This window comes from Haloechinothrix aidingensis, from assembly GCF_013450155.1.
GTDB classification, from domain to species: Bacteria; Actinomycetota; Actinomycetes; order Mycobacteriales; family Pseudonocardiaceae; genus Haloechinothrix; species Haloechinothrix aidingensis.
The window spans coordinates 1-115,343 of sequence record NZ_JACCKD010000009.1 but is presented as its reverse complement, the minus strand read 5'-3'; the positions used below and the strand labels follow the sequence as shown (position 1 = coordinate 115,343).

Here is a 115,343-nt window from a genome sequence, read left to right as displayed (position 1 = left end):
AAATGCAGCGCCTTGTGCTGCTCGGGAGCGTCCGGGTCGTCGACGACGACGTGCGTCTCGACCCGGTCGTCGGTCATCGGCAGTAGCCGTACGCCCGGCTGCCAGCGGTCACAGAGGGCCTCGGTCACCGCGGACAGCGGGTACCCGGCGCGCAACATGTGCGTGCGGACCAGGTGTGTGGCGATGTCCTTGTCGCCGAGCGCGAACCAGCTGGGTTCGGCGCCGTACGCGGCGAGCTCGGCGGAGACGGTCCACGTCTCACCGGCGTGCCCCCAGCCGCGTTCGGTGGCGATCCCCCCTCCGAGGGTGTACATGCACGTGTCCAGGTCGGGGCAGACGCGCAGGCCGTGCATCCAGACATCGTCGCCGGTGTTGACCAGCGCCGTCACCGTATGGGGCGAGTCTTGCGGCCCGGGGCCCGTCGCGGGCAGGCCCAGTGCCACCTTCAGCCCGAGCAGGAACCGCGCGCCGCCGACACCGCCAACCAGAACAACAACCTTCACGAAGGGAGATCCTCGCACGTTCCGGGTGCCCGGCGGTATGCGGAGCACGGGTGGCGCCGGGGCCGGCAGTGACGGAGGTCACCATCGCGGCGGTGGGGCGGGCCCGCGCCGGGTTCACACCGGCCCGTGACGTTGCCCGAGCCCATCATGGCAGGCATTGTGGCAGCGTGGCCGTTCGCTCGATGAGGAGGTCGTGGGTGGATATCTCGCGCAAGGCCCGCCGTGGCGACAAGGATCTCCGCGGCGGGACCGTCGGGGGATCCCGCGGGTCGAGCACGTCGACGGGCGGCGGCGAAGTACGTGACAGAGGACACGACGGACACGACGCGAAGACCGCGGGATCAGGCCCCGCTGTTTCGTCGTCACCGGTGATCAGCGAGATGACCGGCGCACATCCGGTAGAGGCACGCGCGGACGGGCTGTTCGGCTAAGGGTGGCCTTACCTTCGAGTGTCCTGGCCGTCGGCGTAATCTGCGAATGGACAGACAGGCAAGACGGAAGTAGGAGAGCGCAGTGACCTACGTAATCGCCGAGCCCTGCGTCGACGTTCTCGACAAGGGATGCATCGACGAGTGCCCAGTTGACTGCATCTACGAGGGTGAGCGGATGCTGTACATCCACCCCGACGAGTGCGTGGACTGCGGCGCTTGCGAACCGGTCTGTCCCGTCGAGGCGATCTACTACGAGGACGACGTCCCGGACGAGTGGAGTGCCTACACCAAGGCCAACGTCGACTTCTTCGACGAGCTCGGCTCGCCGGGCGGGGCGGCCAAGGTGGGCAAGACGAGCCACGATCCCCAGTGGATCAAGGATTTGCCGCCGCAGGGCGAATGACCTCGCCGGGGCGGCGCACCGCGCGGGCGCGGCCGGACCTGCCGGACTTCCCCTGGGATTCGCTCGCGCCGTACCAGGCCACGGCGCGAGCCCACCCCGACGGGGTGGTCGACCTCTCCGTGGGGACTCCCGTGGATCCGGTACCCGAGCGTGTTCGCGCGGCGCTGTCCGGCAAGGCGGACAGCCCCGGTTACCCGGCTACGCACGGTACGGCCGAGCTGCGTGCCGAGGTGGTCGCCGCGCTGGAACGCAGGCACGGCGTCACCGGGGTCGATGCCGATGCTGTGCTTCCCACCATCGGGTCGAAGGAGATGGTCGCCTGGCTGCCCAGCCTGCTGGGGTTCGGTCCAGGCGATCTGGTGGTGATCCCCGACCTCGCCTACCCCACCTACGATGTCGGGGTCCGGCTCGCGGGTGCGACGGTAACCAGGTCGGATGGTCTGACGTCGGTCGGGCCCGCGCGAGCGGGGATGGTGTGGGTGAACTCGCCGTCGAACCCGACGGGACGGGTCCTGGGGGTGGATCACCTGCGAAAGGTGCTCGACTGGGCGCGCGAACGGGGCACGCTCGTCGTCTCCGACGAGTGCTACCTCCCCCTCGGATGGCAGGACGAGCCGGTTTCGGTGCTGCATCCCGAGGTGCACGGGGGTGACCTCGAGGGCGTCCTCGCGCTGCACTCGCTTTCCAAATCGGCGAACATGGCCGGCTACCGCGCCGGGTTCGCCGCGGGAGACCCGGCACTGATCAGCGAGCTGCTGGCGGTCCGCAAGCACGCCGGCATGATCGTTCCTCGCCCCGTTCAGGAGGCCATGCGGGCCGCGCTCGCCGACGACGATGCCCTTGCACGGCAGCGGGAACGCTACGCTTCCCGCCGCGCGACGCTGCGCACCGCGTTGGAGGCGGCCGGTTTCCGGATCGACCATTCCGAGGCGGGCCTGTACTTGTGGGTGAGCCGGGACGAGGACGCGTGGCGGACCCTGGAATGGTTCGCCGAGCGCGGCATCCTGGTGGCGCCGGGGCCGTTCTACGGTCCAGCGGGCCGATGGCATGTGCGGGTCGCGCTCACGGCCACCGATGAGCGGGTGACGGCCGCCGCCGCACGGATCGCCGGGTAGGGTGTGTCTCGTGATCCCCGCTCGCGACGGAGGGATCACGAGACACACCCTAGCCCACGCCCGGTGGGCCACCCGGCGTCGCCGCCGGCCGGAACACCGGCGCTGTGCGCCCGTCAGTCGTTGGCGTGCAGCGCGGCGTTGAGCTCGACGCCGCTGCCGTCACGGTGCACCGCTTCGACGGCCCCGGTCGCGGAGTTGCGGCGGAACAGCACCCCGGAGGCCCCGGAGAGCTCGCGGGCCTTGACCAGCTTGCCGTCGAAGGCGATCTTCGTGCCCGCCGTCACGTAGAGGCCTGCCTCGACCACGGAGTCGTTCCCGAGCGAGATGCCGATCCCGGCGTTGGCGCCGACAAGGCAGCGCTTGCCGATGGAGATGACCTCCTTGCCTCCCCCGGACAGCGTGCCCATCACGGAAGCTCCGCCACCGAGGTCGGTGCCGTCGTCGATGACCACGCCTGCCGAGATACGTCCCTCGACCATCGAGGCGCCCAACGTGCCTGCGTTGAAGTTGACGAAACCTTCGTGCATCACGGTGGTGCCAGGGGCCAGGTGCGCGCCCAGCCGCGCGCGGTCGGCGTCGGCGATACGCACTCCGGTGGGGATCACGTAGTCGACCATGCGGGGGAACTTGTCGACGCCGTACACGGTGACCTGCCCGCGGGTGCGCAGCCGCATCCGGGTCGACTCGAACCCTTCCACCGCACACGGCCCGTGGCTGGTCCACACCACGTTGGACAGGAGACCGAAGACGCCGTCCATGTTCTGCCCGTGCGGCGCGACGAGGCGGTGGGACAGCAGGTGCAGGCGCAGGTACACGTCGTGCGCGTCGGCCGGGGCATCGGCGAGGGAGCCGATGGTGGTGCGCACCGCGACGATCTCGACTCCCCGGAGGATGTCGTGCCCGAGCACGTCGGACGCCTCCGTCCCGAAGACCTCGGTGGCCTCTTCCGGGGTAAGTCGCTGCGTGCCGCCGTCCTCGCTCGGGCTCACCAGCTTCGGGTGGGGAAACCAGGTGTCGAGCACCGTCCCGTCGGTCGCGACGGTCGCGAGGCCGACGCCGGTGGCTCCTGCGCTTTCGGGCTGGGAAGTCTGTTCACTGCTCACGCGTTCAACGGTAGCGGAGGGCGTGCAGGCGGCCGCCTACCTGGTCGACTCGTCGAGCTCGCTGCGCACCTCGTCGAGAGTGTCGGCGAGGTCGACGAGCGCGTCCACGCAGACGTCTTCCTCGACAGGCTGTGCCGTGCCACAGCGGCCGTCCCGGTAGTCGGTGACACGTGACTCCAGGCGCTCGGCGTGGCCGGCGAGCCGCTCGTGGTCGCCGCGGGCGATCTCGCGCATCGTTCCGGCCGTGTTGCCGAGTTGGGTGACGAACTTCTCACATGCCCTGGGCTCCCGCTGCGCGGGCTCGGTGTGGCACGGGTCGTCGCGCAACGCGCTGATCTTGGTGTCCAGCACGTCGATCTGCCCAGGGACGTCGTCATCGATCTCGTTCGGCACCTGGCTCGCCTGGCCACAGGCGGGCAGTGCCAGCACGGCGAGCGCGACACCGATGCTCAGCCGTCTTCCTCTCGCGCGCACGTTCCCACCGTACGCAACCGCCTCCGTGGCAACTCGGCAGGTTCGCGCGGGGACGAGCCGAGGGGCCCCTTCGGTACGTATGTGGTATCCGAGGAGTCCTTCGGCTCGCCCCCACTGGCGGTGATCGTCGCTCGGCCGGCGGTACCGTTGCGCCATGCCCGCTCTCGATCTGTACTCCGACCCTGTCGAGCTCACCGCCGCCCTCGTGGACGTGCCCAGCGTCTCCGGGGAGGAGGGCGTGCTCGCCGACACCATCGAGCAGGCCCTGCGCGAGCAGGCAGGGCACCTCGAGGTCGTCCGGGACGGTCATGCCGTACTGGCGCGGACCACGCTCGGCAGGCCATCGAGAGTGGTGTTCGCCGGGCACATCGACACCGTGCCGGTCAACGACAACCTCCCGGTCCGGCGCGCTACCGGTCCGGACGGTGACCGGCTGCACGGCCTGGGCACCGTGGACATGAAGGGCGGCGACGCCGTCTTCCTGTCGCTGGCTGCCACGGTCCGCGCTCCGCGGCACGACATGACGTTCGTGTTCTACGACTGCGAGGAGGTCGAAGCCACCCGCAACGGTCTCGGTCGTATCGAACGCACGCTGCCCGACTGGCTGGACGGTGACCTCGCCGTCGTCGGCGAGCCCTCCAACGCGGTCGTGGAGGCAGGCTGCCAGGGATCGCTGCGCTTCGAGGTGCGCTGCACGGGCGCGCGTGCGCACACGGCCCGTGCGTGGATGGGCGTCAACGCCGTACACGCTCTCGAGCTGCCGCTGCGCAGGCTGGCGGAGTACCAGGCGCGGCAGGTGGACATCGACGGGCTGACGTACCGGGAGGGGATGCAGGCCGTGCGGGTCACCGGAGGGGTCAGCGGCAACGTGGTTCCCGACGAGGCCGTCCTGACGGTCAACCACCGGTTCGCTCCCGACCGCACCCTCGAACAGGCCGAGGAACACGTGGCCGAGGTATTCGACGGGTTCGAGCTGACCTTCGTGGACCGGTCACCGCCCGCGCCTCCCGGCCTGACCGCGCCGGCCGCTGCCGAGCTCGTGCGTGCCTCGGGAGGGCAGCCGGTCGCGAAGCTGGGCTGGACCGACGTCGCGCGCTTCGCCGCGCGCGGTATCCCCGCGGTCAACTACGGGCCCGGAGACCCGACGCTGGCCCACACGCAGCAGGAGAACGTCGACACGCGGGAGATCACCGGTGTAGCGGATGTTCTCCGGGAGTTCCTCGCCGACTGAGTGGCATGGCGATTAGTGTTACGGCCGTGACTGAGCACGACTCCGACTCGGGTGCCGAGTACCCCGAACACCCCCGGGAGAAGCACAGGGGACCTGTGGTCCTCCGCCGCGGCAGGCTTGTCGAGGCGACGACGACCGACCAGCGGCTGCTCGACAGCCGCGGTCCCACGGACTGGGTGCACACCGACCCGTGGCGGGTGTTGCGCATCCAGGCCGAGTTCGTGGAGGGCTTCGGCGCGCTGGCCGAGGTTCCGCGCGCGGTGACGGTGTTCGGTTCGGCACGCACCGGACGGGAGGACCCGGAGTACGAGCTCGGCAGGGAGATCGGGGCGTCGCTGGCCGACGCGGGCTTCGCCGTGATCACCGGCGGCGGTCCGGGGTCGATGGAGGCGGTCAACCGGGGCGCGTCGGACGCAGGGGGGCTGTCGATCGGCCTGGGCATCGAGCTGCCGTTCGAGCAGGGCCTCAACCCGTGGGTCGACCTCGGTGTCAACTTCCGCTACTTCTTCACCCGCAAGACGATGTTCGTCAAGTACGCCCAGGCATTCCTCTGCCTGCCCGGCGGGTTCGGCACGCTTGACGAGCTTTTCGAGGCGTTGACGCTGGTGCAGACGAAGAAGGTCACCAAGTTCCCCGTCGTGCTGTTCGGCAGCGAGTACTGGGGAGGTCTCTACGACTGGATCGCAGGCACGGTGTGCGCCGACGGGAAGATCAACGAGTCCGACCTCAAGCTCCTGCACCTGACCGACGACATCGCCGACGCGGTCTCGGTGGTGCAGGAGGCTCATCGTGGCTGGGAAGCCACGCATTAGTGTGCGGTGAATCCGGGAGGAGTGGGCGTGAACAGCGAGATCGGCTCGGTGTGCGTGTTCTGTGGGTCCTCGCGAGGCGCTGAGGGGCGCTATCTCGAGCATGCCTCGGACCTCGGCGCGCTGCTGGCCAGGCGGGGCTTTCGCGTGGTGTACGGCGGGGCGCAGGTCGGCATGATGGGTGTCGTTGCCGATGCCGCGCTGGCCGCTGGCGGTGAGGTCGTCGGGGTGCTGCCGCAGAGCATGGCCGACCGCGAGATCGCCCATACCGGCCTCAGCGAGCTGCACGTGGTCGACGGTATGCACGAGCGCAAGGCGATGATGGCCGAGCTCTCCGACGCCTTCATCGCCCTGCCAGGCGGCATCGGCACGCTCGAGGAGCTGTTCGAGATCTGGACCTGGATGCAGATCGGGCTGCACGACAAGCCGGTCGGGCTGCTCGACGTGGCAGGCTTCTACCAGCCGCTACTGCGCATGGTCGAGCACATGGTGCGCGAGGGGTTCCTGCACTCCGCGAACAGGGACACGCTCGCGGTCGACGCCGACCCCGTGCGGCTGCTCGAGGCCTTCTCCCGGCACGCAGCCCCCGTGGACAAATGGGCCACTCTGGACACCTCACCGTAGGCGAGCCGCACGAGGCCGCCGGTACCCGCCCGCCGGCACGCTCGCATGACACGATCGACGGGTCCGCACGTGGCACGATCGGATGAGGTGGCCCCGCGAACATGGACGGATCGCTGTCCCGCACGTACCAGACACAGCCGTGGACGAGGCGGGAGCTGGAACGGGCGAAGGGGGAGACCACGGTCTCGGTCGTCCTGCCCGCGCTGAACGAGGAGGACACGGTGGCTGGCGTGGTGGAGTCGGTCCGCCCGCTGGTCGGTGGCCTCGTCGACGAGGTGGTCGTCGTCGACTCCGGCTCGACGGACGCTACACCCGAACGCGCCCGCGATGCCGGCGCCCGCGTGGAGCGGTGTCGAGACATCCTGCCGGAGCTCGAACCCGTGCCGGGCAAGGGCGAGGTGCTGTGGCGCTCCCTGGCGGCGACCACCGGCGACGTCCTCGTCTTCCTGGACTCCGACCTCGTCGAGCCCGACCCGGCGTTCGTGCCGGGGTTACTCGGCCCGTTGCTGTGCGACAGCGGCGTACACCTGGTCAAGGGCTTCTACCGGCGACCGCTCCGGGTGGAGAGCGAGGAGTGGGACACGGGCGGTGGTCGCGTCACCGAGCTGCTCGCCCGCCCCGTGCTCGACGCGTTCCGCCCGGCGCTGTCGGGACTGATCCAACCGCTCGGCGGGGAGTACGCGGCCACCAGGAGCCTGCTGGAGTCGGTGCCGTTCGCAACCGGGTACGGCGTGGAGATCGGTCTGCTGCTCGACACCGAGCAGCGTTACGGCGCGGACGCACTCGCGCAGGTCAATCTCGGGGTGCGTAAACACCGCAACCGGTCACTGCTGCAGCTCGGGGTGATGGCCAGGCAGATCCTCGGGACGGTGCTGAGCCGGTGCCGGCCGGACCCGGGTCCGGGCACCAGTACGGGGACGAGCGCGGAGACCGGCACGGCCTCGTCCGGGACGGTGCTGACCCAGTTCGTGCAGGTGGCCGGGGAGTGGTTGCCCACGAGCACCGAGGTCTCCGTCGGCGACCGGCCACCCATGAACACCCTGCGGGTACGGAGCACGTCCGGCGTGCCCTCGGGGCCGTGAGAGGGTTGTGCCGAGGTCCGGAGCACGCACTGAGCCGCCCTGACACCCCGCCGTAGCCGGTATGCCAGGATCGTCGCGTGACAACCGTGCTCCTCTACCTCGTCGTGATGCTGCTCGTCGGCGCGGTGGTGTTCCTGCTCGCCGCCGTGGTGTTCGGCCGTGGTGAGGAACTCGAGCCGTTGCCGCCGGGAACCTCGCCGACCCGGCTGCCAGCACAGGACATCACCGGAGCCGATGTCGCGCAGGTGCGGTTCCAGATCGTGCTGCGCGGATACAAGATGTCCGAGGTCGACTGGGTGTTGCACCGTCTCGGTGGTGAGCTGGACTCGGCGCGCGAGAGGATTGCCGTGCTCGAGCGCCGGTGCGCCGATGCCGGGCTGGTTGTCGAGCAGGCCGCGGGAAATGAGCGATGAGCCATGGTAGGACGATGAGGTACCGGTGAGGTCCCGTGAGTGATGCCCAGGCGTTGGTGACCGCCGAGGACGACGTGCCCCGCTGCCCGTGGGCCAACACCGCGCCGGACTACGCCGAGTACCACGACACCGAGTGGGGCGTGCCGCTGACCGGTGAGATCGCCATGTTCGAGCGCCTGTGCCTCGAGTCGTTCCAGTCCGGGTTGTCGTGGTTGGTGATCTTGCGTAAGCGGGAGGCGTTCCGGCGCGCGTTCGCGGGGTTCGACCCGGCACGTGTGGCGGAGTTCGACTCCGATGACGTCGAGCGGCTGCTCACCGACGCCGACATCGTCCGGAACCGGGCCAAGATCGAGGCCGTGATCGCCAACGCGCGGTTGATCCCCGGCCTCGAGATGGCCCTCGACGACCTGCTCTGGTCGTTCGCCCCAGCTCCTGGCGAGCACACGCGGCCGTCCGACATATCCGAGGTGCCCGCCACGAGCGACGCCTCCCGGGCGATGGCCCGCGAGCTCAAGCGTCGCGGCTTCTCGTTCGTCGGGCCGACCACGTGTTATGCGCTCATGCAGGCCACCGGCATGGTCGACGACCACGTGGCCGACTGCTGGCTCGCCTCGTGACGCTCGAGGAACGTCCCGCGGCCGGCCAGGGCCATCGCGGTCGTCGACGCCGGTACGGCCGCCGAGCTCACTGCCCGGTGAAGGTGGGTTCCCGCTTGGCGACGAACGCCTCGACCGCCTCCCGGTGGTCGGCGGTGCGACCGAGCTCGGCCTGCGCGGCCTCCTCGGTGGCGAGCGCCTCGCCGAATGTCGACTCGGCCGCGCGGGACAGGCCCTCCTTGATCTTGCGGTAGGCGACCGCCGGGCCCGCGGCGAGGCGAGCCGCCAGCTGCTGGGCGCGCTCGGTGGCCTCGCCGTCGGATACGACCTCGGAGACCAGTCCGATGCGCAGCGCCTCCTCCGCGGGTACCTTGCGCGCGAGCAGCATCAGCTCGAGCGCGCGCCCGTAGCCGATCAGCCGTTGCAAGGTCCAGGACGCGCCGGAGTCCGGCCCGAGCCCCACGTTGGCGAAGGCCATGAGGAAGTTCGACGAGGTGGCCGCGATACGGAGGTCGGCGGCGTAGGCGAACGCCGCGCCCGCACCGGCCGCCGGGCCGTTCACGGCCGCGATGATCGGTTTGGGCATGCTCGCGATCGCGGTGGCGATCGGGTTGTAGTGCTCGCCGACGGTCCGTAGCGGAGCGGGGTCGTCGGCGAGCAGCAGGCTGACGTGCTCCTTGAGGTCCTGCCCCGCGCAGAATGCGGTACCCGCACCGGTCAGCACGATCGCCCCGACCTGCTGGTCGGCTTCCGCCGCACGCAGCTCGGCAAGCAGCCGTTCCTTCAACGCGACGTTGAGCGCGTTGTAGGAATCGGGCCTGTTCAGCGTGATGGTGCGAACCCCCTCGGCATCGGCGGTGGTCACCACATCCTGATCCGGGTCGGCCCCGGTGCTGGCGTTGGCTGTCACGTCGTCACTCCTCCTTGGATCCGAGGTTCGCTGCCTGGCGGTCGGACCAGCGCTCGAGGTATGTCTGCGCGCCACGGGTCGGGTCCGGTGGCACGCACGGTTACCCCGCCAGCCTGCCGTATCCGGGGCCGCGTAAACGCTCCGGTGCTGCACTGATCGGTCTCCGTTTCGACGGTGAGGCGTTTACCAGCGTTGATACCCGTACGCAAGCCGCCATCCGCTTGAGCAGCGAGATCGACGATAGGGGACAATGGTTGTGTGAGGTTTCACTGGCGGGCGCTTACGGGTGCGGGTGGTCCGAGGTATCCGCGCCCGCTCACCGAGCCTCGTCGACCCGGTTGGCTTTGGCGAGCGCGACCCGGGCGCGCTGGTTGATACGGAGGGAGCACGCTATGGCGGCCATGAAGCCCAGGACCGGAGATGGTCCCCTCGAGGTCGTGAAGGAGGGACGTGGCCTAGTGATGCGGGTACCACTGGAAGGCGGTGGGCGGCTCGTGGTCGAGATTACGGCCGACGAAGCCAAGGACCTCTGTGTCGCCTTGCAGGAGGCAACGGGATAGCCGTCAGGGTGGATCCGAACAGGGACGAGGTACGAGCGCACGGAAGGGGCGGGGTGTCGGTTCCGCGCACGGGAGTCCCTTCCATTCCGCGTAAGCTGCCTTCGGTCGAGGTCGCCGCATCCGGTACCGGCGACGAGCCGCTGGCCGCGCTGGTGTCGAAGGAGGCGGTCGACAGCGCGGGGCGGACCGGCGAGGAGCAGCTCGCCGCCGCGGAACACCGCCGGCCCGCCGAGCTCATGGCTCGGCTCGGTGCGAAGGGGTCGGCAGGCGAAATACGCAGGGTGGACGAGCCGGCGCCACGCGCTCGCTGGCTGGTGGGTACCGGGGAGAACTCCGGGGCGGACTACCGGGAGGCCGGTGCGGCGCTGATCCGCGCGGTCCAGGCCGACGCCGAAGCGTGCGCCGGGTCAGGGGACGAGGCACCAGAGGTGGTGCGGGTCGCCCTTCCCCCCGATATGGAGCCGGACGCGGTCGACGATCTGGTGTACGGGATCGCGCTCGGTGGGTACCGGTACCGGGTCGGTTCCGCGAACCAGGAAGCGCCGGTGCGTGGCGTGCGCCTGGTGGTCCCGGAGGGGCGGCAGGAGTCCGCCTACCGTGTGGCTGTGGCGCGGGCGAGCGAGCTCGCCGCGGCCACGGCGCTGGCCAGGGATCTCGCCAACACCCCGTCGAACGTGAAGAACCCGGCCTGGCTCGCGCGTGTCGCGCGGGACCTCGCCGACGATCGCGTGGGCCTCGACGTGCGTGTGCGCGACGAAGGGTGGCTGGCCGAGCACGGTTTCGGCGGCATCCTCGCCGTCGGAGGCGGTTCGGCGAGCGCGCCTCGACTGATCGAACTCAGCTACGACCCCGGTGGCGGTTGCGCCCATGTGCTGCTGGTCGGCAAGGGCATCACCTTCGACACCGGTGGGTTGTCGATCAAACCCGCGGACGGCATGCACCTGATGCGCACGGACATGTCCGGCGGCGCCGCGGTACTCGCCGCGATGCGCGCGATCGCGAATCTCGGTATCGCTACGCGGGTGACCGCGCTGGTGCCCGCGGCCGAGAACCACGTGTCGGGTGCGGCTTACCGGCCCGGTGACGTCGTGCGGCACTACGGTGGGCGCACGAGCGAGATCACCAACACCGATGCGGAGGGGCGGATCGTACTCGCCGACGCGCTCGCCTACGGGACCGAGCGCGCGGCGCCGGACGCGGTCGTCGACGTGGCGACGTTGACCGGGGCGATGAAGGTCTCGCTGGGAGTGCGCACGGGAGGCGTGTTCGCCACCGAGCCCACGCTGGCGGAGCGGGTGTGCGCGGCAGGGCAACGGGTCGGCGAGGCGTGGTGGACCATGCCGCTGTTGGACGACCATGCCGAATCGGTGGTCAGCGACATCGCAGACGTGCGGCAGGCTCCCCAGGGGCCCGGCGGCGTCACCGCTGCGCTGTTCTTGCGGGAGTTCGCGGGTGACTTGCCGTGGGCGCATCTGGACATCGCCGGTCCGGCTCGGGCGGAGAGCAACTACCGCGAGGTCGTTCCCGGTGGGACGGGGTTCGCCGCGAGGACCCTCGTCGAGCTCGTGGCGAGCTACGCCTGAAGAACCCGCGCGGCGCCGACGCCGCGGCCTGTCTGGTTGCCCACACTCGCCTTCGCCAGGAGCGGCCCGCACGTACCATCGACTGCCGTGTCCTCGAACGTCCGGAGCCGTACGCGCCCGGGCGCCCGGGCAGCGCACGGTGCTGATGTGCGCGCCGTCACCGCCGCGGTCTTCGCCGCGGGTGTGGCCTCGTTCGCGCTGCTCTACGCCCCGCAGCCGGTGCTGCCGCAGATCGCCGGGGAGTTCGGCCTCGACGCCGGTTCGGCGTCGTTGGCGGTGTCGGTAGCGACCGGCGCGCTCGCCGTCGCCGTGTTGCCGATCGCCACCGTGTCGGAGGTCGTTGGCAGGCGGCCGGTCATCGCGTGTTCACTGGCCGTCTCGGTCCTGATGGGCGCGCTCATCCCGCTGGCGCCGAGCTACACGGTGTTGCTGGTGATGCGTGCCGTCCAGGGAGCCGCGATCGCGGGCTTCCCCGGCGTGGCCGCGGCGTTCCTGGCAGAGCGCCTCGGCGCGCGTGGTGTGGCGGGAGCCGTCGGAGCGATGGTTGCCGGGAACACCATCGGTGGCATGCTCGGCAGGCTGGCCACCGGCGTCAGCGCGGACTGGCTCGGCTGGCGGGCCGCCCTGGCTTGCTCGGCGGCCCTGGCGCTGGCCTGCGCCGTAGTGGCCGGTGCCGCGCTTGTTCGGCTGAACAGGCGTGTACATGCCGACGAGCCTGCGCCGGAGCAGGAACGAGCGGTCGGGGTGCTGCGCGGTCTGGCAGCCGCGCTGGCTAGCCCGGTGCTGCTGGCGCAGTACTCGGTGGCACTGCTGGGGATGGGGGCTTTCGTCGCGCTGTACAACGCCGCGTCGTTCCGGCTGACCGGGGACCCGTTCCACCTCGCCCCCGCTGTGGCCTCGATGGTGTTCCTGGCGTACGCGATGGGCACGGTGTCGTCCTCGCTGGCTGGGAGGTTGGTCGGCCGGTTCGGCAGGACCGGTTCGCTGCTCGGTGCGCTCGCCGGGACGGTGCTCGGCGCGATGATGACTCTTGCCGGCTCGTTGCCGGTGGTGATCGCCGGCTTCGTGGTGCTCACCGCGGGTTTCTTCGCCGCGCACGCGGTCTCCAGCGGGTGGGCGGCGAGTGCCGCCCGCCGTGGGGGCCGGGGCCAGGCCTCCGGCCTGTACACGCTGGCGTACTACGTGGGCTCCAGTGTGGGTGGCACGGTCGGCAGCGTGGTCTTCGCCGAGGCAGGCTGGGGCGCGCTCATCGGCATGGTGACCGCGTGGCTCGCCTGCGCGGTACTGGCAGTGCTGGCGGTGCGCAGCCGGGACGAGTCGCAGGCGTCGGTGCCGGTGGGTGGCGGCGGGACTCGGCGGCCGGACAGCCGCGGTGCCCGGTCCGTGGCGTGCCATGTGGCCGGGTCGGGCGGCCGGAGCGAGTAACCGGTCCTAAGGGGCGGATCGGGCGGCTACGAGGAGTCCGGCTCCGACCGGAAGGAGTGCCGGCCGGAGCCGCTCGTCCTCGGAGACCGTGCGGGCCAGCTCCCGCATCGCCAGCGTCTCCGGATCGCGCCGCGCGGGGTCGGTGAACCGCCCGTACGCACCGATCCCGCCGAACGCGATCACTCCGCCCGCCCGTAGCAGGGCAACACCATGCTGGTAGTAGCGCTGGTACTCGACCTTCGCGGCGTCGACGTAGACCAGGTCGTAACCGCCGTCGGTCAGCCGGGGCAGCACATCGACGGCCCTGCCCGCGATCAGCCTCGCGCGCCCGGAGGGGAACCCCGCAGCGGTGAACGCGCGCCGGGCAGCGTGCTGGAACTCGGGCTCGATGTCGATCGAGGTGAGCACACCGTCGCCGGCCATTCCGCGGAGCAGGTACAGGCCACTGACCCCGGCGCCCGTGCCGACCTCCACCACCGCGCGGGCACACAGCGTCGTCGCGAGGAAACGCAGCGTCGCACCGATCGAGGGCGTCGCGGTGGGACATCCCAGCTCGTCCGCGGCGTCGCGGGCGCCGGCGAGCACGTCGTCCTCGGGCAGGTACTCCTCGCTGTGCTCGGCGAGGGCCGCGAGACCGGTGAGGTGCGTCTGGGAGGTCACATGACGAGGCTAGCGGTTGGTCCGGCCGCCGTCCGGCAGACGGGGCCGCCGGAGGCGGTCGCGGTTGCCGGACACTGCTACTTGGCGGCCGGACCGGAGCTCGAGGTGTCACTGCGGTTGGTCCGGCCGCCGTCCGGCAGACGGGGCCGCTCGCCGGGTAGTCGGGGCGCGTCAGCGCCGCCGTCGAGGGTGATGGGAGACGGGCGGGCGGTCGCGGCCGCCGGAACGATTCACAGACGTTTCTCAGGCGCTTCTCACGGCGACCCCAGCAGGGAGACGCACACTGAAATCTCGCGGACGTGGGAACAACTCGCGAGGTGTCCGCGTTGAGTACGACAGTAGGGAGTGCTCCCATGGAGGAACCTGCAGGTTCTGTCAGCTCGGCAGAGACGACGAACGGAGTTGCTGCGTACACGATGCCTACAGAGTCGATGTCGGTGAACACCACAGTCGCCGGGGAACGAAGCGTCGAGGGGGACGACGTCCCGGCGGAAGCCACGTGGACCCCGCCCACGTGGGATGAGGTCGTGCGCACGCACGCGAATCGCGTGTACCGCCTCGCGTACCGGCTCAGCGGCAACCCGCACGATGCGGAGGATCTCACCCAGGAGACGTTCATCCGGGTGTTCCGCTCGCTCGCGTCGTACAAGCCGGGGACCTTCGAGGGGTGGCTGCACCGCATCACGACCAACCTCTTCCTCGACATGGTGCGGCGTCGTTCCCGCGTGCGGATGGAAGGGTTGCCGGAGGACACAGACAGGGTCGTCGGGGACGATCCGAGCCCCGAGCAGGTCTTCTCGGACACCCACCTCGACCCGGACCTGCAGGCCGCGCTGGACGAGCTTCCCCCCGAGTTCCGTGCCGCGGTCGTGCTCTGTGACGTGGAAGGGCTCTCCTACGAGGAGATCGGCGCGACGCTCGGCGTTAAACTCGGTACCGTACGGAGCCGGATACACCGTGGCAGGCAGGCGCTGCGCGCATCACTCGAGCGGCGCAAGGCTGATGTCGCGGACGAGTTGAGGTTGACGGAATGAGCGAGCTGGGAGGTACGACCGGCAAGGGCCGGCAGTGGAGGATGCGACTGCCCGTCTCGACCGCGCGGCTGAGTTCCGGCTGGCAGCTTCCCGAGTCACACCTGCTGCCCGACGCGGTCGTGGCGTTCGTCGACGGTGAGCTCACGATCGGAGCGCACGAACGTGCCGCCGCGCACATCGCGCAGTGCGCGAGCTGTGCAGGCGAGGTCGCCGCGCAGCGGCAGGCGCGGAGCGCGGTGCACGACGCGGGCGCGCCGTCGGCGCCGGACGGGCTGCTCGCGAGCCTCCGGTCGATTCCGGAACACGCCGAGCTGCCCTCCGGCCCGGACAACATCGCCGTCTCGGAGGACGGGCAGGTCGTCGCCGTGCAGCGCCAGGAGCGGACGTCCACGTTCGGCTCCGCGCCGCTCGGCTCGAGCGCGCCGCTGGGATCCGGGCGTAGCCGCCTGCGATCCGCGCGCGTGAACCCGCCGCGTTCGACCGGTGGGCAACGCTGACTTCACCCCGAATCGGGCATCCTGGGCCGGTGGTCCGGTCGGCCGCCGGAGCACGAGGTACCTGGCGCGCGTAGCGCGCCGCCACCTGCGTACCGTGCACCTGAACCGACGTTCAGGCGCCGCAGCATCATTCGGGGAGCGATGAACGACAATCCGCACCAGCAGCCGCGTGGGGACGGCCAGGAGCCCCAGAACGAGGGACGGCTGGAACCCCGGCCGCTGTACAAGCCGGATGTCGACCCGGCGTGGTCGGCGGCGTTCGCCCGTCCGGCGGGGGTGAGCGGCAGTTTCGACACCAGCTCGGGATGGCGAGCCGCCCCCGAGAATCGCGAGACGCGCAGCGGTGCCCAGACACCACCGGTACCGCTGGCCGAGGCGTTCGCCCGCCCCACGGAGGACCCTGCGGGTGGATCGGCCACCGAGGACCCCGGCACGTCACTGCAGCGTCCGCCGGAGGATGCCTCCTCGCGGGATCCGGTGTCGAACGAGCGGGAGCCCGCGTTGTGGTCGCACCCCTCGGACCCGTGGCGGGATCCGGGCGCCGCCGCCGTACTCGGGGGCCCCGCGCGGGCGGCCGACGACGGCACGAGCGACGAACCTTCCGCAGATGGCTCGGCCAGGATGCTCAGCCTGTCGGAGGTGCTGTTCGGCAGGCAGGTGAAACCGCGCGCGCTCGCCCTGCTCGGCGTCATCGCGTTGCTGCTCGGGTCGGCAGGTGGCGCGATCGGATGGTGGATCGGCTCGACCGGTAGTGCGCTCACCGGTGAGGTCACCATCGCCGAAGCGGAGGCAGGCAAGGAGCGGCCTGCCGGCTCGGTCGCGGAGATCGTCCAGCGGGTCGCCCCGGCGGTGGTGTCCATCGAGGTCGCCGCCGGGCCGCAGGGCGGGGTCGGCTCCGGGGTCGTCATGGACGGCGAGGGGTACGTGATGACCAACCATCACGTCATCGCGTCCGCGGTCGAGGACAGCGACCAGGAGGTCACCGTCGTATTCACCGACGGGACGCGTGCCGAGGCCGAGATCGTGGGCAGTGACCCCAAGACGGACCTGGCGGTGGTCAAGGTCAACGTCAGCAACCCCACGGTCATCGAGGTCGGGAGTTCGGCGGATCTGACACCGGGCGACAGCGTGATCGCGGTCGGTTCGCCGTTCGGCCTGGAGAACACCGTCACGCAGGGGATCGTCAGCGCCGTCGACCGGCCGATCACCGCGCCCGGCCAGGGCGGCGACCCTCCGGTGACCTACGACGCCATCCAGACCGACGCCGCGATCAACCCCGGTAACTCGGGAGGAGCGCTCGTCGACTCGACCGGCGCGCTCGTCGGGATCAACTCGCTGATCCGCACGGGTGACGCCCAGGGCGGGGGAGGAAGTATCGGGCTGGGCTTCGCCATCCCGATCGACGACGCCGTCGAGATCAGCGAGTCGCTCATCGAGGATGGTTCCGTGACGCATGCCTGGCTCGGGGTGCGCGCGGGATCGGTCTCCTCCGGCAGCTCGCAGGGCGCGCAGATCCAGGAGGTCGAGGAGGACGGGCCCGCGGCCGACGCGGGGATCGCCGAGGGCGATGTCATCACCGGGGTCGGGGAACGTCCCGTGCGGGACGCCGCCGAGCTGGTTGTCGCCGTGCGTGAGCACCAGCCGGATGACGTGGTCCCGATGGACGTGGTCCGGGACGGCAGGCAGCTCACCGTCGACGTGACGCTGGGCAGCGACTAGCTACACCGGACGGCGGACGGGACCAGCCGCTGTGACACCTCGAGCTCCGGTCCGGCCGCCAGAAGAGTGCTCCGGCAGCCGCGACCGCCCGCCCGTCTCCCACCACCCTCGACGGCGGCGCTGACGCGCCCCCGACTACCCGGCGAGCGGCCCCGTCTGCCGGACGGCGGCCGGACCAACCGCAGTGACATCTTTGGCTCCGGTCCGGCCGCCAACAAGGTGGTCCGGCAACCGCGACCTCCCACCGGGAGGCCCCGTCTGCCGGACGGCGGCCGGACCAACCGCAGTGACATCTTTGGCTCTGGTCCGGCCGCCAACAAGGTGGTCCGGCAACCGCGACCTCCCACCGGGAGGCGCCCCGTCTGCCGGACGGCGGCCGGACCAACCGCAGTGACATCTCGAGCTCCGGTCCGGCCGCCAACAAGGTGGTCCGGCAACCGCGACCTCCCACCGGGAGGCCCTGTCTGCCGGACGGCGGCCGGACCAACCGCAGTCACACCTCGAGCTCCGGTCCGGCCGCGAGACGAGTGCTCCCGGCGGCCGGTCAGGCCGCTGGTGGCCGTGCCGCGTCGCACGCGTTAAGCTGAGCCCGACACACGGCAAGAGGAGTTCGGGGTGTTCAGCAGCATCGGCTGGGGCGAGATACTGGTGATTCTTGTCGTCGGCCTGTTCGTGCTCGGGCCCGAACGGCTTCCGGAAGCCATGGCCTGGGTCGGACGCAGCATACGGTCGGTCAAGGACTTCGCCACGGGCGCGCGGGACCAGCTGCGCCGGGATCTGGGACCGGACTTCGAGGAGTTCCGCAAGCCGCTCGAGGAGCTCAACAGCTTGCGGAACGTCCACCCGAAACACGCCATCCGCCAGCACCTGTTGGACGGTGACAGCGACCCGTTCGGGTTGAACGAGCCGGACAGCACGAACGGTGCCGGCAGCGGCCCCGCACGTCCGAAGCCGGAGACGCTGGGCAGCGGCGAACGCCCTCCGGTCGACCCGGACGCGACGTAACCGCCTTGACGTGACGTAGCCGTCGCGGCCGCGCTACGCGGGGGAGAGGTTCAGCATCTTGCCGGACAGACCCCGTGCCCGCGTGGACAGCGAGTTGGCGGCCTCGCGCAGCACAGCCGAGGCAGGCGCGTCCGGTTCGGACAGCACGAGCGGCGTCCCCGAGTCGCCCTGCTCACGCAGCCGCGGATCCAGCGGGACCTGGCCGAGCAGCGGGACGTCCGCGCCGACCGCCTTGGTCAGCGAGTCGGCCACGCTCTGGCCACCACCGGTGCCGAACAGCTCCATGCGCTCCCCGTCCGGCGTCTCGAACCAGGACATGTTCTCGATGACGCCTGCGATGCGCTGGCGGGTCTGCAGAGCGATCGCGCCTGCCCGTTCGGCCACCTCGGCTGCCGCCTGCTGCGGGGTGGTCACCACCAGGATCTCCGCGTTCGGGATCAGCTGGGCGACCGAGATGGCGATGTCGCCGGTGCCCGGCGGCAGGTCGAGAAGCAGGATGTCCAGATCGCCCCAGAACGCCTCGGCCAGGAACTGCTGCAGCGCCCGGTGCAGCATCGGCCCGCGCCAGACGACAGGGGTGTTGCCGGGGGTGAACATGCCGATCGAGATGACCTTCACGCCGTGCGCCTGTGGCGGCATGATCATGTCGTCGACCTTGGTCGGCTTCTCCTGTGAGCCCAGCATGCGCGGGATCGAGTGACCGTAGATGTCGGCGTCGACCACACCCACCGACAGGCCACGCTGGGCCATGGAGACCGCGAGGTTGGCCGTCACGCTGGACTTACCGACCCCGCCCTTGCCGGATGCCACGCAGTAGACCCTGGTCATGGAGCCCGGTTGGGCGAAGGGGATCTCCGGTTCCTGTGCATCACCCTTGAGTGACTTGCGCAGTTCGGCGCGCTGCTCGTCGCTCATCACGTCGAGCTCCACGCGCACGTCGGCTACGCCGTCGAGCTGCCCGACAGCTTCCTGCGTATCGGAGGTGATCTTCTCCTTGAGCGGGCAGCCCGCCACCGTCAAGTAGATGCCGACCCGGACGGTGCCGTCCGGGTCCACGTCGATGTCCTTGACCATGCCGAGCTCGGTGAGCGGCTTGTTGATCTCGGGATCCTGCACGGACGCCAGGGCGCCGCGCACGTCCTCGACACTGGGTAGATGCTGCGTACTGGTCACGGGGGTGGACCTTCTTCTCAACGGGTACGTCCTACCCCCATGCTACGGGTACGTGCCCGGCCGCATCCGTCCGCGTGCGCTGGCAGCCGAGTACACCGGACCACACCGGAAGGCACCGCCGTGCGGGGTGGCACGGCGCGCGCGATCCGGCCGGTCGCGGTTCGTCGACCCGGCATCATGTGGCCGTGCGGGGCGTAGCATCGGGGGCAGACCGAGACGTCTCGCGGGAGAGCGGGTGATCGAGGTGGAGTCGGTCCTGTTGATCCTGGTCCTCGTGCTCATCGGGCTGGGGGTGGTGGCGAGCTCGGGCCTGCGGATCGTGCGCCAGTACGAACGTGGCCTCGTGTTCCGGTTCGGAAGGGTGCACGGTGCTCCGCGGCAGCCCGGCCTCTCGGTGATCATCCCGGGTGTGGATCACATGCGTAAGGTCAATATGCAGATCGTGACCCTCCCGATCCCCGGTCAGGACGGCATCACCAGGGACAACGTGACCGTGCGTGTCGACGCCGTCGTGTACTTCAAGGTGATCGACCCGGTGCAGGCCGTGGTCAGCGTGGAGAACTACCGGTACGCCGTCGGCCAGGTGGCTCAGACGAGCCTGCGCAGCATTATCGGCAAGAGTGATCTGGACTCCCTGCTGTCGAACAGGGAGGAGCTCAATCAGGGCCTGGAGTTGATGATCGACAGCCCCGCTGTCGGATGGGGCATCCACATCGAGCGGGTGGAGATCAAGGAGGTGTCGCTGCCCGAGGCGATGAAGCGGGCCATGTCCCGGCAGGCCGAGGCCGAACGGGAGCGGCGCGGCAGGGTCATCTCCGCCGAAGGCGAACTGCAGGCCTCCGAGAAGCTGTCCCAGGCGGCCGCTCGCATGGCCGACACGCCCGGCGCCTTGCAGCTGAGGTTGCTGGAGACGGTGGTGGAGGTCGCGGCCGAGAAGAACTCGACGCTGGTCCTTCCCTTCCCCGTGGAGCTGCTGCGCTTCCTGGAGTCCAATACGAGCAAGGACTCGGAGGGCGGGCAGGCTCTACGTCAAGCCATCGAGAGTGCCCGGGGTGCCGTGGAGAGTCTCGAACGCGGGTCGGGCTCCGGCACGGGGGAAGCCGCCGGTACCGGCAGCGCCGGTCGGCAGACCCCCGACGCCACCGGCGCCGCCGATGGAGGCGGTGAAGCCATGAACACCGGCGATCCCGTCGAGCAGCGGTGAGGCCGCGCACAGCCAGGTTAGGCCAAAAGGGCGGATTGTTCGGTTCCGCACCGCACACGGGCGTGTGCCGTGACGTGTTTTTCCGTGGTGCGCGACACAATTCCGGGTGGAATTGCACTTGCTATTCATTGGCCTCGTGACCGGCTGATACTCCGCGATCATGGGGTGTCGGCGCACGCTCGTTCCCGGTGAAGTAACGCACAGATAACGTCGTATTCTTGCGCGCGACACGCCGGTTCGGGAGATGCTTGACAGCATGCGAACACGTCTTGCGAACCTCCAGGAGCGCGTGCGCGTGCGGTGGTTCACCCGCGAGGAGCCCGACGCGCTGCTCGAACGCAGCTTCCACGACTGCGAGTCCTGCGGTGCCAGCGTGTATGTCCTCGCCGTGCGTTGCAGGGAGTGCGGTAGCGACGTAGAGCTGCGCGCGGGCTGACCCGGGTTCCCCGGAGTGCCGGGCCGGGATCGCGCAGCAGGGGACATGCGCGACGGCGCGGAGGGGATCCGTGCCCCGCGGGACGCGCGCGACGGTGGGGAAGGGATACTCAGCGAGGTAGGGGCCTCTCGCGACAAGGGCGGGCCACCGGCACGGTGCCTGCCGCGTGCGGAGCCGGTGCGCGGGTGACAGGCGATGCCTGGTGACTTGACCGCGGTGAATCGCCCGACATATGAATGAGCCCCCGACGCCCGAGACTTCGATGAGGAGTGCTGATGGCCCGCCTTGCCCAGACCGCAGGACTGACAGACGTCCAGTCCGAGATCCTGGCCACGGTTCGCGACTTCGTCAACGCCGAGATCATCCCGCAGGCTCAGGAGCTGGAGCATACCGACGCCTACCCGACCAAGATCGTGGAAGGCATGAAGGAGATGGGCCTGTTCGGGCTCACCATCCCGGAGGAGTATGGCGGGCTCGGCGAGTCGCTGCTGACCTACGCGTTGGTTGTCGAGGAGATCGCGCGCGGGTGGATGAGCGTTTCCGGGGTGATCAACACGCACTTCATCGTCGCGCACATGATCGCCAGGCACGGTACCGAGGAACAGAAGCAGCACTTCCTGCCGAGGATGGCCACAGGCGAGGTGCGCGGATCTTTTTCGATGTCGGAGCCGGACCTCGGCTCGGACGTCGCCGCGATCAAGACCAAGGCGCGCGCTGACGGGGACGACTATGTCATCGACGGCTCGAAGATGTGGCTGACCAACGGTGGCAGCTCCAACCTCATCGCTCTGCTGGTGCGCACAGACGAGGGTGAGGACAAGGCGCACAAGAACCTCACCACGTTCCTGGTGGAAAAGCCCGAGGGCTTCGGCGAGGTCGCGCCGGGTCTCACCATTCCGGGCAAGATCGACAAGATGGGGTACAAGGGAGTCGACACCACCGAGGCCTATTTCGACGGCTACCGGATCGCAGCAGACAACGTGCTCGGGCATGCACCCGGCAAGGGCTTCGCCTACATGATGGACGGGATCGAGGTCGGCCGGGTCAACGTCGCCGCGCGGGCGTGCGGTATCGCGATCCGCGCCTTCGAGCTCGCGGTGGACTACGCCCAGCAGCGCAAGAGCTTCGGCAAGCCGATCGCCGAGCATCAGGCCGTGGCGTTCAAACTCGCCGATATGGCGACCAAGGTCGAGGCGGCGCACCTGATGATGGTCAACGCCGCGCGCCTGAAGGACTCCGGTGCGCGTAACGATGTCGAAGCCGGCATGGCCAAGCTCATCGCCAGCGAGTACTGTGCCGAGGTCACCCAGGAGGCGTTCCGTATTCACGGCGGCTACGGCTACTCGAAGGAGTACGAGATCGAGCGCTTGATGCGCGAGGCGCCGTTCCTGCTCATCGGGGAGGGCACCAGTGAGATCCAGAAGACCATCATCAGCAGGGGTCTCCTGCGCGACTACCGGTCGGCCACGTGACGGTGGCCGCCTGCCCCGGCGGGAGGGGCAGCGGCGAGTGTCCCTGCGCGCGACGAGCCCGCGGGCTCGTCGCCGCTGTGCTCGTGGCCGGTTCGCGGGCGGCGTGCGGTGGGGTAGGTCGGTGCGGGCGCGTACTACCCGGGTGATTCCGGCCTCAGCGCCGAGGCGGTCACCTGAGCCCGCGCGGGTCGGCGGCGAACGGCAACGGAGTGCCGTGCGCATCGACGTCGGCAGGGCCCGAGGCGGGTGACTCCGCCCGCGCCCCACCCGCGTTCCACCGCTGGGGCCGCGCGACCTCGTGTCGTGGGACCGTGTGACGTGTTCGAGGTCGTCGACGTTCTGCGAACAGAGTTACGCTCGATACAGGGGGATTGACACCGATGGTGATCGGATGCCGCGAGAGGTGATGCAGTGACCAATCCGTTCACTCCTGGAGGTCGCGCGCCCGGAGGTCAGCCGCGGCTGCCCACACCGCCCACGGGCTGGCCGATCGGCTCGTACGACACCTACGAAGAGGCGCAACGGGCCGTGGACCACCTGGCAGGCAACGACTTCCCGCTGGCCGACGTGACCGTGGTCGGCGTGGACCTGATGCTTGTCGAGCGGATCGTCGGCAAGCTCAGCTGGGCGAAGGTGCTCGGTACCGGGGCGTTGACCGGCGCGTGGTTCGGGCTCTTCGTCGGGCTGCTGCTGAGCTTGTTCGGCGGTACGGGCGGGCTCGACTACACCCCGCTGCTGGTCGGCATCTCGGCGGGCGTGTGCTTCGGCATGGCGTTCGCCGGTATCAGCTACGCCTCGGCGAAGGGGCGCCGTAACTTCTCCTCATCGAGCCAGCTCGTGGCGGGTCGTTACGACGTGCTGTGCCAGCCGCGCAACGCCGAGAAGGGCCGGGACCTGCTGGCGAGGCTGTCCCTCGGTCCCTCCGCCCCGCCACCGGCATAACGGCGGCCGGGCTCGCCGTGCGGCCGCGCCGTACGTGCCGAGCCGGCCCCGAACGGTGAACCGGCACTCGCCTGGCGGGTTCGAGTCCCTGCCCGCGCGTGGGAAACGCCACAGCACGCGCGAACCCAGGGCGGCGCGACGCGGCGCGGCCACGTCGGGGATGATCAGGGGGCATCTGGTTCGATGTGCTGGCGCGCCGTGCCGGACGGTGTGCGCCTGCTGTCCGCGAGCCCGTCTGTGAGCAAGGAGGAACGCGCCGTGCAGTTCGGTCGGTACTACGAGGAGTTCGAGGTCGGTGCGGTGTACAAGCACTGGCCGGGCAAGACGGTGACCGAGTACGACGATCACCTGTTCTGCCTGATCACGATGAATCACCACCCGCTGCACATGGACGCCAACTACGCGGAGGAGACCACCGACTTCGGCAAGAACGTCGTGGTCGGCAACTACATCTACTCGCTGCTGCTCGGCATGTCGGTGGCGGATATCTCCGGTAAGGCCATCGCCAACCTCGAGGTGTCCTCGCTCAAGCACGTGAAGCCGACCTTCCACGGCGACACGATCTACGGTGAGACCGAGGTGCTGGACAAGACGCCGTCCAAGTCGAAGGACGACAGGGGTGTGATCTCCGTGGAGACCCGCGGGTACAAGCAGGACGGCACCATCGTGTGCACCTTCCAGCGCAAGGTCATGGTGCCGAAGCAGTCCTACGGTGAAGCTCGTGGTGGCGAGCAGCCCGGCCGGCCCGAGCCCCATGAGTAACGACCGGCTCGCCGAGATCAAGCAGCGGCTGCAGCGGTTCGCCGAGCACGAGGTAGCGGGCGCGTCGCCGCTGTACGAGCACCTGGCCGGGCACGCGGCGACCGACGACGACGTCGCCGGGCTGCTGCTCGCGGCGCCGGACGACCAGGCGAAGCCGACCTTGCTGCTGGCGACCGCGCACCGCCTCGTCCAGGCCGAGCCGCTGCATCCGCTGTCGCGGTACTACCCGACGCTCGGCGGATTCGACGGTGTCGACAGGGAGACGTGGCCGCTGTTCCGCGACTTCCTGCTGGAGCGCGCCGAGCCGGCACGGGCCATCATGGCCACGCGGTCGACGCAGACCAACGAGGTGGGTAGGGCCGCCTTGCTGTACCCCGCTGTCGCCCTCGCGGCGAAACAGGCCACCGGCAAGGTGGCGCTGCTCGAGGTCGGCTGCAGCGCGGGGCTGTTGCTCGGCCTGGACCGGTTCAACTATCGCTACCAGTGTGCCGGTGGTGAGCAGCTGACCGCAGGGCCTACCAAGACGGCGATCGGTCTGCATTGCGCGCTCGAACTGGCGCCCGGCGCGGCGGCGCCGCACCTGCCCAAGAAGCTGCCGGTCGCCGCGCGGCTCGGGCTCGACAGGGAGCCGGTCGACGCCGCGGACGAGGAGGAGCTTGCCTGGCTGGAGGCCTGCGTGTGGGCCGACCAGCCGGAACGCGCGCGCTTGCTGCGCAGCGCCGCCTACGAGCAACGCAAGCACCCTCCCGAGCTGGTGGCGGGGGACGCGGTGGACGACCTGCGTACCGCGGTGGATCGGCTGCCCGCTGACGCGCCGCTTGTGGTGATGACCAGCCACACGCTGCCCTACCTCGCACCGGAGCGGCGTGCCGCGTTCGTGGCCGAGCTGGCCCGGCTGGCAGGCGAGCGGCCGCTGTGGTGGGTCAGTGAGGAGAACTACGAGGTCGGGTTGACCCACGTGGCCCCCGGGCAGGAGGAGCTGAGCTACGACCGTACGGCGCAGTGCACCCTTGGCATGGTGAGCTGGAGCGGCGGTCAGCCGCTGGCGCGCGTGCTGGCCACGACGGCGCCGCACGGGCAGCGGATGGCGTGGCTGGCGGGGTAGCCGACCGTGTCCGCCGGGGGCCGGGGCGGGCGGCGGCTCCACGGGTGCGTGGCGCGCTGTCATGACCGAGGCAGCGCCTGCCAGGACCGCAAGGCCTCGGTGAGCCCGGGGACGATCTCGCCGGCACGGTCCAGCTCGCGGTACTCGGCCGCGCTGACCCAGCGGGCATCGGCCGCGTCGTCGCCCGCGCGCAACGGCCCGCCGGTGCCGTGGCAGCTGTAGTCGTGGATGTCGAAGACCCCGCGGGTCACGGTGCCCAGCAGCGCGCCGGGGCGCACCTCGAGCCCCGTTTCCTCGCGTAGCTCCCGTACGAGTGCCTGCGCATCGGACTCGCCGGGCCGTACCCGCCCGCCAGGCACCGACCACAACCCTTTCCCGGGCTCGTTCGCGCGCCGGATCAGCAGCAGCCGCCCCGCCGGATCGTGGACGACACCCCCGACGCAACGGACCCTTTCAGTGTGCATCATGATGAATACGCAGAGTGACTATCGGCGTGTGATCGTGCCATACGCTGACCCATGCGCGGGACTTTCCTCCCCTTGGCCCGGGTTGGTGCGGTACAACGGTACTGTTTGCTCCGTTATGCAGGTGTGACGAGAAGGACGGGATGATCGCCGTGAAAGCGAAGAAACCTCTCATCATCGTAGGTGGTCTGCTCGTGCTGTTCTTCGTGATGTCGCAGCCAGGTGGTGCGGCGGGGATGGTGCACAGCATCCTCGGCATGCTGCAAAGCGCCGCCGAATCGCTGATCACTTTTGTCAGCACGGTTTTCAACCCATGATCTGAGACACTGCGAATATGTTCTCACCACGCGACCCCGACGAGTACTTGCTGGACACCGAGCGGCGAGTCGTGCGGGTTCGCCGGCACTGGGCGTCCCTGATCTGGGACAGCTTCGAGACGGCAGCGCTGCTGGCGGTGGCCGTGATGATCTCCTACGTGCTACCGCCGACCGACTGGGCCGTGTACGTGCACAACGTGCTCTGGTACGCGGCCCTGTTCGTGATCCTGCGATTCGTCTGGCAGATCATGTTGTGGTGGGCGGAGAACATCATCGTCACCGACAAGCGCTTCATCATGACCCGCGGCATCTTCACCACCAAGGTCCTGATGATGCCGATCTCGAAGGTGACCGACCTCACCTACCAGCGCAGCCCGTCCGGCCGGATGCTCGGCTACGGAACCATGGTCCTCGAGTCGGCGGGCCAGATACAGGCACTCAACCACATCGACTACCTCCCCAACCCGGAAGAGTTCTACGATGCGATCTCCGAGCTGGTTTTCGGGGACAAGAAGAAGCAGGCGGAGTCGTTCTCGATGACCAAGGCCAAGCGGCTCGCCGCGGGGAAGAGGCTGGTCGGCTGACGCCCCGGCCGGCCGATCGGAGAGACTGCCAGTGTGAGTCACTCCGATCTACGTATCGACCTGCACACGCACTCCACCGGCTCGGACGGCACGGACACGCCGTCCGAGCTCATGCGCGCCGCGGCGGCCGCCGGGCTGGACGTGATCGCTCTCACCGACCACGACTCCACCGGCGGCTGGGACCAGGCAGCCGCCGCGCTGCCCGCCGGGCTGACGCTGGTTCCCGGCGCTGAACTGTCGTGCGCCTGGCACCTCGGAGACGGGCGCGCGATCAGCGTGCACCTGCTCGCCTACCTGTTCGACCCCGAGTCGGACGCGATACTCGCCGAGCAGCGACGGTTGCGCGCCGAGCGCCGGTCCCGGTTACACACCATGGCCGGGCGTATGGCGGCCGACGGGCTGCCCGTCGATCCGGACGCGCTGCTCGACCGGCTCGCCCCTGACGTGCCCGCCGGGCGGCCGCACCTGGCTCGCGCACTGGTCGATGCCGGTGTCGTGCGGACGGTGGACGAGGCGTTCTCCCGGTATCTCGCGAGTGGCCGTTCCTACTACGTGCCGCGTGCGGACACCCCTGTGGAGTCCGCGATCGACATGGTGGCCGACGCGGGCGGGGTGACGGTACTCGCGCACCCGTTCGCGCACGACCGTGGCCCCACGATCGATGCCGGGGTGATCGCCACCCTTGCCGATCGCGGCCTGACCGGGGTCGAGGTGGACCACCCCAACCACGATCACGCGGCCCGCGCGCGACTGCGCGAGCTGGCCACCGAACTGGACCTGTTGCCGACGGGGTCGAGCGACTACCACGGGACGAACAAGCAGATCGTGCTCGGTGCCGAGACCACGGACCCGGACGTGTACGCCGAGCTGCTCAGGCGGGGACGTGGCAGTACGGCCGTGCGGGGAGAAGGGGGCCGTTGACCGTGGACTATCTCGACATCACGGTGTTCGCGACCGCGCTGATCACCCTGTTCGTCATCATCGACCCGCCAGGAACGATCCCGCTATTCCTCAGCCTGACCGGCAGGAAGTCGGTGGCCGCGCGAGCGAAGGCCGCCTGGCAGGCCACGCTGGTATCGCTCGTGGTCATCTCCGTGTTCGCGGTCGCGGGCCAGGCGATCCTGAGCTACCTGGGGATCGGCATCCCGGCCCTGCAGGGCGCCGGCGGGCTGTTGCTTCTCCTGGTGGCGCTGGACCTGTTGACGGGAAGGGAGAGCGCACAGCCGGAGGCGGCCGAGGAGGTCAACGTCGCTCTGGTACCGCTCGGTACTCCGCTGCTGGCCGGGCCGGGCGCGATCGCGGCGACGATCGTGTTCGTCCGCCAGGCCGAGGGGCAGCTACCCGCGTACACCGCGCTGGCACTCGCCATCGTCACCGTGCATGTGGTGCTGCTGCTCTGCCTGCGATACTCCGGTGCGATCATCAGGGTGATCAAGGAAAGCGGGATCACCCTGGTCGCCAAGATAGCGGGTCTGCTGGTGGCCGCCATCGCCGTGCAGCTCATCGCCGACGCGGTGCGGGGATTCATCGACGCCGCGTGAGAGCAGTAGGGTGATCGGCGACCTCGGACTGGCAGGGACCCGGGTGCTGGGGGATGGGAGATCGGTTGCGCGCTATAGCCGGGACGTTCGCAGCGGGCTTGTTGTTGCTGGCCGGCGTGCTGGTGGTGGTCGAGCTGGGTGACCTCACCGGTGGGCTCACGGGGCTACGGCCGCCGGCGATCTGGGCGCACCTGCTCGGCGGTGTCGTCGCGCTCGCCGCTGCCGCGTTCGCCGAGCTCCGTTCCGGGCTGTGGTCGCGCCTGGCGGCAGCGGGTTCGCTGCTGGTGGTGGCGATAACCCTGAGCGCCGTCTGGTTCACGTAGGGCGGGTCTCTAACCCGCGAGTGCCACCAGCTTGCCAGCGCGCTGCTCGAGCAGTACCGGGCCGCTCGTGGCCAGCCGGACAGGGCCGGAGTAGGCGCCGCGGTCGACGCTGATGGTCCGCTCCGCCTTGCCGGTATCCGCCTCGACGACGGCGAGCCCACCGTCGATCGGCATCAGCAGCTCGTCGCCGTAGGCGACCGGCGGCCCGAGCGTGTCCGGAAGCGACCACTGCGGTTCCAGGTCCGCTCCGGCAAGCGCGATCGTCCCGGAACCGGTGTACCAGTACACCGTGTCGCCGGTCCGTGAGGTCGCGACCACGCGCCCATCGGGGTCGCCTGCCAGGTCGTCGGCAGGGAGCTGCAGCTGGTACCCGGCCAGCCGCTCCCCGTCCGGGCCGTACACGACCAGCTGCTGATCCTCTCCGGTGGCGACCGCGGCGAGACCGGGTTCCTCCCCGGACATGGCGATCACGCGAGCCGAGGTGCCGTCCAGGGTCGTGCTGTAGCGTTCGTCCGGCTCGTCGCTACGCATCTCGTCGTCGGCCTGATGGGTCGTGCCGATGACGGTGAGCCGGTCGGTGTCGTCGTCCGGGCAGCGTTCCACCAGGCCGACCTGCCCCGCGGCTACCGTCACCGACCCGTAGGCGCACCCCTGGCGTGGCTGTTTTCCCGGATGAACCTTCGCCGGAACGTCGCCGTACTCCATGGTGCGCACCAGGTCCTCGGACCAGGCGTTGAGCAGGGTCTCCCCGGTGGTCACCAGGTGCGAGCCGTCCCCGATCAGCAGGGCATCCGCCTGGGCATCGCCGTTGCGCTGGGCGGTGCGATGCCCGCTTTCCGGGGAGAGCTGGGTGACCTCGCTACAGCCGTCCTCCTTGCGGTACGCGGCGGTGACCTTGTCCCAGTGGTCCGATAAGGCACACAGGTCGAGATCGCGCGTGTAGCTCCAGCGCGGCTCGCCGGTGCGCGCGTGCCGCCCGGTCACCGCGCCGTCCTCGGCGGTGACGACCGTGCCGCCGACCGTGACCGGTACGGTCGTCACCGAGCTCGGCGCGCTCCACAGTTGCGCGAACGACTCCGGTGCCCGCGTAGGAGGTTGCAGCTCAGGTGCCGGCTCGCCGGTCGTGACCTGCTCGGTGGCCACACTGTCCCCTGTGCGCCAGGCGAGGACGCCCGCCAGGGCGACACCGACCGCGAGCGAGACGGCCGCGACCCTGTCGCGCCGTCGCGTCCACGGTGAACGGCGGGAACGTGCCCGTACCACGGTTACTCCGTCGAGTTGCTCGCGGACTCCTGCCCGGACCGTGTCCGGCGCCTGCGGCGGCTACTGCCGCCCTGCCCGGACTGCTCGGAACGTTCGCGCTGCGCCCCGTTTCCGGCCGAGGAGCTCGAACCGCCCCTGGAACGGCGCCTGCGCCTGCGGGGTGCCGTGCCATCCTGCTCGGTACCGTCCGAGTGCTTCTCGCCCGTGTCCTGGCCGGCATGTCCGGCCTGGGTGGACTGGCCGGACGAACGGCCGCCGCCGCGTGTGCGCCCGCGGTTACGGCCGGAGCCGCGCCCGTTCGACCCGGTGCGGGACGACCGGGTGCGCGCGGCGCCGAAGTCGTCGCTCTCCTCGGCGGACAGCCCCGCCCTGTGCCGGTTGGCGATCGGCAGGCGCCCGGTCGTGTCCGTGGGGATGTCCAGGTCGGTGAACAGGTGTGGCGAGGTCGAGTAGGTTTCCGTCGGCTGCGGGATGTCCAGCCCGAGCGCGTCGGAGATCAACTTCCAGCGGGTTTCCTCGTCCCAGTCGACCAGGGTGATCGCGACACCCGTCTTGCCTGCCCGGCCGGTGCGGCCGATGCGGTGAATGTAGGTCTTCTCGTCCTCGGGGGTCTGGTAGTTGATCACGTGCGTGACGTCGTCCACGTCGATACCGCGAGCCGCGACATCCGTGGCCACCAGCACGTCGATCTTTCCGGCACGGAAGGCGCGCAGCGCCTGCTCTCGCGCGCCCTGACCGAGGTCGCCGTGCACGGCGGCCGCCGCGAAACCGCGCTCGCCCAGGTCGTCGGCGACCTTCTGCGCGGTGCGCTTGGTGCGCGTGAACAGCATCGTGAGCCCGCGGTCCCGCGCCTGCAGCGTACGGGCGATGAGCTCGGGCTTGTCCAGCGAGTGCGCCCGGTAGACGAACTGCTTGGTCCGTTCGTGTACCGCGCTCGCGTCGGTGTCCTCGGCGCGGATGTGCGTCGGCTTGGTCAGGAACGTGCGGGCCAGGGTGATGATCGGGCCCGGCATCGTCGCCGAGAACAGCATGGTTTGCCGCTGCTCGGGCACCATGCCCAGGATGCGCTCGATGTCCGGGAGGAAGCCGAGGTCGAGCATCTCGTCGGCCTCGTCGAGCACCAGGTGTGCGAGCTTGCCGAGCACGAGATGCCGCTGCTCGGCAAGGTCGAGCAGCCGTCCGGGCGTGCCCACCACGATGTCCACGCCGTCGCGCAGCCCTTCGATCTGTGCCTCGTACGGCCGCCCGCCGTAGATCGCCAGCGTGCGGACCTGCCGGTGCTTGCTCGCCTCCTCGAGGTCCTTGGTGACCTGCAGGCACAGCTCGCGCGTGGGAACCACGACCAGGGCCTGGGGCGTGCCGTCGCCGGGTGCCTGTATCTGGTGGAGCAGCGGGACCCCGAAGCCGAGCGTCTTACCCATGCCGGTGCGCGCCTGCCCGATGATGTCCTCGCCACGCAGCGCCAGCGGCAGGGCGAGCTCCTGGATCGCGAAGGTCCGTTCGATACCGGACTCGCCGAGCGCCCGTACGATGTCGTCGGAGACGCCGAGCTCGGCGAAGGTGGGGGGTTCGGCTGTCGCCGAGCCGCTCACCTGCACCAGGCGGGTGTGGTCTGTGTCCTCGGTGGTTGACTCACCATTCTCTGCGGGTGGAGGGCCAGATGTGTTGTTCATGCTTGCGGTCAGTGCGATCGCCTCTCTTGTCCAGCGCGCACATGCGCAGCCCTGGCCAGTCGCACTCGCGGTGTGTCTGCGCCGCGCTCACCCGTACCCGACCTGACGCGGTCGTGGTCGAGCGGTGCTGCTTGCCCGGTCGGGACGGTTCCCGTGATGTGCACGCACCGTTGTCTTGCATCGCTGTGTCAGTGCCGCGACGAAGCCGCGACGACTATCACGGCGGCGTGTCCGGCTGCCCGCGGTAACGCAGGCCGCTACCCCCAGGATAGGTTCCTGGCCGCGGGAATGTGGCGCACGATGCTCGTTATCACATTCGCCACGCAGTCTACCCCCTACTCCCGTGCCGCTGACACGCGCGCGGTCCGCTGGTCCACAGGTGTGGTGGCGGGGCGAGCCGAGGGACTCCTCCGATACACATGTGGTACCCGAGGAGTCCTTCGGCTCGCCCTCGAGGGACCGCTAGGGTAGCCGTGTGTCTGAAGTGCGTAGCGAAGCGAGTGACGGGTCGATCAGCGACGGTGTAGTAGACCTGCTCGGGGTGCTCGCCTACGGGGAGCTGTCCGCGTTCGACAGGATGGCCGAGGACGCGCGTGCCGCGCCGACGCTGCAAGGGCGGGCAGCACTCGCGGATATGGCCGCGGCCGAGATCGGGCATTACCGGCTGCTGTCGGCCTACCTCGCCGAGCACGGGGTCGCTGTCGAGGGCGCGATGCGACCCTTCGTCTCGCACTTCGAGGCCTTCCACGCGTCGACAGCCCCGAAGTCCTGGCTCGAGTCCCTGGTCAAGGCGCATGTCGGGGACGGGCTGGCCGCCGACCTCTACCGGGAGATCGCCACGTGGCTCGACCCGGACACCAAGGATCTGGTGCTGCGTGTGCTGGACGACACCGGCCATTCGGCGTTCGCCCGGCACGAGGTGGCCACGGCGGTGGAGGCCGACCCCGTGCTGCGTGACAAGCTCACGTTGTGGGGACGGCGGCTGCTCGGCGAGGCGACCACCCAGGCGCAGTACGTGGTTGCCGAACGCGACGGGCTGGCCAAGCTGATCGTCACCGGCTCCGGGGACCTCTCCGGCATCGCGGGCCTGTTCCGCCGCCTGCAGCAGAGCCACGGCAAGCGGATGCAGTCCCTCGGGCTCGGCTGAGATCTCCGGTGACGGGAGGGCGGCGGGGCCGTGCCCGGGTTGGGATAGCCTGGCCGAGGAACGATCTTCCGGGAGCCGTAGTCATGAGCCGGGCCATTCACCGCGCTCGGGTCACTGAGCATCGTCAGTCACCTGCAGGAGGCGGCCCGTCCGCCGAGGCGTGAATGGTCCTCCGGGAGCACGCACCGCAGTATTCGCACAGCAGGAGGGCACGCGTGGAGATCAAGATCGGCATTCAGGAGACCGCACGGGAACTCGTACTGGCCAGCAGCCAGTCGCTGGACGAGATCGACGAGCTGGTCTCCGACGCGCTTCGCTCGGATGACGGCCTGCTGCGCCTGACCGACGACAAGGGCAGGCTGGTGGTCGTGCAGGCATCCAAGGTCGCCTACGTGGAGATGACACCGGCCGAGGCGCGCAGGGTCGGGTTCGCCGGAGGCGTGTAGCCGCGCCGTCAGCCTTCGATGTCCGCGAGCGAGGTGGGGACGGCGAACGGCGGGGTGCTCGTACCCGAGATCCGGTAGCGGTTCCACGGGTCCGGGTCCGAGATCTCGCCGGACGCCGCACCCTCGCTCGTGGTGATCGTGACCTTCTTTTTCTTCCCGCCGGCCACCTGGTCGAGTTCCTGGTTCGCGGCGATGCGGCCGTACCAGCGGTAGTAGCCGTCGATGGGCTGGAAGTGGCCGCGCAGCTGGACGTCCACCGTGAGGGTGGTGTCCTCGACGAGCAGGCTGGCCTGGCCGACGTAGCCGTCCTCGTCCTGGTCGTGCTCGCTCATGACTCGCTCTCCTCGATGTCGTCGTGACGCCCGTGTCGCCGGGGTGGGGCCGGACTCCCGGCCCCGGGGTGCCCACGGGCAGCCGGGGACTACTCGGCAGCTTCCTCCGCTGACCCGGACAGGGGGCTGAACTGGATCACCTTGTTGACCTCGAGCGGCCTGTTGGGGTCGATGATGACGCCCTGCTGGCGGCAGATGCCGTCGATCGCTGCCCAGATGATCTGGGTGGTGTACTCCACCACGCTGTCCTTGCCCATGGAGCGGCGCTCCAGCCACCACTCGCCGGTGTTCTGCACCAGGCCGACCACACCGTACGCCCAGGGTTCGGCCGACCCGGAGTCGAGCCCGAACGCGCGCATGTAGTCGCCGAGCAGCGCGGTCACCGCGGTCGCGATGAATTCCTTGTCCTCCCCGACGATGTCGGAGTCCGGCGTGCGCTCCACGGTGTGGCTGGGGCGCGCCAGCAGGCGGTAGAGGTTGGGGTATTCCTCGATCGTGGAGAAGAACGCGTCGATCACCGAGCGGATGCGGGGCAGCGGCGCCAGTTCCTCGTTCAGCGCGGGCATCAACCTGTTGAACAGGATCTGCGTGCCGTGTTGCCCGAGCGCTACGTAGAGGTCCGCCTTGTCTGTGAAGTGCCGGTAGAGCACGGGTTTGGTCACGCCGGCCTCGGCCGCCACGTCCTCCATGCCGAACTCGGGACCGTGCGTGTCGAGCGCGCGTAACGCGGCGTCGACGAACTCGGCCCGTCGCTCGATGCGGTGCTTCTTCCACCGGTCGCGCCGCGCGTCGCCCTGTGCGCTGGACTGCTTGCTGAGCTGCTTGCGATTGCGCTTGACATCCCCGGACATGGAGCTCATGCTACCACTAGGTAACCGTTACCACCGGTTACATACAAGCGGGTGATTTTGGACCAGGGGAAGAAGGGCGGTCTTGCAATGACGCAGGCGCTGAAAGCGGGGGACCCGGAGAAGACCTCTGAGCGGCTGCTCAAGTCCTCGGCCGGCAAGTTCTACGATCCGGACGTCGACATCGACTGGGGCGCTCCGCTCGACGAGACCAAGCGCTACATACCCGAGCACCGCGTGTCGCTCTACGGCACGTACCTGTGGGATCGCCTGACCGAGCAGCAGCGCATCGAACTGACCAAGCACGAGGGCGTCAGCGTGGCCACCAACGGCATCTGGTTCGAGGTGCTGCTGATGCAGATGCTGCTCAAGGAGGTCAACGACGCCGATCCCACCTCGAGCCGCGCGCAGTACATGCTTACCGAGATCGCCGACGAGTGCCGGCACTCGACGATGTTCGCGCGGCTGGCGAGCAAGGCGGGTGTGCCGGCGTACGGGCCGGTGCGCTGGAGGCACCAGCTCGGCAAGGTCCTTCCGGTCGTCGGCTACGGACCCGCGCTCTACGGCGCGATCCTCGTCGCCGAGGAGATACTGGACCGCCTGCAGCGGGAGCAGATGAACGACCCCGAGATCCAGCCGCTGATGCGTATGGTCAACCGCATCCACGTACTGGAGGAGGCCAGGCACGTCACCTTCGCGCGGGAGGAGGTCGCGCGCGGTATGCCGCGGCTGGGCAAGGCCGAGCTGGCTTACCAGCGGTTCCTGATCGCGTTCGTGTCCTTCCACATCACGCGCAGCATCATCAACCCGCGGGTGTACTCCGCGGTCGGTATCGACCCCAAGGAAGGGCACAAGGCCGCGCTGCAGAACCCGTACTTCCAGGAGACCCTTCGCTACTCCGGGGAGAAGATCATGCCGTTCCTGCGGGAGAACGGTCTCGTGGGTGCCCCCGGTATGTACTGGTGGCGCAAGTCCTTCCTGGTCGGCGAGGGTGATGCCGCGTGACGACGGTCGATCACGCGGGTGCGTCGCCCGCGGAGCGGCAGGCGGCGCCCTGGGATCCCAGCCTGCGGCACCGGATGCTCACCTCGGACGGGACAGCGCTGCACGTACGGGAGTCCGGCCCGTCGACCGCCGAGGTCACCGTGGTGCTGGTGCACGGGTGGACGCAGGACAACACGTGCTGGGAGCCGGTAGCGGACCTGCTCAGCGGCGACGTCCGCGTGCTGCGTTACGACCACAGGGGGCACGGGGCGTCGGCGCCCGCTGCGCCGGGGACGGCGACCATCGCCCAGCTCGCCGACGACCTCGCGGAGCTGATCGACGAGCGGGCGCCTGCCGGTCGGCTCGTGCTCGCCGGGCACTCGATGGGCGGCATGACGATCATGGCCCTCGCCGAGCGATACCCGGAGCTTGTCGCGGAACGGGTCGTCGGCAGCGCGTTCGTGGCCACGTCCTCCGGTCAGATGGACCGCCTCACACTCGGCCTGCCCGACCTTGCAGCGCGCCGCGTGCCGCAGGTCGAGAGCGCGCTGCAGGTACTGCTGGAGAAGCGGCGCAAGGACACGCTGCCGGGAAACCCGCGGTTGCTCAGTCCGGCGACGCGCTGGCTGGTGTTCGGCAAGCGGGCCCGGCAAGCCGATGTCCTGGAGGTGACCAGGCAGGCGCTGCGGGCGCACCCGGTCTCCATCGCCGGGTTCCGGGAGTCCATGCGCGGTCATGACCGGCGCGTCGCGCTCGCGGCGCTGCGCGACAAGGCGACGGTCGTGCTGGTCGGGGACAGGGACCGGCTGTGCCCGGTCGAGCATGCCCAGGTCATCGCCGACCAGTTGCCCAACGCGGAGTACGTGCTCTACCCGGGTGCCGGGCACATGCTGACCTACGAGCGCTGCCGCGAGGTCGCCGGGCATATCAACGACCTCATCACCTGAGATCCGCGATGCCGGAGGAGCCCGATGTGACCTTGGCTCCATCTACGGAGCCGTATGTCACATCGGGCTCTCTTTCGCCACGGGGCCGTGCCCGTCACCCCCGACCCCGGTAGCTGCTGATCACCGGAAAAAATGCTTTGTATGGAACATAAAAGTTGATCCATACGTTGCAAATAGCGTCGAGGTATCGGGTTCGATTACTCCGGTGGGTAGCGACAGGGGAGGTGATTCCCGTGGCAGCTACGCAGGACCGTGGTGTCGATGCGTTGTTGACCGATGCCGAGGAGGCATTGCGCGGTGCCGAGCATGCGCTGCAAGCGCGCGCTCCGGACCCCGGCGAGCTGTACCACGTGGTCGACGGAGCCATGCGGGTAACGACCACGCTGGCCGAGCTGGTCGAGACGACCCGGCAGCGTGCGGCCGAGTGCCTGGATGGCGAGGTGCTCAGCGAGCTACGCGCGGACCTGCAGGCGATGCACGGTTGCCTGATCACCGGTCCCTTGCTGCTGGCTCCTGCTCGGGACGACTTGCGTCCTGTGCTGGGGCACAGTCAGGCCGAGCAGCGCGGGATGGTGGTGGACTGAGGCGCGGCGCCGTCTCCTCGGGTGCTCGGCGGGGCACCTAGGTCGTGTCTCCTAGTCCCGCGTACCTGCTGCGCGGGGCCAGCGCGACGGAGGGGATCAAGAGAACGACCTAGTCGGTCACCTCCGCGCTCTGCGCGCCCTCGCCGAACAGTGCCTGCCGGTGCTCGCGCCACTCGTCGAGGTTCTCGGCGAGCTTGCGGCGCATGAACGCGTAGAACTCCTGGGTCTCGCGTAGCCGCCGACCGCCGCGGCGGTCGGCGCCGAGCAGTTCGACGCCTTCGCCTGCGAGCTGCTCGAAGGGCTCGACCGTGTCGACCCGCCGCGACATGATCGTTCCCCAGACGTCGTCGTCGTAGATCCGGTAGGTGTCCACCCGCGCACCCGGCTCACGTTCCTTGCCGATCAGGTTGGCTTGCACAAGCGTGCGGACCGCCCCGGAGATCGCCGCCGGGCTCACCCGCAGGCCCGACGCGAGGTCGGCGGCCGTGTAACGCTCGGCGTCGTCGATCAGGATGTAGGCGAACACCCGGGCGGCCATGCGCGGGAGCCCGAAATCGGCCAGCGCCATCGCGAACCGCTCGATGAAGCGCAGCACGTCCTCGCCGGGCGTGCCGGAAGGCTCGCCTGCGGCTGCGGACACGGCCATCGCTGCCTCCTCCCGAGTCGTCCGGGCCATCTGGTTCACACTATAAGATCGATTCACAAAAGGGTAAATCAATTCGGGTGAGGCCGCTGGGGAGCCGACGTACGGCGGGTGATGCCGGCATGCGCGTGTTACCGGAGCCGCACCCCGTGCCGGGGGCTCAGGAGTGCTGCAGCGGGTACCCCGCGCCGATGCCGCGCCACGCGAGCTGGGAGATCAGGCCGACCGCCTCGTCGCGGTCGATGCTGCTGGGGTTTTCCATCCAGAAGCGCGCGCTGACCTGGCTCAGGCCCACCAGGCCCGCTGCGAGCAACCGGGCGCGCGTGGAGTCGAGCCCGGCATCGGCGGTGATCGTGTCGGTCAACGCGTCAACGATATCCGTGGTCGCCCGCTCGACCGCGCGCTGCACCTGTGCGTCGCCTCGCAGGTCGGACTCGAACACCATGCGGTACGCACCCGTCCGGCCGTTGACGAAGTCGAAGTAGGCCCCCACCGCGGCGTTGACGCGGTGCTTGTTGTCGGGGGTGGAGGCCAGCGCGGTTCGCACGTTCGAGATCAACTCGTCGACGTGCTCCTCGAGCAGCGCGATGTAGAGCTCGAGCTTGCCGGGGAAGTGCTGGTACAAGACCGGCTTGGACACTCCTGCGTGCTCGGCGATCTCGTCCATCGCGGTCGCGTGGTACCCGTTGGCGGCGAAGATCTCCTGAGCCGCGGTCAGCAGCTGCGCACGGCGCTTGTTGCGAGGCAGCCGGGTACCACGGCCGAGCTCGAAATCGTTCGTGTCACTGCCGAGCGCGGTGCCCCCGCCGGCTTCGTCCTGTGGGGTGCGCGGTGCCAGACTGGTGGCGTCGATCCGCTTCGCCGCTTCGGTCATGCTTCCTCCATCGCGCGCTCGAGCGCCACACTCTGACGCCGGTCGCCGTAGCGATCCCGCGCGCCCCGTTCGCTGGTTACGGGCAACCGCTCGGGCTGCCGCTTCGACACTACCGGTGGGTAGCCCTGTCTCGGCAAGGCTTGCTGGCGTGTCAACACGTTAACCGCCGCAACGCCGGACGGGTTACGGCCCGTCTCCGGATCGAGACCGACGTTACGTACCGTCTTGCCCTGGGGCGATCGTCGCTGGATCGTGCGAGTGGGCGCGGGCATTCTTGTGGGGATGTCGACGTCACCCTCGCGCGGCCGCGCCCGGCCCGTTCCGAGCGCCCCGCTTCCCGCGAACACCGTGTTGCCACCGCTCGACCGGTCCCTGCCCCCGTGGCCCGGCGAGGTCGAGACCGCGGGCGGCGCCCGGCTGTTCGTGCGGTGTACCGGGGAGGCGCCCACCGGATACGGCGGGCGGAACGGGCACAACGTGCTGTACGTGCACGGGCTCGGGGGATCCTCGACCAACTGGACCGACCTCGGCTACCAGCTCATGCCGTGGGGCAACGGCATCGCTGTCGACCTGCCCGGCTTCGGCTTCACCGAACCGGATGCCGGGTTCGACTTCCGCATGGGCTCACAGGCCGAACGGCTGGCCGCCTATCTCGACGGGCACGGCGACGCGCCCGTGCACCTGGTCGGCAACTCGATGGGCGGCGCGATCGCGATCCTGCTCGCCGCGCGCCGCCCCGACCTGGTGCGCACCTTGACGCTGGTCTCGCCCGCGATGCCGGACCTGCGGCCCGACCCGCGCCGGCTCTCCGATCCCAAGGCGGCACTGACCCCTCTCCCGCTGATCGGTAAGCGGGTGCGCAGGGAGCTGGCCGCGCTGGGGCCGCGCGAGCGCGCGCGGCGGATCATCGAGCTGTGCTGTGCCGATCCCGACACCTTCCCGCGTAACCGGCTGGACGAGCTCGCCGAGGAACACACCGCACGCATGCGGTACGCGTGGGCGGGCCCGGCGCTGAGCCGGAGCACCGCTGAGCTGGTCCGTACCTGGCTGGCGCCTGGCGCGGGGTCGTTGTGGGTGGCCGCGCGTGAGGTGACCGTTCCCACGCTTGTCGTCTGGGGCACGCGGGACCGGGTGATCTCGGCGCGCAAGGCACTCCGCACGGTCAGGGCGCTGCCGAACGGGAGGCTGCTCCTGCTCGACCGGACCGGTCATGTCGCGCAGATGGAGCATCCCGCCGCGCTCGCCGGGGCGATGCTGGGCATGTGGCAGGCGGTGCGGGACGGCCGCTGGTGACCCGGGCGGGGCCGTGCTCGGCGTGCGCTGAGCGCGGCCGGGCGATGTGGCACGCTGGATAGCGTGCATCCACCACCGCGACCAGGAAACGGGCGCGACACTCGCGCCACTGATCGCACCCGGCGTGGCACGGATGGTTCCACGGGCGCAGCTTCCTCCGCAGGGGCCGGTGAACCACTTCGGGCGTCCTGGCGGCCGAGTGCCGCGGGCACCGGGCGGCAAACCGGCCCGCAAGGCGCCCGCAGTGGTTCACAGGGAACCGGGAGACGGCCGCGGCGGGGCGGTGCGACCGGCTCGGTGAGCCGGCTGCGCCGTTTCGGCTGGCGGCTCTACGCGCTACCCGCGCTGATGGTGCTGACGTTGCTCGTGGCCGTCGACACGGCAACCGACGCCGGGTCGTCCGACGGCGAGCGGGTCGGCACCAGCTCGCAGGCCCAGGAGCGTCGTGCGGAACATCCGCCTGTGGGTGAGCCGCCCGTGAGCGAGGTCCCGGTCGATCCCGCTGAGGTGGATGTGCCAAGCGCCGAGCTGCCGGACGGGGGCGACTTCACCGAGGAGGGCGAGCACACCTGGGAGGTCCTGGACGGCTCCGCAGAGCCGGTTGGTGAGGGGGACGAGCACTACGCTTACACCATCGAGGTCGAGGACGGCATCGACCCCGCGAGCTACGGCGGTAACGATGCCTTCGCCGAGACGGTCGAAGCGATCCTCTCCGACCCGCGTAGTTGGATCGGCAGTGGGAACGTGACGTTCGAGCGCGTCGACGGGCAGGACACCCAGCCGGACTTCCGGATCAGTCTCACCACACCCAAGACCAGCAGGCACGCGGACGTGTGCGGTTACGTCATCGAGTACGAGGCCTCCTGCTACCGCAGGGACATCGACCGTGTCGTGATCAATCTCGCGCGGTGGGTCCGGGGTGCTGTGGCGTTCGACTCCGATATCGGCATGTACCGGCAGTATCTGGTCAACCACGAGGTGGGCCACGCGCTCGGGCTGCCGCACGTGGGCTGCGCCGAGGACGATGCGCTGGCGCCGGTGATGATGCAGCAGAGTTTCGGTGTGGACAACGACTACGTCGCCGAGCTCAACGAGGGCATACCAGGGGAGGAGAGCACGGTGCCGTCGGACGGAAAGACCTGCCGGCCGAACGCCTGGCCGAACCCGCAGGCCGACACCGATGACTGAGCCGGCGTGCCCGCTGGCCGGGCACCGGCATCGCCGCTCCCGGTATGCGGCTCCCAGTATCTGGGAGGGCCCGCCACGGGAAGATACTCCCGCCTACTGTTGTTATGGGTATCGACGGCGCGGCCGAACCGCCGCGCACGCAGCGTGACCAACGAGAAGTACAAGCCGCTACGAAGCAGAGCCCGGCCACGGGGACGGGCACGTGTGGAGGATCCGAATGTCACTGCCGCCGCTTGTTGAGCCGGCCACCGAGCTCACCAAGGAAGAGGTGGCCCGCTACAGCCGCCACCTGATCATTCCGGATGTCGGGGTCGAGGGGCAGAAGCGGCTGAAGAACGCCAAGGTCCTGGTGATCGGCGCGGGCGGGCTCGGAAGCCCGGCGCTGCTGTACCTCGCGGCGGCGGGAGTCGGCACGCTCGGCGTGATCGACTTCGATGTCGTCGACGAGTCGAACCTGCAGCGTCAGATCATCCACGGGCAGTCGGATGTGGGCCGCCCGAAGTCGGAGTCGGCGAAAGCCTCGGTCGCCGAGGTGAACCCGTTCGTCGACGTCGTGCTGCACACCGAGCAGCTCACCAGCGACAACGCGCTGGACATCTTCCGGGGCTACGACCTGATCCTGGACGGCACCGACAACTTCGCCACCCGCTACCTGGTCAACGACGCCGCGGTCATCCTGGGCATGCCCTACGTCTGGGGATCCATCTTCCGGTTCGAGGGGCAGGTCAGCGTCTTCTGGGAAGATGCGCCGGACGGCAAGGGCCTGAACTACCGCGATCTCTACCCTGAGCCGCCGCCACCGGGAATGGTTCCGTCCTGTGCGGAAGGCGGCGTGCTCGGCGTGCTGTGCGCCTCGATCGGCTCGATCATGGTCAACGAGGCCATCAAGCTGATCACCGGAATCGGCGAGCCGCTGCTCGGCAGGCTGATCAGCTACGACGCGCTGGAGATGCGCTACCGCGAGGTCAAGATCCGTAAGGACCCGGAGACCCCGACGATCACCGAGCTGATCGACTACGACACGTTCTGCGGTGTGGTCAGCGCGGACGCCTCCGACGCCGCCGCGGGGCACACGATCACGCCTGCCGAGTTGAAGGCGAAGTTCGATGCGGCTGAGGACTTCGAGCTGATCGACGTCCGGGAGCCGCACGAGTACGACATCGTCAACATCAAGGGCGCCAAGCTGATCCCGAAGGACCGGATCCTGTCCGGCGAGGCACTGGCCGAGCTGCCGCAGGGCAAGCCGATCGTGCTGCACTGCAAGACGGGCGGCCGTTCGGCCGAGGCACTCGCGGCCCTGCACAAGGCGGGCTTCTCCGACGCCACGCACCTCGGTGGCGGGGTCGTCGGCTGGGCCAACGAGATCGATCCGAGCCTGCCCACCTACTGACGTCTCGGCCGTAGTCGCCCACAGGTGGGGTCGTTGCCCGGGCGGGCCGGGCGCGACGGAGGGTTGGTGGATGCGGGCACCGCACCACTACAGTCCTGGGAGTGCGCGAGCAACGATCGCAGGACCGCCTCGAACCTTTCGCGCGTCCGGCCCGGCACATCTGCGCGGCCTTCGGCGCCGATCCCGACTCGCTCGAACCCGCCGAGGGCGACGGGACGTGGCGGAGCGGCTCGGTCGTGCTGCGGCCGGTAGCCGACCAGCTCGAGTCGACCTGGGTGGCGCGTGCACTGCACTCGGTCGACATTCCCGATGTACGCATCGCCCGGCCGCTGCGGGCCACGGACGGGCGGCAGATCATCGGCGGCTGGGTCGCCTACCGCGACATCGCCGCCGAGCCCGGTGAGGTCCGCAGGCCCCGGCTCGACGAGGTGGTTCTGACCTCGGTGAAGCTGCATCGGGCGCTCACCGGTATCCCCCGCCCGGAGTTCCTGCGGCGCCGCGCGGGCGCATGGGCGCGAGCCGACCGGATGGCATGGGGCGAGGAGGACGCCGAGCTGGCCGAGGGCGCGGGTGGCCGCTGGTTCGAGATCCTCGCGGCGTCCGCGCGCCCCGTGACGCTACCGGACCAGCTGGTGCACGGTGACCTGTACCGGAGCCTGCGATGGGTGGACGGTGCCGGTCCGGTCGTGCTGGATTTCCGCCCGTTCTACCGCCCCGCGGAGTGGGCGACCGCGCTGGTGGTCGTCGACGCCATAGCCGAGGGGGAAGCGGGTGTCGGTCTCGCACAAGGGTGGGCACACCTGCCCGAGTGGTCCCAGATGCTGCTGCGTGCGATGCTGTTCCGGCTGGCGACGCACGCGCTCGACCCCGATTCCGGACCGTCCGCGCTGGACGGCCTGCGTTCGGCGGCCGGCATCGTCAGCGAGCTGGTCTAGGGCGTGTCCCGCGCACCGCGCGAGCGGCACACCGCGCGCGAGATGTTAAGTCGTCGAAACCTCGATGCGCCTGCCTGTAACACCCGGTGGCTACGGTCGGCCGGGAACGAGGGAGGTGCCCATGCAGACGGACCAGCCCGCTGAGGTGCAGGCAGCGGCGCGCGGGAGCGCCCCCACGCACTGCCCCTACTGCGCGCTGCAGTGCGGGATGCGGGTGGAGGCCACGCAGGGGGCGGTCACGGTGGCCCCGCGAGAGTTCCCCGCCAACGGTGGTGGCCTGTGCCAGAAGGGTTGGACGTCGGCCGCGCTGCTGGATTCCCCCGCGCGGCTGACCACCCCGCTCGTGCGCGAGCGGGGACAGCTGCGCCCCGCGGGCTGGGACGAGGCACTGGATACCGTCGCCGCGGGATTGGGCCGGATCCGTGCCGAGCACGGGGCGGACGCGGTCGGCGTGTTCGGCGGTGGAGGGCTGACCAACGAGAAGTGCTACGCGCTGGGCAAGTTCGCCCGCGTGGCGCTGGGTACCTCGAACATCGACTACAATGGACGGTTCTGCATGTCCTCGGCGGCGGCCGCGGGCACGAGGGCGTTCGGCATGGACCGCGGTATGCCGTTCCCGGTGACCGACCTCGCGGGCGCGGACGCGATCCTGCTCGCCGGGTCGAACCCGGTCGAGACCATGCCCCCGTTCGCCCAGCACCTCAGCGGCGCGAGCGGCTGCGAGGGGCTGGTCGTCGTCGACCCGCGCCGGACGCCGACCGCCGCGCGCGCGAACCTGCACCTGCAACCCGCCCCCGGAACCGATCTCGCGCTCGCGCTCGGAATCCTGCACGCGGCCGTCGCCGGAGGGCATCTCGACACCGAGTACGTGCGCACGCGCACCGACGGGTTCGACGCCGCCTGGCAGCAGGCCGCGTCCTGGTGGCCGGAACGGGTGGAGCGGATCACCGGGGTCGCGGCGGCCGACCAGCGCCGGGCGGCCGCGATGCTGGCCGGGGCCCGCAACGCCTACGTGCTGACCGCGCGGGGCACCGAGCAGCACGCGGACGGCACGGACACGGTCTCCGGCTGGATCAACCTCGCCCTGGCGCTCGGCCTGCCCGGCCGTGCCGGTTCCGGCTACGGCTGCCTGACCGGCCAGGGTAACGGCCAGGGCGGGCGGGAGCACGGCCAGAAGTCCGACCAGTTGCCGGGCTACCGCAAGATCGACGATGCGGCGTCCCGCGCGCACGTGGCCCACCAGTGGGGAATCGCGCCGGAAGACCTACCCGGAGCGGGTCCGTCCGCGTACGAGCTGCTCGACGCCCTCGGCACCGAGCACGGCGCGAAGGCCCTGCTGGTCTTCGGCAGCAACGTCGCCGTCTCGGCGCCCCGGGCCGCGCACGTGACCGACCGCCTCGCCGGGCTCGACTTCCTCGCCGTGGCGGACATCGTGCTGTCCGAGACCGCCGCCATGGCGGACGTGGTGTTCCCTGTCACGCAGTGGGCAGAGGAGGACGGCACGATGACCAACCTGGAAGGCCGGGTGCTGCTGCGGCGCAAGGCCATCGACCCGCCTGCGGGCGTGCGCAGTGACCTCCACGTGCTCGGCGAGCTCGCCACGCGGCTCGGCCAGCCACCCGAGGCCTTCCCCTGCGAGCCGCAACGCGTCTTCGACGAGCTCCGCCGCGTCTCGGCGGGGGGCGTCGCCGACTACGCGGGCATCACCTACGAACGCCTGCGTGACGGTGCGGCGCTGCACTGGCCGGTTCCGGACACGGAGCATCCCGGCACCCCGCGACCGTTCCTGGACCGCTTCGCCCACCCGGACGGCCGCGCGCGGTTCGTGCCCGTGACCTACTCGGGGCCCGCCGAGGGAGCCGACGAGGACTACCCGCTGCTGGCGACCACAGGGCGACTGCTCGCGCATTACCAGTCCGGAGCGCAGACCAGGAACGTCGACGAGCTGATGGCCGTGGACGGCGAAATGTTCGTGGAGGTGCACCCGGACACGGCACGCCGTTACGACCTGTCCGATGGCGAGGCCGCGACGGTGACCTCGCGGCGGGGCACGGTACACGCGGTGGTGCGCTGCGTGCCGTCGATGCGTATGGACACCGTGTTCCTGCCGTTCCACTTCCCCGAGGACAACCGCGCGAACCTGGTCACAAGCACCGCGCTGGACCCGGTGAGCGGGATGCCCGAGTTCAAGGTCTGCGCGGTGCGCCTGGGCCGTGACCGCGGTACCGGCCGGCAGGCGAGCGCGAGGCAGGAGGTCGCATGAACGGAACAGTGGGACGGCCGCGCAACGTGGTGATCGCCGGATACGGGATGGCGGGGGCGCGCCTCGCCGAGAACATCCGCACCCGTGACCCGCGCGGGGAGCGGCTGTCCGTCACGGTGGTCGGCGCCGAGCCGCACGCTGCCTACAACCGGGTGCTGCTGTCCTCGGTCGTCGCCGGAACCCTCCCGCGGGACGCGGTGACGCTGCATCCGGAGTCATGGGCCGCCGAGCACGACGTGACCCTGCGGCTCGGCGAGACCGTGAGCGCGATCGACACCGCGGCGCGCACGGTGCGCGTGCACGGCCCCGACGGCGAGCCCGCGGCACTGGACTACGACGCACTGGTGCTTGCCCAGGGCAGCTCGCCGTGGATCCCACCGGTGGACGGGCTGGTGCACGAGGACGGCTCTCTCGCCACGGGAGTGTGCGCGTTTCGCACCCTGGACGACTGCGCGGAGATCGCGGGCCGGGCGCGCGCGGGTACCCCGGTTGCGGTGATCGGTGGGGGGTTGCTCGGTATCGAGGCCGCGCGGGGCCTGGCGGGCCGCGGGTGCCGGGTCACGGTGATCCACCCGTACTCCCACGTGATGGAGCGGCAGCTCGACCGGGGCGCCGGGGACGTGCTCGCCGGGACGCTCGCCGGGTACGGCATCGAGTTCCGCACGGGCACGACCGCTGCCAGGTACGTGCCCGGTGACGGGGTGAAGCTCGACGACGGCGGTTACGTGCCTGCGGATCTGGTGGTCGTCTCGGCCGGGGTGCGGCCGGAGACCGGGCTCGCCGCGAGCGCCGGTCTCGAGGTCGACAGGGGAATCGTCGTGGACGACTGCCTGCGCACCAGCGATCCCCGGGTGCACGCCATCGGTGACTGTGCGCAGCACCCCGGGACACCACCCGGGCTCGTCCAGCCAGCCTGGGATCAGGCAGGGGTGCTCGCGGACCTGCTCACGGGGGCCGACGGTGCGGGTCGCTACCGGGGGACCGCCGCCGTGACCCGCCTGAAGGCCAGTGGTGTGGACCTGGCCTCGTTCGGGGACGTCGGCGCCGAGCCGGACTCGCCGGACGACGAGGTGGTGTGTCTGAACGACCCGGCGCGGGGCCGCTACGCCAAGCTCGTCCTGCGCGACGACCTGGTCACCGGTGGGGTGCTGCTCGGCGTCCCGGACGCTGCTGCGAACGTCGCGCACCACTACACGCACCGCACACCCGCGCCTGCCGACCGTCTGGCGTTCCTGCTCGGCCGCACGTTGCCGGAGGAGTCCGTGCGCGCACCCAGCCCGGCGAGCATGCCGGGATCGGTCACGGTGTGCGAGTGCAACAACGTGCCCAAGTCCGGGCTGGTCGACGCGTGGCGCCGCGGCGCGCGGTCGGTCTCGGGTCTGGCCGAGGCGACACGGGCGACCACGGGATGCGGCAGCTGCACCGGCCTCGTGCGGGGTATCGCGGACTGGCTGGAGTCCACCGAATGAGGGCCCAGGCTACGTACGCGAGCGGGGCCGGGCGGCCCAGGACCGTACGAGCAACCCCCCTACTGCGGCAAGCGAACCGGCCGCGAACACCTCGACGCGGTTGATTTCGGAAGGCGCGGGAGGCGGCAGCGCCGTCGCCGAGCCGGGCCGCGCCGAGCCCTCGGGGGTCGCACTGCCGGACTCCTCCTGCCCGAGCAGCCCGAACTCCGGGACGTGCCCGTCACGGCCGGGCGCGGAAACGTCCTCGACGACCGCGTCGAACATCTCGTCCGCGCCTTCTTCCGCTGGTGACGGGTCCGGCGCGACGCCGGGTGACGGCGGCGACGGAGGCGAACCGGAAGGTACGGCTCCCGATCGGCCGCTGTCCTCGCTCGAGGTCGCACCGCCTGCGGGCTCGGAGGAGGGACCCGCCGAGGGATCCGCCGTGTCCGACCCGGACTCCGGGGACTCCGCGGGCTCCGTGGACTCCGTGGCCCTGCCGGTCCCGGTGGGCGTGGGTTCCTGCGAGTCGCTCGGCTCGGGCTCCCCGGGCTCCGTGGTCCCGCTGGGTTCGGGTTCCGTTGTCGCGGTGGGCTCCGTTGTCGCGGTGGGTTCGGGCTCGCCCGTCTCACCGGGCTCGCTGGTCGCGGTGGGCTCGGGCTCGCCCGTCTCGCCGGGTTCCGTGGTCTCCGTGGGTTCGCCGGGCTCTGTGGTGCCGGTGGGCTCTGTGGTGCCGGTGGGGCGGGGTTCGGTGGTCCCGGTGGGCGGTGGGTGCTCGGTCGCACTGTCCTCGGGATCCGGCTCGGTGCCGGTCGAGGTAACCGGAGTGGCGGTCTCCGTGCGAGTCTGCGCTGATGTCCCCTGCTCGGCTCCCGCGGCGCCGATCGCGGCCACGGTAGTCCCGAGCCCCACCCCCAGCGCGAGTGCCAGCGCCGCCCCGTAGCTGAGCACCACCCGCTGCACGCGTCGTACGCGCATACCCGACCCCCATGCGGTTGTGTCCGCGCGGGCCCGTGCGGCGTGCTGGGCCCGTCCGTGTACGGCCTCCATTGTGCCGACGAGGAGCGTCCATGACAGCCGACCATGGTCGGGAGCTGTGAACTCGCTCAGGCACTCCACAACAAACCAGCGGCGAGTTGTCGGCGAGCGCGAACTCGGGCGAGCGCGTGACGCGCGCGGTTGCCCGAACGCACGGCAGCGCGACTCCGCTGTGCGCAAGGTGTAGCACCGTCGCCATCGCGACAACGTTGCCGGGAAACAGCCGGCCCATAGCGTGACGTCGAGCTTGTGATCGAACGTGCCCGGCACCCGACTGCCGCGTCGGGACACAGGAGGTGTGGAGATGACCACCGTCATCGAGCCAGCGGTCGAGCAGCGCGTGACCGGACGGAAGGGCCGGTGGATCGATCACTGGGAGCCCGAGGACCCGGAGTTCTGGCGACGCACCGGGCGGCGCGTCGCGAACAGGAACCTGGCGTTCTCGATCCTGGCGGAGAACATCGGGTTCAGTGTCTGGGTGCTGATGAGCATCGTGGTGGTCAACCTCGGTGCCGTCGGGTTCGACTTCGGCGTCAGCCAGACGTTCTGGCTGCTGATCGTGCCGAACCTGGTGGGCGCCGCATTGCGGCTGCCGTACACCTTCGCCATCCCGAGGTTCGGCGGGCGCGCGTTCACCACCGTCAGCGCGTGCCTGCTGATGATCCCCTGCCTGATGCTGGCGTACGCGGTGACCAACCCGGCTACGCCCTACTGGTTCTTCCTGCTCACCGCTGCCGCCATGGGCTTCGGCGGCGGCAATTTCTCCTCGTCGATGGCCAATATCTCGTTCTTCTTCCCGGAGAGGAAGAAGGGGATCGCCCTGGGGCTGAACGCGGCAGCGGGCAACCTCGGTGTCGCGGTCACGCAACTCGTCGTGCCGCTCGTGATCACTATGGGCACCGGGATCAACCTGGCCTATGCCGCCTTGATGTGGATGCCGCTGATCGTGCTGGCCGCGGCGTGCGCGTGGCTGTTCATGGACAGCATCAGCTCCGCGCGGCCGGACGGCGTCTCGTACCGGAACGCGATGAAGAACAAGCACACGTGGGTGGTGTCGATCCTCTACATCGGAACCTTCGGCTCGTTCATCGGGTTCTCCTTCGCGTTCCCCACGTTGATCGGGCTCGCCTTCGACGAGTTCACGTCCTTCGTCGGGCTCGCCTTCCTCGGGGCCCTCATCGGGGCCGTGACCAGGCCGCTCGGTGGCTGGCTCGCGGACAGGACCAGCGGTGCCGCGGTGACCGTGGCGGTGTTCGCGGGGCTGGGCGCCGGTTCGCTCAGCGTGCTGCTGAGCGTGGCCGTGGACAGTTTCGCGCTGTTCTTCGGCTCGTTCATCGTGTTGTTCGTGCTGACCGGGCTCGGCAACGGCTCGACGTACCGGATGATCCCGCTGATCTTCTCCGCGCAGACCCGGGCACGGGCGGCAGGCACCGGCGAGAACCTCGACGTCGCGCTGCGGGCCGCCAAGCGGCAGGGCGGCGCGGTGGTCGGCGTGGCAGGCGCCGTCGGTGCCTTCGGGGGCGTGCTCGTGAACCTGTCGTTCAGCTACTCGCTCGACAAGGCGGGCACGCTCACGCCAGCCCTGCTCGTGCTGGTCGGCTTCTACACCGTGTGCCTGGCTACGACGTGGTGGTTCTACCTGCGGACCCGGGTGGCCGCCGGGCGGTACCCGAGCCTGGCCTACGCCAGGGTGTGAGCAGTTTCGTCGAGGTCACGGCCCCGAGCGGGTGTCGCGCGCGGATGGTAACCCGGACGAAACGTCGGGGAATCAGGCCGGACACGGCGGGCGGTGACGATGTGAGGCAACGCGTTCGCGGAGGTGTATGGATGAGTCGCACGCTCGTTGTCGTCGGGAACGGCATGGTGGGGCACCGCCTGGTCGAGGCGGTCCGCGCCGCCGACGTCGCAGGGGACTGGCACGTCGTCGTGCTCGCCGAGGAAGCACGCCCGGCATACGACCGGGTGGGTTTGTCGTCCTATGTGGACTCATGGGACGCCGGGGCGCTGGTGTTGCCCGGGGCGGACCACGCCACCGATGAGCGCGTCGAGCTGCGGTTGGGCGATCCGGCCTCGGCCGTCGACACCGAACGCAAGGTGGTGACCACGGCGAGCGGGGCGGAGCAACCCTACGACGCCCTCGTACTGGCCACCGGCTCACGCCCGTTCGTCCCGCCGGTCCCCGGACACGACCTACCCGGCTGTTTCGTGTATCGCACGATCGACGACCTGGACGCGATCCACGCGGCCGCGCGGCGCGCGCGGGACGGGCACGGCCGGGCCTCCGGGATCGTGGTCGGCGGGGGATTGCTCGGGCTCGAGGCCGCCAAGGCGTTGCGGGACATGGACCTGTCGCCGCACGTGGTCGAGATGGCGCCGCGGCTGATGCCGCTGCAGATCGACGACGGGGGTGGGGCACTGCTCGCGCGGCTGGTCACCGAGCTCGACGTCACGGTACACACCGCTACCTCGACGGCGGAGATCGTGCGGGACGGGAACAGGCTGGTCGCGCGGCTGGGCAACGGTACCGATCTGGACGCCGACCTCGTCGTGTTCTCCGCGGGCATCCGGCCGAGGGACGACCTGGCCCGCTCCTGCGGGCTGGAGATCGCCGAGCGTGGCGGGGTCCTCGTCGACGAGCAGTGCCGGACCGGGACCGCCGATGTGTACGCCATCGGGGAGTGCGCGGCCGTGCAGGGGACGACCTACGGGCTCGTCGCGCCCGGCTACGCGATGGCCGAGGCGGTGGCCGCGCAGCTGACCTCGGGGCATCCGGCGACCTTCCCCGGCGCGGACACCTCGACCAAGCTGAAGCTGCTCGGTGTCGACGTCGCCAGTTTCGGCGACGCGCATGCCGAGACCGAGGGAGCCCTCGAGGTCGTCGTCAACGACGCCGTCGCGGGCACGTACAAGAAGCTGGTGGTCTCCGATGACGGCACGACCCTCCTCGGCGGGGTTCTGGTCGGCGACACCGGCGAGTTCAACACGCTGCGCACGCTCGTCGGCCGGGCGCTGCCCGATGACCCGGCCGCGATCCTGTCCCCGGACGGGGCGGCAGGCGGCGGCGTCGGGGTCGACGCGCTGCCTGACGAGGCGCAGGTCTGCTCCTGCAATGCCGTGACCAAGGGAGCCATCACGTCCGCGGTCCACGAGGGCGGGTGCGAGTCGGTCTCCGGCCTCAAGGCGTGCACCGGTGCGGGCACCGGATGCGGCTCCTGCGTCCCCCTGCTCAGCAAGCTGCTCGACTCCTGCGGGGTCGAGCAGTCCACGGCGGTCTGCGAGCACTTCCCCCAGTCGAGGTCCGAGCTGTTCGAGATCGTCGCCGGGACGGGCATCGCCACGTTCAGCGAGCTCATCGCCCGGTACGGCAGCGGCAACGGGTGCGCGATCTGCAAACCGGCGGTGGCCTCGATCCTGGCGTCGCTCGGCACCGAGCACATCCTGGACGGCGAGCACGCCACGCTGCAGGACACCAACGACAGGCACCTGGCGAACATGCAGCGCAACGGCACGTACTCGGTGGTCCCGCGGGTGCCTGGTGGGGAGATCACACCGGAGAAGCTGATCGCGATCGGCGAGATAGCCAGGGAGTTCGATCTCTACACCAAGATCACCGGAGGGCAGCGTATCGACATGTTCGGCGCGACGGTCGATGAGCTGCCGCGGATCTGGCGGCGCCTTGTCGACGCGGGGTTCGAGTCGGGGCATGCCTACGGCAAGGCGCTGCGCACGGTGAAGTCCTGTGTCGGCTGGACGTGGTGCCGGTACGGCGTGCAGGACTCGGTCGGCATGGCTGTCGAGCTGGAGCTGCGGTACCGGGGGCTGCGCTCGCCGCACAAGCTCAAGGCAGCCGTGTCCGGCTGCGCCAGGGAGTGCGCCGAGGCACAGAGCAAGGACTTCGGCGTGATCGCGACGGAGCGCGGCTGGAACCTCTACGTCGGCGGCAACGGTGGGGCGTTGCCGAGGCACGCGGATCTCCTGGCATCCGACGTCGACTCGGAAACGCTGGTCCGGCTCATCGACCGGTTCGTGATGTTCTACATCCGCACGGCTGACCGGCTACAGCGGACAGCGCGGTGGCTTGAGGAGATGGACGGCGGTCTCGAGCATCTCCGGTCCGTGATCGTGGACGACAGCCTCGGCATCTGCGCCGAGCTGGAGGCCGCCATGCACGAGCACGTGGCCAACTACGTCGACGAATGGAACGCCGTACTCTCCGATCCGGACAAGCTCGCCCGGTTCACGTCGTTCGTCAACGCCCCGGAGGCGCCCGACCCGACGATCTCCTTCCGCACCGAGCGTGCGCAGAAGGTCCCTGTGCTGCTGGGAACCCCGGAGGTGAGCAGGTCATGAACGCCGGTACCGTGCAGGCCAACGACCGCTCGTCCTGGACCCGCGTCTGCTCCGTCGATGCCGTCCCGCAAGCGGGCGGTGTCGCCGCGCTGCTTCCCGGCGGCGTGCAGGCGGCCGTGTTCCGTGTCCCTTCCGGTGCGGTGTACGCGCTGTCCAATATAGACCCGTTCAGCGGGGCCGCCGTCCTCGCGCGCGGGATCGTCGGTGACACCAACGGGGTGCCGTTCGTCGCGTCGCCGTTGCACAAGGAACGGTTCGACCTGCGCACGGGGGAATGCCTCGACGACGCGTCTGTGCGGGTGAGCAGCTTCGACGTGCTGCTCGACGACGGTGTCGTGTTCGTACGGGAGCCCTGGCCGTGACAACCGCGTGTTCGTGGCCCGAGCTCCCGCCGCTGACCGGCTACACCGTCGGCGTCACAGCGGCGCGGCGCGCGGAGGAGCTCGGTGCCCTGTTCGTGCGGCAGGGGGCCGCGGTCCGCTACGGACCGGCTATCCGGATCATGCCGGTCACCGACGACACGGAGCTGCGGGACAGCACCCGGGACCTGGTCGACAACCCCGCCGACGCCGTCGTCGTGACCAGCGGACTCGGGTTCCGGGGGTGGCTGGAGGCCGCGGAGGCGTGGGGCGGGTGTGACGCGCTGCTCGACATGCTCGGTGGGGCCGAGCTGTACGCGCGTGGCCCGGCGGCCGCGGGCGCGGTTCGCGCCGCCGGACTCGACGCGGGCCGCACCCCGGCATCGGCGAGTACGGCCGGGCTGCTGGAGGAGCTGATCGCCTCGGGCGTGGCCGGGCGGCGCATCGCGGTCCAGCAACACGGTGAGCCGCTTCCGCAACTCGCCGGCGCGTTGCGCGCCGCCGGTGCTGAGGTGGTCGACGTCGCGGTGTACCGCTGGGTGCGGCCACCGGACCCGGAGCCGCTCGACCGGATCATCGACGACACGGTGGACGGGCTGATCGACGCCTTGCCGTTCACCAGCGCGCCCGCAGCGGCGAGCATGCTGGCCAGGGCGGGAAGTACCAGGCGGTACGGGCCGCTTGTCGCGGCGATGCGGCGCGACGTGCTGGTCGCCGCGGTCGGACCGGCCGCGGCCGGACCTCTCGCCTCGGCCGGTGTGCCCGTGCTGCGGCCGTCCCGCGCGCGGATGGGCGCGCTGGCGTACACCCTGTCGTGCGAGCTGACCGAGCGGGCTCCGACGATCCGGGTAGCCGGGCACACCCTGCAGGTTCGTGGCCAGGCCGTGGTCGTGGACGGCGGGCTGCGTGAACTCGCCCCGGCTCCGATGGCGGTTCTCCGGGCGCTGGCAGGCAACCCCGGCGTGGTCGTCTCCCGCAGGGATCTGCTGGCGAGCCTGCCCAACGGCGGGGAGGAGCACGCGGTGGAGACGGCGGTCGGCAGGCTCAGGACGGCACTCGGGGACCCGCGCATCGTGCAGACCGTTGTCAAGCGGGGATACCGCCTGGCGATCCCGGAAGCCGAGGTCGCGGCTCCGGCGCCGGCATCGGGTGCGCCGGATGCGGGCCCGGCAGGCCCGGCAGGCGAGGCCGTGCTCGGGTGGTGAGGGCATGCTGGTACTCGCCGCGCACGGCACGCGCGCCCCGGAGGGCGAGCGCGTGATCGAGCAGCTCGCCTCCGGTGTCCGGCAGGTGTTGCGCGACACCGATGTACGGGTCGCCTACGCGGACGTGCGCGCCCCGAGCGTCACCGACGTCCTCGCCGAGGAGACCGCGCCCGCTGTGGTCGTTCCGGCGTTCCTGGGCAGCGGCTACCACGTCCGTACCGACATCCCGGGCCAGATCGCGGCGAGCGGCCACGACCGTGTGGTGCTGGCTCCGGCGTTCGGTCCGGCACCCGAGCTGATCGGAGTGCTGCTCGAGCGCCTCCGTGCCGCCGGGTACACGCGGCGGCACAGCGTGGTCCTCGCCGCGGCGGGTTCCAGCGACCCGCGTGCGCTGATGGGTGCGCACGACGTCGCCTACGCGCTCGCCGCGCGGATCGGCGCGCCGGTACGCATCGGGTACGCGGCGACCGCGAGCCCGAGCGTCGCCGACGCCGTCGGTGAGCTGCGCACCGCAACGGGGGGCCGGGTGGCCGTGGCATCCTGGCTACTGGCCCCAGGGCTGTTCCAGCGCACGCTCACCGCCTGTGGCGCCGATGCCGTCGCCGAGCCGCTGTGCCGGGACGCGGCAGGCCGCGCGGACGTGCCGAGCCGGGTCGTCGACCTGGTCGTCCGCCGGTACCTGCAGGCATGGCGCGGTTGGCGGCCCACCGTGCTCGCGGGATCCTCACCCGCGGGCTGCGATGATGGGGAACATGACCGTATCCCGTGAGATGCCGTGGCCCGCGACGAGCGGGGTCGTGCCATGACCGGGCGAAGTGGTGCCGCAGGGGACGAGCCGCTGCGGGGCCGCACCGTGGGGATCACAGCCGAGCGGCGGGCCGAGGAGTTCCGCACGGCACTGGAGCGTCAGGGCGCGACGGTACGGCACGCCCCGACGATCCGCATCGTTCCGCTGTCCACGGACGAGCGGCTGCGCTCGGCGACCACGGCGCTGCTCGACCGGCCTGCCGACCTGGTCGTGATCACCACGGGGCAGGGGTTCAAGGGATGGATGTCGGCAGCGACCGACTGGGAGCTCGGTGACCGGCTGCGCTCCGAGCTGGGCAATGCGCGGCTGGTGGTGCGGGGCCCGAAGGCGAAGGGCGCCGTGCGGGCGGAGGGGCTGGCCGAGGAGTGGTCCTCGCCAGAGGAGACCAACGCCGACGCGCTGCGCTACCTCCTCGACCGCGGGGTGGCGGGTTTCCGGGTGGCCGTGCAGCTGCACGGCGCGCCGCTGCCGGAGTTCGTCGGCGCGCTGGAGTCCGCGGGTGCCGATGTCGTGGAGCTGCAACCGTACCGCTGGCTGCACCCGCTGGACGTCGACGCGGTGCACCGGCTGGCAGAGGCGGCCATCGCCGGGGAGATCGACGCGCTCGCCTTCACCAGCGCGCCCGCGGCTGCGAACCTGCTCACGCTGGTGCGCGAGCACGGCAGGTACGAGGCGTTCACCGACGCGCTACGCCGTACGGTGCTGTGCGCGTGCGTCGGACCGGTCACCGCCGCACCTCTCGTCGAGCACGGCATCCCCGTCGTGCAGCCGCAGCGCCAGCGGTTGGGTGCGCTGGTGAAGCTGCTCGCCGCGGAGCTGCCGGAGCGCTAGGCGTGTGCCGCTCCACCGGTCGGGCCCACCGGTGGAGCGTGCCGTTCATCGCGGGTCCCACCGGTACCGGCCCAGCTCGACCCGGCCGTCGCGTGCCGGAACACCCTCGTCGGCCAGCCGCGCCAGTTGCTCACCGCCCAGGTGGTCCGCCGGCTTTCCGGTGGCCCGCAGTACGCGGTGCCACGGCAGGTCACCGCCGTCCTCCCGCAGGACACGCCCGACCAGTCGCGGTGTGGGCGCCCCGGCCAGCGCGGCGATGTCGCCGTAGGTCGCGACGCGCCCTGCCGGGATGGCGGCCACCGTATCGCGTACCCGCTCGTGCAGAGCCTCGTCCATGGACCCACCGTATCGGCCGCGTCGGTGGCGGATGGTTCGATCACGGGTATGACCTCGACGCAGCGACCGGCTCTCGTGCGCGGGAGCGGGCACGGGCCCGCGCACGAGTGGGGTGAGCGGGCCCGCAGGGTCCTGGACGGCGGGGACGGCTTCGTGCGCGTGCTCGGCGGACCGGGCACCGGCAAGACGGCGCTGCTGGCCGAGGCCGCCGCACGGCGCATCCTGCACGGGCAGGACCCGGAGCAGGTGCTGGTGCTCACCGCCTCGCGGCACGCGGCGGACTCGCTGCGCGACGCGATCACACGGCTGGTCACCGCGCGCGAGAACACCGGTGGGGTCCCCAGGACCGTGCGTGAACCCCTCGTGCGTACGGTGCACTCCTACGCCTTCGGCGTGCTGCGCGCGCAGGCGAGCCTGGAGGGTACCCAGCAGCCGCGCCTGCTGTCCGGGCCCGAGCAGGACGCGATGATCCGCGAGCTGCTCGAGGGTGACCTCGAGTCCGGCGCGGACTACTGGCCCGCGAACCTCCGGCAGGCCCTCGGCGTGCCCGCGTTCGCCGAGGAGTTGCGCGACCTGCTGCTTCGCGCCGCGGAACGGGGGCTGGGGCCGGGGGACATGGTCAAGCTCGGCAAGCGCGAGCGCAGGCCCGAGTGGGTGGCAGCAGGCCGGTTCTGGTCGCAGTACGAGCAGGTGACCGTGCTGCAAGGGGCCGGGGGCAGTGCGATGGCGGCACCCGCAGCGCCCGCGCTGGACGCCGCCGAGCTGGTCTCCTCGGCGGTGTACGCGCTCATCGACGACGACGACCTGCTCGCGCGGGAACGCGGCCGTGTCCGGTTCCTGCTCGTCGACGACGCCCAGCATCTCGACCCGCTGCAGTGGAAGCTGCTGCGCCTGATCGGTGACACCGCCACGGAGTTCGTGCTCGCGGGTGATCCCGACCAGGCGGTGTACTCGTTCCGCGGCGCCGACCCGGAGCTGCTTTCCGGCGCCGATCCGGATGGTTCGCGCACCGTCGTACTCGCGGACGACCACCGGCTGGGCGGGCCGGTCCGGGAGTGCGTGGCGCGCGTCGCCGAGTCGCTGCCCGGGGCAGCCGCGCACCGGCCAGGGCGCCGCGGGAGGCGGCAGGAGCAGGGCACGGAGTCCGGTGATGATCCGGCTTCGGTCGCCGTGCGGGTGTTCGCCACGGAGGCCGCCGAGGCGAGCTGGGTCGCCGACCAGCTGCGCCGGGCACACCTTGTGGATGGCGTGGCGTGGTCGGACATGGCCGTACTCGCGCGCTCGGCCGGCCGCGTGTTCCCCGTGCTGCTGCGCGCGTTCCGTGCCGCTGGGGTCCCGGTGTCCGCGGCGGCCTCCGACGGACCGCTCGCGCGCAACCAGGCGGTGCGCCCGTTGCTGACCGCGTTGCGCGCGGCTGCCGATCCATCCGTCGTGGATCCCGATACCGCTGAGGAGCTGCTGGCCTCCCCGCTCGGAGGCGCGGATCCGCTAGCGCTACGCAGGCTCCGGCGCGGGTTGCGCCGGTTGGAGGTGGCCTCCGGGGGACAGCGCTCCAGCGACGACTTGCTCACCGAGGCGCTGCGGTCGGCCGACCCGTTGACCGGGCTCGCCGACTCCGAGGCCGGGGCGCTGCGCCGGGTGAGCGCGGTGCTGTCCGCGGGACGTGCCGCCATCGACAGGGGAGCAGGGGTGGAGCACGTGCTGTGGGAGCTGTGGCGGGAGAGCGGGCTCCAGCAGCGCTGGGCCGCGCAGTCGGAGCGGGGTGGCACGCTCGGCAGGCAGGCCGATGCCGATCTGGACGCCGTGGTCGCCCTGTTCCACGCGGCGGGGCAATATGTCGACAGGCTGCCGCACGCCGGTGTGACCGGGTTCGCCGACTACCTGCTGTCCCAGCAGATCGCGGGAGACAGCCTCGCCCCTGCTGCCGCCAAGTCCGAGGGAGTCGAGCTGCGGACGGCGCATTCGGCAGCTGGTCGCGAGTGGACGGTCGTGGCGATTCCGGGGATCCAGGAGGGAAGCTGGCCGGACCTGCGGCTGCGCGGCTCGTTGCTGGGCGTGGAGCGGATGGTGGACCTGCTGGCCGGGATCGAGTCGAAGGGCGTCTCGGCTGTCGCGCCCGTACTGGCCGAGGAACGGAGGTTGCTCTACGTCGCGGTGAGCAGGGCGCGCGAGCGGCTGCTGGCCAGCGCGGTCACCGGGGAGGACGAGCAGCCTTCCCGCTTCCTGGATGAGCTCGAGCCGCTCGCCGGTGAGGACACCGGCTCGGCACGCACGCCGGAGCGAGCGCACCGCCCGCTCGTGATGTCCAGGCTCGTGGGTGAGTTGCGTGCCGCGGTCTGCGACCCGAACACCGACGAGCGCCGCCGCGCCCGTGCCGCCAGTCAGCTCGCCAGGCTGGCCCGGGCGGGCGTCAGTGGGGCACACCCGGACTCGTGGTACGGCCTCGCGGGCGTGTCGACGGAGGCGCCACTGCGCGCGGAGGGCGAACCCATCTCGGTCTCACCATCTACTGTGGATCTCCTGATCCGCTGCCCGCTCCGCTGGGTGCTGGAACGGCACGGCGGCACGGATCCCGCGGAGCTGCCTGCCGTCGCCGGGACGATCGTGCACGGGCTCGCGCACGCGGCGGCGACCGGCGCGACGGCCGACGAGCTCAATGAGGCGCTGGCGGCGGCGTGGTCCCGGGTCGACGCGGGCGCGCCGTGGTTCTCCCGTAAGGAGCACGAGCGGATCGCCAGGATGGTGGACAGTTTCACCGAGTGGCTGCGGGTCAGCCGGGACGAGCTGACCCAGGAGGCTGTGGAGGCCGATGTGCGGGTGGAGCTGCCCGGCGAGGAGGGCGTTCCGGAGGTGATCCTGCGCGGCAGGATGGACCGCCTGGAGCGGGACGCCCGAGGCAGGCCGGTGATCGTGGACATCAAGACCGCGAAGACGCCGATCAGTGTCGCCGACGCGCAGGAGCATCCACAGCTGGCCAGCTACCAGCTGGCGATCTCGCTGACCGACTCCGCCGAACCGGGCGGGGCCCGCCTGGTTTACCCGGCCAAGAGCCACAACAAGACCGGCGCGAGCCAGCGCGCGCAGGAACCGCTCGACGAGCACTCGGTCGCGCGCTGGCTGGATGTCGTCCGTTCGGCCGCGTTGGCCAGCGTCGGCCCGGAGTTCGTCGCGCGGGAGAACCCGGATTGCCCGCGCTGCCCGGTCCGTTCGTGCTGCCCGCTCCGGCCGGAAGGAAGGCAGGTGACCTCGTGACGGCCAGCCCGCAGGATGTGACGGCCGCGCTGGGGCTGCCCGCACCGACCGGTGAGCAGGCCCAGGTGATCGCCGCGCCCGCCGAGCCGGGCCTCGTGGTGGCGGGCGCCGGTGCCGGCAAGACCGAGACCATGGCCGCCAGGGTGGTGTGGCTGGTGGCCAACGGCGTGGTCGCCCCGGAGCGGGTGCTCGGGTTGACCTTCACGCGCAAGGCGGCTCGCCAGCTGGCCGAGCGGGTCCGGGCGCGGCTGCGCAGGCTCGCCGGTTCGGGGCTGCTGGACCGGCTGGACCCGACGGGAGAGCGCACCGCGCGGGTGCTCGCGGGTGAGCCGACCGTGCTGACCTATCACGCCTACGCGGGGCGGTTGCTGTCGGAACACGGGCTGCGCATCCCCGTGCAGCCGGGTGCGCGGCTGCTGTCCGAGACCGCGTCCTGGCAGTTGGCTCACCGGGTGGTGGCGACGTGGGACGGCGACATCGACACCGATGCCGTGCCGGGCACGATCACCGCCCGGCTGCTCGGACTGGCAGGCGAGTTGGGCGAGCACCTCGTGGATCCCGACGAGCTGGTCTCCTACTCGGAACGGGTGATCAACGCGATCGAGCAAGCCCCGCGCGCGAAGGGGCAGCGCGCGGACCTGCCCGTCGAGCTCACCACGATCTGCGAGCGGCAGCGCTTCCGGCTGCAGCTGCTGCCGCTGGTCGCCGAGTACGAGCGACGCAAGCGCGCGGAAGGCGCGCTGGACTTCGCCGATCAGATGGCGCTGGCCGCGCGGCTGGCGCGGGACCATCCCGAGGTCGCCGAGATCGAGCGGGAGCGGTACGGCGCCGTGCTGCTGGACGAGTACCAGGACACCGGGCACGCTCAGCGGGTCCTGCTGCGGGAGCTGTTCGGGCGGGGCACCCGGTCGCCGCTTCCGGTCACCGCGGTCGGCGACCCGCTGCAGGCGATCTACGGGTGGCGCGGCGCGAGCGCGGCCAACCTCGCCCGGTTCACCACGGATTTCCCCGGCCCACGCGGCACTTCAGTGGGACCTGCCGCGGAGTACGGCCTGCTGACCAGCTTCCGTAACCCGCCCCAGGTACTGAGCCTGGCGAACGCCCTGTCCGGGCCGCTGCGCGGGCAGGGCGCCGTCGCGGAGCTGCGGGCGCGCCCCGACGCCGCCCCCGCCGACGTGGGGTGTGCGCTGCTCGACGATGTGGACTCCGAACGGACCTGGGTGGCCGGGGAAGTCGCGAGACGCTGGTTCGAGGCGTGCGCTGGCGGGGACTCGCCCACCGCGGCCGTGCTCGTACGCAGGCGGGCGGACATGGCACCGATCGCGGAGGCACTGCGTGCGCGCGGGTTGCCCGTGGAGGTCGTGGGCCTCGGCGGTCTGCTCGACGAGCCCGAGATCGCCGACCTCGTCGCGGTACTGCGGGTGCTCGCCGAACCGCTCTCCGGGAGCGCGGCTGCGCGGTTGCTCACGGGTGCGCGGATGCGCCTCGGCGCGGCCGACATCGCCGCGCTGTCCCGGAGGGCGAGCGAGCTCTCCGCCGACTCACCCGGGGCGGCCGAGCCGGGGGCCGATCCCGACACGCTGGTGTCCGAACGGGCCGAGTCGGCGGGGCTGATCGACGCCGTGGACGACCCGGGCGGGGCGGAACGGTACTCGCAGGAGGGCTACCGCAGGATCCGGACCCTGGGTGCCGACCTCGCCGCCCTGCGCGGCAGGCTCGACCAGCCGCTGGCGGAGCTGGTCGCCGATGTGGAGCGGACGATGCGCCTGGATGTCGAGGCCAGCAGCAGGGCCGACGGTGCGGGCCACGCGCACCTGGACGCGTTCGCCAAGGTCGTCACCGAGTTCGCCGAGCACGCGACCGCCCCGACGTTGCTGTCGTTCGTGGACTACCTGGCCACCGCCGAGCACGCCGAGAACGGTCTCGAACCCGGCGAGGTCACGGTGGCCGAGGACAGGGTGCAGGTGCTCACCGTGCATGCTGCCAAGGGCCTGGAGTGGCGGATCGTCGCGGTGCCGCACCTGGTCGACGGCGTGTTCCCTGGCAAGCGCCGGTCGGGCTCGTGGCTGAGGACTCCGACCGAGCTGCCTGCCGAGCTCCGGGGCGACGCCGCCGACCTGCCGAAGCTCGAGCTGTCCGGATGCGCGGACCGCAAGGACGTCATCGAGGCGCTGCGGTGCCATGAGGAGGAGTTCGGCGAGCGGCACGCGGAGGAGGAGCGCAGGCTGTGCTACGTGGCGCTCACCCGTGCCGAGCACTCCCTGCTGGTCTCCGGGTACTGGTGGAACGAGACCGGGTCGACGCCGCGCGGGCCGTCGACGTTCCTCACCGAGATCGCCGACCGGATCCGGGAGTCCGCCGATGCGGATGAGCCGCTCGGCAGGATCGAGGTATGGGCGGACCAGCCGCAGGAGGGCGCGGCGAACCCGTTCGTGGAGTCGGCGCGCGAGACGGAGTGGCCCGCGGACCCCCTCGGCGAGCGGCGGGCAGCGGTGCAGGATGGCGCGGCGCTGGTGCGTGCCCGGATCGACGCGGAGGCAGACCCGGAGGACACCGACGCCGGGGAAGCCGAGGACCCCGAAGGCTGGGCCGCTGATACCGACGTGCTCCTCGCCGAGCGGGAGCGGGCCCGCTCGGCGGCCACCGAGGTGCGACTACCCGGTCAGCTGTCGGTGAGCCAGCTCGTCGAGCTCGCCGACGATCCCGGTGCGCTCGCCGCGCGACTGCGCAGGCCGCTACCGAGCCCGCCGAACACCGTCGCGCGCCGGGGCACCACGTTTCACGCGTGGCTGGAGCGCCGCTTCGCCGGTGGCAGGCTGTTCGATTTCGATGACCTGCCGGGTGCGGCGGACACCGGCGCGGTGGAGGATGCGGGCCAGGAAGCCTTGCGGCAGGCGTTCGAGGCGAGCGAGTGGGCGGTGCGCACCCCGCACGATGTCGAGGTCCCGTTCGCCTGCGACGTCGACGGGGTGACGGTGCGAGGCCGGATGGACGCGGTCTTCGCCGACCCGGACGGCGGCTGGACCGTGGTGGACTGGAAGACAGGGGCCGTCCCGAACGAGGAGGCGATGCCTGCGCTCGCCGTGCAGCTGGCCGCGTATCGCGTGGCGTGGGCGGCGCTGGCGGAAGCGCCGCTGGAGCGGGTGCGTGCGGCGTTCCACTACGTACGGTCCAACCGCACCCTGCGCCCGGCCGACCTGCTCGACGCGGACGGCCTGCGCGAGCTGCTGCGTTCGGTCCCGCAAGGGTGAGACCGGCGCGGTGTGCGACCTGCGGTCAGGGGCAGCGGTCCGCAAGGACGCAGAACTCGTTGCCCTCCGGGTCGGCAAGGACGACCCAGCTTTCATCGCCTTGGCCGACGTCGGCGTGTCGAGCACCTAGGCCGAGCAGGCGACGGACCTCCTCGTCCTGCTCCAAGTCGGTCGGGTTGACGTCGATGTGGAGCCTGTTCTTGACGATCCTGCCCTCGGGCACCTGCGCGAACGTCAATGTCGGTGGCACCGGGCCGAGGTGGTTCCTGCCGTCAGGCACCTGAGGGGAGCCGATCGTGACGATTCCGTCCTCTTCGTCTTGCACCTCGTAATCGAGGACCGAGCACCAGAACCGGGCGAGACCGCCGGGATCGGCACAATCGATCGCGAGCTCGGTGAACTTACTGGTCATGTCAGTACCTCCCGGTCAGGTTGCGGGTCAGTCCCGGGCCACACGCCGGTCGCGGTGTTCGACGGCGAGGGCGTTGCCGCCACCGATGGGTGCGCGGTGGACATTCTCGAACACGTGTTCTATTATGGGTGGTGATGGTTGTTTCTGGGGATGTCGCTCTTCCTGCGTCCGGCACCGAGTGGTGGCGGGCGTCTCGGGAGGAGTTGATGGCGTCGCTGCAGTCCTTGGAGGTGCTGCAGCGGCAGGCGGCGGCGATCCAGGGGGAGATTCTGGCTGAGGTGGCCTCGCGGGGGGTGATGGCCGAGTTCGGGCACGGCACGCTGGCGGTGCTGGTGCGCAATACTCTGCGGGTCGACAAGTCCGAGGCGAATCGGCGGGTAGCGCGGGCGACGGGGTGTAACCCGGTGCGGTCCGGTACGGGGGAGGTGGCGGCGCTGGCTCCGCAGTCGGGGGTGGCGTTGCGGGAGGGTGCGATCGGGACCGCGCATGTGGATGCGGTGCGGGAGACGTTGGCCGAGATGCCGGGCACTGTGTCGGAGGGGGATCGGTGGGAGAGTGAGGCCACGCTGGTGAATCTGGCGCGGGTGTCGACCCCGGCGAAGGTGCGTAAGGCCGGGCGGCGCATCCTGGCCTATGTGCAACCCGATGGGACCTCGCCTGGTGGGGATGATCCGGCCCGGCCCGCGCGGGAGCTGCGGTTGGGGTGGCGCCGGGACGGGCGGCTGGGCCTGGTCGGGGTGTTGGATGCGGAGGCGGGTCGGGCGTTGGAGGCGGCGTTGAGTCCGCTGGCCAAGCCCCGCCCCTCGAGCGAGCACGGGCTCGATGAGCGTGAGCCCGCGCAGCGCTACGGGGACGCGCTGGCCGAGCTGGCCGACCACTCCCTGCGGGCGGGCACCCTGCCCAGCGAGGGCGGCGAGCGGCCCCGCATCGTGGTCACGATCGGCCTGCGCGAGCTGTGTACCGACAGCCTGCCGGGCGCGACCGGGCTGCTCAACCACGATATGCCGACCAGCGCGGAACAGGCGCGTCGCCTGGCCTGTGACGCGGGGGTGATCCCCGCGGTGCTCGGATCCAAGGGCGAGGTGCTCGATCTGGGGCGCGAGCAGCGGCTGGTCTCCACAGCCCAGCGCCGCGCCCTCGCCCTCCGCGACCGCGGATGTGTGTTCCCGGGGTGTGATCGGCCCGAGGGCTGGTGCCACGCGCACCACATCGAGCACTGGGCGCACGGCGGCCCCACCGACCTCGCCAACCTCGCCCTCCTCTGCGGTGAGCACCACCGCATCATTCACCACTCCGAGTGGAACATCCACATGGGAAGCGGCGGCATCCCCGTCTGCACCCCACCACCCTGGCTCGCACCCGCCATCCCCCGGCAACGGGAACCCGCCCGGGACGAACGAACACGAGACACGACGCTTCCCGCAGGCTAGCGCGGGTGCTTCTCGGATCCGGGTGCTGTACCGAGCCGTGTCACGTCCCGGCGCACGTGATCTACTACGTTGTACCGACGTCGGTGTGCCGGCCGACTGGCCGAGGAGTCGTGAGGTGAGGAGCTGTCATGAGCACGGTCGTGATTGTCGGAGACGGACCGGCTGGGTTGAGCGCGGCGCTGTTGCTGGCCAAGAACGACCAACGCGCGGTGGTCTTCGGCCAGGACAAGACGGCGATGCACAGCGCCGAGCTGCACAACTACCTGGGTATCGGCGAGATCAACGGCTCGGCGTTCCAGGCGGTGGCGCGTGAGCAGGTCACCGGTTTCGGCGCCGAGCTGCATGACGCGGAGGTCACCGGCGTCTCCGCCGAGAACGGCCGGTTCGTGGTGCGGTCCGGGTCCGGTGCCACGGAAGCGGACTACGTGGTGCTCGCGGCAGGCAAGCGCGCCCGCGGCCTCGCCGAGGAGCTCGGCGTCGACGTGGACGAGAAGCGGGTACTCGTCGACAACGAGTACCGCACCAGCGTCGACCGGGTGTACGCCGCGGGTGGGCTCACCCGCCCGAGCCGTAGCCAGGCCGTGATCTCCGCGGGTGCCGGGGCGACGGCCGCGCTGGACATCCTGGCGCGCGAGGCCGGAAAGGACATCCAGGACTGGGACACTCCACCGCGGGACTGAGCGCTTCAGCCGGTTTCGAGTGGGCGTGTGGCGGGGTCATCTGCAAGGATCGTGGGTGTGCGCGAACGGCAGGTGCATGGCGAGCGGGACGCGGAGATGCGTTCCGGTGCGCTGCTGGCTGCCGGGTTCGTGGGGATAGCGGTGGTCTTCGCCGTATGGTGGTTCGGGCCAGGGCTCTTCGCGGGCGCACCGAGCATCGACGGCCGGGTGGTCGAGGCGACCGTGGTGGAGTCCGCTCCGTGCAGCGAGCCGAACGCCACGGCGGTCGTGGAGTTCAGCGCGGGCGCCGACCGTCGCGAGGCGCCGTTGGACGCCTGCGGGCACGGTGAGGACGAGCGCATCGATATCGCCGTTCCGGAGTCGGGCGAGAAGGTCTACAGCGCCGACGTCGCCAAGCAGTATCACGACTGGTACCGGCCGGTGGGGCTGGTGCTGGTCGCGCTGAGCTGCCTCGGCGGGGCCGTCTACGCGTCGGTGATCACGCGTGCCGGCGGTCGCGTTACCTGACCGACTCGCTGCTTGCCGTGAAAGTGTTGCACTCGGCGATGCGGTTGTCCTGCGCCCCCGTGCGCCACCACGTCGCGTAGTTCTCGTTGCTCCCGTGGTCACGCCCGCCTGAGGTGTCGTCCCCGCGAGTGGCCTGGTCCGACCACGCGTTGTCGTAGGCATCCCTGGTGACGGTGCCACGTTCGACATGGGAACCGAGGAACATGCCGGAGAAGCACTGCGCCTGCAGTTCCATGCGACGGTGCAGCTCCTGGCCCGCCGAGGTGTTCCTGCCTTCCTGGTAGATCTCGTCCCAGGCAGCTTCCATGATCCCCGCCAGGTCCTGCACGTGATGCCCGTACTCGTGGGCGAGCAGCGCGAGGTACACACCGGGGTTGTTGCCGTACTGCTGGGTCTGCAGCCCGTCGAAGGGCAGGAACAGCTCGCCCTCGCAGTAGTACGCCGCCGTCTGCACGCCGACGGAGATGGTGCCGCACTCGCTGTCGAACTCGGAGCCGGTCGGAAATACCAGCTCCGGCGAGTGGAACGGCAGGTCGTGCGCCTGCAGTACCGGCTCCCACGCCTCGTCGAGGCATGCGGTCGCCGCGCGGAAGAACTCCTCGGCCGCCTCCTGGGTGCTGCGCCATTCCGGCAGGTAACACTCCAGGTTCGGCAGCCCGACCTGCTCGTCCTGTAGCAACGGGTGGTCGCCGAGCGCGAGTACCGGCTCGGCACTGGTGTCGGCCGAACCCGCGGCTCCCTGGCCGGGCGAGCTCGGGGGCGGCTCGGCCGCCGATGGTGGTTCGGCGGCCCGGGGGTCACCCGGGACGGGCTCCTCGCTACCGCCGGTGACGGCGACCACCGCCAGGCCGGCGATCATCAGCACGACACAGGCGGTCAGGGCGGCGCGGTGCCCGAGCGGCCAGCCTCGCGTACCGGTGGAGACGTCGGGCTCGCCCGTGTCGGGGTCGCCGGCCGTGCCGGGCCTGGGAGTCGTCATCTGCCGGTCCTCGCTGGGATGGTGCACGCTGCCTGCTCCAGCGTATCGAGTGTTGCGACGGCGCTTGCCGCAGCCACCCTGCCGGGTCAGTAGGGTGGAGGCCATGGGAGCAGGCGAGTTGCACCGGTACAGGCTCGACAACGGGTTGCGCGTCGTACTCGCGCCGGACACCACGACCCAGGTCGTCGGTGTGAGCGTGCATTACGACGTGGGATTCCGATCCGAACCGGAAGGGCGCACCGGGTTCGCGCATCTCTTCGAGCACCTGATGTTCCAGGGAAGCGAGAGCCTGGCCAAGCTCGCGCACTTCCGTCACATCCAGGGTAGCGGGGGGATGTTCAACGGCTCGACGCATCCGGACTACACCGACTACTTCGCGGTGCTGCCCTCGGCGGCGCTGGAGCGGGCGCTGTTCCTCGAGGCGGACCGGATGCGGGCACCGAAGCTGACCGAGGAGAACCTGGCGAACCAGATCGACGTCGTCAAGGAAGAGATCAGGCTCAACGTGCTCAACCGCCCGTACGGGGGGTTCCCGTGGATCCTGCTCCCGCCGGTGCTGTACGAGACCTTCCCGAACGCGCACAACGGCTACGGCGACTTCACCGATCTCGAGCAGGCCACGCTGGACGACTGCGCGGCGTTCTTCGACGCCTACTACGCGCCCGCCAACGCCGTCCTCACCGTCACGGGGGACTTCCGCCCGGAGCGGGCCCGCGAACTGATCGACAAGCACTTCGCCGACGTGCCCGCGCGGCAGGTGCCGCACCGCCCGTCCTTCGCCGAGCCGCGGCCCGGCACCGAGAAGCGTGATACGCATGCCGATCCGCACGCCCCGCTGCCTGCGCTGGCTGTCGGGTACCGGATGGACGACCCGATCGAGGAGATGGACAGCTACCTGGCCAACATCGTGCTCGCCAGCGTGCTGGCAGAGGGGGAGGGCGCGCGCCTGCAGCAGCGCCTGGTGCACTCCGACGCGCTGGTCAGCGACATCAACGCGGAGGCAGGCCTGTTCGGCCCGTTCGAGGCGAGGGACCCGGACACCTTCTCGGTGACGGCGATCCACCCTGCGGACGTGCCCGCGCAGCAGGTGCTTGATGCGCTGGACGACGAGCTGGACACGCTCGCCTCCCGCCCCCCTGAGCAGGCCGAGCTGTCCAAGGCCACCGCACGGTGGACGGCCGCGCTGCACGGCGAGAACGACCGGATCGTCTCGCGGACGCTGGCGCTCGGCTCGTTCGAGCTGCTCTACGGAGATCCTGCGCTCATCCACGACCTCCCCGCGCGTATCGGTGCGGTGACCCCGGAGGACGTCGCGGCCGCCGCGAAGGCCCTGCGGCCCGACTCGCGAGCGGTGTTGTTCGTCGAGCCGAGCTCGAACTCGCAGAACGCCACGCACGACACGGAGGGAGCGCAGTGACCGGGACATCCGCGCAGCCGCAGCAGGGGGCGCACCGCAGTGCCGAGGAGATCGGCACCACCCCGCACGGTCCGCGACCGCTGCCCGAGCTCGGCGACCAGCGCGCCGCCGCGGAGCTGGCGGTAACCGACACCGTCCTCGGCAACGGGCTGCGCCTGCTCGCGGTGCGCAAGTCCAACGTGCCCATGGTGGAGCTGCGGGTCCACATCCCGTTCGGTGGGACCGACCCGATGCACAGCGCGCGCGCCGAGGTGCTCGCAGAGTCCATGCTGACCGGAACGGCGCGCCGGGACCGCGTGGCGATCGACACCGACCTCGCGCTGATCGGCAGTGAGCTGAACACGGTTGTCGGCCCGGAGTACCTGTCATTGAGCGGCAGCGCGCTCGCAGAGGGGCTGCCGACGCTGCTTGACGTGCTCGCCGACGTACTGACGGGGGCGACGTACACCGAGGCCGAGGTCGCCAGGGAGCGGGACCGGCTGACCGAGCGGCTGGCCGTGGCTCGCACCCAGCCGCGGGTGATCGCGCGTGAGGCCCTGCAGCGCAAGCGGTTCGGCGACCACCCTGCCACGCGCGAGGTGCCCGAGGCCGCCGATGTCGCGGCGGTGACGGCCGAAGACGTGCGCGCCTTGCACGGCGCCGGGGTGCTGCCGAGCGGATCGGTCATGGTGCTTGTCGGTGACATCGACCCGGACACGGTCGTCACCGACGTCGAGCGTGCCCTCGGCGGCTGGGACGCGAGCGCGGCCGCCTCCCGGATCGAGCCCGTCCCGCGCGTGAGCGGTGCCGACATCAGCCTGGTGAGCAGGCCGGGAGCCGTGCAGTCGCAGATCAGGCTGTCCGCGCAGGCCGTGCCGCGCACCGACGAGAGGTACGCCGCGCTGCAGCTGGCCAACCTCGCCTACGGCGGGTACTTCTCCTCCCGTCTCGTGGAGAACATCCGCGAGGACAAGGGCTACACCTACAGCGCGCACTCCGGGTTCGACTTCACCGGTGACTCCGCGACGCTGGTCGTGGACGCGGACACCGCCAGTGAGGTGACCGCGGCCGCGCTGCTGGAGACACGCTACGAGCTCGGCAGGCTCGGGCTGGTCCCGCCGACGGAGGAGGAAGCGGACGCGGTGCGGCAGTACGCGATCGGCTCATTGCTGATCGGGACCTCGTCGCAGGCCGGGCTGGCCAACCAGCTGGTCGCGCTCGCCGACGCCGGGCTCGGCGCCGACTGGCTCGCCGCGCATCCCGGGCGGTTGGCCGACACCTCGGCCGAGGATATCGCCGAGGCGGCCATCGACTTCTTCGCGCCGTCCCGGTTCACCGGGGTCGTCGTCGGCGACCCGGGGGCCGTGCGGCGCGGGCTCACCGCGCTGGGCGGGGTCACGGTCGACGAGCAGGGCTGATGAGCGTTCCGTTCCAGCTGTCGGACGTTCCCGCGCTGTCCCGTGTCGCGGTGGATCGGCACGAGGCGCTGCGCGCCGACGCCGAGCGGCTTCGCGCCCGCTGGCCGAATGCGCGGGTGCTGCTGCTGGACAGCAAGGGGCGCGCTCCCGTACCGCACGGTGACGACGGTACTGCTGAGTGCCTCGCCTTGCGGCCGGCCAGCGACTACGGCGACGTCCCTCCGCCGGAGTCGATCTTCCTGGGCGAGTCGGGTGGCTTCGACTACTGGGCACTCGCCGACAGGGACGCGACCGGCGGCGAAGCGGTACCGATGCCGGGTCGGTTCGGCGCGCAGGTGGAGAACGTGGTCGCCGACGGCGAGTTGTGGGTCGGGCTGCGCGAGCACGGGGCAGATCTCGACGACGCGGGTGCTGGGCTGTTCACCACGGCGCTGGCCCTGCGGAACTGGCACCGGCGCGCGCGGTTCTGCGTGAAATGCGGCGGCGCCACCGAGCTGGCCCAGTTCGGGTGGGTATCGCGCTGCTCGTCGTGCGGCAGGGAGGAGTACCCGCGCACCGATCCAGCGGTGATCTGCCTCGTGCACGACGACAGGGGAACCAACGGCGAGCACGTCCTGCTCGCCAGGCAGCCGCAGTGGCCACGCGGGGGGTACTCGGTACTCGCGGGTTTCGTGGAGGCGGGGGAGTCGTTGGAGTCCTGCGTGGCCAGGGAGGTCCGGGAAGAGGTCGGCGTGGACGTCCGGGACATCCGCTACCTCGGCAGCCAGCCGTGGCCGTTCCCCCGCTCGATCATGCTGGGTTTCGCCGCGCGCGCCGACAGCTCCTGCCCGCTGCAGCCCGCCGACGGGGAGATCGAGGACGCGCAGTGGTTCAGCCGCGGGCGGGTGCGCGCCGCGTTCGACGGCGACGACCCGCTGCGCCTGCCGGGCAACTCCTCGATAGCGCGTGTCATGCTGCGCGACTGGGCCCGTGCGTGAGGCGAACACGCCACGCGGAGCACCTCCCTGTCGTGCATAATGGCGGCGTTCGTAGCACACGATATGGGGGGCAGTCGCTGCGAGAGCGCCTGCCGAAGACGGGGAGAACCGGGTGAGTTCGAGTCGGGCCGTCGGGCTCGTGCTGGGGGCGGTAGCCGACGCGGTCGGTGGCGCGCCGGGTAGCCGCCGCGCTGGCGATGTGGTCGCGGTGGCCGGGCTGACCGCCGACCAGCTCGGACGGCGCGCAGGCGGCGCTGCCGGATACGTGCTGCGTGCGCTGGGCACGGCGGCCGGTACCTGGGGAGTGCTCGGCGGCGCCGCGCTGGCGGTACGCGGCTCCGTGCTGGCCCGCGAGCTGGAACGCGAGGATCTCGACGCGGTCCGCCGCGCCCTCGCCGAGGTGGACCTCCGCGACTCGGCGGGGCTCGGCCGGGTCGGCCTGGCACGGGCTTCCGTCGAGTCGGTTGCGGAGAACACCGCGGCGCGGATGATCGCCCCGCTGCTGTGGGGTGCCCTCGCCGGGGCCCCCGGACTGGTCGCGCACCGGGTGGTGCACGGGCTCCGCGCCCGGCGCACGGGGCGGCCGGGTCCCGTGGTGCCGCGGCTGGCAGGCGAGGTGATGGACCTGGTGCCCGCGCACTGGACGGCCGCGCTGGTTGTGCTGGGTGCGCCGGTGGTCGGCGGGTCGTCCCGGGAGGCGTGGGTGACATGGCGGCGCGACGCCTCCGTGCATCCGAGCCCGAGTGCCGGCCGTGTCGAGGCAGCGTTCGCGGGCGCGTTGGAGATCAGGCTCGGCGGCAGGGCTTCCTTCCAGGGGCATGTGCGGGAGCTGCCGGTGCTCGGTTCCGGGCGCAACCCGGACGCCGGTCACGTGACCCGCGCGGTCGAGCTGTCCCGGGTCACGGGATGGTCCGCGTGTCTCGGTTCCGCGTTGCTCGCTCTGGTGACGGTTCGGCTGGCTCGGGCGTCGCGCCGGGGCCGCCGACGGGGTGGTCGCCAGGGTGGTCTACAGGGGCGTCGCCCGGTTCCTCGTCCTCGGCGAGCATCTCGGCAACCGTCTTGCGGCGCCGTGCCGGGCCGCTCCGCGACTCCCGAGCCGCCGGAGCGCCCAGCGCGCCACCGGGCCGCAGTTCCCGCACGGTGAAGTACAACCAGCCGAGCAGCACCATCACGCCGAACGCGATCCACTGCAGCGCGTAGCCGAAGAACGGCCCCGCTTCGGTGCGGGGTAGCGGGAGTGCGTTGACGACACCCGGCTGCCCGGCATCCAGCTGGAAGTACCCGGGGCGCAGCTCGGTACCGGTCGCTTCGGTGACCAGCTCCGAGCTCGCGCTGTAGACCTGGGGCCGATCGCCATTGGAGTCGGCCACGGCGTCGCGGCCCCCCGGTGGCGGCTCGTCGACCCGGGCCCGCGCCGTGACGGTGACCTCACCATCCGGTGGCGGCTCGTAGTCGGGTACGCGTGAGCCTTCGCCTGGGCGCACGTACCCGCGGTTGACCAGCACCCGGCCCTCGGCGGTGCGCATCGGGGTCAGCACCTCGAACGCGGGCTCGCCCTGCACGGTGCGCAGCCGCGCGAGGACCTCGTCGTCGGCCAGGTACTCGCCGGTGATCGTCACGCGGGACCACTCGGATCGCTCGTCGGGCGCCTGCCCGTCCGGCAGGACCGTGGTCAGCGGCCGTGGCTCGGCTTCGAGCGACTCCCGCACGGCCTCGTTCCGTGTCGTTCGCTCGTCGTGCCGGTCGAACTGCCACGGTCCGAGCACGGTGAAGCACGCGGCGGCGAAGGCGAACACCAGGATCGTCAACGCCAGCCAGCTGGGACGTAACAGGAGCTTCCACCGCACACTCCCACGGTAAGCCACGGCGTGAGCCCGCCTCGTCGCCGGTCAGCGCAGTGCCTGCGTCAGCGCCCGGGTCAGCGCAGTGCGAGCGCGGAGCGTGCGGCGGCCAGTGCCTGGCCCGCGTACCCGCCGCCGAACAGCACGGTGTGCACCAGCAGCGGGAACAGCTGGTGCAGGCCGACCCGGTCGGTCCAGCCGTCGGCGAGCGGGGCGCCCGCGTCGGAGGCGGTCTGCTCGTAGGCGTCCAGGATGTGCTCCAGCAGCGGGGCGCCGAACAGCCGCAACATGGCCAGATCCGTCTCCCGGTGCCCGCCGTGCGCGGCGGGGTCGAGCAGCCACACCCGGCCGTGGACGCCGCCTGCCCAGTGGACGTTGCCGCTCCAGGCGTCCCCGTGCAGCCGCGCGGGCGGTTCGGCCGGACCCGCGAGCGCGTCGAGGCTGTCGCAGACCCGGTCGAAGACCGCGGCCTGCTCGGCACCGAACGCGCCGCTGTCCCGCGCGGCGCGCACGTACGGTGCCACGCGGTGCCGAGCGTAGAAGGTGGGCCAGTCCGGTTCCTCGATGTTGCGCATCCCCGTCAACCCGATCCACGCCTCGGTCGGCCCGCCCGGCGGCGGGGAACCGAAGGCAGCGGCACCGCGCAGGTGAAGCCTGGCCAGCCCCGCGCCGAACTCGCTGGCGGCCTCCGCTGTGGGCGCTCCCCGGTCCACGCGCTCGATGAGCAGCCACTGCTCGTCGTGGGCGTACACGGCGGGCACGGGCACGTCTGCCGGCTCGGCGAGCCAGCGCAGCCCGGCCGCCTCGGCAGCGTGCGCACCCGGGCCGGGCGCGCGCTTGGCCACGAGCCGCTGCCCGTCCGCCGTGGTCGCGGCGAACAACGCACCGCCGAGCGGAGTGACCTCGCCGATGTCGGTTGCCAGCAGGCGCTCGGCAGCCTGCCTCGGTTCGGCGGCCCGCGCGTTCATAGCCTGCTACGCACCCACTCGACGAGCTGCGGCACGGCGGATTCGATCATGCCGAGCACGTCGTCGAAGCCGTGCTCGCCACCGTAGTAGGGGTCGGGGATCTCGGCGCCCTCCGGAGCATGCGGGTCGAAGCTGCGTAGCAGCACGGCACGCTCCGGATCGGCGAGCTTGCCGCGCAGTGCCCGCAGGTGCCCGGAGTCGGCCGCCAGGAGCAGGTCCGCTGCCAGATGCTCGTGGTCGACCTGTGCCGCGACGTGCTCGACCGGGTACCCGTTCCTGCGCAGCGTCTCGGCCGCGCGCGGGTCCGCGGGCTCGCCGACATGCCACGGTCCCGTACCCGCACTGGTGACCCGGACCCGCTCGGCGAGCCCGGCACGACGCAGATGCTCGGTGAGTACCATCGCCGCCATGGGCGAGCGGCAGATGTTCCCGCTACACACGAAACTCAGATGCACGCGTCCACCCTACGGAAGGTTCGACGGCTCGGTTGCCGGGCGGTCGGCCGGTGGCGGAGTTGTGCGAGGATCATGAGTATGGCCCCAGCCCAGTCGACGGTCGGTGACGTGCGGGCAGTGCTCGAGGCGGCCTACCCTCCGCAGCTCGCCGAGCCGTGGGACGCGGTCGGCCTGGTGTGCGGCGACCCGGACGAGCGGGTCGCGCGCGTCCTCGTCTGCGTCGATCCGGTCGAGGCGACCGTCTCCGAGGCGATCGAGCGGGGTGCGCAACTGATCGTTGCGCATCACCCCCTGCTGCTGCGCGGCGTGCACGGTGTCGGCGCCGACACCGTCAAGGGACGGTTGGTGCACAGGATGATCCGCGCGGGCGTGGCGTTGTACTGCGCGCATACCAACGCGGACTCGGCCGACCCCGGGGTGTCCGACGCGCTGGCCGGCGCGCTCGGCCTGCGGGTGCTGCGACCCCTCGTGCCGCACGAGGGCGCCGGGACCGGCCTGGGGCGTATCGGTGAGCTTCCCGAACCCGAACCGTTCGGCGCGTTCGTCTCCCGGGTCGCACGGGCGGTGCCCGCGACCGAGCCGGGTGTGCACGGCGCAGGTGACCGGGATCGCCCGGTGCGGTCGGTCGCGGTCGCGGGTGGTGCGGGCGAGGGCCATCTCGCCGACGCGATCGCCGCCGGGGTGGACGCGTATGTCACCGCGGACCTGCGGCATCACCCGGCGAGCGAGCACATCGAGGGAAGCGGCGCGTCCGGCGCCGCGGTACCGGCCCTCGTCGGCCTGACACATTGGGCGAGCGAGTGGCCGTGGTGCGAACAGGCGGCCGGGATCCTGCGCGACCGGCTCGGTACGGTCGACGTACACGTGTCCCGGCAGTGCACCGATCCGTGGACGATCCGAGCAGGTACCCCATCCATCGACCCGGAGGAAGTGGCGACGCCGTGAAAGTCGACCCCGCCGTGCAGCGACGGCTGCTCGATCTCGCCGAGATCGACGCCGAGCTGTCGCGTATCGCGCACCGCCGCGCCAACCTCGCCGAGCTCGACGAGGTCGCCAAGGCCGAGAAGAGCCTGCGTGCCAACCAGGACGCGCACGTGGCCGCGCAGACCGCGCTGGCGGACCTGAGCAAGGAGGTCGAGCGGCAGGAGCGCGAGGTCGAGGCTGTTCGGGAGCGTGCCGATCGGGACCGCAAGCTGATGGAGTCCGGTTCGGTGTCGGCCAAGCAGCTCACCGATGTCGAGCACGAGCTGGAGACGTTGCAACGCAGGCAGAGCGCTCTCGAGGACGACCTGCTCGAGCTGATGGAGCGCAGGGAGGCCACCGAGCAGGAGGAGCGTAACGCGGCCGAGAAGGTGGCGGCCGACGAGAGCACGCTCTCGGAGGCGAAGGCACGCAAGGACGAGGCGCTCACGGACCTGGATACGTCCATGGCGCGCCGGGAGTCGGACCGGGCCGCGCTGCTCGAGGAGCTGCCGGAGGCCCTCGTGGAGCGGTACGACCGGGTGCGCAAGTCGCGTGGGATCGGTGCGGGGCTGCTGCGTTACCGCCGCTGTGGCGCCTGCCAGCTGGAGCTCGACCACTCGGCGCTCTCGGAGATCAAGAACGCTGCCGACGACGAGATCGTCAGCTGCGAGAACTGCGGCGCGATCCTGGTCCGCACCGCGGAGTCCGGCACGTGACCCCGCACTCCCGGTGCGCTGGAAGACGCTTGCAGTCCACCTCACGGAGTGAAAGCGTCATCCAGCAGGAGGGGGCGTGATGTCCGGGCACGTGGTCGTGGAGGCCGACGGCGGGTCACGTGGCAACCCGGGACCTGCCGGATACGGCGCTGTGGTGCTGGACCCCGGCGGGGACGTGCTTGCCGAGCGCCAGGGCGGCCTGGGGACGGCGACCAACAACGTCGCGGAATACACCGGGCTCGTGGAGGGCCTGCGCGCTGCCGCGGAGCTGGCCGCCCGCACCGTGGACGTGCGGATGGACTCCAAGCTCGTCGTCGAGCAGATGAGCGGGCGCTGGCGCATCAAGAACGAGGTGCTGCGGCCGCTGGCCGCCCAGGCAGCGGAGCTGGCGAGCCGGTTCGACACCGTCACCTACACGTGGATTCCCCGGGGGCGCAACACCCGCGCGGACGCGCTGGCCAACGAGGCCATGGACGAGCAGGCGGGGCTCGGTGCGGGGAAGGCCGAGCCCGCACCGGCGCAGCCGGCACGTCCGGAAGCCGGACAGCCCGAGGGACGTGCCGCGACGGAGCCGTCCGGGCAGGGCGAGCTGTTCACCGACCGCGAGCCCGGACCACCCGCTGCGACCGCCGCGACCGCCGCGGCCGCGTGGTCCGGAGCCGTCGGGGCGCCCACCCGCCTGTACCTGCTCCGGCACGGGCAGACCGCGATGTCGATCGATCGCCGTTACTCCGGTCGGCAGGATGTGGACCTGACCGAGCGCGGCGTGTGGCAGGCGGGCGCAGCGGCGAAGCGACTGGCGGCGTTGTGCGCCGACCGTGACGACGCGGGCCGCGCGACGGTGCTGTCCTCGCCGCTGCGGCGCGCGGTGCGCACAGCCGAGGCGGTGACCGGCCAGCTCGGTGGCAGCGTGGGCACGCATGCCGGGTTGCGCGAGACCGACTTCGGCGACTGGGACGGGCTGACCTTCGGTGAGGCGTCCGAAAGGGACCCCGCGTTGCACGGCGCGTGGCTCGGTGACTCCACGGTACGCCCGCCAGGCGGGGAAAGTTTCGACGAGGTCCACGAACGGGTCGCCGCCACCCTCGACGAGCTGGTCGCCGGCTACGCGGGTCAGGAGGTCGTCGTCGTCTCGCACGTCACGCCGATCAAGACCATGCTGCGTATCGCGCTGGCAGCCGGGTCGAGCGTGCTGTACCGGATGCACCTGGACCCGGCGTCGATCTCCATCGTCGAGTTCTACCCGGACGGCAACGCGTCGGTGCGCCTCGTCAACGACACCTCCCATCTGAGCTGACGGCGCCGGACGGCTACGCTGGGAGGTGTGGGCGAGTCGGCAGGGCGGCCGCGAGGAGCGATCCTCGAGGAAAGTCCGGACTCCACAGGGCAGGGTGGTTGCTAACGGCAACCCGGGGCGACCCGAGGGATCAGTGCCACAGAAAACAGACCGCCGCTCGTCGCGAGCGGTAAGGGTGAAACGGTGGTGTAAGAGACCACCAGCACCCCGGGTGACCGGGGTGGCTAGGTAAACCCCACCCGGAGCAAGGCCAAGAGGGAGCGTGTCGCTCCTGCGCAGGCGTTCGAGGGTTGCCCGCCCGAGGCCTGCGGGTAGGCCGCTGGAGCCTGCCGGCAACGGCAGGCCTAGATGGATGGTCGCCACCGTGACCGTCGGTCACGGGACAGAATCCGGCTTACATGCCGGCTCGCCCCACCTCGCTTGTCGAGCGATGAGTTCTCGGCCTCTGGACGGTCCAACCTCGGGTAGATCCATCCGTTGTCCATGGAGGCAAACATGTTGATTGTCGCGGGACACCTCGAGGTCGACAGTCAGGACCGTGATCACTACGTGCGGGAGTGCAAGCCGGTCGTCGAACAAGCCCGGCGTGCGCCCGGATGTCTCGACTTCTCGATCACGGCCGACCCGATCGAAGCAGACCGGGTCAATATCTACGAACGGTGGGAGTCCGACGCGAAGCTCGAGGCGTTTCGTGGCTCCGGACCGGACGGCGGGTTGAGTGATCGAATCCGCAGTGCACACGTATGGAAGTACCGGATATCCGGCACGGAGAGCCCGTAGCTACCCGCATCGGGCCAACCTGCTTTCCCGGACCTGTCACCCTGGCTTCGCCGCCCCGTCGCTGCTCCATTCGGTTGGTCTTTGGCAAAGATCACACATATCTCTTGCTCACCTACTCGACGGGCACTCGCTGCGCTAGTCGCACGAATGGGCGGCGTTGTCCGGAGTATGTAGCACTCCGTGATGGAACGTCGGGGCTGTTGTGTGCAACGGAGCGCATGTGAGTGACCACGCCGCCCTGGCGGTTCCTGTGGGTCGAGTACGTCCGGCCGGCGGCGTTACGTGAGGATGTCGAGGGGTTCGGCCAAGGCTGGCATGAGGTCGTACTCTGCGATAGGCACTAAGTCTCGTCTCAACAGAACGCGCTATGAACGCTACGCTAGGTGACGTCCGCATGGACCGGAACGAGGACGGACCACGTGTGATGCTTCAACCGACCATGCTCCGCACAACCAGGAGTCCACGATGACCACCATGACCGTTGCCACGCTCGCCCAGGAATCGATCACCACGGGCGGGCTTCAAGACTGGCTGGTCGAGAACGCCATTCCGCTGCTCCTGCTTTCGGTCGCCGTGTTGTTGCTCTGGCTCGGTGGCGGAAAGGGCGACAACGCTGGGGTGATGCGCCGCGTGGGCGGCGTCGTGATCGCCCTCGCGGTGATCGGACTTGCCCTGTCCGGCGCCGGTGTGGAAGTCGGCCAGTGGCTGTCCAGCCTGTTCACCGGCTGACGGGGCGGAGCCGACCGTGCACATCCGCACCGACGACGAGGTGTACCGGGTCGACGGGGTGTGGCTCGGCCCGCCGCGTGCCACGTTCCCGTGGCGTGTCCGCTACGTCGCCTGGGGCGTGGGCTTCGCGGTATTCCTGCTCGTGCTCACCGTCGAACGCCAGCTCGGCATCGATTTCGGCTTCTTCAGCACCGCATGGGCGCTGGTCATCACGGTAGCGGTGACCAAGCTGATCACGTCGAAGATCAACCATGAGCGCCCGCTGGGGACCGTGCTCTCGATGTGGTACCGGGAGCTGACCGCGCCACGGGAACGCGTGGTGGGCGACGGCGGCGCCGTCAGCGCGAGCAAGGTCCGCGTCCGCGCCCACCGCCCGCGCCCGGCATCGGCGAGGTCGCGCAGACCGGGGCACCGCTCGGCCGGCAGCGGCGGCCGGCAGGCCGCAGGCGTCCACGGCAGCGGGGAGACCCCGGCCGTGGACACGACCCCCGCACCGTTGCACAACTCGACTCGAGACAAGGCTCGGAGGTAATCGTTGTTCCGTCCCCGATCACGGAAGGCGAAACAGGACCCCGCGGCCGTCCCGAGTGGCTCCGAGCCGGGCGGACCCGGCTCGTCCGCCGCCGGAGGCGGCACGAGGTCGGTGCGGCCGGGCGGCCGGTCGCGTCGCCTGCCGGGTGAGCAGTCCATGCCCACCTACACCCCGTCGATCGCGGCGCGCAGTATCGACGGGAACGTGCTGCGCACGTCGAACGACATCTTCGCGTGGTACCGGCTGTCCCCGCAGCGCTGGTCGTTCCGCTCGGACACGCAGCGCAGGGACCTGGTCGCCGCGATCGCGGGCCAGTACGCCGAGCTCCAGGGCAGGTGGCTGCACCTGCGGGTGACCAACCGTCCCTACCCGATCCGCATGTGGGCGGAGTCCCACGTGCACAACGCGCGCAACCCGCTTCCCGACACACCGGGAACGCTCACCTTCGACGATTACCTCATCGGTGAGCAGGAGCAGCTCATGGGCCGCTCGATGGCCGAGAAGGAGGTGTACCTCGGGGTCCAGGTGCAGACCCGCAGCGTGGTCGACCGCGCGGTGGAGACGGCGGCCCCGCTGCTGCGCAAGGTGCTCCCCGAGGCCGTAGAGGCCGAGCTGACCGCCCTCGACTCGGAGATCGAGCACCTCGACCAGATCATGAGCAGCGCGGGCCTGGACGGGCGACCGGCCGAGGCCGAGGAGATGTCCTGGCTGATGCACCGGTCCTGCGCGCTCGGCCTGCCTGCTCCCCGCAGCATGCCTGCCGTTCCCGGATCGTCCTGGGAACCGGAGGACCTCGCCTCGTTCACCGATGTCGCCGACCTCTACGCCGAGCCCTACGCGCCGACCGTGACGGTTCGTGGCCGGACCGGGTCCAACGCCGGTGTCAGCCGTAACGTCGCGGTACTGACCGTCGGCCAGATGCACGGCCTGCAGATCCCCGAGGTCGACGACCCGTGGGTCCAGCACGCCGACCGGTTGCCCGTCGCCGTGGAATGGTCCGCACGGATCTACGTCCGCAGGCCCGAGGAGGTCTCCGGCGAGCTGGGACGGCAGATGAACAAGGTCCGCTCGCAGGTCAAGCACTACACCGACGAGCACGAGCTGGAACCGCCCCAGTCACTGGCCAGGCAGGCCTCCCGTGTTCTGGAGATCGACGACGAGATGACCTCGGGTTTCACCGCGCTGGCGACCCGGGTGCGGTCCTGGTGGCGGATGGCGGTGTCCGGCCCGGACGAGCGGGAGACCCTGCGCACCGCGCAGCAGCTGCTCGAGCTGTACAAACCGAAGGTCGCCATCGAGCACCCGGAGGCCCAGTACGCACTGGCGCGCGAGTTCATTCCCGGTGAGCCGGTCGCATCGGGCGCGCATATGCGGCGGGGTTCGGTGGTCTGGGCGGCCTCGGCGGTACCGACCGCCACGGCCGAGGTCGGGGACCGGCGCGGTGTCCTGATCGGCGACACGTGCACGGCCACCCGCAAACCCGTGGCGTGGGACCCGTGGATGGCTCAGGAGATCAGGGACGGATCCGGGCTGACCGCGATGGTCGCCGGGCTCGGTGGCGGGAAGTCCTTCCTCGGCGGCGGCCTGGTGTACAAGACGCTGCGCGCGGGCGCGCACTGGACCATCCTCGACCCGTCCGGCCCGCTCTCGCGGCTGTGCGACCTGCCGGAGCTGCGGCCGTACGCCCGCCCGATCAACCTGCTCAACGCGGAGCCGGGCATCCTCAACCCGTATCGCGTGGTCGCCGAGCCGAAGCTGGAGCATTTCGTCGACGAGGAGGACCCCGAACGCGCCTGGCGCAGGGAGTCCGCGCTCGCCGGAGCCACGCGCCGCAGGCTCGTGCTGGACGTACTCAGTGGCGTGCTGCCCTACGAGGTCGCGCGCATGCCGCAGACCCGCATCGTGCTGCTGCGCGCGGTCCGCGCGGTCGGTGGCCGCAGTGACGCCGACCCCGGCCAGGTGATCGACGCGCTGCGCCGGGACGCCAGCGAGCATCACGAGCACGCGATCGTGGTGGCCGACTTCCTCGACGAGATGCGCGAGCGCATGTCCCTGCTGATCCCGGACCGGGACTCGGATCCGTACCAGGAGGGGCGGGATGACCGCCTGACGGTGCTGACCATGGCGGGGCTGACCCTGCCCAAGGACGGCGTGGGCCGGGAGCACTGGACCGACGCCGAGGCGCTCGGCGTGGAGATGCTCAACCTCGCGGCGTGGTTGACCCAGCGGACCGTCTACCAGCGGCCGAAGGAGGAGCGCAAGGGCGTCTGGATCGACGAGGCGTTCTTCCTGTCCGAGGTGCCGACCGGGCGGGTGCTGATGAACCGGTTCGCGCGTGACTCCCGGAAGTGGAACGTGCGTGTGCTGCTGTCCTCGCAGATCCCCGCGGACTTCCTGCGCATCCAGGGGTTCGTCTCGCTGCTGGACTCGGTGTTCATCGGCAGGCTGGACGACGAGGACGCCCAGGCGGACGCGCTGCGGCTGCTGAAGGTGCCGGTCGGGGCGGGCTACGAGCAGGTCGTCTCGGCGCTCGGTTCGCGGCCGGGAACGCAGCGCGGTGGGCCGGAACGCGACCGCGAACCGCGGCAGTTCATCTTCGCCGACGGTGACGGTGGCGTCGAACGCATCACCGTGGACTTCTCCGGGCCGCACCTCGAGCACCTGCGGGACGTGCTGGACACCACCCCGGGTGGCAGCGGCGCCGAGCAGGACAAGGCGCGCGGTCCGCAGCCGGATGCGAACGGGGACGCGGAGGAGCCAGGGCCCGAACCCGGACACACCGGCGCGGTGCGGGCCGAGGCCGAGCCGGAACCGGCGCGCGGTGCGGCGGAGCCCGCGGTGAGCGCGGGGGAGGACCCCGGCAACGCGCTCGCGGGCGGCCTCGAGGAGGAACCGGACTTCGAGCTCGCCGCCGAACTCGAGCTCGGGCTGACCGAGGACCAGCAGCGGGTGAGCGCGGACGAGCCGTCCGCCGGGCCCGAGCGGGACGACGAGACCGAGGCCGCGCACAGCGGCGCGGCCCGGCGGGGACACAACCCGGGAAGCGACGCCGCATGACCGCGATCGCCGTCGTCGCGCTGCTCGTGGTGTGCGCGGGGCTGCTGTATCGGCGCGGCCGCCGCACGCGCGCGCGGCCGGGCCGCCGCTCGCGTGCGATGATGCTCGTCGTCACGATCGTCGGCGTGTGGTCGCTGACCGTGACGCCGGTGGCCTCGGCGCAGGATGCCTGCGAGCCGCCGAACCCGGAGCGTCCCGGCTCCGGGATGGTCGGCGCGATCGACCCGGCCGAGCGTCGAGGCGAGGACGGCAGTGCCTATCTGGACTACAGCTACGCCGGCATGGTCTGGCATGTCTACGAGACCGACTGTGGCCCGCTGTCCGGGATCACGAACCCGAACTCCACGATCGACACCTGGACAGGGAACCAGCTGTTCAACCTCGGCAAGAACATCGTCGGCATGACGAACGCCCTGCACTATACCGTGATGGAGGGCGGGCTGTTCGCGCCGTTGCACGACGCGATCGAGTCCGGGGCGGACATCGTCTACAACAACATCTACGCCCAGCTGTTCGGGCTGTTCGCGCTGATACTGGCGATCACGTTGTTCCGGCACATCTGGCGCGGTGACCTTCCCGCGGTGTCCAAGCGGGTGCTGTTCGCGCTCGGCGCGATGTGGCTCGCGGCGTCCTCGTTCGCGTTGCTGCGGTTCCACGACGACATCGACCGCGCGATCGTGCAGACGACGACGAACATCCAGGCGGGGTTCGTCGACGAGTCCGACGACCGCATCGTCCGCGAAGTACTGCCGACGGCGTTGCACGACGAGATCGTGTACAACAACTGGTTGCGCGGCACGTTCGGCTCACCGGACGCGCCGCAGGCCGAGGAGTACGGCATGCGGCTGCTCGACGCGCAGGCCTTCACGTGGACGGAGATCCGCGCAGGCGACGACGCGGACCAGGAGGTCGTCGACGAGAAGAAGGAGGAGTACGAACGAATCGCCGAGGAGCTGGGGCCTGCCACCGGGTATTTCACGGGTGAGGACGGCAGCCGTACCGGGGCGGGCTTCCTCGCGTTCCTGCAGAGCCTCGTGTACTCGTTGTTCCAGCTGTTCGCCAAGGCGGCGATCCTGCTCGCGCAGGTGATGGTCCGGCTGTTGACGTTGACGGCTCCGCTGATCGGCCTGGCCGCGATGCTGCACAACGACCTGCTGCGCAAGGTCGCGCGCGTCGCCGGGGCGGTGACGTTCAACCTCGTGGTGCTCTCCGTGCTGGCCGGGGTGCACGCCCTGCTGCTCGAGGCGATCTTCGCGGCCGGTCCCGCGCTGTCCATGGTGGCGCAGATCGCGATCGCCGCGCTGGTGACGATCCTGCTGTTCGTGGTCGGCAAACCCGGAAGGCGGCTGTGGCAGATGGTCGACATGTCCTCGCGAACCGTGGGCGGGGCGTTGCCCGCACCGTCGCGAGGACTGTTCTCCCGGTTCCGTCGCAGGCAACAGGAGCCGACCCAGCAGGATCACTTCTGGCAGAACGTACGCGACGATGACCAGTCCGGTGCCGGTTCCGGCGGTGGTGCCGCGAACCGGCGGGTGCGGCCGGAGGCGAGCGGACCCACGGTGGCCACTGCCCAGCGCACCGACGGGCCGTCGGTGCAGGGCAGGCAGGGCGGCGCACCGGCGAGCGAGCACGACCGGAGTTCCGGGGGTGGTGCGGTGGCAGGCAACCCGTCCCGGCTCGGTTACAACCCCGCAGGCGGCATCGGCAGCGCGCAGGCGCAGCGGCAGGCCGCGCGCACGCCGCGGGCTGGCACCACCTCGGCGACCCACGCCGAGGGGTTGGTGGTGCCGTCGCGTGTGAACCAGCAGCGGCCCGCGTCCGGGACGGACACGGGACCGGACCGGCACGCCGCGACGGCACCCCCGGCGGCGCGGCCCGCGCCCGCGCGGGCGTCCGCGGCGGGGTCCCCCGCCCCGCGCTCGCGCCGCGGGGGAACCGAAGAGGTCGGAGGGCGGCCCGTGCACGTGCTCTACAGGCCGTCCAGGGGGCTCGAGGTTCAGCACAGTCGTGACAGCGACTCCGTGGTGAGGTGACCCGCATGCCGATTCGCACTCATCGTGGCCGTGCAGCCGTCTACCGGCGCATCTGGGGCGCTCCGATGCGCTCACCGAGACACCTCGCGGTCACGGTCGTCGTTGCCGTGGTCCTCGTGACGGGGATCGGCTTCCTCATCCCCACCGTGTTCGCCGAGGAAGGTGGCACCGATGAGGGCGGGGAGTTCTCGGCGAGCGCCGAGCGGTACGACGGGGCCGGCTCGGATACGACCGCGGCGTCGACGCCGGAGCCCACCAGGCTGACGGCTCCGGTGCGCACACCCACGTCGGCGGCACCGAACCCGGAGGCGCTCGATGTGGCCGGGAGCTGGGCGCGGGCCTGGGTGGACCATTCCGGTTCCGACGAGGACTGGCTGGAGGGTCTGCGGCCGTACACCACCAAGGAGTATCTCCCCGTCATGGAGTCGGTCGACCCGGACAACATCGGCGCCGAGGAGGTTACGGGGGAACCGGAAGCGGTCAACTCCTACACCAGCTCCGTTGAGGCTGACGTGCCCACGGACGGGCCCACGCTGCGCATCACCGTGACCGATACCGAGGACGGGTGGCGCGTCACCCGTTACGACCGGGCGGACTGATCGGCCGTGCGGATCAGGTGGGTCCTCGGGGCCGTGGTCGTGATCGCGTGTGCGGCGCTGGTGATGGTGCTGACCGTGATCACGGTGGTCAACAGCCAGCATCGGGCCGAATCGGACATGATCGATCATGTCAGTTGCGAGGCGATGCTCGGCCCGACACGCCCCGGGGAGCAGCGCAGTGGGGTACGGCAGGCCACGAACCTGAACGAGGAGCAACTGGGGACCGTCTCGCTGATCATCTCGATCGGCCAGGAGCGTGGCTTGCCGCCGCGGGCGTGGCAGATCGCGATCCAGGCCGGGATGACCGAGTCGAAGCTGCGCAACGTGCCCTACGGGGATCGGGACTCGCTGGGGATCTTCCAGATGCGGCCGTCCATGGGCTGGGGGAGCCCGGAAGAGGTGTTGGACCCGCAGTACCAGGTCAACAAGTTCTTCGACGTGATGGAGGACGTCCCCGGATGGCAGTCGCGCAGGCCGGGGGAGGTCGCGCAGGCGGTGGAGCGTTCGGCGTTCCCGGAGCGCTACCACGAGTGGGAGGCCATGGCCGTGCACCTGGTCGAGGAGCTGGGTGAGGTCGACGACGCCGCCGGGTGCGGGGAGATCGAGGGGTCGACGGTCCCGCCGAACGGGGCCGCCGACGCGGCGATCCAGTTCGCCCTGCGTGAGCGGGGCAAGCCGTACGTGTGGGGGGCCGAGGGGCCGGACGCCTACGACTGTTCCGGGTTGCTGCTGCGTGCCTACGAGGCCGCCGGGGTCACGCTGCCGAGGGTGTCCCGGGACCAGTACCGGGCGGGGTCGATGCTGCCCGTGGAGCAGGCCGCTCCGGGGGATCTGCTGTTCTGGGCCCACGACACGTCGGACCCGAACACGATCCACCACGTCGCCATGTACATCGGCGACGGGAAGATCGTGGAGGCCCAGCAGAGCGGGGTGCCCGTGCATACTAGGGATGTGTCGTTCGACGAGGCCGGGATGCTGGCCGAGGCGGTGCGACCGGGTGTCTGAGATGACGATCGACGCGAGGGTGTGAGGGTTGACGTAGTCCGGTGTACGACAGCAGAGAGGATGATGTGTGGTGAAACTGTTCGGTAAGGGCAACAAGTCCCGGCCTCTCGATCCGCAGCGCGCGTTCGCCACAGCCCCGATCCCGAGGCAGGCCGGTCCACCTGCCTCCAGCACCCCGCTCGCCGACCACCTGCAGCGAGGCTGGCCGGGGGTGAGCGAAGGGTACGTGGTGCTACCCCGGTCGCTTGTGGAGGAGATGCCGCTGCCGTGGCAGCAGCAGATGACGAACCTGCTCGCCCAGTTCCACCAGACCTACCGGCAACTGTCCTGGCCGGAGTACCGGGTGTTGCCGTCCAGACGGGAGCGACTCGTCGACCTGGACGAGGAGCAGCTGGCGGAGGCGGGCTACCTCGTGGAGATCGACGGCTCGGGGGAGCTCGTCTACCGGGAGCGCAGCGGGCGCGTCGTGGACGACCCGGAGTCGACGACCGTCCCGGTCACCTGCCTGGACCCGGTCATCGCGGACAAACCGGCGCCCGCGAGTGAACCGGCCCCGCGACGCGGCGACCCCGCCCCGATGAACGTCGGACCCGAACCGGTGTGGCAGCCGGAAGGTGGCCACCGCCCGGCCGAGCAGCCGCCCCAGGGGCACGCCACACAGCCGCCCCAGGGGCAGGCCGCGCGGCCCGCCTCGGAGCGGTACCCGTTCAGCACGGGCGCTACGCCCGGGGACCGGCCCGGCGAGGGGCAGGGGACCTGGCAGGCGGGCGAGTGGTTCACCGACACGTCGAGCGACTTCGGCCCGACGGGTGAGCCGATCGAGCGCCCGTATCGCTTTCGTGACTGAGGAATCTCCAGCACACTGGTGATATGGCTGCTCGCGACGAGGACCCGCAACCCGATCCGGGCTGGTACTACAACACGCGCACCGGCGAGGTGGAACACGGTGCGGTGTCCCGTGCGATCGACCGCATGGGTCCTTACCCGGACGAGGCCACCGCGCGGCAGGCGCTCGAGATCGCGCGCCGGCGCACCGAGGAGGCTGACGAAGCCGACCGGAAGTGGAACGAGAGTTCCAGCTGACCGCACCGGGCGATGTCCACCCGGGTGTGTGAGCGAGATCATCGGCACGTCCCCGCGGGCCCGGTAGCCGGTCCTGGCAGCAGGCTGACGACGATATTGCTGCGTTCGGCGGGATAGGTTCCTGCGCGCGGCGCTTGCCCGCGCGCGCCCGTTACCCGCCGTAGTGCCCCGTGCGGCGCTTTCGATCGGTAACTCGGCGCACGTCGTAACACGAACGTGTTGTCCGCTTTCCCCTTCACGAGGTACGTTCCGGACTCGTGCGTGTCGCGCCCTATCCGATATGGGCGCTTCGCGCGATATGTTCCGTATACGTGAACAGCCGGATCGCCTGGGTGGCCGGCTGATGTGGGGGTCTGCATGTCACGGGTCGGGCAACTCCGCCCTGTCCAACTGCTGTCCATCGTGCTGGTTCTGGTGCTCGCCGCCGGGTTGCTGACGCACCAGCCCTGGTCCGCATCCGCCGGGCCGGGTGAGCTCCCGGAGCAGCGGGAGGGTACGGCGGAAGGCCGGTCGCACGAGGTGCCGTCCGGGGCGACCGACGAACGGGCCGGGCTGGCCACCGAGCACGACGCACCGCTGGCGGAGGGCCTGGACGCCGACGAGCGACACCCGGTGCCGCGGCTGAAGGGCGCCACGGAGGACGAGGCCGGTGTCGAGGTCGGTGACCCCGCCGATGTCGAGCCCACCGAGCGGATCGGGTTCGACGCGGAACGCAGCCGTGAGATCGAGGACGAGCGCGGGCCGGCACGCAAGGTTTTCGAGAACCCGGACGGCAGCCGGACCGTGCGGCACTTCCAGGGGCCCCGGCACTTCAAGGATGATGGTTCGTGGCGCACCATCGACACCGATCTGGTCTCCAGGGGTAACGGCTGGCGCGCTGCCGCGGTGGACGGAGACAGGCGGTTCGCACGCTCCGCGAAGGCCAACACGATCGTCCGGATGGGCCTGGATGGCCGGAAGACGGTCGGGTTCGGCATCGAGGACGCGGAAGCCGCTCTGGGGGAGGTTTCCGGTGACACCATCACCTACCCGGACGTGCGCCGCGACGCCGATCTCGAGCTGCAGGTCACACCGGGCGGTGTGAAGGAAGACATCGTGCTGCACTCCCCGGACGCGCCGGCGGAGTGGGCGTTCCCGCTGGAGCTGAAGGGGCTGACGGCGAGCCTGACCGAGGATGGCGCGGTCGAGCTGGTCGACGCCGACGGCGAGACGGAGGCGGTGATCCCGCCCGGCTACATGGAGGACGCGAACGTCGACGAGCGCTCCGGGGACGGGGCGCTGTCCTACGACGTCGACTACGAGCTCACCGGTGAGCCCGGTAAGCAGGTGCTGCACGTATCCGCGGACCCCGAGTGGCTGGCCGCGGACGAGCGCGAGTGGCCGGTCCGGATCGACCCGTCGGTGTCCCGTAAGGACTCGAACGGGTCCACCTACGTGCAGTCGCCCTACCACAACGACTACTCGGGTGAGGCGAACCTGAAGGTCGGCACGTTCAACGGTGGTGACAACAAGTCGGTCTCGTTCCTGAAGTTCGACGACGTCACCAGCGACCTGGACGGCATGTACGTCCTCGGTGCGCGGCTGAACCTGTACAACACCTGGTCGTACTCGTGCAACGACCGGACGATGACCGTGCGGCCGGTGACCGAACCGTGGTCGGTGTCCGGAAACAAGTCGTTCCCCGGACCGGACTGGGGAAGCGTGCTCGCACGGAAGAGCTTCGCCTACGGCTACAGCAGCAGCTGTGGGTCCCGCTGGGTGGGCATCGACCTCGGTGACGCGGGCAGGGACCTGGTGCAGGGCTGGGTCCGGGGTGAGCCCAATCACGGTCTGCGGTTGAGCGCGTCCATGTCGGACTCCTACGGGTGGAAGAAGTTCGCCAGTGCGGCCTCGGCGAACCCGCCCTCGCTGGACGTGACCTATACGGAGCACTGGGCCGAGTACTCCGTCGGGGACATGACCGACACGGTCACCAGCACCGACAGCGGTTCCATGCGGGTCACGGTCACCAACGACGGCAAGGACACCTGGACGCCCGACAACGACTACAAGCTGGGCTACCAGCTCTGGGACGGGGACGGCAACAAGCTCCCGTGGCGCGAGTGGACGCGGTTCACCGACATGCCCACCAGCGTCGCGACGGGGGAGAGCGTCACCCTGGACGCGGAGATCCGCTCGCTGCCTCCCGGCGAGTACACGCTCCGGTGGGACATGGGCAAGGTCGGCACCGGCTGGTTCTCCGAGGCCGATGTCCCGATGTCGGCCCCGGTGACGTTCACGATCCCGAACCGGAAGCCGGTCGTGGAGTCGATGTCACCGCCGAGCAACTTCGAGGCGGGCACGCTCACCCCGAGCCTGATGCTTTCCGGCAGTGACCCGGACGGCTGGCCCGGCGACGGGCTGGAGTACCAGTTCCGCGTGTGCGACTCCTCAGGCGACGACTGCACCACATCGGACTGGCGGTCCTCCGCCAGATGGCAGGTGCCGGAAGGCACGCTGTCCTGGGGTGAGACGTACAGCTGGCAGGGCAGGATCAGCGATACGGAGGACGCGGGCCGCTGGACGGACCGTGCCTACCTCAGCACGCACGTGGCACAGCCGGCCATCACCAGCAACCTGGCCTCCGCGTCCGAGGAGGACGGCAAGGTCGACCCGGCCGTGGGTAACTACACCATGGCGGCCACCGATGCCGATGTGGCCACGGTCGGGCCGTCGCTGGCCGTGAACCGCACCTACAACAGCCTGGACCCCCGTGACGACCTGACGTTCGGCGCGGGCTGGACGACACGGTGGGACATGCGGCTGGTGCCGGATGAGGACGGCTCGGGCAACGTTGTGGTGACCTATCCGGACGGCAAGCAGGCCCGTTACGGCAAGGAAGCCGACGGCAGCTACGCCACACCCGCCGGACAGGTCGCGACCCTGGTCGCCGACGGGGACGGCTGGGTGCTGCGCGCGAAGGGCGGCACCCGCTACCGGTTCGACAGCGCGGGCCGGATCGTCGAGATCACCGATGGTGAGGGTCGCGTACAGCAGCTGGAGCACGACACCGACGGGCGGCTGGAGCGTGCCACCGACACGGCGTCCGGCCGGTACCTGGACTTCGCCTGGTCTGGTGGGCACGTCACGGAGGTCACGACCGGCCCCGACCCCGCGGTCACCTGGACATACAGCTATGACGGGTCCCGGCTGATCGAGGCGTGCGACCCCACGGACGTGTGCACCGAGTACACCTACGAACCCGGTGGCCGGTACCGCAGTACGACCCTGGACGCGAACCCGGACGCGTACTGGCGGCTGGCCGAGCCGGACGGCGAGACGGCCACGAGCGAGCAGCCGGGCTACTGGTCCAGCAACGACGGCACGCTGGTCGACATCGCGCACGGCCAGGACGGCCCGCTGCAGGGAGTCGACTCCAGCGCGGCAGGGTTCAACGGCGAGTCCAGTATGGCGCGGATCCCGGAGGAGGCGATCCACGGCCGGGAGAACCTCACCCTGGAGATGTGGTTCAAGACCACCGAACCCGGAGCGCTGTTCGGATACCAGAACTGGCGGCTGGGTGACGGCAAGGAGACCCATTACGTGCCCGCGCTGTACATCGGCTCCGACGGGCAGCTGCGCGGCCAGTGGTGGGCAGGTGACGCCACCCCGATCACCACCGACGGCGCGGTGACCGACGGGCAGTGGCACCACGTGGCGCTCTCCGGCGCGGGCGATACCCAGACCCTGTACCTGGACGGAACCGAGGTGGGCAGCCGTGGCGGCCGGATCGACCACCTGGACATGACCTCGAACCAGATCGGCGCGGCCTGGGTGGAGCACTGGCCGTCCCAGCCGGACTCCGAGCCGGTCAGCCACTTCTCGGGGTCCATCGGCGAGGTCGCGATCTACCATCGCCCGCTGGGGGCGACCACGATCGCCGAGCACTACGCCGCGCGGTCCGCAGGCGACCGGTTGACCGGCGTGACCGGTCCCGGCGACGTCCCTGTCGCCAGCATCACCTACGACGACGCGACGTCCAGGGTCGCCGAGCACACCGACGAGCACGGCGGGACGTACCGGATCGGCACGCCCGAGGTCTCCGGGGACGGGCACCGCTACCGCGAGGCCGTGACCGGCTCGCGTCCGGACGCCTACTGGCAGCTGGACGAGTCCGAGGGCAGTACCGCCGACGGGAATTCCGAACTCCGGCGCGGCGTGTACTACCGCGCGGGCGGTGGCCAGGTCGACGGCCCGTTCCCCGGCTCGCACGGACGGTCCTTCGACGGGCAGGACAGCTACGCCACGCTGCCGGCGCACCAGACCATCTCGAACAACCAGATGTCCGTCGAGCTGTGGTTCAAGACCACATCGGACGACGGCGGGGTGCTGTTCTCCACGGGCAACTTCAAGCGGGACGACACGCTGGAGGGCACCGGCTCGACACCGGTGCTCTACGTCGGCACCGACGGCAAGCTCTACGGGCACTTCTGGAACGGCCAGGCAGAGGGCATCTCCACAAGCGGCGCCGTCAACGACGGCGAGTGGCATCACGTGACGCTCTCGGCCACCGACGACCACCAGACGATGTACCTCGACGGCGATCAGGTCGGCACGCTGGACGGGGAGATCAGTACCGACTACCTGTACAACTACGTCGGCACCGGCGTGGTCACCACGTCGGGATGGCCTGCGCGGCCGGAGGATCCCTGGGGCCACTTCGAGGGGGCGATCAGCCACCTCGCGCTGTACCAGCGGCCCGTCAGCGAGAGCGAGGTCAGCTCCCACTACGCGGCCAGGGACGACAGGGACGGCTATCGCGACACGGTGCGCGGGACCGGACCCGTCGGGCTGTGGGGCCTCGAGGAGGGCGACTCCGCCCTGCGGCCGGAGTCCGATCCGCGGCTGTCCCAGGGCACGTACCACGATGTCGACCGGGACGTGCAGCCGCCGATGGAGGGTGCCGGGGCAGCGGGCTTCGACGGGCAGAGCTCGTACGTCCGCCTCCCGGACAGCCTGGTGCAGCACCGCACCCGCACGACCGTCGAGCTGTGGTTCAGGACCACATCGCAGGAGGGCGGTGCGCTGTTCGCCAGCGCGGACTCGCTTCCCGGGGACACCGAGACGCCGGGTGCCATGCCGATCCTGTACGTGGGTACCGACGGCAAGCTGCACGGGCAGTTCTGGAACGGCACCGTCGACGGGATCACCAGCGACGGCGCGGTCAACGACGGCGAGTGGCACCACGTGGCGCTGCGTGCCGACCGGCAGCGGCAGTGGCTGCACCTCGACGGGAGCCTGGTGGGCAGCCAGGCAGGGGAGATCAACAGCAAGCGCAAGTACCACTTCGTCGGGACGGGCAAGTTCACGCTCTCCGGTGGGGAGTGGGCTGCGCGCCCGGAGGACGATTGGGGCTTCTTCGAGGGTGATATCGCCGATGTCGCCGTGTACCAGCGCGGGATCGGTCCCGGCGAGATCTCCGATCACTACGCGGCCAGCGTGGCGGCGCATTCCGTGGACATCACCGACCCCGCTGGCAACGTCACCACCCGCACCTACGACCCGACCGGTGGCGGCAGGCTGGTGTCCAAGACCGACCCGGCCGGTGCTACCACGGTCTACACCTACGACACCGGCGGTTTCGTGCACACGATCACGGATCCGAACGGGGGCAAGACCTGGCTCGCGCACGACGAGCGCGGCAACGAGGTGACCCGCAAGAAGTGCCGCACCGACGGCACCGAGTCCTGCTACAGCAGCTACCACTCGTACTTCCTCAACGAGGACGACCCGCTCGACCCGCGCAACGACAAGGTCACCGAGTACCGCAGCGCCCGGTCGGCCACCCCGAGCGACGACCGCTACCTGACGACCTACAGCTACACGCAGACCGGACAGGTCTCCAAGGTCGTCTCGCCTGCCACGAGCGAGGGGCCGCGAAGGGAGACCGAGTACTTCTACAGCGACGGGACGGAGGAGGCCCCCGACGGCGGGACGCAGCCTGCCGGGTTGCTCACGCAGAAGGTCCTGCCGGACGGGCAGAGCCACTGGTACGACTACACCAGTGCCGGTGACCTGCACGGCGAGACGGACCCCGCCGGGAAGAAGACCTGGTACTCCTACGACGGCGTCGGCAGGAAGGTCAGCGAGACGGTCGGGGCCTCGGACGGTGCCTACGCGGCACAGACGACGTACTCCTACGACAGCGCGGGCCGCCTGCTCACCGAGACGAGCTCCCCGGAGACCGACGTGGTGACCGGGGAGGAACACCAGGAGCGGCTGGTGCGGCAGTACCGGGCGGACGGCAGGCTCGCCTCGGAGACAGTCGAGGACATCTCAGGAAGCGACCCGTCACGCACCACCAGCTACGGTTACGACGCCCTCGGCAGGCAGGACTCCACGACCGACCCGGAGGGCGGCACGGAGAGCGTCGTCTACGACGAGTTCGGTGAGGTCGTCGAGCGCACCGACAAGGCGGGCACCCGGTTCACCTACACCCACACCGACGCCGGGCGCAGGCCGGCCACCACGACGGTGCACGGCTTCAGCGGGGACGGTGGTGATCCGCGGGACGTGGTGCTGGAGTCGCGGGCCTACGACCCGGCCGGGCGGCTGGCCGAGGTCACCGACGCGATGGGCAACACCACCGCGTACACCTACTACCACGACGGGTTGCTGGCCTCCGAGCATCTGGTGGACTACGAGGACCCGGAGACGGGTGAGACGCGGGACTTCCAGATCGCCGCGTACGGCTACACCGGTGACGGACAGCTGTCCACAGAGGTCCGCGGGGACGGCCGCTACACCACCGAGACCGCCTATGACCCGGGCGGGCGTCCGGTCAAGGTGTTCGAGTACGACGGCGACGAGCACCTGCGCACCACGTGGACGACCCACGACGACATGGACAACCCGACAGGGGAGTCCACGGTCGCCCCGGACGGCGAGTACCTGGAGCACACGGCCTACGAGTACGACCCGATGGGCAGGGTGGTGCGCGAAGAGGTCGCGCTGGACGAGACCGAGGCGCTGGTCACCGAGATCGAGCGGGACCAGCGCGGGCTGAAGCTCAGTGTCACCGGGCCGCGCGGCACGGTCGAGGGAGCGGACGCCGCGCGGTTCACCACCGACTACTCCTACGACCGGTTCGGCAGGCAGGTCGGTGAGGTGGCGCCGCCGGTGGAGGTCACCTCCGCCGGGTCCGAGCCCGAGGTCACCCGGCCGGAGACCGAGACCGGGTACAACACCTTCGGCGACGTGGTCGCCGAGCGGGACCCGAACGGCAACGTCACCCGCTACGACTACGACGGGGTGGGACGGCAGGTGTCCGAGACACGGCCGGACTACACCCCGCCCGGGGCGGACGAGCCGATCACCGCGACCAGCACCACCTCCTACGACGCGGCGGGCCGGGTGGTCGCCGAGACCGACGCGGCAGGGCACGAGACCACCTACGGCTACGACGAGCTGGGCAACCAGCGCCGGGTGACGGATCCGCCGTCGCTGTCGGGCCAGGCCGGTGGTACGACGATCGCGACGTACACCCCGACGGGGCTGCGACGGATGGTCTCCGACCAGCTGGGTGCGCAGACGTATGCCACCTACGACCAGCTCGGCAGGCAGATCACCGAGACGGTCGTGGAACGCGAGCCAACCGAGCGGTACCTGACGACCGAGTTCACCTACGACGAGCTGGGCAACCCGGCCAGCGAGACGGACCCGCTCGGCCGGACCACGACGCTGGAGCACAACGTCGAGGGCAACCCGGTGTCGATCACAGACCCGGCCGGTGTGGAGACCACCGCGTCCTACGACGCGGCAGGCCGTCCGGTGGAGACGCACGACCCGGCCGGGGTGACCACACGGCTGGAGTACGACGCGGCGGGACGCGTACTCGAGGAGTCCGATATGGACTCGAACGGCGAGGTGCTCGCCAGCCGGAGCTTCGGCTACGACGCCGCGGGTAACCGCACCAGCGAGACCGACGAGCTGGGCGCGACGACCTCCTACGAGTTCGACGCGCACGACAACCTGCGGTCGGTGACACGCCCGGTGGACGGGGACAGCTCCATCGTCACCAGCTACGGCTACGACGCGGCAGGCAACATCACCCGTGCCACGGACGGCAACGGCAACACCACGGAGTTCACGGTGAACTCCTGGGGCCTGCCGGAGTCGACGATCGAGCCCGCCACGGAGCAGACCCCGGATGCGGCGGACCGCACCTACACGGTGTCGTACGACGCGCGGGGCGACGTGGCAACGCTGGCCAAGCCGGGTGGGGTGGAGATCAGCAACACCTACGACCCGCTGGGCAACCTGCTGACCCGGACCGCTACCGGGGCCACGGCGGTCACTCCGGACCGGGAGTTCACCTACGACGACGCGGGGCGGCGCACGCGCGTGTCGGCTCCGGGCGGGGACAACGTCTACTCCTACGACGACCGGGGGAACCTGCTCTCGGCGGAGGGGCCGTCGGGGTCGACGGAGTTCTCTTGGGGTGACGACGGCCGGCTGGTCCAGGCCACGACCGAGGCAGGCACGGGCGAGTACGGCTACGATGCCGCTGGCAGGCTGTCCACGGCCACCGACCCGGTGTCCGGCGCGACGGCGTCGTACGGCTACGACGACGCGGGCCGGGTGAGCACGGTCGACTACGGCGGGGTGTCCCGCTCGTACGATTACGATGAGTCCGGCAGGCTGGTGCAGGACGCCTTCGCCACGGATGACGGCGAGGTCGGTTCGATCGCCTACGGCTACGACGACGCCGGTCGCCTGACCTCGAAGACCACGTCCGGCGTGGCCGGTGCCGCGCAGAACACCTACACCTACGACCAGGCCGGCCGGTTGTCCTCGTGGAACGACGGGGACTCCACTGTCGACTACACGTGGGACGACGCGGGCAACCTGGTCGGGCGCGGGGACGAGACCGCGGTGTTCAACGAGCGCAACCAGCTGCTCGAACACGGCAGCACGCAGTACTCCTACACCGCGCGGGGCACGCTGACCGAGCGCGTCGAGGACGGCCAGTCCACCGACGTGGAGTTCAACGCGTTCGACGAGCTGGTGGCTGACGGCGGAACCAGCTACACCTACGACGGCCTGGGCCGGCTCATCGACAGGGACGGTCGTGGCCTGAGCTACGTCGGGGCGAGCCTGGATGTCGCCTCGGACGGGGTCGGCACCTACTCGTACACCCCGGGCGGGCGTCTGCTGGGTGCCGGTAGTGGTTCGGGTACCGGCCTGGGCTGGTCGGACCGGCATACGGATCTGGTGGGTGTGATCGACCCGGCCGGTGGTGAGCTGGCGGGCTCGCGCAGTTTCGGCCCGTTCGGCGAGGTGACCGCCTCGGACGGTGCGCAGCCGGACGTGGGCTTCCAGGGTCAGTTCACCGATCCGGACTCGGGCAACGTGCATATGGGGTCGCGCTGGTACCAGCCGGGTACGGGCACGTTCGCCTCGCGGGATCAGGCGGGTCTGGACCCGCGGGACGTGGGCAACGCCAACCGGTATAGGTACGGGGCATCAAGCCCGTTGAGCCACACGGACCCGACAGGGGAATGGGTCCAGGTGATACTGGCAGTAGGTGCAGCAGGGTTGAGGCTTGGGGCTACCGTTCTAAGGGCTACGGCCGTTGCGGCTGCCAGGAGGTATGTCGTTCCGTTCGTTAAGCGCGCAATGCAGGTATATGAGCGTCATTACGGAGCGATCAATGAAGTCGTCAGTACCCTTGAAGACCTGAGTGGAATGTCGAGTCTATCCGGCACTATAGATCGCTATCGCGAGGAAGCGCTTAGGGATATGATATATAACCAGCCTGTAACGTATATTCGGCGTCCCGGTGTTGCAGCTGGGATGGGAACGCCTCAATCATCACGTCGGTATACTTCGAGTTCACCTTCGTATATAGGTGCTTCTGGCGGTGCAGTGAATAGTGCGGCCGCATATCGTGCTGATAAGCAAGCCGCTCGCGAGGCAGCGAGACTGGCTGCACGCCGGGCGCGTGTCGAGCGCGACGCCAATACTCCCCACGCGCCGCCCGATCCTGTAGAAACGATCGCGCCAAGGGTGTCACGGGCCATAGAGGAAAGAAAGAATCAAGACGAGATCAATCTCGGTGTACTCGACCCACGTAGCAGCGATGACCAGGACGTTAAGCAGCATTATGAGCCGGACGGTGCAGGAGCGTACATGAGTTGGCCCACGGGAGGACCGGACACAGAGTTATCTCTGTACGGTATTTGTACTCGACAGCCCCAGGTGGATCCCGTCGAAAGTGGTGGCGCGCAGAATAGGAAGTGCGCTACTGGATACAGTAGAACTTCTGAGGTTAGCGATCAGGGCTACATCTCGGAATATCCGGAATTGATTACACGTCAGAATGGCAGCACGAATTACGCAGAACCGAAATTGTTGGTGGGTCGCCCGGAGCGAAATCACCTTTCTCTTGGTGACAAATCAATTCTGATTGACACGTCGAGTGCCTTCCAGTTGGATGTGCAAGCGCGGTAGTGATGAGCGCGCTGTTTGCGTTTTCGCAAAGTTGTCAATCTTGCACCTGTATAGGCAACTTCTATGTGCTATTCTTAAGTGTTGATAGTATATTTTATCGTGCGTACGAAGTGCGCATTGTGTGTTGTCGCATCAACACGCGGCAGTATTGTGACGCAAGGACTACTTCTGGGGCAATGTCAAGTCGGCGGCGAAGTCGGCTGCCAAGGGCGCGCGGAAGCTGACCAAGAGCGGCAGTTCGCGTAGCTACTCCCGGTCGGGAAGCACGCGGACGCGGAGTTCGACGACGACGCGGACGAGGTCGACGCGCGCGACACGTTCGACCCGCTCGGTGGTGCGGAGCACGGGCCGAGGTGTAGTGCGCGGTGCGGCTCGTGGCGTCGCGAGACGGGCTGTGGTGTCCGGGGCCGGTGGTGCGGTGTCGCGGGGCTCGTCGGCAGCCGCGCGGGCGGCGGCGGAGGCTGCCCGGGAAGCGGCTCGGTTGGCCGCGCGGCGGGCGCGTGTGAAGAGGGATGCGATGACGTACGCGTCGCGCCCGTCCACCTCGCCTCGGGTCTCGCCGAGTGTGCAGCGCCGGTTGGATCGGTTGAACGATCAGCCGGCGGTGGATCTGGGCACGCTGGGACGGGGTGCCGATGATGTGGCCTCCGGTGGTGATGCGGCGCGGTTCGTGCCGGAGCAGGTGGGTCGCGGGGGCAGTGGTGCTTCCGGCTTGACGTCTCCGGGGCCGCGCTCGTCGGGTGCGCCGTCGACGTCGCCGCCGCAACGGCCGGATACGGGTCTGCCGTCGAGCCGGGGGAGCAGTTCGGGCCGGTCGTGTGTGCCGAACAGCTTCGTGCCGGGTACCGAGGTGACCATGGCCGACGGGTCGACTCGGGCGATCGAGGAGGTCGAGCCGGGTGACCGAGTGGTCGCGGTGGATCCCGAGTCGGGTGAGCGGGGTGCCCGTGAGGTGATCGACACGATCACCGGTGATGGGCACAAGACGCTGGTTGAGGTCACTGTCACGACCGACGATGCGGGTGCCGGTGACGCTGGTGATGGTGGGTCCAGCAGTGTGGTGGCCACGGCCGGGCACCCGTTCTGGGTGGATGATCGGGGCCGGTGGGTTGATGCCGGTGATCTGGAGGCTGGTGACGAGCTGCGCACCAGCGGGGGCGAGCTGGTCGAGATCTCTGGTGTCGAGTCCACGCGGCGGGTGCAGCGGGTGCACAACCTGTCCGTCGACGGGATCCACACTTACCACGTCGCCCTCGACGCCGAAGCGGATCTCGATGCTGAGCTGGACCTGCTGGTTCACAACACCAACCCCGGATGCGGGCCCGATGACGAATACGTCAACCTGGCAAGCGACAGCCGTACCCGTCATATCTTGGACGGCGATGAGTTTGGCGGTGGGCACATGTCTCCGGGTAAGCCGGGTAAATCGATCTTCCCGCAAGACTGGTCACGAGAAAAGATCATGCACAATATTTCCGACGTTGCCACCGACCCTGCATCATCATGGCAGCAGCAGACTGGTGCGGTAGGTGCTAGGTTTACGAGGAAGGGAAAACCTGTCCGATTCGAGGTAGGTGGGCGTCGTGACGGTGTGAACATCGAAGTGATTGTTGAGCCAGACGGAGAAGGGATTGTAACGGGTTATCCAGTGTGGTGATGGAGGGTTGACCTATTAGCGAATATATAGCAGGACGGTTAAACTCTGTATTGATATCGCACGAAGGGTATTTGACTCAGAATGAGATTAGTTCTATAGCACGCCTACTTGATGCAGGCGAACTGGCTCTTGCGATGGAAACACTTTGTGACCAATTATATGAGCGGGATATTAAGGTTGACGCTGATACATGGAAGATCCTGGCAGAGGTGGGGGAGATAATGGGGCTCGATGAATCTGAGTGGCTTCCGTTAAAGCCAAAATAGTGTTCCGTGTCAGATATCTTTATAGAGAATCGAATATCTTGTCGACAGTATTAGTCCGGATGAAGTACGTGGGTCGACGTTCCAATTTTTGATCCATACTCAGGTGCCGGTCTCGAGTGCAGGCGGGGCGACTCGGGCAATCGAGGAGGTCGAGCCGGGTGATCGGGCGGTCGCGGACGATCCCGAGTCGAGTTGAGCGTTGATCCCGAAGGAGAGGGAATAATTACCGGATTTCCGATTCCGTAACGGAGACGTTTGTATGACAGAGGACGAGTTCTTCGTCGATCTCGGTCGATCTCGTCTTCTTCGGGCCGGTGGAACTGGAGCTGTCGCTGTCGCGTGATGCGATCGCGCTGCCGGGGCATCCTCGACGCGGTGCTCGCCGCGCGCGGCTGACCCCGCGTTGATTCAACCGGCGCGACGCTGCCCGGTTGCGGTGACCTGGCCGGCACGTGGCCGTATGTCGACGCGGACGTACGGAACGGACCGGATCGAGGAGCCCTGCCGAGCAGCCCGCACCAACGGGCTCGACGACCTGGCCGAACACACCTGGATACCAGCACGCTCGCGCTACTGTCGTGTCGCCGCGGCTACCGCTGGGGCGTGTGACGATGGGGATGCAGTCCCTGAGGAGGGAGCAGGCACCGCCGCGAGAGGGAGCGACCGGATGGGTACTCGCCGCATCGGGTTGAGCAAGGCCGTGTCCTGGGCGTTGCGGCACCGTCCGGATCAGCTGGGGCTGGAGCTCGACGCGGCCGGCTGGACATCGATCGACGCGCTGGTGGCGGAGCTGGCCCGCCATCACCGCTGGCGTGACCTGACGCGCGCGGAAGTCCGCGAGATGGTCGCGCATCAGACCAAGCAACGGTTCGAGATCGACGGGGACCGTATCCGCGCGCTCTACGGGCACAGCGTCGCTGGGCATATCGACAAAGAGCCCGCCGAGCCACCGGCCGTGCTCTACCACGGCACAAGTGCGCAGGCCGTGGCCGACATCTTGCGTCACGGGCTGCGGCCGATGCGGCGGCATTGCGTGCACCTGGCGACCGACCGGAACAGTGCCCGTCAGGTCGGCTGGCGCAAGAGTCCCGATGTCCGCGTCCTCGTCGTCGACGCGGCCGGCGCCTCCGCCGTCGGAGTCGGCTTCTACCTGGGAGCCGATCAGGTGTGGCTGGCCGACGAGATCCCGCCGCGCTTCCTCCGGTTCGACGAGTCGTGATCGGTGCCCGCCTGCCGGACCAGTATGTTCTGGGGCAGGGCTGCCCGTACGGGCACGGTAGGCGAACGCGGGTGAGGCGAAGGTGGTGTGACGATGGCGCGGCGGACCCAGGCGGAGCGGCGCGCGGCCACCCGCCTTGCGCTGATGGAGGCCACGGTCGCCTGCGTCGTGGAGTCCGGCTACGGCAACGTCACCTCCGGCCAGATAGCTTCCCGCGCCGGGGTCACGCGGGGTGCGCAGAACTACCACTTCGCCGGTAAGGCGGAGCTGGTGGCGGCCGCGCTCGAACACATGATGAACCAGCTCGTCGACGAGATCCGGGCCGATCCGCCCGGCGGTGACACCCCGACGGACCGGGCGGTCGCGCTGCTCGACCGCCTCTGGGCGTTGCACGACACGCCCGGTTTCAAGGCAGCCATGGAGATAGGCATCGCCAGCCGCACCGACGAGGAGCTGCGCGGCCACGTCGAGGACCTCAACCGCAAGGTGATCGGTGCGGTCGCCGAGGTCGTCGGCGAGGTCCTCCCCGAGGTGACGGGGCATCCGGACCTGGTTCCCGTGATGCTCACCGTGCTGGCGGCCGTGCGGGGGGTGGCCGTGGTCGGGCTGATCTCCTCAGAGGAGGCGGTCGAGTCCCTGTGGCAGACCGTGCGCGGCCAGCTCGTGCGGTACGTGTCCGCCTCGGTCGACAACGCGATCGCCGACGCCGTGAGCTGACTGGGCGAGTTGGCAGGACCACAGCGAGTCCGGTGACCTGCGTCACCGAAAAACAAACTAGCGTGAACGTAAGTTTTTGTTCTACGCTGCCTGTGCGACGGCGGTCACCAGCGTGCGCGCGGCTACCAGGCGAGGAGACGAATCATGATCGAGTGGTCCGAGACCGATGAGCTGATCAGGGAGTCCATCCGGGAGTTCATCGACAAGGAGATCCGCCCGCGCACCGACGAGCTGGAAAGCGGCGAGCTCCCGCCGTACGACATCATCCGCAAGCTGTTCGCGAGCTTCGGCGTCGGTGAGATCGCCAGGGAAGGCTTCGACCAGCTCATCGAGCACGAGAAGCGCAAGGCCGACACCGGCAGCGGCGCCGGGGGATCCACCTCAGGTTCCGGCGGGGGATCGGGGTTCACGCTCGCGGGCCAGGAGACCATGGCACTGATCGCGATCTCCGAGCTGGCTGGTGTCTCACTCGGGATCCTGGCCTCGGCTGGGGTGAGTCTCGGCTTGGCCGCGGGCACGATCATGTCCAAGGGCACGCTCGAGCAGAAGCAGCGCTGGGTGCCGGAGCTGCTGACCTTCGACAAGGTCGGTGCGTGGGCGATCACCGAACCCGAGGCGGGATCGGACGCCTTCGGGGGGATGACGACGACGGTGCGCCGGGACGGCGACGACTACATCCTCACCGGCCACAAGACGTTCATCACCAACGGCCCCTACGCCGACACCATCGTCGTCTACGCCAAGCTCGACACCGGGGACGGCACCCCGGTCCGGGACCGGAAGGTACTGACCTTCGTGCTCGACGCCGGCATGGACGGGCTGGAACGGTCCACACCGTTCAAGAAGATGGGCCTGGGTTCCTCGCCGACCGGTGAGCTGTCCTTCGACCACGTGCGGCTCGGTCGCGACCGGCTGCTCGGCGAGACCGAGGGAACCGCGAAGGACGAGAGCGCCGACTCCGGGCGGGAAAGCGCGCGGGCGAACTTCACCGCCGAACGTATCGGGGTCGCGGCCCTGTCGCTGGGCATCATCAACGAGTGCCACCGGCTGTGCGTGGACTACGCCGCCAGCCGGACCCTGTGGGGCCAGGAGATCGGGAGGCTCCAGCTCATCCAGGCCAAGCTTGCCGAGATGGAGATCGCGCGGCTCAACGTGCAGAACATGGTCTTCCGGACCGTGGAGAAGCTGCGCGCAGGCACGCTACCGAGCCTGGCGGAGGCCTCGGCGATGAAGCTGTACTCCTCCCGGGCCGCCACCGAAGTGGCGATGGAGGCCGTGCAGCTCTTCGGCGGCAACGGCTACATGACCGAGTACCGCGTCGAGCAGCTCGCCCGCGACGCCAAGGGGCTGATGATCTACGCGGGCAGCAACGAGGTCCAGACCACCCACATCGCCAAGGGCCTGCTCGGCCGGTAACCGGCAGGGTGCGCCGGATCAGAACGGCGGGTCGCCTGGCGGGTCGGTGCCGCTGGTTGTGCGGTCGGTGGGTGTGTCCGGTGGGATCGGTTCGGGTGGTGCTGCTGGGGTCCGGTCGTGGGTGTAGCACCGTCCGGTGGGGGTGGTGATGGTGCTGGTGCCGCTGGTGGGGTTGTGGTGGAGGGTCCAGTGGGGGTGGTCTTTCATGCGATGGTGCCATCGGCATTTGGCGCCGCCGTTGGTGTGGGCGGTGGTGCCGTGTTGGCCGCGTGCCCATCCGTGGAGGTGGTCGTAGTCGCTGTGGTGGGCGGGCCGGTGGCAGCCGGGTGTGGTGCATTCGGCGTCGCGCACGGCCACCAGGTCGCGGATGGCGGTGGTGGGCCGGTAGCGCTTGCGGCCGACGTCGAGGACCGCCCCGCTGGCGGGGTCGGTGAGCACCTTGCGCCACACGCTGTGCCGGCTGGCCAGGATCTGGCGGGCGATCGGGGCGGGCAGCGGCCCGTACCCGGAGAGCTCGCACCCGGTGTTCGACATGCCCAGCGCCGCATCGACCGGCATGTGCAGGAACACCGTCGCCGCCCCCTCCGGGGCGGCCACCTCGGGATCCTGCCCCAGCAGCAGGGTGGCGTGGAAGTCGGCCCGCAGCTGCTCCAGGGTGCGCGCGTCCCCGTGGTGGCGGGCGCGGTGGGCCATGGCGTCGATCCGCGCGTAGGCCGAGGCCGCCACCTCGGCAGGTAGGTCCGCCGCCAGGGTCGATAACCCGTCCTCGCCGGGTAGCAGTTCCACCTTCCGCCCCGCCCGCGCCTGCCGCGCACGCTCCGCCTGCCCGTCGGGATCAGCCTGTTCCACGAGGCGGCGGGCGGCGCGGGCCAGGTTGGCCGGATTCGTGGGGCTGACTCGCCCGTTTTCGAGTTTCTCGGCGAGCTGTGTGTCCACGTGGCGGGCCTGCTCGTCCTCCAGCGTGTCGGTCGCCTCGGTGATCCGCCCGGCGGCAGTCGCTTCGATCTGCCCGGCCTCCATCGCCTCTAGCAGCCGGGGCATGCGTTGGGTGAGTTGACGGGACCGGTGCAGCCGCAGCGCCGCCGTGTGCCGGGAGACGCGCAGTTCGAGCGCGGCCTCATCAGCCACATACCGATCCTGCCCCCGTAGCTGGTCGAGCCGGGCCAGCGCGTGCGCCTCGATCGCATCGGTATGCGCCCGGATCCGGCGCGCCGCCGCCAACGTCTCGATCACCTGCTCGGCACTCAACTCAGCGACCTGTTCGCCGGTGAAGGTGCGGCAGCGGATCTCGGCCTGCTCCTCCGGTGTGAACGCGACCGCAGGCGCCTGCCCGGCCGGGACGAACATCACCCCGGCCGGACCAACCACCTGCACGAACTCCGACACACCCCCAGCATATCGCACACACGTTCGATCACCCGCAGCGACACACCGACCACACACAAGCACCCGGGTCATCCACAATCCGGGCAGCGAGCACCGCACCCGTATATCGCGAGTCGCGTGACGATCACCGGCCGCGGACGACGGCAGGTGTACCGCATGACACGCTGGGTAGATGCACCTGATCGACGACCTCGGCGAAGAGGTTCCGCTGGACCGGGAACCGGGCAGGGTGGTCTCGCTCGTGCCCTCGCTGACCGAGGCCGTCGAGCGCACCGTTCCCGGCGTGCTTGTCGCCGCGACCGACTACTGCACACACCCGCCGTCACTGAACGTCGCACGGGTCGGCGGCTCCAAGTACCCCCGCGTGGACGACGTGCTCGGCCTGCGTCCCGACCTGGTGCTGGCGAACTCGGAGGAGAACCGGCCGGAGGATGTCGAGCGGTTGCGTGCCGACGGGATCCCGGTGTGGGTCACGGAGGCCCCGTCCACCGTGCTGACAGCGCTCGCCTCGCTGCGTCGCGTGCTCACCCAGGTGTTCCGGGTGTCCGAACCGGAATGGCTCGTCGCGGCCGAGCAGGCGTGGGCGCACCCGCGGACGCACCGGGCGACCGCGCTCGTCCCGGTGTGGCGCAAACCGTGGGTCGTACTCGGCCGGGACACCTTCGCCGGCGACGTCCTGCACCGGCTCGGCGTGTCGACCGTCTACTCCGCACACACGGATCGCTACCCGAGGCCGAAGCTGGACGAGCTGCGTGCGAAGTTCACCGACGGCAGCGCGGATCTGCTCGTGCTCCCGGACGAGCCGTACTACTTCACCGACGACGACGGCCCGGACTGGTTCCCCGGCGTGACCTACGTACTGGTCTCCGGGCGGTACCTGACCTGGTACGGACCATCGCTTGTGGATGCCCACGCGGAGCTGTCCGCGGCTCTGGACAGGGTGCTCGGCTGAGTCCTCACCCCGCTGCGAACCGGTCGGTGGCCTCGGCCAGCTGGGTGAGCACCCCCGGATCCCACAGCGAGTGGCCCGCGCCGTTGAGCAGCACCAGCTCGCAGCCCGGCCACGCCTTGTACAGCTCGTAGGCCGTCGTCGGCGGGCACACCGCGTCGTACCGCCCCTGCACGAGCACCCCGGGAACCCCGGCGAGCTTGCCGGCGTCCCGGATCAGCTGCCCCTCGTCCAGCCACGCCCGGTGCGCGAAGTAGTGCAGCGCGATCCGCGCGAACGGCACGGCCGTGGCCGGGTCGGCGAACTCCGCCCGCGCGGCGGGCGACGGCACCAGCGCGGAGAGCGCGGCCTCCCACTCGCTCCAGGACACCGCCGCGTTCCGCGCCACGTCGGGATCGGGGTCGGTGACGAGCCTGGCGTAGGCGGCGAGCGGGTCGTGCCGCTCACCATCCGGGACGGGGGACAGGAACGCTTCCCAGTCGTCCGGGAACAGGTGGGCCGCACCGCCCCGGTACAGCCAGTCGAGCTCGGAGTCGCGAGCGGTGAACACCCCGCGCAGCACGATCCCGCTCACCCGCTGCGGATGGGTCTCGGCGTAGGCCAGGCCCAGTGCCGACCCCCAGGACCACCCGAAAACCAGCCATCGCTCGATGCCCAGGTGCTCGCGCAGCCGTTCCATATCCGCCACCAGGTGCCAGGTGGTGTTGCCGGCCAGGCCGCCGGTGCTCGAACCGACCTCGGGCGTGCTGCGCCCGCAGCCACGCTGGTCGAACAGCACGATCCGGTACGCATCGGGGTCGAAAAGCTGCCGCGAGACCGGTGCGCTGCCGGTCCCCGGCCCGCCGTGCACCACCACGACGGGCCTGCCGTGCGGGTTCCCGCTGACCTCCCAGTACACGGTGTGCCCGTCACCGGTATCCAGCGAGCCCCGCAGGTGCGGCCGGATCGGCGGGTAGAGGCCGTCCCGCCGGTCCCGCCCGGTCACGCGGCCACTCACCTCAGTGGAACGACTGCTCGGGGGCGGGGAACTCACCCCTGCGGACCTCGTCGGCGAAGGACGCGGCCGCCGAGGACAGCACGCCCGCGACGTCGGCGTAACGCTTGACGAAGCGCGGCGCCTTACCCCGGCGCAACCCCGCCATGTCCTGCCATACCAGGACCTGCGCGTCGCAGTGCGGCCCCGCGCCGATGCCGATCGTCGGGATCGCCAGCTCGTGCGTCACGCGCTTGGCAGCCTCCGCGGGCACCATCTCCATCACCACCGCGAAGGCGCCCGCCTCCTGCAGGGCCAGCGCGTCGGCCAGCATCGTCTCCCCGGACTCGCCGCGGCCCTGGACCCGGTAGCCGCCGAGGTTGTGCTCGCTTTGCGGGGTGAAACCGATATGCCCCATGACCGGGATTCCGGCGGAGGTCAGCGCCTCGACGTGCGGGACGAAGTCCCGCCCGCCCTCCAGCTTGACCGCGTGGGCGCGACCTTCCTTCATGAACCGCACCGCCGTGCCCATCGCCTGCTCGACGGAGAGCTGGTACGAGCCGAACGGCAGGTCGGCCACCACAAGCGCGTGCGTGGTCGAGCGGGTCACGGCCCGCACGAGCGGCAGCATCTCGTCGACGTCGACGGGCAGCGAGGTGTCGTAGCCGAACACGTTGTTGGCGGCGGAGTCGCCGACGAGCAGCACAGGGATACCCGCCTCGTCGAACAGCTCGGCGGTGTACATGTCGTACGCGGTGAGCATCGGCCACGGCTCACCGCGGTCCTTGTACTCACGCAGGTGGTGGACACGGACCCGCTTGCGGGGCGAGTCGGGTGTGGATCCGGCCCCCGTGCCGTACGGGGCGGGGGTCTCGGTCGATCCGTCTGGAGCGGGAGTCGAGTTGTCCGCGGACATCGGCGTCAACCGTCCTTTCCTCGAGGCCCGTCAGCGGGTCCCCGGGCTTGGCGCGGATGGTGTACCTCCCAAGCCTGGCACCGCGGTGGCGGCGGGGACAGGCGGATGGGACGCGAGTCACACGGACCCGGCCGGCAGGGCCGTCACCTGGCAGGACGGCGGTACACGATCCGGCGGCGCGCGGTGACCCGCGGCGTGGACGGCGGCACACAACGGGCGTTGCGGGTTAGGGTCTGCGTGACCGCACGACCGGCGCGAAATGGCACAACGAGGTGCATCATGAGCGACAGCAGGACCACGGGGAGTGCCAGGGAGGTGCTTCGCGGCTGGCTCGGGGACCAGCCGTCGATCGACTCCCTGTCCGACGAGCAGGCCGAGCGGCTGCACGAGGAGCTGCGCAAGGCGAACCGCAGGCACGCCGAGAAGTTGCGGTCGGTCGCCGAGGAGTCCCTGTCCCACATCCCGGCGCTGCTGCGACCGGGCGTGCGCAAGATCCTCGGAGTGTGAGTCATGAGCCAGGACCTGGCCACCCGGGCGGAACTGACCAAGCTCGCCCGCGCGCTGGACACCACAGAGGACTGTGTGGCGTTCCTCGGCTCGCTCGAGGCAGCCGAGATCCACGAGCTGCGCGAGGCAGCCAGCGCGGCGATGCACGACCGGCACCGCGAGCTGTACCAGAGCATCGCGAAGGCGAGCACGCTGCTGCCGCCCGCGTTGTGCGTGCGGATCGCCGAGCGCGCGTTCCCGCCCATGATCACGTCGAAGGTCGCCGCGGAGATCGGCACCGATCGGGTCGGCGAGTTCGCCAAGCGGCTGTCGGTCGGCTACATGGCCGATGTGTGCGTCAGCATCGACCCGCGCAAGGTCCGGGAGCTGATCAGCCAGGTGCCGGTGGAACGGGCCACCGAGGTCGCTCGGGAACTGGTGGACCGAGAGGAGTACGTCACGCTCGGCAGGATGATCGACGCGGCGACGGAGCGGCTGGTGCGGGCCGCCGTCGCGGTGATCACCTCCGATGTGGCGCTGCTGTGGATCGCGTTCTACGCCGAGTCCGAGGCACACCTGACCAGCGCGGTCCGGGCGCTGCCCGCCGAGCGGATACGCAGTGTCGTGCACACCGCCCTGACCGGTACCGCCGAGCTGCACGCCGCCGGGCTGGCGCTGATCGCGCGGGTGGACGACGCCGAGCTGCGCGGCACGCTCGCCGGGCACGCGGCGGAGGTTCCTGCCGAGGCGCTGGACGGGCTGCTGCGCACCGTGGTGCGGGACGGCTTCGAACCCGAGCTGCTCACCGTGCTGGCCAGCATGCCGGAGGATGCCCTGCGGCGGCTGGCGGCACGCGATGCCCTTACCGACCGGGACACGCTGCTCGCGCTGGCACGCGCGGCCGAGAGGGGCGGGCATACCGAACGGCTGCGCCCGCTGCTCGAGTACGCCGGACCCGAGCTGCGTGCCACCCTGACCGAGGCCGGGTTCGACCTGGGGTGAGCCCTAGTGCACCTCGCGCCACGCGTTGGTGATCGGTAACCGGCGATCGCGCCCGAAGGCCTTGAAGGTGATCTTCGTGCCCGGCGGGTACTGGCGGCGCTTGTACTCGGCCGTGTCGACCATGCGCACCACGCGGTCGATGGTGGCGGGGTCGAAGCCCGCGGCGAGCAGCTCGGCGAAGCCGCGGTCACCCTCCACGTAATCGTCCAGGATGTCGTCGAGCACGGCGTAGTCCGGTAGCGAGTCGGTGTCGACCTGCCCGGGACGCAGCTCCGCGGAGGGCTCCTTGGTGATGGAGCCCTCCGGGATGGGCGGGGTCTCACCGCGCTTGTCGGCCTCGGTGTTGCGCCAGCGCGCCAGGTTCCACACCTGCGTCTTGAACACGTCCTTGATCGGCGCGAACGCGCCGACCGAGTCGCCGTACAGGGTGGAGTAGCCCACGGCGATCTCCGTCTTGTTGCCGGGCGCCAGCACCAGGTGCCCCTCGGCGTTGGACAGCGCCATCAGCAGCACACCACGCACCCGGGCCTGCACGTTCTCCTCGGCCAACCCGGTGAGCCCGAGCTTGCCGACATAGCCCGCCACGAGCTCGCCGACCGGTTCGGTACGGAAGTGGCAGCCCAGCCTGCGTGCCAGCTCGGCCGCGTCGGTCCTGGAGTGCTCCGAGGAGTACTGCGAGGGCATGGACACGCCGTGCACGGCGTCCGGCCCGAGCGCGTCGGCGGCGAGGGCGGCGGTCACCGACGAGTCGATACCGCCGGAGAAGCCGAAGATGACCGAACGGAAGCCGTTCTTGTGCACGTAGTCCCGCAGCCCGAGCACCAGTGCGGACCAGACCTCGGCCTCGTCGGACAGCGGCTCGCGGATCTCCGGGGCACGGAGCGGTTCGTAACCGGGCACGGCCTCGTCGGAGAGCACGGTTCTGCGCACCTCGAGGCCGGAGAAGGTGCCCGCGGCCGCTCCGGTGACCGGCTCCGTCGAGGCCGGCTCGAGGTCGGTGACCAGGAGGTGCTCGACGAACTGGGGGGCACGTGCCAGCAGGGCACCGGATCGGTCGACGACGAAGGAGTCCCCGTCGAAGACGAGATCGTCCTGGCCGCCGACCTGGTTGCAGTACGCCACCGGCACGCCTGCCTCACGTGCCCGCTCGGCGACGACGGGCAGGCGGATGTCGTCCTTGGACCGCTCGTACGGGGAGGCGTTCGGCGCCACGATCAGATCGACCCCGGACCGGGCGAGCGCGCTGACCGGGCCGCCGTCCTGCCAGAGGTCCTCGCAGACCACGACCCCGATGTCCACCCCGTGCAGCCGGAGCACGTCGAGCGTCTCGCCGGGCCGGAAGTGCCGCCGCTCGTCGAAGACACCGTAGTTGGGCAGGTGATGCTTGGCCTGCCGGGCGACGACCTCACCCCGGTACAGCGCGGCGACCGAGTTGCGCGGGCCTGCCTCGTCGGCATCCAGGTAGCCGACGTAGGTGAGGACGTCACCGCACCCTGCCTCGGCGAGGCGCCCGGCGAGCCGGTCGACGGCGTGCCGGCACGCGTCCACGAAGGTCGGCCGCAGCGCCAGATCCTCCACCGGATACCCCGTCAGGGTCATCTCGCTGAACACCGTGACGTGCGCCCCGGCATCGGCGGCCGCGCGCGTCCACTCCACGATGAGCCCGGCGTTGCCGTCCAGATCCCCGAGCGTGGGGTTCACCTGGGCGAGTGCGGTGCGCAGTTGAGCCATACCGCCATTGTCGCGCACGGGTGCCCGGTCCCGGCCGGGCTCCTCAGCCGCGCCGCTTGCGCAACGTGCCCCGCACCTTCTTCAGGGCCTGCTCCGCGTCGGAGTCGAACGGGTTGTCGTGCACCACGTAGGTCCACGTCGACGTCGGCCTGCGCACCCCGGCCCCGGCCAGGTCGGCCCCGCCCTCGTCCACCGTGATCTCGGAGAACGTCGCCTCGGCCAGCCGCTCGGCCTCCGGATAGATCGCGTGGAACTCGGGTATCGCCGCACGGTGGAACTCGTCGATGGGTGTCTCCCTGCCGAGCGCGCGCAGATGGATGCTCTCCCGCACGTCCGCGAGCACGGCCAGGTGCTGCGACCACAGCTCGTCCAGATGGAACAGCAGGATCTCCCGGCATATCCGGGCACGCTCGGTCTCGTCCACCACCGCGTCCAGCTCGGCGAACCGCTGCGGGCATCGCGACCTCAGCAGCTCGACCGCGCGCTCGCCGCGCAGCACCTCCTCCCGGTAGCCGAGCAGGTCGTCGCGCTGCCGCTCGATCAGCCGCGTGTAGCGCCAGGTGTTGCGGTGAATCTCCAGGTTCGCGGCCTCGGTGACGCGCTGCGCGTGGTCGATGTGCCTGCTGATCGCGGGGCTGGTGACCTCCCCGTTGTCGTCGGTCGGTGGGTCGCCGGGCACATCGGGGGCGCCGGCGAGTACCACCTCGTCGTTGAGGCTGGCGAAGAAGATCGACCCGCCGGGGTCGCCCTGCCTGCCCGCGCGACCGCGTAGCTGGTCGTCCAGGCGGCTGCTGCGATACCGGGCCGTACCGATCACGTAGAGGCCGCCCAGCTCGACGACCTGCTCGTAGTCTTCGGTGGTGCCGTGGCTTCCGCCGAGCTTGATGTCGGTGCCGCGACCGGCCATCTGGGTGGACACGGTGATCGCGCCCTTCGTGCCGGCCTCGGCGATGATCTCGGCCTCCTCGGCGTCGTTGCGGGCGTTGAGCACCACGCAGTCCAACCCGGCCCTGGCGAGCTTGCCTGCCAACTCCTCCGACTCGGCGACGTCCTGGGTGCCGATCAGGACCGGCCTGCCCCCGGCATGGATCCGCTGTACCTCGGCGACCACGGCGCGGAACTTGTCGGCCTGGGTGGCGAAGACCCGGTCGGCGGCGTCGACCCGGATATTGGATTCGTTCGGGGGGATGACCGCGATCTCGAGTTTGTAGAACTCGCGCAGGGTCTCCGCCACGGCGACCGCTGTCCCGGTCATGCCCGAGACAGTGGGGTAGCGCGCGAGCATCCCCTGCACCGTGACGGAGTCGAGGATCTCGCCCTGGTCCGACGGGGGGACCCCTTCCTTGGCCTCCACCGCCGTCTGCAGCCCGTCCGGCCAGCGCTGCAGCTCTGCGACCCTGCCCCGCGAGGTATTGATGAGCTGCACCTTGTCGTCCCGCACGAGGTAGTCGACGTCGCGGGTGAGCAGCACGTGGGCGTGCAGCGCGACGTTGATCGCCGCCAGCCGTCGCGTCCCGGAGTCCGAGTAGAGGTCGATCCCGCCGAGGGTCTTCTCGACGACGGACGACCCCGCAGGGGTCAGCCACGCGTTACGGCCGTCGGCGTCGGTCTCGTAGTGCAGCCCCGGCCGCAGCCGCGACACGATGCGCGCCGCCTCGGTGTCCGGTGCGCCCGAGGCCACCGAGCCCGCCATGACGAGGGGAATGCGTGCCTCGTCCACCAGCACCGAGTCCGCCTCGTCCACCACGGCGACATCGGGGGCGCGCTGCACCACATCGGCCGTCGATGTCGCGAGCCGGTCGCGGAGCAGGTCGAACCCGATCTCGCTGACCGAGCCGTAGGTCACCTCGCAGCCGTAGGCCCGCGCGCGCTCGGTCCTGCCGTGCCCCGGCTCGACCCAGTCCACGGACACACCGAAGAGATCGAGCACCGGGCGCATCCATCGCGCGTCCCGGCGCGCGAGGTAGTCGTTGACCGAGATGACGTGCACGTGCCTGCCGCGCAGCGCGTGACCGGCCGCTGCGATGGCACCCGCGAGCGTCTTGCCCTCGCCGGTGGCCATCTGGATCACCCGTCCCGTCAGCAGCCCCATCACGCCGAGCAGCTGGACGTCGAACGCCCGCTCACCGAGCGCGCGCCTGCCTGCTTCCCTGCCGATCGCGCAGATCTCGACGAGCTGCTCGTCGGTGGGCGTTGGCCGCGCGTCGTCGCTGCCGCGGAGCGCGGCGGCGGCGTCGGTCAGCCCGGCGTCGGTCAGCTCGCGCAGGTCGGGCTCACGCGCGCCGACGGCGGGTAGCAGTGCCTCGTACCGCGTGAGGTCGACGCTGGCCGGTCGGTCCACGAGCCTGCGCAACAGCCGCCTGCTACGGGTGAGCAGGGATGCCTGCTTCTGTGTCATCCGCTTCATTCTCCGTCTGCTCGGGCACCGGGCACGATCGCGTGGTGCGCGCTGACCTGCCTCTCCGGCACGGGTCGGGGCGTGCGTGTGCGGCCGCACACACCGACCATGGCATCATCACCGTGTGCGCCAAGTATTCCGTGTCCCGTTCGCGTTGCTCCTCCTCGGTGCGTTGCTCGGTGGATGTACCTCCGATGATCCCGAAGATGCCCCGGAACTACCGGTGACCGAAACGCACGGACCGACCGGTCAGGTTCCCGACGGGCTCGACGAGTACTACGGGCAGGGCATTACCTGGGAAGAGTGCGGGCCGTACGCCACGTCCGAGATGGCCGAGCGGATGCTCAACGACCCCGACGCGCAGTGCGCCAGGATCGACGTTCCGCTCGACTACTCCGAGCCGGACGGCGAGACGATCTCCATCGGAGTCTCCCGTATTCCCGCGTCGAACCAGGAGGAGCGGATCGGCTCGCTGGTTTTCAATCCGGGCGGTCCCGGCGCGGCCGGGATGGGGCAGGCGGTGCACACCGCGAACCGGCTTTCCGGCACCGAGCTCACCGAGCGTTTCGACATCGTCGGGTTCGACCCGCGCGGCGTCGGGGCGAGCGAACCCCAGGTCGAGTGCCTCACCGACGAGGAGCGTGACGAGAAGCGCGCCGACGACCACGAGTTCGACGGCTCGCCGGAGGCGGTGCGCGAGGCGGAGGAGCTGGCGAGGGAGTTCGCCGAGAAGTGCGTCGAGCGCACCGAGTACGGCGAGGACATGCTGGCCAACATCGGCACGCGCGACGTCGTGCGGGATATCGACGTGCTGCGGTCGGTACTCGGGGACGAGAAGCTGACCTACCTGGGGTACTCGTACGGAACGCGCATCGGCTACAGCTACGCGGAGGCGTTCGGCGACAACGTGCGCGCCCTGCTGCTGGACGGCGCGCTCGACCCCGAGCAGGAGCTGGTCGACTCCCTCATCGCGCAGGGCGAGGGCTTCGGGCAGGCATTCGAGGAGTTCGCGGAGTGGTGTACCGGCCGGGAGGACTGCCCGCTCGGCGACGACCCGGACGAGGCGACCGAGGAGTACCAGGACCTCGTGCAGCCGCTCGTGGACAACGGGGTCGAGCTCGAGGACGGCCGCGAGCTGTCGTTCGGTGACGCTACAACGGCCACCGTGCAGGCGCTCTACAGTCAGGATCTCTGGGAGCCGCTCAAATCGGGGCTGTCCCAGCTCCAGCGGCAGCGGGGTGAGCAGCTGATGATGCTTGCCGATATGTACAACGAGCGGCAGTCCGACGGCTCGTACACCACGACCCAGGACGCGTTCGAGGCGATCCGGTGCGTCGACGATCCCCGGGTGACCGACCGCGAGAAGATCGAGGAGGCTCAGGAGGAGTACTCGGAGGTGGCGCCGTTCCTCGACAGCGGGCGACCGACGCCCGCCGCGCGGGGTGTATGCGCGTTCTGGCCGGTCCCCAACACTTCCGAGCCCCGCTTGCCGGATGTGGAGGGGGCGCCACCCGCTCTGGTGATCTCCACCACGCAGGATCCGTCGACGCCCTACGAGGCCGGTGTGCAGCTGGCCGAGGCGATGAACGGGACGCTGCTGACGTTCGAGGGCACCCAGCACACCGTGTTCGGGCAGGGCAACGACTGCGTGGACAGCGCGGGCATCGCCTACCTGGTGCATGGTGAGCTGCCGGAGGACGGCACCACCTGCGGGACGCAGTGACCCGGCCGACCCGACCGCTGCGCGGGAACGTGTGGTAGACGTCTCAGAACCGCCGGCGCAGCCGGGCAGCGGGGCGTGGTGAGCAGGGCAGCGGATACCGGCGCGGGCGGGAGTACGGCGGACGGGTCACGAGCGCGGCGGATTCCGGCCCCGGCGCGGGCATGTCACCTGCCACCCGGCCGGTCCGGCGGATAGTCTGTGGCCATGGATCGCCAGCAAGAGTTCGTGCTGCGCACGCTCGAGGAACGGGACATTCGATTCGTCCGCCTGTGGTTCACCGACGTCCTCGGTTTTCTCAAGTCCGTCGCGATCGCCCCCGCCGAGCTGGAGGGGGCGTTCAACGAGGGCATCGGGTTCGACGGCTCGGCCATCGAAGGCTTCGCCAGGGTGTACGAGTCCGACATGGTCGCCAAACCCGATCCCGCGACGTTCCAGGTCCTGCCCTGGGAGACCCTGGAAGGAGGGCACTACTCGGCGCGGATGTTCTGTGATCTCGCGATGCCGGACGGCTCGCCGTCCTGGGCCGATCCGCGGCACGTGCTGCGGCGCCAGCTGTCCAGGATCGCCGAGGCGGGGTTCACCTGCTACGTCCACCCCGAGATCGAGTTCTTTCTGCTGTCGTCCATGCCCGACGACGGGTCCCCGCCCGAGCCCGCCGACAACGGCGGGTACTTCGACCAGGCCAGTCACGCGCGCGCGACACACTTCCGCAGGCACGCCATCGAGACGCTCGAGGCGATGGGGATCTCGGTCGAGTTCAGCCACCACGAGGGCGCTCCAGGGCAGCAGGAGATCGACCTGCGTTACGCGGACGCGATGAGCATGGCCGACAACGTGATGACCTTCCGCTACGTGGTCAAGGAGGTCGCGCTGACGCAGAACGTGTGTGCCACGTTCATGCCGAAGCCGTTCACCGACCAACCGGGTTCCGGCATGCATACCCACGTCAGCCTGTTCGAAGGTGATCAGAACGCGTTCTACGACCCGGAGGACCCCGACGAGCTGTCGCCGACCGGCAAGGCGTTCGTCGCGGGCCTGCTCACCCACGCGCGCGAGATCTCGGCGGTGACGAACCAGTGGGTGAACTCCTACAAGCGCCTCGGCGGTGGTGGGGAGGCGCCGCCCGCGGTGTCGTGGGGCCGGGCCAACCGGTCCGCGCTGGTGCGGGTCCCCATGTACTCGCCGGGTAAGGCCTCCTCCCGGCGGGTCGAGATCCGGAGCCTGGACTCGGCGTGCAACCCGTATCTGGCGTACTCGGTGATACTCGCCGCGGGGCTGAAGGGTGTGACCGAGGGGTACGAGCTGCCGCCCGCGGCCGAGGACGACATCTGGGCTCTTTCGGACGCCGAGCGTAAGGCCGCAGGCTATGCGGAGCTGCCACAGAACCTTGGCGAGGCACTCGGCGAGATGGAACGGTCCGAGCTGCTCCCCGAGGCGCTCGGCGAGCACGTGTACGACTTCTTCCTGCGGAACAAGCGGGTGGAGTGGGACAGCTACCGGCGCGAGGTTACGCCGTACGAGCTCCGGACCCTGCTCCCGGTCGTCTGACCAGGGGATACCCGGAGAACGCACCCCCGGTGATCAGCATCCTCGGCGGCCGTGTAGTGTTCTCATTTGTCGCCAGGAACGCCAGGCCGACGGGGAAATTCGAAGAAGGACCCCCCGGGAAAGGCACCAGGGACCTGCTGATAGAGTTGATCTTGAAAGCAGAGAACAGCCGGGACGGGCGGTGTTGACACCGCGAAACGGACCGGGTAAAGTACTGCGACGGCCCTGAAGTTGAGCCGGTACCCGCACGAAACCTTCTCGACGAGAGATTGTTTCGGGGCCGACGCTTCTCTGGGAGATAATTAGGGAGTTTTTCTCCGGGATCGTACGCGCTTCTCGGAAAGACGCTCTGGTGTGTTGTTTGAGAACTCAACAGTGTGCTTGTGTTTGCTCTAAGTTTTTTGAGCTAGTGTGTGCTTG

Annotated in this window: 99 protein-coding genes, 1 other RNA gene and 2 pseudogenes (1 of these 102 running past the window's edge); 77 read left to right on the top strand and 25 right to left on the bottom strand. The window is 70.2% G+C overall.

All coding sequences use genetic code 11. The features are described 5' to 3' along the window. Window positions 1-503, bottom strand: partial view of a 2-phospho-L-lactate transferase gene (gene cofD / locus H0B56_RS20905; RefSeq protein WP_180894811.1) — the 5' portion only. Its footprint begins 499 nt before the window's first position; only the first 503 of its 1,002 coding nucleotides appear in the window; it begins with the start codon at window positions 501-503; its stop codon lies off the left edge, out of view. Window positions 504-1,016: 513 nt separating this feature from the next. On the opposite strand from cofD, the gene fdxA reads away from it, so the two are divergent. Continuing rightward, complete coding sequence (gene fdxA, locus H0B56_RS20900) at window positions 1,017-1,337, top strand: ferredoxin (protein ID WP_180894810.1); 321 nt, start codon at window positions 1,017-1,019, stop codon at window positions 1,335-1,337. Next, window positions 1,334-2,452, top strand: coding sequence for a succinyldiaminopimelate transaminase (dapC, locus tag H0B56_RS20895; RefSeq protein WP_180894809.1), 1,119 nt, complete (start codon window positions 1,334-1,336; stop codon window positions 2,450-2,452). The genes fdxA and dapC overlap by 4 nt, the downstream gene beginning before the upstream one ends. 113 nt (window positions 2,453-2,565) lie before the next feature. On the opposite strand, the gene dapD is transcribed toward dapC, so the two are convergent. Then, window positions 2,566-3,555 (bottom strand): 2,3,4,5-tetrahydropyridine-2,6-dicarboxylate N-succinyltransferase, encoded by a 990-nt coding sequence (gene dapD / locus H0B56_RS20890; protein ID WP_180894808.1) that lies wholly within the window; start codon window positions 3,553-3,555, stop codon window positions 2,566-2,568. 36 nt (window positions 3,556-3,591) lie between these two features. Next, complete coding sequence (locus tag H0B56_RS20885; RefSeq protein WP_180894807.1) at window positions 3,592-4,029, bottom strand: hypothetical protein; 438 nt, start codon at window positions 4,027-4,029, stop codon at window positions 3,592-3,594. Between the two features lie 154 nt (window positions 4,030-4,183). On the opposite strand from H0B56_RS20885, the gene dapE reads away from it, so the two are divergent. The 6 genes from dapE (at window position 4,184) to H0B56_RS20855 (ending at window position 8,805) form a co-directional block, all read left to right on the top strand. Beyond that, entirely contained in the window at window positions 4,184-5,260 is a 1,077-nt protein-coding gene (gene dapE / locus H0B56_RS20880; RefSeq protein ID WP_180894806.1) for a succinyl-diaminopimelate desuccinylase, read from the top strand. Window positions 5,261-5,286: 26 nt separating this feature from the next. Continuing rightward, complete coding sequence (locus tag H0B56_RS20875; RefSeq protein ID WP_425484564.1) at window positions 5,287-6,072, top strand: LOG family protein; 786 nt, start codon at window positions 5,287-5,289, stop codon at window positions 6,070-6,072. A gap of 39 nt (window positions 6,073-6,111) precedes the next feature. Continuing rightward, window positions 6,112-6,693: a TIGR00730 family Rossman fold protein gene (locus H0B56_RS20870; RefSeq protein ID WP_180894940.1), complete on the top strand. Its 582-nt coding sequence runs from the start codon at window positions 6,112-6,114 to the stop codon at window positions 6,691-6,693. Window positions 6,694-6,794: 101 nt separating this feature from the next. Further along, the gene (locus tag H0B56_RS20865; protein ID WP_180894804.1) at window positions 6,795-7,775 is read left to right on the top strand and encodes a glucosyl-3-phosphoglycerate synthase; all 981 of its coding nucleotides are present in this window, start codon (window positions 6,795-6,797) and stop codon (window positions 7,773-7,775) included. Window positions 7,776-7,852: 77 nt separating this feature from the next. Next, on the top strand, window positions 7,853-8,188 hold the full coding sequence (locus tag H0B56_RS20860) for a DivIVA domain-containing protein (protein WP_180894803.1): 336 nt from the start codon (window positions 7,853-7,855) through the stop codon (window positions 8,186-8,188). Window positions 8,189-8,223: 35 nt separating this feature from the next. After that, complete coding sequence (locus H0B56_RS20855; protein ID WP_343063985.1) at window positions 8,224-8,805, top strand: DNA-3-methyladenine glycosylase I; 582 nt, start codon at window positions 8,224-8,226, stop codon at window positions 8,803-8,805. A gap of 67 nt (window positions 8,806-8,872) precedes the next feature. Here the strand turns inward: H0B56_RS20855 and H0B56_RS20850 are convergent, their stop codons facing one another. Beyond that, window positions 8,873-9,694 (bottom strand): enoyl-CoA hydratase-related protein, encoded by an 822-nt coding sequence (locus H0B56_RS20850; RefSeq protein WP_180894802.1) that lies wholly within the window; start codon window positions 9,692-9,694, stop codon window positions 8,873-8,875. Window positions 9,695-10,086: 392 nt separating this feature from the next. Here H0B56_RS20850 and H0B56_RS20845 point away from each other — a divergent pair, with 392 nt between their 5' ends. The 3 genes from H0B56_RS20845 to H0B56_RS20835 all read left to right on the top strand — a co-directional run bounded on the left by H0B56_RS20845 (window position 10,087) and on the right by H0B56_RS20835 (window position 13,262). Then, on the top strand, window positions 10,087-10,254 hold the full coding sequence (locus H0B56_RS20845) for a DUF3117 domain-containing protein (protein WP_089300344.1): 168 nt from the start codon (window positions 10,087-10,089) through the stop codon (window positions 10,252-10,254). An 8-nt stretch (window positions 10,255-10,262) separates the two neighbouring features. After that, complete coding sequence (locus tag H0B56_RS20840) at window positions 10,263-11,837, top strand: leucyl aminopeptidase family protein (protein ID WP_343063984.1); 1,575 nt, start codon at window positions 10,263-10,265, stop codon at window positions 11,835-11,837. A 147-nt stretch (window positions 11,838-11,984) separates the two neighbouring features. Next, complete coding sequence (locus H0B56_RS20835) at window positions 11,985-13,262, top strand: MFS transporter (RefSeq protein WP_180894937.1); 1,278 nt, start codon at window positions 11,985-11,987, stop codon at window positions 13,260-13,262. A 6-nt stretch (window positions 13,263-13,268) separates the two neighbouring features. Here H0B56_RS20835 and H0B56_RS20830 read toward each other — a convergent pair whose 3' ends face one another. Then, on the bottom strand, window positions 13,269-13,922 hold the full coding sequence (locus H0B56_RS20830; RefSeq protein WP_180894801.1) for a class I SAM-dependent methyltransferase: 654 nt from the start codon (window positions 13,920-13,922) through the stop codon (window positions 13,269-13,271). 437 nt (window positions 13,923-14,359) lie between these two features. Between H0B56_RS20830 and sigE the strand changes: the two genes are divergently transcribed. The 4 genes and pseudogenes from sigE (at window position 14,360) to tatB (ending at window position 18,177) form a co-directional block, all read left to right on the top strand. Beyond that, window positions 14,360-14,956 (top strand): RNA polymerase sigma factor SigE, encoded by a 597-nt coding sequence (gene sigE / locus H0B56_RS20825; protein ID WP_425484563.1) that lies wholly within the window; start codon window positions 14,360-14,362, stop codon window positions 14,954-14,956. Window positions 14,957-14,997: 41 nt separating this feature from the next. Beyond that, a pseudogene (locus tag H0B56_RS20820) lies at window positions 14,998-15,417 on the top strand (zf-HC2 domain-containing protein); the annotation flags it as partial. 177 nt (window positions 15,418-15,594) lie between these two features. After that, complete coding sequence (locus tag H0B56_RS20815) at window positions 15,595-17,172, top strand: trypsin-like peptidase domain-containing protein (RefSeq protein WP_180894800.1); 1,578 nt, start codon at window positions 15,595-15,597, stop codon at window positions 17,170-17,172. A gap of 615 nt (window positions 17,173-17,787) precedes the next feature. After that, complete coding sequence (tatB, locus tag H0B56_RS20810; protein WP_180894799.1) at window positions 17,788-18,177, top strand: Sec-independent protein translocase protein TatB; 390 nt, start codon at window positions 17,788-17,790, stop codon at window positions 18,175-18,177. A 33-nt stretch (window positions 18,178-18,210) separates the two neighbouring features. Here tatB and H0B56_RS20805 read toward each other — a convergent pair whose 3' ends face one another. Then, a complete protein-coding gene (locus H0B56_RS20805) occupies window positions 18,211-19,350 on the bottom strand; it encodes a P-loop NTPase (protein WP_180894798.1) in 1,140 nt (379 codons plus the stop codon). A 262-nt stretch (window positions 19,351-19,612) separates the two neighbouring features. Here H0B56_RS20805 and H0B56_RS20800 point away from each other — a divergent pair, with 262 nt between their 5' ends. The 7 genes from H0B56_RS20800 (at window position 19,613) to H0B56_RS20770 (ending at window position 25,271) form a co-directional block, all read left to right on the top strand. Then, on the top strand, window positions 19,613-20,554 hold the full coding sequence (locus tag H0B56_RS20800; protein ID WP_425484570.1) for a slipin family protein: 942 nt from the start codon (window positions 19,613-19,615) through the stop codon (window positions 20,552-20,554). A gap of 214 nt (window positions 20,555-20,768) precedes the next feature. Then, on the top strand, window positions 20,769-20,990 hold the full coding sequence (locus H0B56_RS20795) for a DUF6171 family protein (RefSeq protein WP_483866684.1): 222 nt from the start codon (window positions 20,769-20,771) through the stop codon (window positions 20,988-20,990). A gap of 45 nt (window positions 20,991-21,035) precedes the next feature. After that, entirely contained in the window at window positions 21,036-21,179 is a 144-nt protein-coding gene (locus H0B56_RS20790) for a hypothetical protein (RefSeq protein ID WP_180894796.1), read from the top strand. Window positions 21,180-21,265: 86 nt separating this feature from the next. Continuing rightward, complete coding sequence (locus H0B56_RS20785) at window positions 21,266-22,462, top strand: acyl-CoA dehydrogenase family protein (RefSeq protein ID WP_180894795.1); 1,197 nt, start codon at window positions 21,266-21,268, stop codon at window positions 22,460-22,462. 411 nt (window positions 22,463-22,873) lie between these two features. Next, complete coding sequence (locus tag H0B56_RS20780) at window positions 22,874-23,404, top strand: general stress protein (RefSeq protein WP_180894794.1); 531 nt, start codon at window positions 22,874-22,876, stop codon at window positions 23,402-23,404. A gap of 258 nt (window positions 23,405-23,662) precedes the next feature. Further along, a complete protein-coding gene (locus tag H0B56_RS20775; RefSeq protein WP_180894932.1) occupies window positions 23,663-24,166 on the top strand; it encodes a MaoC/PaaZ C-terminal domain-containing protein in 504 nt (167 codons plus the stop codon). Beyond that, a complete protein-coding gene (locus H0B56_RS20770; RefSeq protein ID WP_180894933.1) occupies window positions 24,159-25,271 on the top strand; it encodes a DUF2332 domain-containing protein in 1,113 nt (370 codons plus the stop codon). Before H0B56_RS20775 ends, H0B56_RS20770 begins: the two co-directional genes overlap by 8 nt. Before the next feature lie 59 nt (window positions 25,272-25,330). Here H0B56_RS20770 and H0B56_RS20765 read toward each other — a convergent pair whose 3' ends face one another. Further along, window positions 25,331-25,738: an NUDIX hydrolase gene (locus H0B56_RS20765; RefSeq protein WP_425484562.1), complete on the bottom strand. Its 408-nt coding sequence runs from the start codon at window positions 25,736-25,738 to the stop codon at window positions 25,331-25,333. A 140-nt stretch (window positions 25,739-25,878) separates the two neighbouring features. Between H0B56_RS20765 and H0B56_RS20760 the strand changes: the two genes are divergently transcribed. Genes H0B56_RS20760 through H0B56_RS20740 form a run of 5 tightly spaced genes read left to right on the top strand, consistent with a single transcriptional unit; the run spans window position 25,879 to window position 28,500 of the window. Next, window positions 25,879-26,052 carry a hypothetical protein gene (locus H0B56_RS20760; protein ID WP_180894793.1) on the top strand — a complete coding sequence of 58 codons (174 nt, stop codon included), beginning with the start codon at window positions 25,879-25,881 and terminating at the stop codon, window positions 26,050-26,052. Window positions 26,053-26,069: 17 nt separating this feature from the next. Further along, window positions 26,070-26,636, top strand: coding sequence for a PH domain-containing protein (locus tag H0B56_RS20755; RefSeq protein ID WP_089300280.1), 567 nt, complete (start codon window positions 26,070-26,072; stop codon window positions 26,634-26,636). Between the two features lie 33 nt (window positions 26,637-26,669). Beyond that, window positions 26,670-27,557, top strand: coding sequence for a PHP domain-containing protein (locus tag H0B56_RS20750; RefSeq protein ID WP_180894792.1), 888 nt, complete (start codon window positions 26,670-26,672; stop codon window positions 27,555-27,557). After that, on the top strand, window positions 27,554-28,177 hold the full coding sequence (locus H0B56_RS20745) for a MarC family protein (protein ID WP_180894791.1): 624 nt from the start codon (window positions 27,554-27,556) through the stop codon (window positions 28,175-28,177). Before H0B56_RS20750 ends, H0B56_RS20745 begins: the two co-directional genes overlap by 4 nt. 53 nt (window positions 28,178-28,230) lie before the next feature. Continuing rightward, window positions 28,231-28,500 carry a hypothetical protein gene (locus tag H0B56_RS20740; protein ID WP_180894790.1) on the top strand — a complete coding sequence of 90 codons (270 nt, stop codon included), beginning with the start codon at window positions 28,231-28,233 and terminating at the stop codon, window positions 28,498-28,500. 9 nt (window positions 28,501-28,509) lie between these two features. Here H0B56_RS20740 and H0B56_RS20735 read toward each other — a convergent pair whose 3' ends face one another. Beyond that, window positions 28,510-29,763, bottom strand: coding sequence for an Rv3212 family protein (locus tag H0B56_RS20735; protein ID WP_180894789.1), 1,254 nt, complete (start codon window positions 29,761-29,763; stop codon window positions 28,510-28,512). A 2-nt stretch (window positions 29,764-29,765) separates the two neighbouring features. Next, window positions 29,766-31,364: a DEAD/DEAH box helicase gene (locus H0B56_RS20730; protein ID WP_425484569.1), complete on the bottom strand. Its 1,599-nt coding sequence runs from the start codon at window positions 31,362-31,364 to the stop codon at window positions 29,766-29,768. A gap of 547 nt (window positions 31,365-31,911) precedes the next feature. On the opposite strand from H0B56_RS20730, the gene H0B56_RS20725 reads away from it, so the two are divergent. Beyond that, window positions 31,912-32,583: a ferritin-like fold-containing protein gene (locus tag H0B56_RS20725; protein WP_180894787.1), complete on the top strand. Its 672-nt coding sequence runs from the start codon at window positions 31,912-31,914 to the stop codon at window positions 32,581-32,583. A 215-nt stretch (window positions 32,584-32,798) separates the two neighbouring features. Further along, window positions 32,799-33,029 (top strand): DUF3107 family protein, encoded by a 231-nt coding sequence (locus H0B56_RS20720; RefSeq protein ID WP_180894786.1) that lies wholly within the window; start codon window positions 32,799-32,801, stop codon window positions 33,027-33,029. A gap of 8 nt (window positions 33,030-33,037) precedes the next feature. Here the strand turns inward: H0B56_RS20720 and H0B56_RS20715 are convergent, their stop codons facing one another. Continuing rightward, a complete protein-coding gene (locus H0B56_RS20715; RefSeq protein ID WP_180894785.1) occupies window positions 33,038-33,361 on the bottom strand; it encodes a DUF4873 domain-containing protein in 324 nt (107 codons plus the stop codon). A gap of 89 nt (window positions 33,362-33,450) precedes the next feature. After that, the gene (locus H0B56_RS20710; RefSeq protein WP_425484560.1) at window positions 33,451-34,212 is read right to left on the bottom strand and encodes a TetR/AcrR family transcriptional regulator; all 762 of its coding nucleotides are present in this window, start codon (window positions 34,210-34,212) and stop codon (window positions 33,451-33,453) included. A gap of 87 nt (window positions 34,213-34,299) precedes the next feature. Here H0B56_RS20710 and H0B56_RS20705 point away from each other — a divergent pair, with 87 nt between their 5' ends. The 3 genes from H0B56_RS20705 (at window position 34,300) to H0B56_RS20695 (ending at window position 36,724) form a co-directional block, all read left to right on the top strand. Continuing rightward, window positions 34,300-35,214: an AurF N-oxygenase family protein gene (locus H0B56_RS20705; RefSeq protein WP_180894783.1), complete on the top strand. Its 915-nt coding sequence runs from the start codon at window positions 34,300-34,302 to the stop codon at window positions 35,212-35,214. A gap of 74 nt (window positions 35,215-35,288) precedes the next feature. Then, window positions 35,289-36,140, top strand: coding sequence for an alpha/beta fold hydrolase (locus tag H0B56_RS20700; RefSeq protein WP_180894930.1), 852 nt, complete (start codon window positions 35,289-35,291; stop codon window positions 36,138-36,140). 233 nt (window positions 36,141-36,373) lie between these two features. Next, window positions 36,374-36,724: a hypothetical protein gene (locus H0B56_RS20695; RefSeq protein WP_180894782.1), complete on the top strand. Its 351-nt coding sequence runs from the start codon at window positions 36,374-36,376 to the stop codon at window positions 36,722-36,724. A gap of 109 nt (window positions 36,725-36,833) precedes the next feature. Here the strand turns inward: H0B56_RS20695 and H0B56_RS20690 are convergent, their stop codons facing one another. Together H0B56_RS20690 and H0B56_RS20685 are read right to left on the bottom strand one after the other, a co-directional pair. Beyond that, a complete protein-coding gene (locus H0B56_RS20690; protein WP_246361384.1) occupies window positions 36,834-37,400 on the bottom strand; it encodes a GbsR/MarR family transcriptional regulator in 567 nt (188 codons plus the stop codon). Between the two features lie 127 nt (window positions 37,401-37,527). Beyond that, window positions 37,528-38,241: a TetR/AcrR family transcriptional regulator gene (locus H0B56_RS20685; RefSeq protein WP_180894781.1), complete on the bottom strand. Its 714-nt coding sequence runs from the start codon at window positions 38,239-38,241 to the stop codon at window positions 37,528-37,530. A gap of 282 nt (window positions 38,242-38,523) precedes the next feature. Here H0B56_RS20685 and H0B56_RS20680 point away from each other — a divergent pair, with 282 nt between their 5' ends. The 6 genes from H0B56_RS20680 to H0B56_RS20655 all read left to right on the top strand — a co-directional run bounded on the left by H0B56_RS20680 (window position 38,524) and on the right by H0B56_RS20655 (window position 46,779). Continuing rightward, window positions 38,524-39,534 (top strand): alpha/beta fold hydrolase, encoded by a 1,011-nt coding sequence (locus H0B56_RS20680; protein ID WP_180894780.1) that lies wholly within the window; start codon window positions 38,524-38,526, stop codon window positions 39,532-39,534. 297 nt (window positions 39,535-39,831) lie between these two features. Then, window positions 39,832-40,722: a DUF3152 domain-containing protein gene (locus H0B56_RS20675; protein ID WP_343063983.1), complete on the top strand. Its 891-nt coding sequence runs from the start codon at window positions 39,832-39,834 to the stop codon at window positions 40,720-40,722. Window positions 40,723-40,939: 217 nt separating this feature from the next. Beyond that, entirely contained in the window at window positions 40,940-42,112 is a 1,173-nt protein-coding gene (moeZ, locus tag H0B56_RS20670) for an adenylyltransferase/sulfurtransferase MoeZ (RefSeq protein WP_180894779.1), read from the top strand. Between the two features lie 101 nt (window positions 42,113-42,213). Further along, entirely contained in the window at window positions 42,214-43,047 is an 834-nt protein-coding gene (locus tag H0B56_RS20665) for a TIGR02569 family protein (protein WP_343063982.1), read from the top strand. A 121-nt stretch (window positions 43,048-43,168) separates the two neighbouring features. Then, window positions 43,169-45,310, top strand: a complete 2,142-nt coding sequence (locus tag H0B56_RS20660; protein ID WP_180894778.1) for a molybdopterin oxidoreductase family protein — start codon at window positions 43,169-43,171, stop codon at window positions 45,308-45,310. Further along, window positions 45,307-46,779 (top strand): FAD-dependent oxidoreductase, encoded by a 1,473-nt coding sequence (locus tag H0B56_RS20655; RefSeq protein ID WP_180894777.1) that lies wholly within the window; start codon window positions 45,307-45,309, stop codon window positions 46,777-46,779. The genes H0B56_RS20660 and H0B56_RS20655 overlap by 4 nt, the downstream gene beginning before the upstream one ends. Window positions 46,780-46,788: 9 nt before the next feature. Here H0B56_RS20655 and H0B56_RS20650 read toward each other — a convergent pair whose 3' ends face one another. After that, entirely contained in the window at window positions 46,789-47,736 is a 948-nt protein-coding gene (locus H0B56_RS20650; protein ID WP_180894776.1) for a hypothetical protein, read from the bottom strand. Window positions 47,737-48,100: 364 nt separating this feature from the next. Between H0B56_RS20650 and H0B56_RS20645 the strand changes: the two genes are divergently transcribed. From H0B56_RS20645 to H0B56_RS20620, 6 genes are all read left to right on the top strand, one after another. Then, a complete protein-coding gene (locus H0B56_RS20645) occupies window positions 48,101-49,492 on the top strand; it encodes an MFS transporter (RefSeq protein ID WP_180894775.1) in 1,392 nt (463 codons plus the stop codon). 131 nt (window positions 49,493-49,623) lie between these two features. Beyond that, complete coding sequence (gene nirB / locus H0B56_RS20640) at window positions 49,624-52,146, top strand: nitrite reductase large subunit NirB (protein WP_180894774.1); 2,523 nt, start codon at window positions 49,624-49,626, stop codon at window positions 52,144-52,146. Then, window positions 52,143-52,508, top strand: a complete 366-nt coding sequence (nirD, locus tag H0B56_RS20635) for a nitrite reductase small subunit NirD (protein WP_180894773.1) — start codon at window positions 52,143-52,145, stop codon at window positions 52,506-52,508. Before nirB ends, nirD begins: the two co-directional genes overlap by 4 nt. After that, window positions 52,505-53,710 carry a uroporphyrinogen-III synthase gene (locus H0B56_RS20630; protein WP_343063981.1) on the top strand — a complete coding sequence of 402 codons (1,206 nt, stop codon included), beginning with the start codon at window positions 52,505-52,507 and terminating at the stop codon, window positions 53,708-53,710. The genes nirD and H0B56_RS20630 overlap by 4 nt, the downstream gene beginning before the upstream one ends. Next, entirely contained in the window at window positions 53,664-54,479 is an 816-nt protein-coding gene (locus H0B56_RS20625) for a sirohydrochlorin chelatase (RefSeq protein ID WP_246361383.1), read from the top strand. Before H0B56_RS20630 ends, H0B56_RS20625 begins: the two co-directional genes overlap by 47 nt. 33 nt (window positions 54,480-54,512) lie before the next feature. Further along, on the top strand, window positions 54,513-55,349 hold the full coding sequence (locus H0B56_RS20620) for a uroporphyrinogen-III synthase (RefSeq protein ID WP_180894770.1): 837 nt from the start codon (window positions 54,513-54,515) through the stop codon (window positions 55,347-55,349). 45 nt (window positions 55,350-55,394) lie between these two features. Here the strand turns inward: H0B56_RS20620 and H0B56_RS20615 are convergent, their stop codons facing one another. Next, window positions 55,395-55,685: an MGMT family protein gene (locus tag H0B56_RS20615; protein ID WP_180894769.1), complete on the bottom strand. Its 291-nt coding sequence runs from the start codon at window positions 55,683-55,685 to the stop codon at window positions 55,395-55,397. A 48-nt stretch (window positions 55,686-55,733) separates the two neighbouring features. Between H0B56_RS20615 and H0B56_RS20610 the strand changes: the two genes are divergently transcribed. After that, window positions 55,734-58,937, top strand: coding sequence for an ATP-dependent helicase (locus H0B56_RS20610; protein ID WP_180894768.1), 3,204 nt, complete (start codon window positions 55,734-55,736; stop codon window positions 58,935-58,937). Beyond that, the gene (locus H0B56_RS20605) at window positions 58,934-62,188 is read left to right on the top strand and encodes a UvrD-helicase domain-containing protein (protein ID WP_180894767.1); all 3,255 of its coding nucleotides are present in this window, start codon (window positions 58,934-58,936) and stop codon (window positions 62,186-62,188) included. Before H0B56_RS20610 ends, H0B56_RS20605 begins: the two co-directional genes overlap by 4 nt. A gap of 25 nt (window positions 62,189-62,213) precedes the next feature. Here H0B56_RS20605 and H0B56_RS20600 read toward each other — a convergent pair whose 3' ends face one another. Then, window positions 62,214-62,600: a VOC family protein gene (locus H0B56_RS20600; RefSeq protein ID WP_180894766.1), complete on the bottom strand. Its 387-nt coding sequence runs from the start codon at window positions 62,598-62,600 to the stop codon at window positions 62,214-62,216. Between the two features lie 206 nt (window positions 62,601-62,806). On the opposite strand from H0B56_RS20600, the gene H0B56_RS20595 reads away from it, so the two are divergent. From H0B56_RS20595 to H0B56_RS20585, 3 genes are all read left to right on the top strand, one after another. Then, window positions 62,807-64,030, top strand: coding sequence for an HNH endonuclease signature motif containing protein (locus H0B56_RS20595; protein ID WP_180894765.1), 1,224 nt, complete (start codon window positions 62,807-62,809; stop codon window positions 64,028-64,030). A gap of 128 nt (window positions 64,031-64,158) precedes the next feature. Further along, window positions 64,159-64,710 (top strand): FAD-dependent oxidoreductase, encoded by a 552-nt coding sequence (locus tag H0B56_RS20590; protein WP_180894764.1) that lies wholly within the window; start codon window positions 64,159-64,161, stop codon window positions 64,708-64,710. A 57-nt stretch (window positions 64,711-64,767) separates the two neighbouring features. Then, window positions 64,768-65,217 (top strand): hypothetical protein, encoded by a 450-nt coding sequence (locus H0B56_RS20585; RefSeq protein ID WP_343063980.1) that lies wholly within the window; start codon window positions 64,768-64,770, stop codon window positions 65,215-65,217. Here H0B56_RS20585 and H0B56_RS20580 read toward each other — a convergent pair. Continuing rightward, window positions 65,210-66,196 carry a neutral zinc metallopeptidase gene (locus H0B56_RS20580; RefSeq protein WP_180894763.1) on the bottom strand — a complete coding sequence of 329 codons (987 nt, stop codon included), beginning with the start codon at window positions 66,194-66,196 and terminating at the stop codon, window positions 65,210-65,212. The two genes, H0B56_RS20585 and H0B56_RS20580, sit on opposite strands and share 8 nt — an antisense overlap. Before the next feature lie 103 nt (window positions 66,197-66,299). Here H0B56_RS20580 and H0B56_RS20575 point away from each other — a divergent pair, with 103 nt between their 5' ends. The 4 genes and pseudogenes from H0B56_RS20575 to H0B56_RS20560 form a co-directional block, all read left to right on the top strand. Next, window positions 66,300-67,613, top strand: a complete 1,314-nt coding sequence (locus H0B56_RS20575) for a M16 family metallopeptidase (protein ID WP_180894762.1) — start codon at window positions 66,300-66,302, stop codon at window positions 67,611-67,613. After that, window positions 67,610-69,010, top strand: coding sequence for an insulinase family protein (locus H0B56_RS20570; protein ID WP_180894761.1), 1,401 nt, complete (start codon window positions 67,610-67,612; stop codon window positions 69,008-69,010). Before H0B56_RS20575 ends, H0B56_RS20570 begins: the two co-directional genes overlap by 4 nt. Next, complete coding sequence (gene nudC / locus H0B56_RS20565) at window positions 69,010-69,987, top strand: NAD(+) diphosphatase (protein WP_180894760.1); 978 nt, start codon at window positions 69,010-69,012, stop codon at window positions 69,985-69,987. The genes H0B56_RS20570 and nudC overlap by 1 nt, the downstream gene beginning before the upstream one ends. A 112-nt stretch (window positions 69,988-70,099) precedes the next feature. Next, window positions 70,100-70,819, top strand: a pseudogene (locus H0B56_RS20560) (cobalamin biosynthesis protein); the annotation flags it as partial. A gap of 67 nt (window positions 70,820-70,886) precedes the next feature. On the opposite strand, the gene H0B56_RS20555 reads toward H0B56_RS20560, so the two are convergent. The 3 genes from H0B56_RS20555 to H0B56_RS20545 all read right to left on the bottom strand — a co-directional run bounded on the left by H0B56_RS20555 (window position 70,887) and on the right by H0B56_RS20545 (window position 73,251). After that, window positions 70,887-71,834, bottom strand: coding sequence for an SURF1 family cytochrome oxidase biogenesis protein (locus H0B56_RS20555; protein ID WP_180894759.1), 948 nt, complete (start codon window positions 71,832-71,834; stop codon window positions 70,887-70,889). A gap of 71 nt (window positions 71,835-71,905) precedes the next feature. Beyond that, on the bottom strand, window positions 71,906-72,796 hold the full coding sequence (locus tag H0B56_RS20550) for a fructosamine kinase family protein (protein WP_180894758.1): 891 nt from the start codon (window positions 72,794-72,796) through the stop codon (window positions 71,906-71,908). Further along, entirely contained in the window at window positions 72,793-73,251 is a 459-nt protein-coding gene (locus H0B56_RS20545) for an arsenate reductase/protein-tyrosine-phosphatase family protein (protein WP_180894757.1), read from the bottom strand. Before H0B56_RS20545 ends, H0B56_RS20550 begins: the two co-directional genes overlap by 4 nt. Window positions 73,252-73,329: 78 nt before the next feature. Here H0B56_RS20545 and H0B56_RS20540 point away from each other — a divergent pair, with 78 nt between their 5' ends. The 19 genes from H0B56_RS20540 (at window position 73,330) to H0B56_RS20450 (ending at window position 101,811) form a co-directional block, all read left to right on the top strand. Further along, entirely contained in the window at window positions 73,330-74,196 is an 867-nt protein-coding gene (locus H0B56_RS20540; protein ID WP_180894756.1) for a Nif3-like dinuclear metal center hexameric protein, read from the top strand. Next, a complete protein-coding gene (locus H0B56_RS20535) occupies window positions 74,193-74,930 on the top strand; it encodes a CT398-like coiled coil hairpin domain-containing protein (RefSeq protein ID WP_180894755.1) in 738 nt (245 codons plus the stop codon). The genes H0B56_RS20540 and H0B56_RS20535 overlap by 4 nt, the downstream gene beginning before the upstream one ends. Before the next feature lie 79 nt (window positions 74,931-75,009). Further along, entirely contained in the window at window positions 75,010-76,227 is a 1,218-nt protein-coding gene (locus H0B56_RS20530) for a bifunctional RNase H/acid phosphatase (protein WP_180894754.1), read from the top strand. A gap of 32 nt (window positions 76,228-76,259) precedes the next feature. Beyond that, window positions 76,260-76,640, top strand: an RNA gene (rnpB, locus tag H0B56_RS20525) — RNase P RNA component class A. A gap of 82 nt (window positions 76,641-76,722) precedes the next feature. After that, window positions 76,723-77,007, top strand: a complete 285-nt coding sequence (locus H0B56_RS20520) for a putative quinol monooxygenase (RefSeq protein ID WP_180894753.1) — start codon at window positions 76,723-76,725, stop codon at window positions 77,005-77,007. 465 nt (window positions 77,008-77,472) lie between these two features. Continuing rightward, complete coding sequence (locus H0B56_RS20515) at window positions 77,473-77,736, top strand: hypothetical protein (RefSeq protein ID WP_089303300.1); 264 nt, start codon at window positions 77,473-77,475, stop codon at window positions 77,734-77,736. A 16-nt stretch (window positions 77,737-77,752) separates the two neighbouring features. Continuing rightward, window positions 77,753-78,268 (top strand): hypothetical protein, encoded by a 516-nt coding sequence (locus H0B56_RS20510; RefSeq protein WP_343063979.1) that lies wholly within the window; start codon window positions 77,753-77,755, stop codon window positions 78,266-78,268. Between the two features lie 156 nt (window positions 78,269-78,424). Then, window positions 78,425-81,325: an ATP-binding protein gene (locus H0B56_RS20505; protein WP_180894752.1), complete on the top strand. Its 2,901-nt coding sequence runs from the start codon at window positions 78,425-78,427 to the stop codon at window positions 81,323-81,325. Further along, window positions 81,322-83,358 carry a magnesium transporter gene (locus tag H0B56_RS20500; RefSeq protein ID WP_180894751.1) on the top strand — a complete coding sequence of 679 codons (2,037 nt, stop codon included), beginning with the start codon at window positions 81,322-81,324 and terminating at the stop codon, window positions 83,356-83,358. Before H0B56_RS20505 ends, H0B56_RS20500 begins: the two co-directional genes overlap by 4 nt. Before the next feature lie 5 nt (window positions 83,359-83,363). Then, window positions 83,364-83,957: a hypothetical protein gene (locus tag H0B56_RS20495; protein ID WP_180894750.1), complete on the top strand. Its 594-nt coding sequence runs from the start codon at window positions 83,364-83,366 to the stop codon at window positions 83,955-83,957. 6 nt (window positions 83,958-83,963) lie between these two features. Then, the gene (locus H0B56_RS20490) at window positions 83,964-84,962 is read left to right on the top strand and encodes a C40 family peptidase (RefSeq protein WP_343063978.1); all 999 of its coding nucleotides are present in this window, start codon (window positions 83,964-83,966) and stop codon (window positions 84,960-84,962) included. A gap of 67 nt (window positions 84,963-85,029) precedes the next feature. Then, window positions 85,030-85,809 (top strand): hypothetical protein, encoded by a 780-nt coding sequence (locus H0B56_RS20485; protein WP_180894749.1) that lies wholly within the window; start codon window positions 85,030-85,032, stop codon window positions 85,807-85,809. 23 nt (window positions 85,810-85,832) lie between these two features. Continuing rightward, complete coding sequence (locus H0B56_RS20480) at window positions 85,833-86,045, top strand: hypothetical protein (RefSeq protein ID WP_180894748.1); 213 nt, start codon at window positions 85,833-85,835, stop codon at window positions 86,043-86,045. 357 nt (window positions 86,046-86,402) lie between these two features. After that, entirely contained in the window at window positions 86,403-96,536 is a 10,134-nt protein-coding gene (locus H0B56_RS20475) for a LamG-like jellyroll fold domain-containing protein (protein ID WP_180894747.1), read from the top strand. Between the two features lie 577 nt (window positions 96,537-97,113). After that, window positions 97,114-98,193: a polymorphic toxin-type HINT domain-containing protein gene (locus H0B56_RS20470; RefSeq protein ID WP_180894746.1), complete on the top strand. Its 1,080-nt coding sequence runs from the start codon at window positions 97,114-97,116 to the stop codon at window positions 98,191-98,193. Window positions 98,194-98,207: 14 nt separating this feature from the next. After that, window positions 98,208-98,459 (top strand): MafI family immunity protein, encoded by a 252-nt coding sequence (locus tag H0B56_RS23715; RefSeq protein ID WP_141134757.1) that lies wholly within the window; start codon window positions 98,208-98,210, stop codon window positions 98,457-98,459. 667 nt (window positions 98,460-99,126) lie between these two features. Next, on the top strand, window positions 99,127-99,678 hold the full coding sequence (locus H0B56_RS20460; protein WP_180894745.1) for an RNA 2'-phosphotransferase: 552 nt from the start codon (window positions 99,127-99,129) through the stop codon (window positions 99,676-99,678). A gap of 93 nt (window positions 99,679-99,771) precedes the next feature. Then, window positions 99,772-100,395 carry a TetR/AcrR family transcriptional regulator gene (locus H0B56_RS20455; protein WP_180894744.1) on the top strand — a complete coding sequence of 208 codons (624 nt, stop codon included), beginning with the start codon at window positions 99,772-99,774 and terminating at the stop codon, window positions 100,393-100,395. A gap of 144 nt (window positions 100,396-100,539) precedes the next feature. After that, a complete protein-coding gene (locus H0B56_RS20450; RefSeq protein ID WP_180894743.1) occupies window positions 100,540-101,811 on the top strand; it encodes an acyl-CoA dehydrogenase family protein in 1,272 nt (423 codons plus the stop codon). Window positions 101,812-101,829: 18 nt separating this feature from the next. On the opposite strand, the gene H0B56_RS20445 is transcribed toward H0B56_RS20450, so the two are convergent. After that, window positions 101,830-103,197, bottom strand: a complete 1,368-nt coding sequence (locus H0B56_RS20445) for a DUF222 domain-containing protein (RefSeq protein ID WP_180894742.1) — start codon at window positions 103,195-103,197, stop codon at window positions 101,830-101,832. A gap of 178 nt (window positions 103,198-103,375) precedes the next feature. On the opposite strand from H0B56_RS20445, the gene H0B56_RS20440 reads away from it, so the two are divergent. Then, the gene (locus H0B56_RS20440) at window positions 103,376-104,149 is read left to right on the top strand and encodes a helical backbone metal receptor (RefSeq protein WP_180894924.1); all 774 of its coding nucleotides are present in this window, start codon (window positions 103,376-103,378) and stop codon (window positions 104,147-104,149) included. A gap of 4 nt (window positions 104,150-104,153) precedes the next feature. Here the strand turns inward: H0B56_RS20440 and pip are convergent, their stop codons facing one another. Next, window positions 104,154-105,131, bottom strand: coding sequence for a prolyl aminopeptidase (gene pip, locus H0B56_RS20435; RefSeq protein WP_180894741.1), 978 nt, complete (start codon window positions 105,129-105,131; stop codon window positions 104,154-104,156). A gap of 13 nt (window positions 105,132-105,144) precedes the next feature. Next, on the bottom strand, window positions 105,145-106,035 hold the full coding sequence (gene panB, locus H0B56_RS20430; RefSeq protein ID WP_180894740.1) for a 3-methyl-2-oxobutanoate hydroxymethyltransferase: 891 nt from the start codon (window positions 106,033-106,035) through the stop codon (window positions 105,145-105,147). A gap of 279 nt (window positions 106,036-106,314) precedes the next feature. Here panB and H0B56_RS20425 point away from each other — a divergent pair, with 279 nt between their 5' ends. Together H0B56_RS20425 and H0B56_RS20420 are read left to right on the top strand one after the other, a co-directional pair. Further along, on the top strand, window positions 106,315-106,542 hold the full coding sequence (locus H0B56_RS20425) for a hypothetical protein (RefSeq protein ID WP_180894739.1): 228 nt from the start codon (window positions 106,315-106,317) through the stop codon (window positions 106,540-106,542). A gap of 3 nt (window positions 106,543-106,545) precedes the next feature. Then, window positions 106,546-107,523: a hypothetical protein gene (locus tag H0B56_RS20420; RefSeq protein WP_180894738.1), complete on the top strand. Its 978-nt coding sequence runs from the start codon at window positions 106,546-106,548 to the stop codon at window positions 107,521-107,523. 3 nt (window positions 107,524-107,526) lie between these two features. On the opposite strand, the gene H0B56_RS20415 is transcribed toward H0B56_RS20420, so the two are convergent. Then, on the bottom strand, window positions 107,527-109,254 hold the full coding sequence (locus H0B56_RS20415) for an NAD+ synthase (RefSeq protein WP_180894737.1): 1,728 nt from the start codon (window positions 109,252-109,254) through the stop codon (window positions 107,527-107,529). A gap of 43 nt (window positions 109,255-109,297) precedes the next feature. Next, the gene (gene secA2 / locus H0B56_RS20410) at window positions 109,298-111,652 is read right to left on the bottom strand and encodes an accessory Sec system translocase SecA2 (protein WP_180894736.1); all 2,355 of its coding nucleotides are present in this window, start codon (window positions 111,650-111,652) and stop codon (window positions 109,298-109,300) included. 124 nt (window positions 111,653-111,776) lie between these two features. Between secA2 and H0B56_RS20405 the strand changes: the two genes are divergently transcribed. Together H0B56_RS20405 and H0B56_RS20400 are read left to right on the top strand one after the other, a co-directional pair. Continuing rightward, entirely contained in the window at window positions 111,777-113,375 is a 1,599-nt protein-coding gene (locus tag H0B56_RS20405) for an alpha/beta hydrolase (RefSeq protein ID WP_425484556.1), read from the top strand. Between the two features lie 204 nt (window positions 113,376-113,579). Further along, window positions 113,580-114,923 carry a glutamine synthetase family protein gene (locus tag H0B56_RS20400; RefSeq protein ID WP_180894735.1) on the top strand — a complete coding sequence of 448 codons (1,344 nt, stop codon included), beginning with the start codon at window positions 113,580-113,582 and terminating at the stop codon, window positions 114,921-114,923. Window positions 114,924-115,343: the final 420 nt, after the last annotated feature.

What these genes read in the sequence shown, in the direction of transcription:
- dapC (WP_180894809.1), top strand. Translation starts at nt 1,334, where the DNA reads ATGACCTCGCCGGGGCGGCGCACCGCGCGGGCGCGGCCGGACCTGCCG.
- dapE (WP_180894806.1), top strand. Translation starts at nt 4,184, where the DNA reads ATGCCCGCTCTCGATCTGTACTCCGACCCTGTCGAGCTCACCGCCGCC.
- H0B56_RS20865 (WP_180894804.1), top strand. Translation starts at nt 6,795, where the DNA reads ATGGACGGATCGCTGTCCCGCACGTACCAGACACAGCCGTGGACGAGG.
- H0B56_RS20845 (WP_089300344.1), top strand. Translation starts at nt 10,087, where the DNA reads ATGGCGGCCATGAAGCCCAGGACCGGAGATGGTCCCCTCGAGGTCGTG.
- H0B56_RS20815 (WP_180894800.1), top strand. Translation starts at nt 15,595, where the DNA reads ATGAACGACAATCCGCACCAGCAGCCGCGTGGGGACGGCCAGGAGCCC.
- H0B56_RS20790 (WP_180894796.1), top strand. Translation starts at nt 21,036, where the DNA reads ATGCGCGACGGCGCGGAGGGGATCCGTGCCCCGCGGGACGCGCGCGAC.
- H0B56_RS20785 (WP_180894795.1), top strand. Translation starts at nt 21,266, where the DNA reads ATGGCCCGCCTTGCCCAGACCGCAGGACTGACAGACGTCCAGTCCGAG.
- H0B56_RS20770 (WP_180894933.1), top strand. Translation starts at nt 24,159, where the DNA reads ATGAGTAACGACCGGCTCGCCGAGATCAAGCAGCGGCTGCAGCGGTTC.
- H0B56_RS20765 (WP_425484562.1), bottom strand. Translation starts at nt 25,738, where the DNA reads ATGATGCACACTGAAAGGGTCCGTTGCGTCGGGGGTGTCGTCCACGAT.
- H0B56_RS20760 (WP_180894793.1), top strand. Translation starts at nt 25,879, where the DNA reads ATGATCGCCGTGAAAGCGAAGAAACCTCTCATCATCGTAGGTGGTCTG.
- H0B56_RS20755 (WP_089300280.1), top strand. Translation starts at nt 26,070, where the DNA reads ATGTTCTCACCACGCGACCCCGACGAGTACTTGCTGGACACCGAGCGG.
- H0B56_RS20740 (WP_180894790.1), top strand. Translation starts at nt 28,231, where the DNA reads ATGGGAGATCGGTTGCGCGCTATAGCCGGGACGTTCGCAGCGGGCTTG.
- H0B56_RS20715 (WP_180894785.1), bottom strand. Translation starts at nt 33,361, where the DNA reads ATGAGCGAGCACGACCAGGACGAGGACGGCTACGTCGGCCAGGCCAGC.
- H0B56_RS20710 (WP_425484560.1), bottom strand. Translation starts at nt 34,212, where the DNA reads ATGTCCGGGGATGTCAAGCGCAATCGCAAGCAGCTCAGCAAGCAGTCC.
- H0B56_RS20705 (WP_180894783.1), top strand. Translation starts at nt 34,300, where the DNA reads ATGACGCAGGCGCTGAAAGCGGGGGACCCGGAGAAGACCTCTGAGCGG.
- H0B56_RS20700 (WP_180894930.1), top strand. Translation starts at nt 35,289, where the DNA reads ATGCTCACCTCGGACGGGACAGCGCTGCACGTACGGGAGTCCGGCCCG.
- H0B56_RS20690 (WP_246361384.1), bottom strand. Translation starts at nt 37,400, where the DNA reads ATGGCCCGGACGACTCGGGAGGAGGCAGCGATGGCCGTGTCCGCAGCC.
- H0B56_RS20685 (WP_180894781.1), bottom strand. Translation starts at nt 38,241, where the DNA reads ATGACCGAAGCGGCGAAGCGGATCGACGCCACCAGTCTGGCACCGCGC.
- H0B56_RS20680 (WP_180894780.1), top strand. Translation starts at nt 38,524, where the DNA reads ATGTCGACGTCACCCTCGCGCGGCCGCGCCCGGCCCGTTCCGAGCGCC.
- moeZ (WP_180894779.1), top strand. Translation starts at nt 40,940, where the DNA reads ATGTCACTGCCGCCGCTTGTTGAGCCGGCCACCGAGCTCACCAAGGAA.
- H0B56_RS20660 (WP_180894778.1), top strand. Translation starts at nt 43,169, where the DNA reads ATGCAGACGGACCAGCCCGCTGAGGTGCAGGCAGCGGCGCGCGGGAGC.
- H0B56_RS20655 (WP_180894777.1), top strand. Translation starts at nt 45,307, where the DNA reads ATGAACGGAACAGTGGGACGGCCGCGCAACGTGGTGATCGCCGGATAC.
- H0B56_RS20650 (WP_180894776.1), bottom strand. Translation starts at nt 47,736, where the DNA reads ATGCGCGTACGACGCGTGCAGCGGGTGGTGCTCAGCTACGGGGCGGCG.
- H0B56_RS20645 (WP_180894775.1), top strand. Translation starts at nt 48,101, where the DNA reads ATGACCACCGTCATCGAGCCAGCGGTCGAGCAGCGCGTGACCGGACGG.
- nirB (WP_180894774.1), top strand. Translation starts at nt 49,624, where the DNA reads ATGAGTCGCACGCTCGTTGTCGTCGGGAACGGCATGGTGGGGCACCGC.
- nirD (WP_180894773.1), top strand. Translation starts at nt 52,143, where the DNA reads ATGAACGCCGGTACCGTGCAGGCCAACGACCGCTCGTCCTGGACCCGC.
- H0B56_RS20625 (WP_246361383.1), top strand. Translation starts at nt 53,664, where the DNA reads ATGCGGGCCCGGCAGGCCCGGCAGGCGAGGCCGTGCTCGGGTGGTGAG.
- H0B56_RS20620 (WP_180894770.1), top strand. Translation starts at nt 54,513, where the DNA reads ATGACCGGGCGAAGTGGTGCCGCAGGGGACGAGCCGCTGCGGGGCCGC.
- H0B56_RS20615 (WP_180894769.1), bottom strand. Translation starts at nt 55,685, where the DNA reads ATGGACGAGGCTCTGCACGAGCGGGTACGCGATACGGTGGCCGCCATC.
- H0B56_RS20610 (WP_180894768.1), top strand. Translation starts at nt 55,734, where the DNA reads ATGACCTCGACGCAGCGACCGGCTCTCGTGCGCGGGAGCGGGCACGGG.
- H0B56_RS20600 (WP_180894766.1), bottom strand. Translation starts at nt 62,600, where the DNA reads ATGACCAGTAAGTTCACCGAGCTCGCGATCGATTGTGCCGATCCCGGC.
- H0B56_RS20595 (WP_180894765.1), top strand. Translation starts at nt 62,807, where the DNA reads ATGGCGTCGCTGCAGTCCTTGGAGGTGCTGCAGCGGCAGGCGGCGGCG.
- H0B56_RS20590 (WP_180894764.1), top strand. Translation starts at nt 64,159, where the DNA reads ATGAGCACGGTCGTGATTGTCGGAGACGGACCGGCTGGGTTGAGCGCG.
- H0B56_RS20580 (WP_180894763.1), bottom strand. Translation starts at nt 66,196, where the DNA reads ATGACGACTCCCAGGCCCGGCACGGCCGGCGACCCCGACACGGGCGAG.
- H0B56_RS20575 (WP_180894762.1), top strand. Translation starts at nt 66,300, where the DNA reads ATGGGAGCAGGCGAGTTGCACCGGTACAGGCTCGACAACGGGTTGCGC.
- nudC (WP_180894760.1), top strand. Translation starts at nt 69,010, where the DNA reads ATGAGCGTTCCGTTCCAGCTGTCGGACGTTCCCGCGCTGTCCCGTGTC.
- H0B56_RS20550 (WP_180894758.1), bottom strand. Translation starts at nt 72,796, where the DNA reads ATGAACGCGCGGGCCGCCGAACCGAGGCAGGCTGCCGAGCGCCTGCTG.
- H0B56_RS20540 (WP_180894756.1), top strand. Translation starts at nt 73,330, where the DNA reads ATGGCCCCAGCCCAGTCGACGGTCGGTGACGTGCGGGCAGTGCTCGAG.
- H0B56_RS20530 (WP_180894754.1), top strand. Translation starts at nt 75,010, where the DNA reads ATGTCCGGGCACGTGGTCGTGGAGGCCGACGGCGGGTCACGTGGCAAC.
- H0B56_RS20520 (WP_180894753.1), top strand. Translation starts at nt 76,723, where the DNA reads ATGTTGATTGTCGCGGGACACCTCGAGGTCGACAGTCAGGACCGTGAT.
- H0B56_RS20515 (WP_089303300.1), top strand. Translation starts at nt 77,473, where the DNA reads ATGACCACCATGACCGTTGCCACGCTCGCCCAGGAATCGATCACCACG.
- H0B56_RS20505 (WP_180894752.1), top strand. Translation starts at nt 78,425, where the DNA reads ATGCCCACCTACACCCCGTCGATCGCGGCGCGCAGTATCGACGGGAAC.
- H0B56_RS20500 (WP_180894751.1), top strand. Translation starts at nt 81,322, where the DNA reads ATGACCGCGATCGCCGTCGTCGCGCTGCTCGTGGTGTGCGCGGGGCTG.
- H0B56_RS20495 (WP_180894750.1), top strand. Translation starts at nt 83,364, where the DNA reads ATGCCGATTCGCACTCATCGTGGCCGTGCAGCCGTCTACCGGCGCATC.
- H0B56_RS20480 (WP_180894748.1), top strand. Translation starts at nt 85,833, where the DNA reads ATGGCTGCTCGCGACGAGGACCCGCAACCCGATCCGGGCTGGTACTAC.
- H0B56_RS20475 (WP_180894747.1), top strand. Translation starts at nt 86,403, where the DNA reads ATGTCACGGGTCGGGCAACTCCGCCCTGTCCAACTGCTGTCCATCGTG.
- H0B56_RS20460 (WP_180894745.1), top strand. Translation starts at nt 99,127, where the DNA reads ATGGGTACTCGCCGCATCGGGTTGAGCAAGGCCGTGTCCTGGGCGTTG.
- H0B56_RS20455 (WP_180894744.1), top strand. Translation starts at nt 99,772, where the DNA reads ATGGCGCGGCGGACCCAGGCGGAGCGGCGCGCGGCCACCCGCCTTGCG.
- H0B56_RS20450 (WP_180894743.1), top strand. Translation starts at nt 100,540, where the DNA reads ATGATCGAGTGGTCCGAGACCGATGAGCTGATCAGGGAGTCCATCCGG.
- panB (WP_180894740.1), bottom strand. Translation starts at nt 106,035, where the DNA reads ATGTCCGCGGACAACTCGACTCCCGCTCCAGACGGATCGACCGAGACC.
- H0B56_RS20425 (WP_180894739.1), top strand. Translation starts at nt 106,315, where the DNA reads ATGAGCGACAGCAGGACCACGGGGAGTGCCAGGGAGGTGCTTCGCGGC.
- H0B56_RS20420 (WP_180894738.1), top strand. Translation starts at nt 106,546, where the DNA reads ATGAGCCAGGACCTGGCCACCCGGGCGGAACTGACCAAGCTCGCCCGC.
- H0B56_RS20415 (WP_180894737.1), bottom strand. Translation starts at nt 109,254, where the DNA reads ATGGCTCAACTGCGCACCGCACTCGCCCAGGTGAACCCCACGCTCGGG.
- secA2 (WP_180894736.1), bottom strand. Translation starts at nt 111,652, where the DNA reads ATGACACAGAAGCAGGCATCCCTGCTCACCCGTAGCAGGCGGCTGTTG.
- H0B56_RS20400 (WP_180894735.1), top strand. Translation starts at nt 113,580, where the DNA reads ATGGATCGCCAGCAAGAGTTCGTGCTGCGCACGCTCGAGGAACGGGAC.